The sequence below is a fragment of the Arenimonas sp. genome (genome assembly GCF_044353605.1).
In the GTDB taxonomy this organism is placed as follows: domain Bacteria; phylum Pseudomonadota; class Gammaproteobacteria; order Xanthomonadales; family Xanthomonadaceae; genus Arenimonas.
Genome location: NZ_JBILBO010000002.1, coordinates 1 through 114,212, shown reverse-complemented (window position 1 = coordinate 114,212; position 114,212 = coordinate 1). Strand labels below are relative to the sequence as shown.

Annotated in this window: 105 protein-coding genes, 2 tRNA genes and 1 riboswitch (1 of these 108 running past the window's edge); of the genes, 43 read left to right on the top strand and 64 right to left on the bottom strand. The window is 60.0% G+C overall.

All coding sequences use genetic code 11. The features are described from left to right. From ACIQ1A_RS01835 to ACIQ1A_RS01815, 5 genes are all read right to left on the bottom strand, one after another. Positions 1-155, bottom strand: the 5' portion of a protein-coding gene (locus tag ACIQ1A_RS01835) for a RidA family protein (protein WP_395769376.1). Its footprint begins 229 nt before the window's first position; only the first 155 of its 384 coding nucleotides appear in the window; it begins with the start codon at positions 153-155; the stop codon falls past the left edge of the window. A gap of 16 nt (positions 156-171) precedes the next feature. Beyond that, the gene (locus tag ACIQ1A_RS01830) at positions 172-2,307 is read right to left on the bottom strand and encodes a RelA/SpoT family protein (RefSeq protein WP_395769481.1); all 2,136 of its coding nucleotides are present in this window, start codon (positions 2,305-2,307) and stop codon (positions 172-174) included. A gap of 143 nt (positions 2,308-2,450) precedes the next feature. Next, entirely contained in the window at positions 2,451-2,753 is a 303-nt protein-coding gene (gene rpoZ, locus ACIQ1A_RS01825; protein WP_395769375.1) for a DNA-directed RNA polymerase subunit omega, read from the bottom strand. A gap of 98 nt (positions 2,754-2,851) precedes the next feature. Beyond that, on the bottom strand, positions 2,852-3,466 hold the full coding sequence (gene gmk / locus ACIQ1A_RS01820) for a guanylate kinase (protein ID WP_395769480.1): 615 nt from the start codon (positions 3,464-3,466) through the stop codon (positions 2,852-2,854). Continuing rightward, positions 3,466-4,329, bottom strand: a complete 864-nt coding sequence (locus ACIQ1A_RS01815) for a YicC/YloC family endoribonuclease (protein ID WP_395769374.1) — start codon at positions 4,327-4,329, stop codon at positions 3,466-3,468. The genes gmk and ACIQ1A_RS01815 overlap by 1 nt, the downstream gene beginning before the upstream one ends. Before the next feature lie 74 nt (positions 4,330-4,403). Here ACIQ1A_RS01815 and rph point away from each other — a divergent pair, with 74 nt between their 5' ends. The 9 genes from rph to ACIQ1A_RS01770 all read left to right on the top strand — a co-directional run bounded on the left by rph (position 4,404) and on the right by ACIQ1A_RS01770 (position 15,065). Further along, complete coding sequence (rph, locus tag ACIQ1A_RS01810) at positions 4,404-5,123, top strand: ribonuclease PH (protein ID WP_395769373.1); 720 nt, start codon at positions 4,404-4,406, stop codon at positions 5,121-5,123. Further along, positions 5,120-5,509, top strand: a complete 390-nt coding sequence (locus ACIQ1A_RS01805) for a VOC family protein (protein ID WP_395769372.1) — start codon at positions 5,120-5,122, stop codon at positions 5,507-5,509. The genes rph and ACIQ1A_RS01805 overlap by 4 nt, the downstream gene beginning before the upstream one ends. Continuing rightward, the gene (gene rdgB / locus ACIQ1A_RS01800) at positions 5,506-6,099 is read left to right on the top strand and encodes an RdgB/HAM1 family non-canonical purine NTP pyrophosphatase (RefSeq protein ID WP_395769371.1); all 594 of its coding nucleotides are present in this window, start codon (positions 5,506-5,508) and stop codon (positions 6,097-6,099) included. Before ACIQ1A_RS01805 ends, rdgB begins: the two co-directional genes overlap by 4 nt. Continuing rightward, positions 6,092-7,249 (top strand): radical SAM family heme chaperone HemW, encoded by a 1,158-nt coding sequence (gene hemW / locus ACIQ1A_RS01795; RefSeq protein WP_395769370.1) that lies wholly within the window; start codon positions 6,092-6,094, stop codon positions 7,247-7,249. The genes rdgB and hemW overlap by 8 nt, the downstream gene beginning before the upstream one ends. A 31-nt stretch (positions 7,250-7,280) precedes the next feature. Then, positions 7,281-7,443: riboswitch (cobalamin riboswitch) on the top strand. A gap of 131 nt (positions 7,444-7,574) precedes the next feature. Further along, positions 7,575-9,374 carry a TonB-dependent receptor domain-containing protein gene (locus ACIQ1A_RS01790; protein WP_395769369.1) on the top strand — a complete coding sequence of 600 codons (1,800 nt, stop codon included), beginning with the start codon at positions 7,575-7,577 and terminating at the stop codon, positions 9,372-9,374. Between the two features lie 68 nt (positions 9,375-9,442). Next, a complete protein-coding gene (locus ACIQ1A_RS01785; protein WP_395769368.1) occupies positions 9,443-11,701 on the top strand; it encodes a DUF1631 family protein in 2,259 nt (752 codons plus the stop codon). Further along, complete coding sequence (locus ACIQ1A_RS01780) at positions 11,694-12,038, top strand: PilZ domain-containing protein (protein ID WP_395769367.1); 345 nt, start codon at positions 11,694-11,696, stop codon at positions 12,036-12,038. The genes ACIQ1A_RS01785 and ACIQ1A_RS01780 overlap by 8 nt, the downstream gene beginning before the upstream one ends. A gap of 35 nt (positions 12,039-12,073) precedes the next feature. Next, positions 12,074-13,372, top strand: coding sequence for a Xaa-Pro dipeptidase (gene pepQ, locus ACIQ1A_RS01775; RefSeq protein ID WP_395769366.1), 1,299 nt, complete (start codon positions 12,074-12,076; stop codon positions 13,370-13,372). Between the two features lie 16 nt (positions 13,373-13,388). Continuing rightward, a complete protein-coding gene (locus ACIQ1A_RS01770; RefSeq protein WP_395769365.1) occupies positions 13,389-15,065 on the top strand; it encodes a hypothetical protein in 1,677 nt (558 codons plus the stop codon). Between the two features lie 3 nt (positions 15,066-15,068). On the opposite strand, the gene ACIQ1A_RS01765 is transcribed toward ACIQ1A_RS01770, so the two are convergent. Next, entirely contained in the window at positions 15,069-16,613 is a 1,545-nt protein-coding gene (locus ACIQ1A_RS01765) for a YdiU family protein (RefSeq protein WP_395769364.1), read from the bottom strand. A gap of 176 nt (positions 16,614-16,789) precedes the next feature. On the opposite strand from ACIQ1A_RS01765, the gene ACIQ1A_RS01760 reads away from it, so the two are divergent. Continuing rightward, a complete protein-coding gene (locus ACIQ1A_RS01760) occupies positions 16,790-19,552 on the top strand; it encodes a valine--tRNA ligase (protein WP_395769363.1) in 2,763 nt (920 codons plus the stop codon). Between the two features lie 27 nt (positions 19,553-19,579). Here the strand turns inward: ACIQ1A_RS01760 and rimI are convergent, their stop codons facing one another. From rimI to pssA, 3 genes are read right to left on the bottom strand one after another with little or no spacing between them, the layout of a single operon-like run. Then, positions 19,580-20,062 (bottom strand): ribosomal protein S18-alanine N-acetyltransferase, encoded by a 483-nt coding sequence (rimI, locus tag ACIQ1A_RS01755; protein ID WP_395769362.1) that lies wholly within the window; start codon positions 20,060-20,062, stop codon positions 19,580-19,582. Next, positions 20,059-20,316, bottom strand: coding sequence for a hypothetical protein (locus ACIQ1A_RS01750; protein WP_395769361.1), 258 nt, complete (start codon positions 20,314-20,316; stop codon positions 20,059-20,061). The genes rimI and ACIQ1A_RS01750 overlap by 4 nt, the downstream gene beginning before the upstream one ends. A gap of 2 nt (positions 20,317-20,318) precedes the next feature. Further along, positions 20,319-21,095 (bottom strand): CDP-diacylglycerol--serine O-phosphatidyltransferase, encoded by a 777-nt coding sequence (gene pssA / locus ACIQ1A_RS01745; protein WP_395769360.1) that lies wholly within the window; start codon positions 21,093-21,095, stop codon positions 20,319-20,321. Positions 21,096-21,196: 101 nt separating this feature from the next. Here pssA and ACIQ1A_RS01740 point away from each other — a divergent pair, with 101 nt between their 5' ends. Continuing rightward, a complete protein-coding gene (locus ACIQ1A_RS01740; RefSeq protein WP_395769359.1) occupies positions 21,197-22,897 on the top strand; it encodes a proline--tRNA ligase in 1,701 nt (566 codons plus the stop codon). 9 nt (positions 22,898-22,906) lie between these two features. On the opposite strand, the gene ACIQ1A_RS01735 is transcribed toward ACIQ1A_RS01740, so the two are convergent. Then, entirely contained in the window at positions 22,907-24,166 is a 1,260-nt protein-coding gene (locus ACIQ1A_RS01735; protein WP_395769358.1) for a threonine/serine exporter ThrE family protein, read from the bottom strand. A 101-nt stretch (positions 24,167-24,267) separates the two neighbouring features. Here ACIQ1A_RS01735 and ACIQ1A_RS01730 point away from each other — a divergent pair, with 101 nt between their 5' ends. The 4 genes from ACIQ1A_RS01730 to ACIQ1A_RS01715 are packed head-to-tail and all read left to right on the top strand — an operon-like array spanning position 24,268 to position 27,732. After that, the gene (locus tag ACIQ1A_RS01730) at positions 24,268-25,392 is read left to right on the top strand and encodes an MlaE family lipid ABC transporter permease subunit (RefSeq protein ID WP_395769357.1); all 1,125 of its coding nucleotides are present in this window, start codon (positions 24,268-24,270) and stop codon (positions 25,390-25,392) included. Next, positions 25,389-26,165 (top strand): ABC transporter ATP-binding protein, encoded by a 777-nt coding sequence (locus tag ACIQ1A_RS01725; protein ID WP_395769356.1) that lies wholly within the window; start codon positions 25,389-25,391, stop codon positions 26,163-26,165. The genes ACIQ1A_RS01730 and ACIQ1A_RS01725 overlap by 4 nt, the downstream gene beginning before the upstream one ends. Next, positions 26,165-27,109 (top strand): MlaD family protein, encoded by a 945-nt coding sequence (locus ACIQ1A_RS01720; protein WP_395769355.1) that lies wholly within the window; start codon positions 26,165-26,167, stop codon positions 27,107-27,109. The genes ACIQ1A_RS01725 and ACIQ1A_RS01720 overlap by 1 nt, the downstream gene beginning before the upstream one ends. Beyond that, positions 27,106-27,732 carry an ABC-type transport auxiliary lipoprotein family protein gene (locus tag ACIQ1A_RS01715; RefSeq protein WP_395769354.1) on the top strand — a complete coding sequence of 209 codons (627 nt, stop codon included), beginning with the start codon at positions 27,106-27,108 and terminating at the stop codon, positions 27,730-27,732. Before ACIQ1A_RS01720 ends, ACIQ1A_RS01715 begins: the two co-directional genes overlap by 4 nt. A gap of 14 nt (positions 27,733-27,746) precedes the next feature. Here ACIQ1A_RS01715 and ACIQ1A_RS01710 read toward each other — a convergent pair whose 3' ends face one another. Then, the gene (locus tag ACIQ1A_RS01710; RefSeq protein ID WP_395769479.1) at positions 27,747-28,352 is read right to left on the bottom strand and encodes an alpha-ketoglutarate-dependent dioxygenase AlkB family protein; all 606 of its coding nucleotides are present in this window, start codon (positions 28,350-28,352) and stop codon (positions 27,747-27,749) included. 64 nt (positions 28,353-28,416) lie between these two features. Here ACIQ1A_RS01710 and ACIQ1A_RS01705 point away from each other — a divergent pair, with 64 nt between their 5' ends. The 4 genes from ACIQ1A_RS01705 (at position 28,417) to ACIQ1A_RS01690 (ending at position 32,709) form a co-directional block, all read left to right on the top strand. Further along, positions 28,417-30,018 carry a 4Fe-4S dicluster domain-containing protein gene (locus ACIQ1A_RS01705; protein ID WP_395769353.1) on the top strand — a complete coding sequence of 534 codons (1,602 nt, stop codon included), beginning with the start codon at positions 28,417-28,419 and terminating at the stop codon, positions 30,016-30,018. Positions 30,019-30,027: 9 nt separating this feature from the next. After that, positions 30,028-30,924, top strand: coding sequence for a RimK family alpha-L-glutamate ligase (locus tag ACIQ1A_RS01700; RefSeq protein WP_395769352.1), 897 nt, complete (start codon positions 30,028-30,030; stop codon positions 30,922-30,924). A 100-nt stretch (positions 30,925-31,024) separates the two neighbouring features. Next, entirely contained in the window at positions 31,025-31,771 is a 747-nt protein-coding gene (locus ACIQ1A_RS01695) for an electron transfer flavoprotein subunit beta/FixA family protein (protein ID WP_395769351.1), read from the top strand. Continuing rightward, positions 31,771-32,709, top strand: a complete 939-nt coding sequence (locus ACIQ1A_RS01690; RefSeq protein ID WP_395769350.1) for an electron transfer flavoprotein subunit alpha/FixB family protein — start codon at positions 31,771-31,773, stop codon at positions 32,707-32,709. The genes ACIQ1A_RS01695 and ACIQ1A_RS01690 overlap by 1 nt, the downstream gene beginning before the upstream one ends. A gap of 72 nt (positions 32,710-32,781) precedes the next feature. Here the strand turns inward: ACIQ1A_RS01690 and ACIQ1A_RS01685 are convergent, their stop codons facing one another. The 7 genes from ACIQ1A_RS01685 to ACIQ1A_RS01655 all read right to left on the bottom strand — a co-directional run bounded on the left by ACIQ1A_RS01685 (position 32,782) and on the right by ACIQ1A_RS01655 (position 38,679). Beyond that, positions 32,782-33,408 carry a CoA transferase subunit B gene (locus tag ACIQ1A_RS01685; RefSeq protein ID WP_395769349.1) on the bottom strand — a complete coding sequence of 209 codons (627 nt, stop codon included), beginning with the start codon at positions 33,406-33,408 and terminating at the stop codon, positions 32,782-32,784. Between the two features lie 10 nt (positions 33,409-33,418). After that, positions 33,419-34,120, bottom strand: a complete 702-nt coding sequence (locus tag ACIQ1A_RS01680) for a CoA transferase subunit A (RefSeq protein WP_395769348.1) — start codon at positions 34,118-34,120, stop codon at positions 33,419-33,421. Between the two features lie 27 nt (positions 34,121-34,147). Continuing rightward, positions 34,148-35,308, bottom strand: a complete 1,161-nt coding sequence (locus ACIQ1A_RS01675) for a cystathionine gamma-synthase (protein ID WP_395769347.1) — start codon at positions 35,306-35,308, stop codon at positions 34,148-34,150. A gap of 9 nt (positions 35,309-35,317) precedes the next feature. Beyond that, positions 35,318-36,688, bottom strand: coding sequence for a pyridoxal-phosphate dependent enzyme (locus ACIQ1A_RS01670; RefSeq protein ID WP_395769346.1), 1,371 nt, complete (start codon positions 36,686-36,688; stop codon positions 35,318-35,320). Positions 36,689-36,805: 117 nt separating this feature from the next. After that, positions 36,806-37,024, bottom strand: coding sequence for a YdcH family protein (locus tag ACIQ1A_RS01665; protein ID WP_395769345.1), 219 nt, complete (start codon positions 37,022-37,024; stop codon positions 36,806-36,808). Positions 37,025-37,390: 366 nt separating this feature from the next. Next, the gene (locus ACIQ1A_RS01660) at positions 37,391-38,302 is read right to left on the bottom strand and encodes an OmpA family protein (RefSeq protein ID WP_395769344.1); all 912 of its coding nucleotides are present in this window, start codon (positions 38,300-38,302) and stop codon (positions 37,391-37,393) included. Further along, on the bottom strand, positions 38,299-38,679 hold the full coding sequence (locus ACIQ1A_RS01655; RefSeq protein WP_395769343.1) for a hypothetical protein: 381 nt from the start codon (positions 38,677-38,679) through the stop codon (positions 38,299-38,301). The genes ACIQ1A_RS01660 and ACIQ1A_RS01655 overlap by 4 nt, the downstream gene beginning before the upstream one ends. 85 nt (positions 38,680-38,764) lie before the next feature. Here ACIQ1A_RS01655 and ACIQ1A_RS01650 point away from each other — a divergent pair, with 85 nt between their 5' ends. After that, the gene (locus ACIQ1A_RS01650) at positions 38,765-39,871 is read left to right on the top strand and encodes a PilT/PilU family type 4a pilus ATPase (RefSeq protein ID WP_395769342.1); all 1,107 of its coding nucleotides are present in this window, start codon (positions 38,765-38,767) and stop codon (positions 39,869-39,871) included. Positions 39,872-39,906: 35 nt separating this feature from the next. Here the strand turns inward: ACIQ1A_RS01650 and maiA are convergent, their stop codons facing one another. The 4 genes from maiA to hppD are packed head-to-tail and all read right to left on the bottom strand — an operon-like array spanning position 39,907 to position 43,961. Beyond that, positions 39,907-40,584: a maleylacetoacetate isomerase gene (gene maiA, locus ACIQ1A_RS01645; protein ID WP_395769341.1), complete on the bottom strand. Its 678-nt coding sequence runs from the start codon at positions 40,582-40,584 to the stop codon at positions 39,907-39,909. A 3-nt stretch (positions 40,585-40,587) separates the two neighbouring features. Next, entirely contained in the window at positions 40,588-41,589 is a 1,002-nt protein-coding gene (locus ACIQ1A_RS01640; protein WP_395769340.1) for a fumarylacetoacetate hydrolase family protein, read from the bottom strand. After that, positions 41,586-42,863, bottom strand: a complete 1,278-nt coding sequence (hmgA, locus tag ACIQ1A_RS01635; protein WP_395769339.1) for a homogentisate 1,2-dioxygenase — start codon at positions 42,861-42,863, stop codon at positions 41,586-41,588. Before hmgA ends, ACIQ1A_RS01640 begins: the two co-directional genes overlap by 4 nt. A 9-nt stretch (positions 42,864-42,872) precedes the next feature. Beyond that, on the bottom strand, positions 42,873-43,961 hold the full coding sequence (hppD, locus tag ACIQ1A_RS01630; protein ID WP_395769338.1) for a 4-hydroxyphenylpyruvate dioxygenase: 1,089 nt from the start codon (positions 43,959-43,961) through the stop codon (positions 42,873-42,875). 67 nt (positions 43,962-44,028) lie between these two features. Here hppD and ACIQ1A_RS01625 point away from each other — a divergent pair, with 67 nt between their 5' ends. The 3 genes from ACIQ1A_RS01625 to ACIQ1A_RS01615 all read left to right on the top strand — a co-directional run bounded on the left by ACIQ1A_RS01625 (position 44,029) and on the right by ACIQ1A_RS01615 (position 46,644). Continuing rightward, a complete protein-coding gene (locus ACIQ1A_RS01625) occupies positions 44,029-44,499 on the top strand; it encodes a MarR family winged helix-turn-helix transcriptional regulator (protein ID WP_395769337.1) in 471 nt (156 codons plus the stop codon). Between the two features lie 270 nt (positions 44,500-44,769). Then, positions 44,770-46,326 carry an AbgT family transporter gene (locus tag ACIQ1A_RS01620; RefSeq protein WP_395769336.1) on the top strand — a complete coding sequence of 519 codons (1,557 nt, stop codon included), beginning with the start codon at positions 44,770-44,772 and terminating at the stop codon, positions 46,324-46,326. A 9-nt stretch (positions 46,327-46,335) separates the two neighbouring features. Beyond that, the gene (locus ACIQ1A_RS01615; protein ID WP_395769335.1) at positions 46,336-46,644 is read left to right on the top strand and encodes a hypothetical protein; all 309 of its coding nucleotides are present in this window, start codon (positions 46,336-46,338) and stop codon (positions 46,642-46,644) included. 6 nt (positions 46,645-46,650) lie between these two features. Here ACIQ1A_RS01615 and ACIQ1A_RS01610 read toward each other — a convergent pair. The 3 genes from ACIQ1A_RS01610 to kynA all read right to left on the bottom strand — a co-directional run bounded on the left by ACIQ1A_RS01610 (position 46,651) and on the right by kynA (position 49,276). Beyond that, positions 46,651-46,724: transfer RNA gene (locus ACIQ1A_RS01610), tRNA-Gly, on the bottom strand. Positions 46,725-46,790: 66 nt separating this feature from the next. After that, a complete protein-coding gene (locus tag ACIQ1A_RS01605; RefSeq protein WP_395769334.1) occupies positions 46,791-48,305 on the bottom strand; it encodes a peptide MFS transporter in 1,515 nt (504 codons plus the stop codon). A gap of 119 nt (positions 48,306-48,424) precedes the next feature. Then, on the bottom strand, positions 48,425-49,276 hold the full coding sequence (gene kynA, locus ACIQ1A_RS01600; RefSeq protein ID WP_395769333.1) for a tryptophan 2,3-dioxygenase: 852 nt from the start codon (positions 49,274-49,276) through the stop codon (positions 48,425-48,427). A 98-nt stretch (positions 49,277-49,374) separates the two neighbouring features. On the opposite strand from kynA, the gene pdhA reads away from it, so the two are divergent. Genes pdhA through ACIQ1A_RS01585 form a run of 3 tightly spaced genes read left to right on the top strand, consistent with a single transcriptional unit; the run spans position 49,375 to position 52,744 of the window. After that, the gene (gene pdhA, locus ACIQ1A_RS01595) at positions 49,375-50,448 is read left to right on the top strand and encodes a pyruvate dehydrogenase (acetyl-transferring) E1 component subunit alpha (protein WP_395769332.1); all 1,074 of its coding nucleotides are present in this window, start codon (positions 49,375-49,377) and stop codon (positions 50,446-50,448) included. Next, positions 50,448-51,428, top strand: coding sequence for an alpha-ketoacid dehydrogenase subunit beta (locus ACIQ1A_RS01590; protein ID WP_395769331.1), 981 nt, complete (start codon positions 50,448-50,450; stop codon positions 51,426-51,428). The genes pdhA and ACIQ1A_RS01590 overlap by 1 nt, the downstream gene beginning before the upstream one ends. 2 nt (positions 51,429-51,430) lie before the next feature. Beyond that, positions 51,431-52,744, top strand: a complete 1,314-nt coding sequence (locus ACIQ1A_RS01585) for a dihydrolipoamide acetyltransferase family protein (protein WP_395769330.1) — start codon at positions 51,431-51,433, stop codon at positions 52,742-52,744. Here ACIQ1A_RS01585 and ACIQ1A_RS01580 read toward each other — a convergent pair. From ACIQ1A_RS01580 to ACIQ1A_RS01540, 9 genes are all read right to left on the bottom strand, one after another. Then, positions 52,741-54,054, bottom strand: a complete 1,314-nt coding sequence (locus ACIQ1A_RS01580; protein ID WP_395769329.1) for a tryptophan--tRNA ligase — start codon at positions 54,052-54,054, stop codon at positions 52,741-52,743. The two genes, ACIQ1A_RS01585 and ACIQ1A_RS01580, sit on opposite strands and share 4 nt — an antisense overlap. A 6-nt stretch (positions 54,055-54,060) precedes the next feature. Next, positions 54,061-54,192 (bottom strand): entericidin A/B family lipoprotein, encoded by a 132-nt coding sequence (locus tag ACIQ1A_RS01575; protein WP_395769328.1) that lies wholly within the window; start codon positions 54,190-54,192, stop codon positions 54,061-54,063. A gap of 15 nt (positions 54,193-54,207) precedes the next feature. Further along, complete coding sequence (gene rocF, locus ACIQ1A_RS01570) at positions 54,208-55,134, bottom strand: arginase (RefSeq protein WP_395769327.1); 927 nt, start codon at positions 55,132-55,134, stop codon at positions 54,208-54,210. Positions 55,135-55,150: 16 nt separating this feature from the next. Further along, positions 55,151-55,226, bottom strand: a tRNA-Thr gene (locus tag ACIQ1A_RS01565). A 44-nt stretch (positions 55,227-55,270) separates the two neighbouring features. Further along, entirely contained in the window at positions 55,271-55,888 is a 618-nt protein-coding gene (locus ACIQ1A_RS01560; protein WP_395769326.1) for an SPOR domain-containing protein, read from the bottom strand. Further along, positions 55,885-56,613 carry a type III pantothenate kinase gene (locus ACIQ1A_RS01555; RefSeq protein WP_395769325.1) on the bottom strand — a complete coding sequence of 243 codons (729 nt, stop codon included), beginning with the start codon at positions 56,611-56,613 and terminating at the stop codon, positions 55,885-55,887. Before ACIQ1A_RS01555 ends, ACIQ1A_RS01560 begins: the two co-directional genes overlap by 4 nt. Further along, positions 56,606-57,577, bottom strand: coding sequence for a biotin--[acetyl-CoA-carboxylase] ligase (locus tag ACIQ1A_RS01550; protein ID WP_395769324.1), 972 nt, complete (start codon positions 57,575-57,577; stop codon positions 56,606-56,608). The genes ACIQ1A_RS01555 and ACIQ1A_RS01550 overlap by 8 nt, the downstream gene beginning before the upstream one ends. Further along, on the bottom strand, positions 57,570-58,190 hold the full coding sequence (gene plsY, locus ACIQ1A_RS01545) for a glycerol-3-phosphate 1-O-acyltransferase PlsY (RefSeq protein ID WP_395769323.1): 621 nt from the start codon (positions 58,188-58,190) through the stop codon (positions 57,570-57,572). Before plsY ends, ACIQ1A_RS01550 begins: the two co-directional genes overlap by 8 nt. Then, positions 58,190-60,016 (bottom strand): DegV family protein, encoded by a 1,827-nt coding sequence (locus ACIQ1A_RS01540; RefSeq protein ID WP_395769322.1) that lies wholly within the window; start codon positions 60,014-60,016, stop codon positions 58,190-58,192. The genes plsY and ACIQ1A_RS01540 overlap by 1 nt, the downstream gene beginning before the upstream one ends. Before the next feature lie 133 nt (positions 60,017-60,149). On the opposite strand from ACIQ1A_RS01540, the gene ACIQ1A_RS01535 reads away from it, so the two are divergent. Then, on the top strand, positions 60,150-60,356 hold the full coding sequence (locus ACIQ1A_RS01535; RefSeq protein ID WP_395769321.1) for a hypothetical protein: 207 nt from the start codon (positions 60,150-60,152) through the stop codon (positions 60,354-60,356). On the opposite strand, the gene ACIQ1A_RS01530 is transcribed toward ACIQ1A_RS01535, so the two are convergent. The 10 genes from ACIQ1A_RS01530 to fabR form a co-directional block, all read right to left on the bottom strand. Further along, complete coding sequence (locus ACIQ1A_RS01530; protein ID WP_395769478.1) at positions 60,353-61,729, bottom strand: ATP-binding protein; 1,377 nt, start codon at positions 61,727-61,729, stop codon at positions 60,353-60,355. The genes ACIQ1A_RS01535 and ACIQ1A_RS01530 overlap by 4 nt on opposite strands. A gap of 40 nt (positions 61,730-61,769) precedes the next feature. Beyond that, positions 61,770-62,450, bottom strand: coding sequence for a response regulator transcription factor (locus tag ACIQ1A_RS01525; protein WP_395769320.1), 681 nt, complete (start codon positions 62,448-62,450; stop codon positions 61,770-61,772). Positions 62,451-62,473: 23 nt separating this feature from the next. Next, positions 62,474-62,866, bottom strand: coding sequence for a hypothetical protein (locus ACIQ1A_RS01520; RefSeq protein ID WP_395769319.1), 393 nt, complete (start codon positions 62,864-62,866; stop codon positions 62,474-62,476). A gap of 83 nt (positions 62,867-62,949) precedes the next feature. After that, on the bottom strand, positions 62,950-63,858 hold the full coding sequence (locus ACIQ1A_RS01515) for an arginine deiminase-related protein (RefSeq protein WP_395769318.1): 909 nt from the start codon (positions 63,856-63,858) through the stop codon (positions 62,950-62,952). Next, entirely contained in the window at positions 63,855-64,838 is a 984-nt protein-coding gene (gene dusA / locus ACIQ1A_RS01510; RefSeq protein ID WP_395769317.1) for a tRNA dihydrouridine(20/20a) synthase DusA, read from the bottom strand. The genes ACIQ1A_RS01515 and dusA overlap by 4 nt, the downstream gene beginning before the upstream one ends. A 7-nt stretch (positions 64,839-64,845) precedes the next feature. Beyond that, on the bottom strand, positions 64,846-68,598 hold the full coding sequence (locus ACIQ1A_RS01505; RefSeq protein ID WP_395769316.1) for a translocation/assembly module TamB domain-containing protein: 3,753 nt from the start codon (positions 68,596-68,598) through the stop codon (positions 64,846-64,848). Next, entirely contained in the window at positions 68,595-70,352 is a 1,758-nt protein-coding gene (locus ACIQ1A_RS01500; protein ID WP_395769315.1) for an autotransporter assembly complex family protein, read from the bottom strand. The genes ACIQ1A_RS01505 and ACIQ1A_RS01500 overlap by 4 nt, the downstream gene beginning before the upstream one ends. A 39-nt stretch (positions 70,353-70,391) precedes the next feature. Continuing rightward, positions 70,392-71,216 (bottom strand): DUF3025 domain-containing protein, encoded by an 825-nt coding sequence (locus ACIQ1A_RS01495; RefSeq protein ID WP_395769314.1) that lies wholly within the window; start codon positions 71,214-71,216, stop codon positions 70,392-70,394. Between the two features lie 10 nt (positions 71,217-71,226). After that, entirely contained in the window at positions 71,227-71,949 is a 723-nt protein-coding gene (locus ACIQ1A_RS01490) for an HAD family hydrolase (RefSeq protein WP_395769313.1), read from the bottom strand. 16 nt (positions 71,950-71,965) lie between these two features. Beyond that, entirely contained in the window at positions 71,966-72,622 is a 657-nt protein-coding gene (fabR, locus tag ACIQ1A_RS01485; RefSeq protein ID WP_395769312.1) for an HTH-type transcriptional repressor FabR, read from the bottom strand. A gap of 119 nt (positions 72,623-72,741) precedes the next feature. On the opposite strand from fabR, the gene ACIQ1A_RS01480 reads away from it, so the two are divergent. Both ACIQ1A_RS01480 and ACIQ1A_RS01475 read left to right on the top strand, forming a co-directional pair. Further along, the gene (locus ACIQ1A_RS01480; protein WP_395769311.1) at positions 72,742-73,812 is read left to right on the top strand and encodes a flavin reductase family protein; all 1,071 of its coding nucleotides are present in this window, start codon (positions 72,742-72,744) and stop codon (positions 73,810-73,812) included. A 3-nt stretch (positions 73,813-73,815) separates the two neighbouring features. Continuing rightward, on the top strand, positions 73,816-74,895 hold the full coding sequence (locus tag ACIQ1A_RS01475; protein ID WP_395769310.1) for a fatty acid desaturase family protein: 1,080 nt from the start codon (positions 73,816-73,818) through the stop codon (positions 74,893-74,895). Between the two features lie 65 nt (positions 74,896-74,960). On the opposite strand, the gene ACIQ1A_RS01470 is transcribed toward ACIQ1A_RS01475, so the two are convergent. The 3 genes from ACIQ1A_RS01470 to ACIQ1A_RS01460 all read right to left on the bottom strand — a co-directional run bounded on the left by ACIQ1A_RS01470 (position 74,961) and on the right by ACIQ1A_RS01460 (position 78,470). After that, positions 74,961-75,725 (bottom strand): NrdJb, encoded by a 765-nt coding sequence (locus tag ACIQ1A_RS01470; protein WP_395769309.1) that lies wholly within the window; start codon positions 75,723-75,725, stop codon positions 74,961-74,963. 90 nt (positions 75,726-75,815) lie between these two features. Beyond that, a complete protein-coding gene (locus ACIQ1A_RS01465; protein WP_395769308.1) occupies positions 75,816-76,280 on the bottom strand; it encodes a histidine biosynthesis protein HisIE in 465 nt (154 codons plus the stop codon). Between the two features lie 27 nt (positions 76,281-76,307). Beyond that, positions 76,308-78,470, bottom strand: a complete 2,163-nt coding sequence (locus ACIQ1A_RS01460) for an adenosylcobalamin-dependent ribonucleoside-diphosphate reductase (protein WP_395769307.1) — start codon at positions 78,468-78,470, stop codon at positions 76,308-76,310. 286 nt (positions 78,471-78,756) lie between these two features. Here ACIQ1A_RS01460 and ACIQ1A_RS01455 point away from each other — a divergent pair, with 286 nt between their 5' ends. The 12 genes from ACIQ1A_RS01455 (at position 78,757) to ACIQ1A_RS01400 (ending at position 89,359) form a co-directional block, all read left to right on the top strand. Next, positions 78,757-80,163, top strand: a complete 1,407-nt coding sequence (locus ACIQ1A_RS01455) for a trypsin-like peptidase domain-containing protein (protein ID WP_395769306.1) — start codon at positions 78,757-78,759, stop codon at positions 80,161-80,163. 41 nt (positions 80,164-80,204) lie between these two features. Further along, positions 80,205-80,900, top strand: a complete 696-nt coding sequence (locus tag ACIQ1A_RS01450) for an HAD family hydrolase (protein ID WP_395769305.1) — start codon at positions 80,205-80,207, stop codon at positions 80,898-80,900. Continuing rightward, positions 80,897-82,300, top strand: a complete 1,404-nt coding sequence (locus tag ACIQ1A_RS01445; protein ID WP_395769304.1) for a leucyl aminopeptidase family protein — start codon at positions 80,897-80,899, stop codon at positions 82,298-82,300. The genes ACIQ1A_RS01450 and ACIQ1A_RS01445 overlap by 4 nt, the downstream gene beginning before the upstream one ends. Positions 82,301-82,341: 41 nt before the next feature. Beyond that, positions 82,342-83,562, top strand: coding sequence for an efflux RND transporter periplasmic adaptor subunit (locus ACIQ1A_RS01440; protein ID WP_395769303.1), 1,221 nt, complete (start codon positions 82,342-82,344; stop codon positions 83,560-83,562). Beyond that, the gene (locus tag ACIQ1A_RS01435; RefSeq protein ID WP_395769302.1) at positions 83,559-84,272 is read left to right on the top strand and encodes an ABC transporter ATP-binding protein; all 714 of its coding nucleotides are present in this window, start codon (positions 83,559-83,561) and stop codon (positions 84,270-84,272) included. The genes ACIQ1A_RS01440 and ACIQ1A_RS01435 overlap by 4 nt, the downstream gene beginning before the upstream one ends. A gap of 1 nt (position 84,273) precedes the next feature. Further along, positions 84,274-85,431: an ABC transporter permease gene (locus ACIQ1A_RS01430; protein WP_395769301.1), complete on the top strand. Its 1,158-nt coding sequence runs from the start codon at positions 84,274-84,276 to the stop codon at positions 85,429-85,431. 1 nt (position 85,432) lies between these two features. Then, complete coding sequence (locus ACIQ1A_RS01425; RefSeq protein ID WP_395769300.1) at positions 85,433-86,611, top strand: ABC transporter permease; 1,179 nt, start codon at positions 85,433-85,435, stop codon at positions 86,609-86,611. Positions 86,612-86,677: 66 nt separating this feature from the next. Continuing rightward, a complete protein-coding gene (locus tag ACIQ1A_RS01420; protein ID WP_395769299.1) occupies positions 86,678-87,511 on the top strand; it encodes an alpha/beta hydrolase family protein in 834 nt (277 codons plus the stop codon). Positions 87,512-87,618: 107 nt separating this feature from the next. Continuing rightward, on the top strand, positions 87,619-87,927 hold the full coding sequence (locus ACIQ1A_RS01415) for a hypothetical protein (protein ID WP_395769298.1): 309 nt from the start codon (positions 87,619-87,621) through the stop codon (positions 87,925-87,927). A gap of 37 nt (positions 87,928-87,964) precedes the next feature. Beyond that, on the top strand, positions 87,965-88,492 hold the full coding sequence (locus tag ACIQ1A_RS01410) for an RNA polymerase sigma factor (RefSeq protein ID WP_395769297.1): 528 nt from the start codon (positions 87,965-87,967) through the stop codon (positions 88,490-88,492). After that, a complete protein-coding gene (locus ACIQ1A_RS01405; RefSeq protein ID WP_395769296.1) occupies positions 88,489-88,908 on the top strand; it encodes a hypothetical protein in 420 nt (139 codons plus the stop codon). The genes ACIQ1A_RS01410 and ACIQ1A_RS01405 overlap by 4 nt, the downstream gene beginning before the upstream one ends. After that, positions 88,901-89,359, top strand: a complete 459-nt coding sequence (locus tag ACIQ1A_RS01400; RefSeq protein ID WP_395769295.1) for a DUF3106 domain-containing protein — start codon at positions 88,901-88,903, stop codon at positions 89,357-89,359. Before ACIQ1A_RS01405 ends, ACIQ1A_RS01400 begins: the two co-directional genes overlap by 8 nt. On the opposite strand, the gene yedA is transcribed toward ACIQ1A_RS01400, so the two are convergent. The 6 genes from yedA to ACIQ1A_RS01370 all read right to left on the bottom strand — a co-directional run bounded on the left by yedA (position 89,360) and on the right by ACIQ1A_RS01370 (position 95,279). Then, positions 89,360-90,238: a drug/metabolite exporter YedA gene (yedA, locus tag ACIQ1A_RS01395; protein WP_395769294.1), complete on the bottom strand. Its 879-nt coding sequence runs from the start codon at positions 90,236-90,238 to the stop codon at positions 89,360-89,362. Then, positions 90,235-91,068 (bottom strand): bifunctional transcriptional activator/DNA repair enzyme AdaA, encoded by an 834-nt coding sequence (locus ACIQ1A_RS01390; protein WP_395769293.1) that lies wholly within the window; start codon positions 91,066-91,068, stop codon positions 90,235-90,237. Before ACIQ1A_RS01390 ends, yedA begins: the two co-directional genes overlap by 4 nt. Before the next feature lie 48 nt (positions 91,069-91,116). Next, positions 91,117-93,276, bottom strand: a complete 2,160-nt coding sequence (locus ACIQ1A_RS01385; RefSeq protein ID WP_395769292.1) for a carboxy terminal-processing peptidase — start codon at positions 93,274-93,276, stop codon at positions 91,117-91,119. Between the two features lie 68 nt (positions 93,277-93,344). Beyond that, entirely contained in the window at positions 93,345-94,334 is a 990-nt protein-coding gene (lipA, locus tag ACIQ1A_RS01380) for a lipoyl synthase (protein ID WP_395769291.1), read from the bottom strand. A 7-nt stretch (positions 94,335-94,341) separates the two neighbouring features. After that, a complete protein-coding gene (gene lipB / locus ACIQ1A_RS01375) occupies positions 94,342-95,016 on the bottom strand; it encodes a lipoyl(octanoyl) transferase LipB (protein ID WP_395769290.1) in 675 nt (224 codons plus the stop codon). Beyond that, positions 95,004-95,279, bottom strand: a complete 276-nt coding sequence (locus tag ACIQ1A_RS01370) for a DUF493 family protein (RefSeq protein ID WP_395769289.1) — start codon at positions 95,277-95,279, stop codon at positions 95,004-95,006. The genes lipB and ACIQ1A_RS01370 overlap by 13 nt, the downstream gene beginning before the upstream one ends. Before the next feature lie 123 nt (positions 95,280-95,402). Between ACIQ1A_RS01370 and ACIQ1A_RS01365 the strand changes: the two genes are divergently transcribed. Then, a complete protein-coding gene (locus tag ACIQ1A_RS01365; RefSeq protein WP_395769288.1) occupies positions 95,403-97,565 on the top strand; it encodes a M3 family metallopeptidase in 2,163 nt (720 codons plus the stop codon). 63 nt (positions 97,566-97,628) lie between these two features. Here the strand turns inward: ACIQ1A_RS01365 and ACIQ1A_RS01360 are convergent, their stop codons facing one another. The 9 genes from ACIQ1A_RS01360 to ACIQ1A_RS01320 all read right to left on the bottom strand — a co-directional run bounded on the left by ACIQ1A_RS01360 (position 97,629) and on the right by ACIQ1A_RS01320 (position 108,299). After that, positions 97,629-98,843, bottom strand: coding sequence for a D-alanyl-D-alanine carboxypeptidase family protein (locus ACIQ1A_RS01360; RefSeq protein ID WP_395769287.1), 1,215 nt, complete (start codon positions 98,841-98,843; stop codon positions 97,629-97,631). A 40-nt stretch (positions 98,844-98,883) separates the two neighbouring features. Next, complete coding sequence (locus tag ACIQ1A_RS01355; protein WP_395769286.1) at positions 98,884-99,840, bottom strand: septal ring lytic transglycosylase RlpA family protein; 957 nt, start codon at positions 99,838-99,840, stop codon at positions 98,884-98,886. After that, a complete protein-coding gene (gene mltB, locus ACIQ1A_RS01350) occupies positions 99,837-100,961 on the bottom strand; it encodes a lytic murein transglycosylase B (RefSeq protein WP_395769285.1) in 1,125 nt (374 codons plus the stop codon). The genes ACIQ1A_RS01355 and mltB overlap by 4 nt, the downstream gene beginning before the upstream one ends. Before the next feature lie 80 nt (positions 100,962-101,041). Beyond that, entirely contained in the window at positions 101,042-102,826 is a 1,785-nt protein-coding gene (locus ACIQ1A_RS01345) for an acyl-CoA dehydrogenase (RefSeq protein WP_395769284.1), read from the bottom strand. A 59-nt stretch (positions 102,827-102,885) separates the two neighbouring features. Beyond that, positions 102,886-103,995, bottom strand: a complete 1,110-nt coding sequence (rodA, locus tag ACIQ1A_RS01340; protein WP_395769283.1) for a rod shape-determining protein RodA — start codon at positions 103,993-103,995, stop codon at positions 102,886-102,888. After that, the gene (gene mrdA, locus ACIQ1A_RS01335; protein ID WP_395769282.1) at positions 103,988-105,856 is read right to left on the bottom strand and encodes a penicillin-binding protein 2; all 1,869 of its coding nucleotides are present in this window, start codon (positions 105,854-105,856) and stop codon (positions 103,988-103,990) included. The genes rodA and mrdA overlap by 8 nt, the downstream gene beginning before the upstream one ends. 2 nt (positions 105,857-105,858) lie before the next feature. Beyond that, positions 105,859-106,341: a rod shape-determining protein MreD gene (gene mreD / locus ACIQ1A_RS01330; protein WP_395769281.1), complete on the bottom strand. Its 483-nt coding sequence runs from the start codon at positions 106,339-106,341 to the stop codon at positions 105,859-105,861. Then, positions 106,338-107,246, bottom strand: coding sequence for a rod shape-determining protein MreC (mreC, locus tag ACIQ1A_RS01325; RefSeq protein WP_395769280.1), 909 nt, complete (start codon positions 107,244-107,246; stop codon positions 106,338-106,340). Before mreC ends, mreD begins: the two co-directional genes overlap by 4 nt. Positions 107,247-107,249: 3 nt before the next feature. After that, positions 107,250-108,299, bottom strand: coding sequence for a rod shape-determining protein (locus ACIQ1A_RS01320; RefSeq protein WP_395769279.1), 1,050 nt, complete (start codon positions 108,297-108,299; stop codon positions 107,250-107,252). Between the two features lie 158 nt (positions 108,300-108,457). Between ACIQ1A_RS01320 and ACIQ1A_RS01315 the strand changes: the two genes are divergently transcribed. Continuing rightward, entirely contained in the window at positions 108,458-109,396 is a 939-nt protein-coding gene (locus ACIQ1A_RS01315) for a carbohydrate kinase family protein (RefSeq protein WP_395769278.1), read from the top strand. 68 nt (positions 109,397-109,464) lie between these two features. Here ACIQ1A_RS01315 and ACIQ1A_RS01310 read toward each other — a convergent pair whose 3' ends face one another. Together ACIQ1A_RS01310 and ACIQ1A_RS01305 are read right to left on the bottom strand one after the other, a co-directional pair. Then, on the bottom strand, positions 109,465-111,939 hold the full coding sequence (locus tag ACIQ1A_RS01310) for a TonB-dependent receptor (RefSeq protein WP_395769277.1): 2,475 nt from the start codon (positions 111,937-111,939) through the stop codon (positions 109,465-109,467). After that, positions 111,940-113,997 carry a tetratricopeptide repeat-containing sulfotransferase family protein gene (locus ACIQ1A_RS01305; protein ID WP_395769276.1) on the bottom strand — a complete coding sequence of 686 codons (2,058 nt, stop codon included), beginning with the start codon at positions 113,995-113,997 and terminating at the stop codon, positions 111,940-111,942. Positions 113,998-114,212 lie beyond the last annotated feature (215 nt).

The following is a 114,212-nucleotide window of genomic DNA, read 5'->3' as shown; positions in this document are numbered from 1 at the left end:
GTTTGCGCTTCGATGCCGCTTTCAAGCAGTACGCCCAAATCGGGCAGCAGTGGAATCTGACCGGAAAGATAGACGGTCTGGCCGACACGTACGGCCTGCGAGTACGGGCCGATCGCGGCCGGGGCTTTGTCGGTTTGGATGATGGTACGTGACATGCGGGCTTCCTGATGGTTAAAGGCGTTCGACCGAATACACAACGTTCAGACGCCGGGTTCGCCGGATGATTTCGGCCAGATGTTTGCGGTCTTTCACTTCAATGCAGAACACCATGACCGAAATACGGACGTCGCGTTCCTTGTAATTGACCGAATCGATATTGGAATTGCATTCGGCGACGGCGGCCGCGATCTTGGCCAGCGCACCGGGCTTGTTCTCGGTTTCAAAACGCAGTTCGACCCGGAAGTCGCCTTCCACGCGGCGATCCCAGGCGATCGGCACCCAGCGCTCCGGATGCTTGCGGTAATCGATGATGTTCGGGCAGTCCAGCCGGTGCACGACCACGCCTTTACCGGCGGTCAGATAACCCATGATGTCGTCGCCGGGAATCGGATAACAGCAGGTCGAGAACGTGAGCACCCCGCGTTCGCTGCCGTTGATCAGAATCTCTTCCTGACGCGCGATCAGCGCATCGGGCCCGAGCAGCGAGGATTGGTTCGGCTGCAGCGCCCGCGCGACCTGGTCCGGCATGCGGTTGCCGAGCGCAATATCCGCCAGCAACACTTCCAGACGCGGGTAGCGGTTTTCGTTGAGGAACTGCTGCAGCTGGGGGGCGGAAACGTTATCAAGCGAGGTTTCCAGTAATTCCAGTGCGCGATCGAGCATGCGATGGCCGAGATTGACCGCGTCTTCATGTTCGATGCGCTTCAGGAAATGCCGGATGGAGGTACGGGCTTTCGAGGTCACCACGAACTCCAGCCAGTTCGGGCTGGGATTGGCCGAGGGCGCAGTAATGATCTCCACGGTCTGCCCGCTGAGCAGCTTGGTACGAATCGGCACCAAACGGCGATCGACGCGCGCAGCCACGGTGTGATTGCCGACATCGGTATGCACGGCGTAGGCGAAATCAAGTGGGGTGGCGTTTTTGGGCAGCGCAAGAATCTCGCCTTTCGGAGTAAAGATGTACACCTCGTCAGGGAACAGGTCGATCTTTACGTTTTCGAGGAACTCGAGCGACGGCAGGGCGAAATCGTCGCTGTTGATCAGCCCGTTGACCCAGCTCTGCGCACGCGCTTGGGCATTGCTGCTGGCGGCGCCGCGGTTCTTGTAGATCCAGTGCGCGGCGATGCCACGCTCGGCCACGATGTCCATTTCCTCGGTACGGATCTGCACCTCGACCGGTGACCCGAGCGGACTGAACAACAGGGTGTGCAGGCTCTGGTAGCCGTTGGCTTTGGGAATGGCGATGAAATCGCGGAAGCGGCCATCCAGCGGTTTCATCAGCGTGTGCACGGCGCCGAGCGCGTGATAGCACTGCATGACCTTCTTGACTACGATGCGGAAACCGAACACGTCCATCACTTCATTGAACTTCTTGTGCTCGTCGCGCATCTTTGAATACACGCTCCACGGACCCTTGACCCGCGACACCAGCCGGAATGGAATGTTTTCGACGGCGATGCGCTGGGCCAGACGCGCCTCGATGGTCGCCATCGCCTCGCGCCGCAAGACCGGCTGGTTGGCAAGCTGTTTGGCGATGACCTGATACCGCAGGGGGTACAGGGCCTTGAACCCGAGGTTCTGCAGTTCGGCCTTGACCACATTGATACCGAGCCGTTGCGCGATCGGTGCGTAGATTTCCAGGGTTTCCCGGGCGATGCGCCGGCGCGATTCCGCGCTCTTGGACTCCAGAGTACGCATGTTATGCAGACGGTCGGCCAGCTTGATCAGGATGACGCGGATGTCGCGCGACATCGCCAGCATCATCTTGCGGAAGCTTTCGGCGTCGGCTTCCTGACGGTTGTTGAATTGGATTTTATCGAGTTTGGTGACGCCCTCGACCATCTCGGCCACGCTTTCACCGAACGTGTCGGCAATGAATGAACGCGGCAGTGCGGTATCTTCCAGGGCATCGTGCAGGATGGCGGCGCACAGGGCTTCGCCGTCCATGCGCTGGTCGGCCAGAATTTCGGCAACCGCCAAGGGGTGCGTGATATAGGCCTCGCCGGAATTGCGGACCTGCCCCTGATGGGCCAGAGCACCGAGCTGATAGGCCCGGAAGATTTTATCCAGCATGTCCCGGGGCAGATAGGTACCGGCTTTCTGCAACAGCTGCTCCGCCACTTCCGGACACGGGTCCGGGTACGGCATATCCAGATCGAGCGGCGGCGTCAGCGGGGAGTTCATACTTCAATCCTACGCAAGAATGCCTTACTGAACAAGCATTTCCTGAATTCTGCGCGAAAAAAATGCCGGCACATTGCCGGCATTTTCAGAGGTACGGGACAGGACGATTATTCGTCGCCGGCCTTGGCCAGATCATCATCCACCACTTCCGCGGCAGCCCATTCCAAGGCTTCGCGTTCACGGCGTTCGCGCTGTGAGCGGTCCACGGCATTGATGACGTCGTTGTCGATGGAGCGGTCGGCGATTTCACGCAGGGCTAGCACGGTTGGCTTTTCGTGTTCGATGTGCGCATTTTCGATGGTGCTCGGCTCGCCTTTGGCCAATTGACGGGCACGCTTGGAGGCCATCAGGACCAGTTCGAAGCGGTTATCGACCACTTCCAGGCAATCTTCAACGGTAATGCGGGCCATACAGTCTCCGGATGCCGGGGCAAATCTTCCGGCAATCAATAAGTTAAATGAACTGATTATTATAGCCGAAACACTGGGCAAAGCCAAATCACAGGGGCTCAGTCGCTCAGCAGGTGTTCAATGAGGGCGGCATGCCGCTGGCGCTGCTGCCCGGTGGCCAGGCGCTGGGCCGTGAAAATCGCCGTAACTTCCTGAACGGCTTGATCAAAGTGTTCGTTGACGACCAGGTAATCGAACTCGTGGTGGTGGCTCATCTCCTCACGGGCCGCCGCCAGACGCTGGGCGATGACCGCCTCGGTGTCCTGGCCACGGTTGCGCATGCGGGTTTCCAGCGCCTGTTTCGAGGGCGGCAGGATGAAGATGCTGCGGGCTCCGGGAATTTGTTCGCGGACCTGACGGGCACCCTGCCAGTCGATTTCCAGCAGCACATCCAGGCCTTTTTCGAGCTGTGGCAGCACCGATTGCCGGGCCGTGCCTTTGTAATCCCCGTGGACCAAGGCGTATTCGAAGAATTCGCCGCCGGCAATCATGCGCTCGAATTCATCTTTGCCGATGAAATGATAATGCTGGGCGTGTCGTTCACCGGGGCGCGGGGGGCGCGAGGTGTAGGAAATCGACAGCGCGACATCGGGCACGCGCTTGAGCACCGCATTGACGATGCTGGATTTTCCCGCACCCGACGGTGCTGCCACGATGTAGAGAGTGCCTTGCATCATTCGAGATTCTGGACCTGTTCGCGGATTTGTTCAATCAGCACTTTCAGCTCGACCGAAGCCTGGCTGGTCTTCGGATCAACCGACTTGGAGCCGAGCGTATTGGCTTCCCGGTTGAATTCCTGCAGCAGGAAATCAAGTCGACGACCGACCGCCTCGGGCAGCGCCAGAATCCTGCGGGCTTCGGCGATGTGGCTGTCGAGGCGGTCCAATTCCTCATCGACGTCCATCTTCTGAATATTCAAAACCAGCTCCTGCTCCAGACGACCGGGATCGATTGGCAAGGGCAGATCCGCCAACTTTGCCTGCAGGCGTGATTTCAGGGCAGCCCGGATTTCCGGTAGCCAGCCCCGCAGTTGGGCCAGAATGCCGGCAATGGCATCCAAGCGGTCAACGATGGTCTGCGCCAGTTTGCCGCCCTCGCGCCCGCGGGCGGCGATGAACTCCTCCAGCGTGCATTCCAGCTGAGCCTTGGCCAGAGCAAACAGGGCTTCCCCATCGGACTCCTGTTCGCGCATCACGCCAGGCAGACGCAGGATGTCGGCGAATGAGTTGGCCATTCCGGGAAATGCCGAATGCAGGCGGTGGCTGAGCGCCGCGTACTGGGCCAGCATGGCCTCGTCCAGTTGAATCTGTGCGGTGGCGGCGGTGGCAGGTTTGAAACGGAAGCTGAGATCGACCTTGCCGCGCGCCACTTTCTGGGCGACGCGCTCACGCAGCGCCGACTCCAGCGGCCGCAGCTCTTCCGGCAAACGCAGACCCAGCTCCAGATAACGATGATTGACCGAGCGGATTTCGCAGCTGAGCACACCCTCGGGGCCCGGGCTTTCGGTATTCGCGTAAGCGGTCATGCTGCGGATCATACGGTCTACTTCAGCGTGGGAGTGAAGGAGAATGGTAATCTATTTGCCCCTCCGATGCGAATTGCAGAAACCCCATGACACGACCCAGCGCACGCGCCGCCGACCAGCTCCGAACCGTCAGCATCCAGCGGAACTACACCAAGCATGCGGAAGGCTCGGTACTGATCTGTTTCGGTGACACCAAGGTGCTGTGCACCGCCAGTGTCGAGAACCGCGTACCCGGATTCCTGCGTGGCAAGGGCGAAGGCTGGATCACTGCCGAATACGGCATGCTGCCGCGCTCGACCAACGACCGCATGAACCGTGAAGCCAGCAGCGGCAAACAGGGTGGACGCACACTGGAAATCCAGCGTTTGATCGGGCGCGCCCTGCGCAGCTGCGTGGACCGCAAGAAACTCGGCGAACGCACCATCACCCTCGACTGCGATGTCATTCAGGCCGACGGCGGCACCCGCACCGCCGCCATCACCGGCGCCTATATCGCCCTGTGCGATGCTATCGCGCACTGTCAGCGCAAAGGTCTGATCACCGATAATCCGCTCACCGGCAAGGTCGCCGCGGTTTCGGTCGGCGTCTACCAGGGCCAGCCGGTGCTCGATCTGGACTACGCTGAGGATTCGCAGTGTGATACCGATATGAATGTGGTGATGGATGGCAAAGGCGGATTCATCGAGCTGCAGGGCACTGCCGAAGGCGAAGCATTTTCGCGTGAGCATCTGAACGCCCTACTCGGCCTGGCCGGCAAAGGCATCGATGAACTGCTTTCGCTTCAGCAGAACGCGCTGGACGCATGAGTTCGCACATCGGCGCCTTTGCTCTGGTCGTCGATGACTACGACCGCGCCATCGCCTACTACACCGGCATGCTCGGCTTCGAACTGCGCGAGGATTCGCCGCGTGAGGATGGCAAACGCTGGGTCTTGGTCGCACCGCCGGGCGCGCAGACTGCAATATTGCTGGCCAAGGCCGCCAATGACATGCAGCGTGCCTGCATTGGAAAGCAGACCGGCGGCCGCGTCGGCTATTTCCTGCACACCGACGATTTCGCCCGCGACCATGCCCTGTTTCTGGAACGCGGCGTTAAATTCTGCGAATCACCGCGGCATGAACCCTACGGCAGCGTAGCGGTGTTCGAGGATCTTTACGGCAACCGCTGGGACCTGCTGGAGTTGCGGGCATGAAACTGGTCATCGCCACCTCCAATAAAGGCAAGCTGGCCGAGATGCTGCCGATTCTGGAAGCGGCCGGCATCGCCGGAATCCCACAGGGGCACTTCGGATTTCCGGACGCAGAGGAAACCGGCTATACCTTTGTCGAGAACGCTCTACTCAAAGCACGCAACGCCTGTCGGCAGACCGCACTGCCGTCGCTGGCTGACGATTCGGGTTTGATTATCGACGCCCTCAACGGTGCGCCCGGATTGATTTCCGCGCACTACGCCGGCGTGCATGGCGATGCTCAAGGCAATATCACGAAAGTATTGAACGAAATGGCGGCACTGGATAATCCCGTGCGCAGCGCCCGTTTCTACTGCTGCATCGTCCTGCTCGCGCATGCCGAAGATCCGCAGCCGGTCATCGCCGAAGGCGTCTGGCACGGTGAAATTCTGGATGCGCCCTTGGGCAAAAACGGTTTCGGTTACGATCCTATCTTCTGGGATCCGCAGCTCAAGCAATCCGCCGCGCAGGTGCCGGCCGAACTCAAAAACTGCATCAGCCACCGCGGCCGTGCCCTGGCCGCCCTGCAGGCGCGATTGGCCAAACATGCCTGAGCTGGTGCCGCCGCCGTTGGCGCTGTACATCCACATTCCGTGGTGCGTGAAGAAATGTCCGTACTGCGATTTCAACTCGCACGGGCAGAAAGCCGAACTGCCGGTGGCCGACTACATCGCAGCGCTGACCCGCGATCTGGAGCAGGATCTGCCTCTGGTCTGGGGCCGCACCATCACCAGCGTTTTTTTCGGCGGCGGTACGCCCAGCCTGTTTTCCGGCGCGGCCATCGGCGACATCCTGAGCATGGCCAATTCACGGCTGCGCTTCGCGCCGAACTGCGAAATCACCCTGGAATGCAATCCCGGCACCGCCGAGCACGACCGCTTCACCAGTTATCTCGCGGCCGGCGTGAACCGCCTGAGTTTCGGCGTGCAGAGTTTCGATGACGGCTGTCTGGAGCGCCTGGGCCGCATCCACGATGCCGAGCGGGCGCGGGCGGCGGTCATCAGCGCGCAGGATGCCGGCTTTGCCAACATCAATCTTGATTTGATGTATGCCCTGCCCCAGCAGACCTTGGCTATAGCGCTGAATGATGTCGAGCAGGCCCTCGCGCTGAATCCGCAGCATCTGTCGCATTACCAGCTGACGCTGGAACCAAACACCCTGTTCGCGGCCAAACCGCCGGCCGGCATTCCGGAAATGGACGACGCCTGGGACATGCAGGAAGCCTTCATTGCGCGCATGGCCGAGGCCGGCTTCAGCCAATACGAAGTTTCCGCCTACGCCCGCGAAGGCCGGCGCTGTCAGCACAACCTGAATTACTGGACCTACGGCGATTACCTCGGCATTGGCGCCGGCGCCCACGGCAAGATCAGCAGCGGGCACGATGGACGCATCCTGCGGCGCTGGAAACCGAAGCACCCGGAAACCTACATCGCCAGTGCAGGCACGCAAGCCGGAATCGGCGGTGATGAATTCGTGTTGCCGGAGAACCGGCCATTCGATTTCATGCTCAATGCACTGCGCTTGGTGGACGGCTTTTCACTGGCCGATTTCGAAGTACGCACCGGACTGGACCGTGAATCAATCGCAGCGCAATTAGATGAAGCCGCGCAGCGCGGCTGGCTGGAAATTTCCGGCGAATGGGCGAAGCCTACCGAATTGGGTATGCGTTTTGCCAATGATGTCATGGGCTTATTTCTACACTAAAAATTCCTACACAAAACCTTCACGCCATTGCTATACTTTCCCCATTTCAAGTGTTCGGGAAGTTGGTGCGAATCCAACACTGCCCCCGCAACGGTAAGTCAGGTAAGTCATCCACAAAGCCACTGGGAAACTGGGAAGGCGGATGGCGGCGGCACTGACCAGTCCGGAGACCGGCTTGAAGACAGCGGCGGTGCCCATGCACCGTCTTTTGCACGTTGCGGAGGGCAGCGCGGCCGAATTATTGTCTGCGGCGTTCTGCCGTGCAATGGTTTCGTCGGTTCCTCTTCAGCGTGTGGCGCGGGTGCGCACCACAACAGGAACCTTCATGACATCCCCGATCCGCTTCACCGTTTTATCCTCCGCCCTATTATTCACTCTGCAGGCAGCCGCCGAAGATGCAGCCCGCAATCTCGACCGTGTCCAGGTCACCGGCAACCGCATCGCGCAGGCGGCCGGCGATGCCGGCCACAGCATCACCGTACTCGAACGCGCCGATATCGAAGCCAGCCGCTCGATCGATGTGATCGACCTGCTCGGCAAGCAGACCGGCATCGACGTGGTCCGCACCGGCGGCAGCGGCTCGCAGAACTCGATTTTCATCCGCGGTGGCAACTCCAACCATGCCCTGATTCTGATTGACGGCATGCGCGTCAACTCGGCGACGCAGGGCCTGTTCGATTTCGCCCATCTGCCGCTGGCATTGATTGAGCGCATCGAAATCGTGCGCGGTCCGCGCGCTTCGGTCTGGGGCTCGGATGCCCTGTCCGGCGTCATCCAGATTTTCACCCGGGCTCCGGACAGTGCGAATGCTGAAATGCGCCTGGGCAGCTACCGCCGCGCCGGTCTGGATGCGGGTACCGGCATCGCCAGTGACAACAGCCGTTTCGCCGTCAGCGCCGGTTTTGATACCTTCGACGGCTTCTCGGCAACTACCCCGGACAATGTCTGGAGTTACGATTCGGATCATGACGGCTACCGCAACGAACACACGGCACTGCAGGCTGGAACCCGCATTGGTTCGCAAAATCTGGCCTTCACCGGCATCGCCACCCGCGGCGATGTCGAGTTCGATCAGGGCCGCACGCAGGCCGACAACCACAGCTGGAATCTCGCACTCAGCGGCGCATTGAACCCCATGTGGCAGCACAAGCTCAGCCTCGGCGAGTCCTATGAAAAACTCGACACCCCCGCCTATGCCAGCGTGTACGGCAGTCGCCGGAAAAGTCTGGATTGGTCCAATACGGTGACCCTTTCTAATGGCACCGCCGCATTCGGACTCAATGCCTCCAAAGAATCGGGCTATTCAAACGGTTGGAGTGGGCCGGAGTTCAAGGAAACCCGCGACAACCATGGCGTGTTCGGCGTCTGGAACGGCAGCTACGGCCGTCAGACCATCGAGTTGGCCACGCGCTGGGATGACAACAGCCAGTTCGGCAGCCGGATTACTTCGAGTGCGGCCTGGGTGTTGCAGGTATCCCCCGACAGCCACTGGCGTGCCAGCTGGGGCCAAGGCTTCCGTGCGCCGAATTTCAACGAGCTTTACTATCCCGGGTTGTTCGGCAGCTTTGGCGGCAACCCGAATCTGGATCCGGAACGTTCGCAGAGTCTGGAAATCGGCTACAGCCATGCCCTGTCGGGCACGTTGCGCGCTGAATTCTCCGCCTACCGCAGCCGCATCGATGATTTGATCGCCTTCGAAGGCGTCAACAATCAGGCCATCAACATCCAGCAGGCGCGTATCAGCGGCGCCGAGGCGGAACTGAGCGGAACCGCAGGTGCCTGGCAATGGCGGACGCAAGGCACTTGGACCCAAGCCGTGAATGAGAGCACCGGAAACGCCTTGCTGCGCCGGCCGAAAATCAAAGGGCTGGTCGATGTCCGCTACCGTTTCGATGGCGGTGCTGAACTGGGCTTGGAAGTCAGCGGCACCGGAAAGCGACCGGACTTCGGCAACGAGCTGCCCGGTTACGGACGGATCGATCTAACCGCGAGCTGGCCGATGGCCGTGCGATGGCGGCTGGAAGGCCGGCTCGAAAATCTGGCCGACCGTGACTACCGGTTGGTGGACGGCTACGCCACGCCTGGACGAAGCCTGTTTCTGCGCCTGAACTACCTTCCGGAGTGACCCACCGGCGCCCCCTTGAATCGGGGGCGGTCTGGGTTATGCTATGAAGGCGTAAGTCAAGGGCACTCATGAACCAAGGAAATTCCGACCATCACACGCGCAGTCTGCATCAGGCAGGTCTGCCGCCACGCGTGCTCGTCCTGTGCGACGGCCTGCTCGATCTGGGCTCGGATTTTTTCGAACGCCAGCTGCAGGCGGCACTGAATGAATTCGAGGACCTGTTGTTCAAGAACGCCGAACACGGGCGTGGCGAACAACAGACCGAGCAGTTCGGCAGTCTGCGCAATCTCAAGCGCACCCGGCATGATTTCATTCCGCAGTTCCTGGCCAGCCTGGAACAGCAATTGGCCGATATCCGCCGCAGGAATGGTCCGGTACCGCAACCCGGAACCGGCGCGGAGGCGGCCTCGGAATTGCACCTGCTGGATGTCGATGATGCCGATTTCGATCAGATGCAGTCCAACATGGCGGCCCGTTGCGAGTCACAGAACAGTTTCGAGCTGTTTCTACTGGCGCAACGCCTGGGGGTGCTGTCCGCAGGCCCGGCTTACAATTACGAGCAGGTACCGTATGGCCCGAAACGGATTTGCCACAGCTTCCGTAGCGCCTTGACCTGTCTCGGGCTTGCCCCGGATGACACCCGCCAGCTCTACCACCTGTTCGACCGGCATGTGCTCGGCCATTACGCCGAATTGCTGCATGCCTGCAATGCCTTTCTCGCCGGCAAGGGCGTACTGCCGAATTTTACCTATGTTCCGTTCCGCAATCCCGAACTCCGCAACAAGCGCGTGGCGGCTGCACCAGCCGACGATTCGACGGCCGGTCCGGCCAAGGAGCACTCGGGGGCCAAGATCTACAAGCTGTTTCCGGATGCCGATACCTCGAAGAAATCGACGGGGACCGTGGAAGAAAGCTTCAGCAAATTGCAGCATCTGCTGGCACGGCGGAAGCAGCTACTGAATAAACTCAACTCCTTCTCAAACACCTATCTGGGTGGAAAAAACACCGGCGAAAGTGATGACATGGTCGCCGCCTCGGATGAGCAGATCAGCGGCATTCTCGACGAATTCCAACGCAATGCGGTCAGCAATCCCGATACGGGGCCGAGCATTCAGCACCTGAAGCTCGATTTGATTGCCCGACTACGCAACCAGTCAACGCCGGACCACGAACTGACGCTTGATCCGGAAGACAGTGATGCCATCGATCTGGCAGCGCTGCTGATGGACGACGCCATGAAGAGTATCAGTCCGGGGTCACCGACGGCACAGCTGATCAGCATGATGCAGACGCCGCTGATTCGGGTGGTGATGCGCGATAAGTCCTTCTTCAGCGACCGCGTGCACCCGGCCCGGCAGATGCTGAACATTCTTGCCGATGCCGGTTTCAACTGGCTGGAAGGAAGCGATAACGATGACGGCTTGCAGGGCAGTTTGGCCGGCATCATCGGCAATACGGTCAAGGATTTCGACGGGGACAGCCGCCAGTTGTTGGCCGCCTATGAAGAAACCAACCGTCTTCTGCAGAGCCTGATTAAGAAAGCCGAAGCCGCCGAACGCCGACAGATCGACGTTTCCAAAGCCAAGGAAAAACTGCGTATCGCACGTGACCGGGCCGAGCAAACGATGTCCGGTCTGATGGCCGAGCACGACATCCCGGCCTACACCAAAGCCATGCTCAATGAAGCTTGGGCCGATGTGATGGCGCTGACCGAGCTGCGCAACGGTGCCGAATCGGAAGACTGGCAGGGCCAGAAGCAAATCGCAGAGTCCATCATCAAGGCCAACGAGCCTGCCGCCAACAACCTCAGCAATGAATTGATCGAACAGCTTAAATTGCAAATTCAGCAGTCGCTTTCCCTGGTGGGCTACCACGAGGAAGAAGCCGCCAAGATCGCCGTCAACCTGATCGAACGCAACTCCGAGGCGCCGGAACCGGAGCTGACCGAGAAACCGCGGCTCGGTGAGAGTACGCGCACCCCGAGCCGAGATGCCTTCGATCTCGATGAGGAACAGAAAGCGCTGGTTGACCAGCTCAAGGATGTCCCGATTGGCACCTGGTTCGAATTCCTTGAGCCCGGCGCGAGCCGTCCCAGCCGGGCGAAACTGACCTGGCTGAGCCGGATTACCCACAATGCCCTTTTCGTCAACCAGCGTGGCCACAAGACCGCGGAATTGCTACTGGAAGAGCTTGCGGTTGCCATTTCCGAAGGGCGCGTATGGATCCAACAGGAAAACAAACAGGGCGTCTTCGAGCATGCCTTCGAAAACATGATCGCTTCGCTGCGCTCTTTCCTTCCCGGCGGACAGGACAAGAACGATGTCTGACGAATCTCGGCGCCTCCAGCGGCGCAAGGCCGACAGTCCGATTACGGTCATCGATGCCATGACCGGCCAGCGCCTCGGCATGGTCATTGATCTGTCCGAATCAGGCATGATGCTGAATGCCGAACAGGCCGTATGCGCCGATGCCCTGTTCCAAAGCGAATTGCAGTTCTCGCATGGCGAAGTTTCACCGATCAAAGCCGGTCTGCATGAGCTCTGGAGCACCACCGATGACGCCAGTGGAAGCATACTGATTGGTTTTCGCTTCATCGATATCAGCAAGGATGATCGCAACCGTCTGCGCGCATGGGTTGCCGAGCCGGGCAGCCAGTACGTCTGAACATCCACGACCAAGCAACATATGGAAACCGCGCAATGAGCAGTTATAAAAATCATCTCGATACCATCACCGGCATTGCCGAGGCCGCCTTGGCACGCTCCGGACATGAGCATCTGGTCATCGCGGCAGGCATCGAGAAAATCCGCTTCCTCGATGACTCCCCTTATCCATTCAAGGCCAACCCGCAGTTCAAATATTGGCTGCCGTTGTGCCAGCATCCGAACAGCTGGATTGCCTTCACGCCCGGCAAGAAACCGGTGCTGGTGTATTTCCAGCCGGATGATTATTGGCATGTGCCACCCAGCGCGCCGCAGGGCGAGTGGGTCGAGCATTTCGATATCCGCATCATCGGTGACGCCAATGAGGCCACTGCGCATCTGCCCGATCCTTCCCGCAGCGCCATCATCGGTGAAGCCGACGCCGCGGTCGGCGCGTTTGTTCCGAACAATCCGGCCGGTCTGTTGGCTTATCTGCATTACCACCGTGCCTATAAAACGGCCTACGAGATGGAACAGATGCGCAAAGCCCAGGCCAAAGCCGTGCGCGGCCATGTCGCCGCCGAGCAGGCGTTCCGCGCCGGCGGGTCCGAAGCCCAAATCAATGCCGCTTTCCTCGCCGCCGCCGGACATACCGACAACGATGTGCCCTATAACAACATCGTGGCCTTGAATGAAAACGGTGCGACCCTGCATTACCAGTACAAGAGCTTCAATAAACCGGCACACCACCGCTCGCTGCTGATTGATGCCGGCGCCGAATACAACGGCTATGCGGCCGACATCACCCGGACCTACGGCAATGGTTTCGAACTCTACGAACAGCTGATTGCGGCCGTCGACAGCGAGCAGCAGGCCCTGTGTGCACAGGTCCGCGCCGGAACCGATTACCGTGGCCTGCATCTGCAAACGCATCTGCGTCTCGGTGGTGTACTGCGCGACCTTGGCATTGTCGACATGGATCCGGGCAGCATGCTGGAGAAAGGCGTGAGTTCGGTGTTCTATCCGCACGGTCTGGGCCATCCGATCGGCCTGCAGGTGCATGATGTGGCCGGCTTCAGCGATGAAAACGGCGCATTGATTCCGCGCCCCGACGGCCATCCGTTCCTGCGTATGACCCGCACGCTGGAAAAAGGCATGGTGGTCACCATCGAGCCCGGCCTGTATTTCATTCCGATGTTGCTGGCTGATCTGAAAACCCGTCCGGAAGCCAAAGCGGTGAATTGGGCCAAAGTCGAACAGCTGATGCCCTATGGCGGTGTGCGCATCGAAGACGAGGTGCACTGCACCGAGGGCGAACCGGAAAACATCAGCCGCGATGCCTTCGCGGCGCTTTGAACACTGAACCATGGGGATGGTCAACATACTGCGTACTCTGCTTGCCGTATTCCTGCTCGGCCTATGTCCGGCGCTTGACGCCAAAACGCCGCCGGTCCAAGAAGTGCTGGCCGGCGGCCAAGGCGCGGTACTGTTCCAGCTCAGTAATGACTTTCCGACGGTGTTCCCCGGTGCCCTGATTCCGCAGATCTCGGTGATTCCATCCGGATCCGATGGCAAGACCGTCTACTTTCTCGAAGGCAGCAGCAACGGCTTCCGGACCACGCGCTCGTACCTGGGCGCTTTGCCGCCGGGGCGTTACCGTTTCGTGGATTTCCAGGCGGTGGACTGCAAGATGCTCTGCGCGGATCCAGCTTTGCCCGCGCCGATGGACATGCCGGAATTTGAAATCAGTACCGGCCGCGTCCGCTATCTCGGCACTATCGCGCTGGCGATGCTTTCAAACAGTTACAGCACCAATCCAAATGCATTCCGCAACTACTGGAGCTGGAATCACCGCCCCGAGGCCAAAGAAGCCAAACACATGTTGGGCGCCTACCCGGCGTTATCGTCCTTCGCGGCAAGCCTGGACAGCGGCTGGCACGGAACCGAGACCGCGACCGCAGAGATGAGCCGCATCCAGATGAAGGCCCGCAGTTACGGCATGCTGGGCGCGACCGACTTCGGCGAAGACGGGTTTTATTTCAGCTCGCACAACGGCATGATCAAACGCTACCGGCCCGGCGGCGCGCTGGAGTTGCTCGATACGGGACATGACCTGATGGTGACCTCGGTGCGCGAACTGGCGGGCGGACATCTATTCACCACCGGTGAAGCCGGCATGCTGCGTTATTCGGCAGACGGCGGGATGACCTGGGTCGACCGCAGCGAAGGCTTGCCTTTCGGCTTGACCACCAACGCCGTGGTCATCGGCGATGACGAGGTGGCGTTTACTCTTCAGAAAAACGAGGCCGTATCGCTCTACCGCGGCAAGGCTTCCGGTGGGGAGTGGCGGAAAATCGGCGATTTCCCATTGGTGTTCGCGACCTGGACCGGTCTGCCAGGCGCCCAGCCGGAACTGTTCCATCACAATGGCACCTTGGTGTTGACCCTGCCGAGCCGCAAACTCGCGGTGATTGATCTGGCCAGCGGCACCAGTGAACTGCGTGACCCACCCGGAAGCATCGCTCTAACCAAACTTTCGGGTGACGGCGTGTTGCGCTGTTCCTGCGCCAAAACCATCGCGGTGAGTCCTTACGAGAGCCGTGATTACGGGAAAACCTGGACGCCGGCCGCATTCAGCCGTTTTCTCGGCTTGCCCGAGTTCCACGACGCGCAGAACGGCTTCAGCTATCAGGGCGCGGTGTTTTCCACGAAGAAAACCGGATTGTCATTCACCCGTGACGGCGGCAAGACCTGGGACCTCACCAATTACCCTGAACTCAGCCAGGCCTGGTGGCAGCCGGCCTATTCGCGCAATGGCAAAGTCCTGATGCTTTACAGCATCAGCTTCTTCGGGCAAACCGCGCTGCAGGTGGTGAAGACCAGCGTGGACGGCGGCAAGTCCTGGCAACGGCTGACCGGTCCGGTACGTTGGCCGAATGCGCCACCGTCGGCACGGCCGACCGGACCCAGCCCCGTGCCGAATGCGGTACCGCCAATCGGGCCGCCCTCACCACCCCCGCCACCACCAGGCCAACCGCCGCGCCTTTAAGCCTCAGGAGCTGCAGCTGAGCATCGAACACCCGGCCCGGTGCATGGATTCCGGCGGGCATTTCCTGACCCAGCGGACATCATCGGCGGCATCGGCATACGGCGTTTTCAGACGCACGAAAATGTCCTGAAGCGGCTGCATGTCCCCGGCATGCGCCGCATCGATGACATCCTGCACCAGATGATTGCGCAGAATGAATACCGGATTGACGGCACGCATCGAAGACCCGCGGTCGGCAAGTGCCGATTCCTTAAGCAGGCTCCGGTAAAGCTGCAGCCAAGTTTGCAAGGGCGCAGCATCCGGGGTTTCCGCGTAGCTGACGGCCATTAGCGCCTGCACGGATTCGGAGCTGCTGCAGTCCGCGTCGCGGACGGCAATACGGGTCAGCGCGTCGAAAAACAGGTTGAAGTCCATGTCCAGCGCGCTGAGCACATGCACCAGTTGCTGATAGCATAGCGGGTTGGCATGCAACACTTCGGCCCTCAGACCGAGTTTAGCGGCGAGCAAACGGTTCCATTGGCTATGGAATTCCTGATTGAAGGCCGTAAGGCTGTTCTGCAAGGGTTCGACATCGTCAATCAGGGGATACAAAGCGTTGCCTAGGCGTGAAAGATTCCATTGCGCAATAGCCGGCTGGTTGCCATAACAATAACGGCGGCCCTCGGCATCGGTAGTGTTGGGCGTCCACTGCAGATCGTATTTCTCCAGCCAGCCATACGGTCCGTAATCGATGGTTTCCGACCGCATCGACATGTTGTCGGTATTCATCACCCCGTGCACGAAGCCGACCGCCATCCAGCGGGCGATCAATGCGGCCGTGTCCCGACAGATTCGATCGAACAGACCGGCGACGGCCTCCGGTGTTGCGGCAGCGGCATTCGCATCAGACGGGCTCAGCGTGTAAGCAGCCAAACACCGGAGCAGATCGAGCTCGCCGCGCTGGGCCAAGAGCTCGAAGTGGCCGAAGCGCAGAAAACTTTTCGACACCCGGCAAACCAGCGCGCAGGGCTCTTGTTCGGGGTGTCCGTCATAAAACATGTCCCGCACCACGCTGCTGTCGGTGCCGATCAGCGACAGCGCACGCGTGGTCGGAATGCCGAGATGGTGCATGGCTTCACTGCACAGGAATTCCCGGATGCTCGAGCGCAGCACGGCGCGGCCGTCGGCATGGCGCGAGAACGGTGTGCGGCCGGCGCCTTTCAGTTGCAGGGTGTAGCCCCCGATTTCGCCGAGGTTGATGGCGCGTCCGTCACCGAGTTGCCCGGCCCAATGCCCGAATTGGTGTCCGCCATACACGGTGGCATACGGCACACTGCCGTCGACCACGGCATTGCCGGCCAGCACATCGCGCATCGCATCGCTTGATCCCGCATGCGCTGATAAGCCCAGAAGTGCCGCCACTTCATCAGACCAAAGCAACAACTTCGGATGATTGACCGGCTCCGGTTCCACACGGGAATACAGGGCATTTTGTACCGCGCGCGGATCCCGGCCGGTAGCGGCATCGGCGGGAAAGTAACGGGTAAAGCGGTCTTCGAAAGCGAGCATCGCGCGCAGCACCTGGCGGCAAATGGAAGCCAGAAGCGTAGCAGTCGGCCCGTGAAGGCTCAATAGCGGCTTGATTTTACTGGCGCAGAGCAACCGCGGCTTTCGGAAAAGCCGCGGATTTGCTAGTCTAGAGGTCTCATTCTTTACTAAAAACAAGCATTTGCTTGCCGCCCGTCATGGATAAAAGTTTCGATCCGAGCCAGTTTGAAGGCAAATGGTACGCGCACTGGGAAAACACCGGCTGCTTCACGCCATCCGGTCACGGCTCGGCGTACACCATCATGTTGCCGCCACCGAATGTGACCGGCACCCTGCACATGGGTCATGCCTTCCAGCACACCCTGCAGGATGCATTGATCCGCTACCACCGCATGAACGGCTTCGACACGCATTGGCAGATGGGCACCGATCATGCCGGCATCGCCACCGAAATGGTGGTCAACCGCAATCTGGCCCAAGCCGGTCAGGGTCAAACCCGCGACACGCTCGGCCGCGACAAATTCATCGAAAAAGTCTGGGAATGGAAACAGCAATCCGGCGACACCATTACCCGGCAGATGCGTCGACTCGGTACGTCCGGTGATTGGAGCCGCGAACGCTTCACCATGGATGAGGGGCTGTCGGACGCGGTGATCGAAACCTTCGTGCGCCTGCATGCCGAAGGTCTGATTTATCGCGGGCAGCGTTTGGTGAATTGGGATCCGGTGCTGAAGACCGCCATCTCCGATCTGGAAGTGGTCAGCGAAGAGGAAAACGGTTTCCTGTGGTCCATCGCCTACCCGCTGGCCGATGGCAGCGGAACCCTGACCGTGGCCACCACCCGCCCGGAAACCCTGCTCGGCGACACCGCGGTCATGGTGCACCCGGAAGACGAACGCTACGCGCATCTGATCGGCAAGACCGTGAAGCTGCCGTTGACCGATCGCGAGATTCCAATCATCGCCGATGATTACGTGGATCGTGAATTCGGTACCGGTGTGGTCAAAGTCACGCCGGCGCATGACTTCAACGACTATGCAGTCGGCCAGCGCCACGGCCTGCCGATGATCAACATCCTGACCCCCGACGCGCATCTGAACGATGCCGTGCCGGAAAAATACCGCGGGCTGGATGTGAAGACCGCGCGCAAAGCGGTACTGGCCGACCTGACCGAAGCTGAATTGCTGGTGGAGGAAAAACCGCACAAACTGCAGGTGCCGCGCGGCGACCGAACCGGTCAGATCATCGAGCCCTATCTCACCAACCAATGGTTCGTGAAAATGGACACGCTTGGCAAGCGCGGCCTTGAGCTGGTTGAGAACGGCACGGTGAAATTCGTGCCGGAGAACTGGATCAACACCTACCGGCACTGGATGGAAAACATCCAGGACTGGTGCATTTCGCGCCAACTATGGTGGGGTCACCGCATTCCGGCCTGGTACGATGCCGAGGGCAACATTTTCGTCGGCCACACTGAATCGGAAGTTCGCAACAAGCACGGCATTGCCGAAGCAACCGCGTTAACCCGTGACAACGACGTGCTGGAAACCTGGTTCAGTTCGGCGCTGTGGTCGCACTCCACACTCGGCTGGCCGGATGAACAGGCCATGGCCGCGCTGGAATACGACAAGCGCCTGCCGACCTCGGTACTGGTCACCGGTTTCGACATCATTTTCTTCTGGGTCGCCCGGATGATCATGATGACCGATCACTTCACTGGCCGCGTGCCGTTCAAGCATGTGTACATCACCGGCCTGGTGCGGGACAAAGACGGCCAGAAGATGTCGAAATCGAAAGGCAACATCCTCGACCCGATCGACATCATCGACGGCATCACGCTCGATGCCTTGGTGGAAAAACGCACACAGGGCCTGATGCAGCCGCAGATGGCCGAGAAAATCCGTAAAGCCACCCAGAAGGAATTCGCCGACGGCATTCCGGCCTTCGGTACCGATGCGCTGCGCTTCACCTTCGCCTCGCTGGCCACGCATGGCCGCGACATCAAGTTCGACCTCAACCGGGCCGAAGGCTACAAGAACTTCTGCAACAAATTGTGGAATGCGGCGCGCTTCGTGCTGATGCATTGTGAGGATTTTTCGACGTATGGCGCACCGCCGGCAAGCTCGCAGGCCGAACGCTGGCTGCTGGCGCAATTGGCCCAAACCAGCCGCGAGGTGGAACTCCATTTCACCGAATACCGTTTCGATTTGGCCAGCACGGCACTCTATGAATTCACTTGGAACACCTATTGCGACTGGTTCCTGGAATTTGCCAAACCGGCACTGGCCGGTGACGACAAAGCCGCCGCCGACAGCATGCGTCATACCCTGCTGTTCGCACTGGAAGCGACACTGCGTCTGCTGCATCCGGTGATTCCGTTCATCACCGAGGAAATCCGGCACGCCATTGCGCCGAAACTCGGCATCAACAGCGATAGCATCAGTACCTGCAGTTACCCGAAAGCCGCGGATTTCGGCAACACCGATACCGGCGCTGTTGCCGACATCGAATGGCTGAAGGCCGTGGTCGGCAACATCCGCCGCATCCGCAGCGAAATGAACATCGCCCCGGGTAAAACCATCCCCTTGCTGTGGCAATCCCGTCAGATCGACGACCGCAAGCGCATGGCCAACGCCGAAGCCGCCTTGAAATTCCTCGCACGCCTGGAATCCATCGATGAACTGTCCGGCGAAGCGCCGGCCGCAGCGACGGCCTTGGTCGGTGAACTTCAGGTGTTCATCCCCTTGGCGGGTCTGATCGACCTGGATGCCGAGAAATCACGTCTGGCCAAAGAGCTCAAGCGTATCGAAGGCGAAATCGGAAAATGCCGCGGCAAGCTGTCCAGCGATACCTTCGTGGCCAATGCGCCGCCCGCAGTGGTGGATCAGGAACGCCAGCGACTGGCCGATTGGCAGGCACAGCAAAGCGCACTGGCCGCGCAATTGCAAAAATTGGGATGATCATGCAAGGGGTTGTGCGCTGCGCCCCTAGGCCGTGAAATCGAACTCCTGCAGCTCGATGGCCATCACGATGCCGTCTTCGCGGCCCTTGGCAGCCGGGTAGTAATTCGGCCGCTTGCCGATTTCATTGAAGCCTTCGCTTTCATACAAGGCAATGGCATTGGGATTGCTCGGCCTGACCTCGAGAAACAGCCGCTGCAGACGGTGCCAGCGCGCCACTTCGAACACTTGCCGCAGCAGACGCCGGCCCTGGCCATGGCCCTGATGCTCGGGCGCCACGCACAGATTCAGCAGATGCCCTTCGCCGGCCGCACAACTCATCACGAAGTAGCCGATGATTCCGGATTGTCCTTCCAGCAGCCAACACTCGTGGCCGGCATAGAGGCAGTCCCGGAAGATACCGGCCGTCCACGGAAAGGGATAAGCGCGGTTTTCAACCGACATCACCGCATCGACATCGGCCTGCTTGATCAGACGCAGCTGCGGGTCGCTTGCTTTCTGCGCACTCATCGGCCAATGCGCAGTGACCGGATGATGTTCCAGACCAATTTCTTGCCCTCGGCACCCGTCACCGATGCCGGCAAGGCTGCGGTATCGATGCCTTCGGCGTAACGGCGGATATTCAGGCCAAGTCGGGTCTGCCAGAATTCGGATTCGGCTTTAGCGGCGAGCGTTGCCGATGACGCTTCAGGTGCGGACACCACCGATTGATACACGGTCAATCCCATGGCCTGCAGACGCTCGCGCTCCAAACGGCTGAACATATTCAGGCCGCAGTGGATTTCGGTTTGAGTTTCAGCCACAGCCAATACAGCGGGCCGGAAATGGCATAGGAGCCTGCCACCAGCAACAACACCCGCGGCGGGTCAATGAACAAGGCCACCAGAACCGCGACCACGACCAAGGCCATGCCGAACGGAATGCGGTCTTCACGCTCTTTCGGCTGCCCGGAGCCCTTGAAGCTGGCATAGCGGAAGCGCGACACCATCAGCAATCCGCAGACCACGGTCAGCGCCAATGCAAGGTAACGCAACTCCGTGCCTTGCCAGCCGAATTCATTCATCGCCCACACGAAAGACATCATCATGCCGGCCGAGGACGGACTGTTCAGGCCGATGAACCAGCGCTTGTCGACCGAGCCGACTTGGGTATTGAAACGGGCCAGTCGTAACGCAGCGCAGGCGGCGTAGAGGAAAGCGGCGGCCCAGCCGACTTTGCCGAGCAGGGTGCCGTCCAACTTCATGCTGCTCAGCGCCCAGTGATACATGACCAGCGAGGGCGCCATGCCGAAGCTGACCAGATCGGCCAAGGAATCGTACTGCACGCCGAACTCGCTGCTGGTGCCGGTCAGTCGGGCCACACGGCCGTCGATGCCATCGAACACCGCCGCGATGAAAATAGCCACAGCCGCAGCTTCGAAACGGCCACTGGCGGCAGCGAGAATGGCGTAAAAACCGGCGAACATGCCGCAGGTGGTCAGCAGGTTGGGCAACAGGTAAATATGCTTGTTGCGCGGGCTTTGCGGGGCGGGATTTGGTTCCATGGCTCCAGTTTACCCAGTTTCGGCGGCCCCTGTCCAAAAATGGCTTGGGCAATCGGGCGTTAACCCTTACAATAAACGCTTGAAAAAACGTGATTTACGCCATGCGCCTGTCCCAGTTCCATCTGCATACCTCAAAAGAAACCCCTGCCGATGCCGAAATCGTCAGTCATCAGCTGATGCTGCGTGCGGGCTTGATCCGCCGACTGGGATCTGGTCTGTACACCTGGACCCCACTTGGCCTTCGGATCCTACGCCGTATCGAAACGGTGGTTCGCGAGGAAATGAACCGTGCCGGCGCCCTGGAAATGCTGATGCCCTCGATCCAGCCCAAGGAGCTTTGGGAGGAAACCGGGCGTTGGCAGAAATTCGGCGGGCAACTGCTGAAAATCAAGGACCGCAAGCAGGCCGATTACGTGTACGGCCCGACCCACGAAGAAGTCATCACCGATTTCGCCCGTCAGGAACTGCGTAGCTACAAACAACTGCCCCTGAACTTCTACCAGATCCAGACCAAATTCCGCGATGAAATCCGCCCGCGCTTCGGCGTCATGCGCGCACGCGAATTTTTGATGAAGGATGCCTATTCGTTCCATCTCAGCCCGGAATGCCTGGCGCAGACCTATCAGGTCATGTTCGATACCTACAGCAGCGTGTTTACCCGCCTCGGCCTGCGTTTCCGCGCAGTCAATGCCGACACCGGTGCCATCGGCGGCAGCGCCTCGCACGAATTCCATGTACTGGCCGATTCCGGCGAAGATGCCATCGCCTTTTCCGATGCCTCGGATTACGCCGCCAACATCGAAATGGCGGAGGCCCTTGCGCTTGGCAGCGAACGCAACCTGGCCTCCGAAGACCTGCGCGATGCGGCAACCCCGACACAGACCACCTGCGAAGCCGTCGCCGAACTGCTGGGGGTCGCACTCACGCGCACGGTCAAAAGCCTTGCGTTGATTTCCGAGCATGGTTTCACGCTAGCCTTGGTGCGCGGCGACCATGCCGTCAACGAGATTAAACTGGCGAAAGTGTCCGGATTGGCCGACTACCGGATGGCCAACGACGCCGAAATCGCCGAATACCTCGGCGCACAACCCGGCTTCCTCGGCCCGGTCAAACCGCTGAAACCGGTGTACCTGATTGCCGACCGCACAGTCGCGCAAATGGCCGATTTCATCGTCGGCGCCAACCGCAACGGTTTCCATTTGCAAGGCGTGAACTGGGGCCGCGATCTGGCCGAGGCCGATGTTATCGCCGACATCCGCAATGTGGTCGAAGGTGATCCGTCGCCGGATGGCAAGGGCGTTCTGTCCATCGCTCGTGGCATTGAAGTCGGACACGTGTTCCAGCTCGGCCAGAAATACGCCGAGGCCATGAACGCCACTGTGCTCGACCAGAACGGCAAAGCCCAGGTCATGTTCATGGGCTGCTACGGCATCGGTGTCAGCCGGATTGTCGCCGCCGCGATCGAACAGAACTTTGATGCCAATGGCATCCGTTGGCCGGAAGCCATGGCGCCCTGGCAGGTCGTCGTGTGCGTGATCAATCCGAAAAACGATGGCACCGTCAGCGCTTACGCCGAAAAGCTTTACGCCGATCTGCAGGCCAAAGGTTTGAGTGTTTGCCTCGATGACCGTGGTCTGCGCCCTGGCGCGATGTTCGGCGATATCGAACTGATCGGCATTCCGCACCGCGTGGTGGTTTCCGATCGTGGCCTGCAGGCCGGCACGCTGGAATACCGTCACCGCAACGCGGAAGCTTCGGAAAACCTCAGCGAAGCCGAATTGATGGCCCGCCTTGCCGGCTGACTCGCCGGCTTAAAGATAACGGCGCGATGACACCAGAAGGTTGCCGAACAGAATACCGGCGACCAGCGCGATCAATGCCGCGAACAGCGAAAACGCCAGATCCAGACTGCTGGCGAGATCTTGGGCAAAGGCAATATTGAGGGTGCGGTAGCCCAGACTGCCCGGCACCAGCAGGATGATGCCCGGAACGCGGATCAGGGCGCCCGGACGATTGAAAATGCGCGCATACAGGTTCGATACCGCCGTGACCGTAAATGCGGCAAGAAAGGCACTGACCGGAATGTCACCGGTGGTCAGGGCCGGCACCAGAGCGCAGACCTTCATCACGCCGTAGCCGAGCAGTACCGCCGCCATCGCAATCGGAATATCGCGCAGATGGGTTTTGAACAGCACGGCCAATGCGAACGCACCGGGCAAGAGTATCGCCCAAGGCATCCAAATCGGTAGCACCGAGGATCCGGCATTGCTGAGCAACTGCCAGCCGGAGAGCTGGACCAACTGCGCCGCGAGAATGGTGCCGAATGTCAGCTTCATCAAAACGGTCATCGCACCGGCGAAACGTGCACTGCCTGAAACCAGCTGCTGGTTGGCCAGTTCGTTGATGGCCGATGTCAGCATCATGCCCGGCATCATGATGATCAGCGCCGAAATGACCACCGGCTGGATGCTCAATGGCACCAGGAAGCAGCCGATGAGCGATGCCGCCAAGGTGACCAAAAACGCCGCGACCGCCTCCATTGCATCATGCAGTTGTGCTTTGCGCTCGCCATACTGAGCCAGCACACCGATCATCATGCCGAGCAGCGCGGCGACGCCGAAATCATTCCAACCGGTACGTGGAAACAGACTGACCACCATTGCCGAAGCAATGCCGAAACAAGCCACCGATGCGATGCGATAGCCACGGCTCGGTTCGCGATCCATGGCTTTGAGCCGGGACAGCCCGCTGGCGATATCCAGCGTACCAGCCATGACCTGCTCGGCGATGGCATCGGCATCGGACAGACGCCCGAGATGGGTGTCTCCCGGCTTCAAACGCATGACCCGGGTCACCGTATGCGGTGGCCCGAGTACTGGATCCTGGAAGCTGATGATGAACCCGGTCGGATTTGACCAGATGCTGACCAGCAGGCCGAGTTTGGTGGAAACCCGATCGACCGCGCCTTCCAATCGATTCACCGAGGTTCCGGACGTATGCAGATGCCGCGCCAGTTCGAGCACGAAATCAACGCGCTGGCGGAAGCGGTCGTGGGCGATGTTAGCGGTCATGCTTATGCGGATATCCGAGTCATGGGGCATTGTAGGACAACTGCTATTGTTTGCCCATCTGCGATAAACTGAGCATATCCCACAGGATGTCCGTGATGCCGATGGCCACATGGCACGACAATACCGAACCCGGACTACATCCGGATCCGCAACAGTCCGACCGGCTGCTGGTTTCCGGTGACTGGACCTTCCGTCAGGCCCAACGCCTTCTGGATCTGATTGCCGGCAGCGGCAAAGACGTCCAGACCCTGGATGCACGTGCCATTACCCGTCTCGACGCCAGCGGCTCGCAGCTGCTGCTGTCGCTGATGACCCGTCTCGGATTGCCAGCGACGGCGTTGGCCGCTAAGCCCGAACATGCCGCCCTGATTGAAGCCGTCCGGAATTCCGGCGCAAGCTTACCCCCGTCGCCGCCGGCCGACAAACTGCTGTACCGGATTCTGGAGGCTGTCGGTCGATGGGTCGCCAATGCCTACGCCAACATTCTCATCTTTCTGGATTTCCTCGGACGCACCCTGCTCAGCCTGATGGAAAGCCTGCTCAATCCCCGACACTGGCGGGTCACGTCCATCATCTTCCACATGCAGGCCGTCGGTTTGAATGCCGTTCCCCTGGTGATGCTGCTGAGTTTCATGGTCGGCGCCGTCGTCGCATTTCTGGGCGCCACCGTTCTCAGCGAGTTCGGCGCGCAGCTCTGGGTCGTCGAGTTGGTCGGTGTCGCGTTTTTCCGCGAATTCGGCGTATTGTTGACCGCCATTCTGCTCGCCGGCCGCACCGCCAGCGCGTTCACGGCGCAGATCGGCTCGATGAAAAGCGGCGAAGAACTCGATGCCATCCGCACCATGGGTCTGGATCCCATTGAATTATTGGTGTTGCCGCGCCTGAAGGCGCTATTGCTGACCTTGCCGCTGCTCACCTTTCTGGCCACCATGGCCGGTCTGCTCGGCGGCATGGCAGTCTGTGTCTGGCACCTCGACATCTCGCCGGAGATGTTCATCGCCCGTCTGCAGAACGAATTATCGCCGCGGCACTTCTGGGTCGGTATGAGCAAAGCCCCCATCTTCGCCATGGTCATCGGTTTGATTGGCTGTCTTGAGGGCTTCAAGGTGAAAAACAATGCGCAGTCGGTCGGTGAACACACCACCTCCAGCGTGGTGCAGTCGATCTCCTTGGTGATTCTGCTTGACGCGCTGGCTGCCATGTTTTTCATGGAACTTGACCTGTGACTAGCGATGTCATCATCGACGTCACCGGACTGAACAACCGTTTCGGCGATTCCGTCGTGCACGAGAACCTTGATCTGCAGGTCCGGCAGGGCGAGATCATCGGTGTGGTCGGTGGATCCGGCTCCGGCAAGTCGGTTCTGATGCGTAGCATTCTGGCACTGCACCGCCCGCAGGCCGGCCGTATCGGCGTGCTCGGACATGATGCACTTTCAGCTGATGCTGCCAACCGGGAGTACATTGAAGGAAATACCGGCGTGCTGTTCCAGAATGCGGCATTGTTCTCGTCGCTGACCGTACTCGAAAATGTCATGGTGCCGCTGAAGGAACACAGCACGCTGCCGGAATCGGTCATGCGCGATCTGGCCATGGTCAAAATCCAGCTGGCAGGATTGAGCGCCGATGCCGCCCTGAAGCTGCCGGCCGAACTTTCCGGTGGTATGCGCAAGCGTGCCGGCATCGCCCGCGCACTGGCGCTCGATCCGGCGCTGCTGTTCCTCGATGAGCCGACCGCCGGTCTCGACCCCATCGGGGCGGCCGGCTTCGACCAGTTGATTCTCTCCATCCAGCGCGCACTCGGACTGACCGTATTTCTGATTACGCACGATTTGGATACCTTGTACACTATCTGCGACCGCGTCGCGGTGCTGGCCGACCGGCGTGTTCTGGTCAACGCACCGATCAACGAAGTCGCTGCTTTCGACCATCCGTGGATTCAGGAATACTTCCACGGGCCGCGTGGGCGGGCTGCCGAACATGCCCAGGAGAAGCTGTAATGGAAACTCGTGCCAATCATGTCCTGATCGGGGTATTCACACTGGTGGTGCTGACACTGCTGGTCGGCTTCGCGTTGTGGGCCGCCAAGTTCGCCTCCGACAGCAGCTGGAACGAATACGATGTCGTATTCTCGGAAGCGGTAACCGGTCTGGGCATCGGCGGTACGGTGCAGTTCAACGGAATCTCAGTCGGTGAAGTGCGCCGTCTGGAGATCGATCCGACCGACCCCAACAAGGTTCTGGTCCGGGTGCGCATCAAATCGGACACACCAATCAAAGTCGACACCGAAGCCAAGCTGGCTTTCGTCGGATTGACCGGCATCACCCAGATTCAATTGAAATCCTACAACGCCAAGAGCCCGGCGTTGGTGCCTTCCGAAAGCACGCCGGTTCCACGCATTTACGCCAAGGAATCAGCGCTGTCGAAACTGTTCAGTTCAACTGACGACATCACCACCACTGCCACCAATGTCATGCTCCGCCTGAACCAGGCTTTCAGTGATGAGAATATCAAAAGCCTCAGCAAGACCTTGGACAACCTCGAGAAAATTTCCGGCTCGGTCGCCGCCGAACGTCAGGACATCGGCGCCATCATCCGCGATACCCGCGCCGCCATCGCCAAACTCGACAGCACCCTGGCCAGCACCGACAGTATTGCCAAGAAACTCGACAGCGGCGTGGCTGACCAACTTCCGGATCTGATTGCCAAGCTGGAAAAAACCCTTGTTCAATATGAAGCGCTCGGCCGCAATGCCAATCGCCTCATGGAAACCAATAATGACGCCATTGACAACTTTTCGCAGCAGGGTCTGGCCCAGGTCGGTCCGGCTATCGCCGAATTGCGCACCCTTCTGAAACAGCTGCGGCGCGTGGCCGCCGAGATTGAAGAGCGTCCGAATGCCCTGGTTACCGGAAAAAGCACCACCGAGGAGTTCAAACCATGAACAAGCATCCGTTGCGCCTTCTGCTGGCACTGGCTATGGCGTTGCCGCTGGCCGGTTGCATATCGCTGATCAAGGAACCCGATCCCATCGCAGTCTATGCGCTGCGCCCGCAACTTCCCGATAACGCCACGCTGCCCACGGTCAACTGGTCGCTCACGGTCATACGGCCGAATGCCGTTGCCTTTCTCGATTCCAACCGGATCGCGGTCCGTCCCGAACCCAATGTCCTGCAGGTCTACAAAGGGGCGAACTGGTCAGAGTCGCTGCCGGATCTGGTGCAGGCAAACCTGGTGCAGGAATTGGAAAACTCCGGCCGCATCAAATCCGTGTCGCGCCAGAACAGCGGCGTCCCGGCGGAAGTGGCGATGCTGGTTGACATCCGCCAGTTCGAGTCGGTGTATGCTGCGGACGCGAAGATTCCAGATGCCGTCATCCAGATGCACGTGAAGGTTTTGGAGTATCCGAGCAACCGCGTCATCGCGGCGCAAACCTTCAGCGTCATCGTGCCGTCGGCAAGCAAAGACATCCCGGACGTGGTGCAGGCCTTCGAAAGCGGCTTGAACACCGTCAATGCCGACATCATCGCCTTCACCCTGGCCAACGGGCGCAGCAAATCCAAATAAAAGCCCGGGCAGGTTTACTGGTGGATTTTCCGGAAAGTCAGATTAATCCGGCCATCCACCGGCTTCGCGGTGCGTGGCAGGCTGTGTTGGTAGTTTTTCTGGGTATCACCGTGCATCAGCAGCAGACTGCCATGCGCCAAGGCTATGGCCGATGATGCTCCTCCCGAACGCGGGCGCAACAGGAAACGGCGCACGCCGCCGATGCTAACCGATGCGATTACCGGCTGCGGGCCGAGTTCGGGTTCATCATCGCTGTGCCAACCCATGGCGTCACGACCGTCACGGTAATAATTCAGCAGAACGCTGTTGAAGGCAGTGCCCACAACACTTTCGACGGCTGCTTTTAGCGCCAGCACCGGCTGCGACCAGGGCTCGGGCTCAAAGCGCGTATTGGAATACCGATAAACGGCTCCCGGATCACCCATCCAGCAGCACAGGCGCGGGGTCAGTACATGCCGGCCATGAATGTATAGTTCCGGTTGCTGCCAAGCTATCTTGTGCTGCAACTCTGCAAGAAGCACATCCGCCTGCTCTGGCGGCACAAACCCGGTCGCGTAGGCGATATCGGCACGCGGTAGCGGTAAGGTCCGCAGGGCGGATGGGTCGGATTGCTCGAACATCCCGCGATTATTGCCCAAAGCGTGTGAAACCGCGACAATAGAGCGATATTTCAGAGGTGATGCCATGTCCGAACGCGATGTAATGAAATACGACGTCTTGACCGTAGGCGCCGGCCCGGCCGGGCTGGCCTTCGCCCTGCGCCTGAAACAGAAGAATCCGGCCTTGAACGTCTGCGTCATTGAGAAAGCCTCCAGTGTCGGCGCGCATGCACTCTCGGGCGCCGTCATCGAAACCGAAGCGTTGGACGAACTGATTCCCGAATGGCGCAGCAATCCGCCGCCGATTTGCGTCCCGGCCAAAAACGACGAGTTCTGGTTCCTCAGCAAAACCGGGGGCTTCAAAGCCCCGATCAATCCGCCGCAGATGAACAACCACGGCAATAGCATCGTCTCGCTGGGCGCCTTGTGCGCTTGGCTGGCCGGTCATTGCGAGGCCGCCGGCGTGGAAATCTATCCGGGTTTTGCCGCCTCGGAAATACTGTATGACGATGAAGGCGCCGTCTGCGGCGTGCGCATCGGCGATATGGGCGTGGCCAAAGACGGTTCGCACAAGCCGACCTACACCCAGGGCATCGATATCAAAGCCAAAACCACCGTGCTCGGCGAAGGTGCGCGCGGGCATCTCAGTAAACAGCTGATTGCCCGCTTCAAACTGGATGCCGATTGCGATCCGCAGAGTTACTCGATCGGCATCAAGGAACTCTGGCAGGTGCGCGAAGGCGTTGCCGAACCCGGCAAGATCGTGCACAGCATGGGCTGGCCGGCCGATAGTGCCACCTACGGCGGCAGCTTTTTGTATCACCTGGACGGCAACCGCATCGCACTCGGCTATGTTTCAGGCCTGGACTACACCGATCCCAATTACCAGCCTTACGAGGCCTTCCAGCAGTGGAAGAACCACCCGAGCGTGAAACCGCTGCTCGAGGGCGGCAGCATCCTCTCGGCCGGTGCACGCGCCATCGTCACCGGCGGCTACCAGAGCCTGCCGAACGTCGAGATGCCCGGGGCGATGCTGATCGGCTGCGCTGCCGGTCTACTGAACGTGCCGAAGATCAAAGGCGTGCACCAAGCCCTGCGCTCGGGCATGCTGGCCGCCGAACACATCGCTGCCAATAATGATTCAACCGGTTGGAACGCCAAACTGCGCGCATCAAAGGTAGTCGCCGAACTGAAGAAGGTGCGCAATTTCAAACCGGCGTTCAAGAAAGGCCGCCTGTTCGGGCTGATCAACGCCGGCTGGGAAACGCTGACCGGCGGTCTGTCGCCGTGGACCTTGAAGGTGAAGGCGGACTGGTCCAGCCTGAAAAAATTGAGCGAGGCCGAATCGCCGCAGCGCGATTATGTGGAACGCACGCTGGCCCCGCGCGACCGACTGGCCGGCGTTTATTTCGCCGCCACCGAGCACGACGAAGACCAGCCGGTGCATCTGCAGGTGGCCGACACCAACATCTGCATCACCCAATGCGCCGAAGAATACGGCAACCCGTGCACGCGCTTCTGTCCGGCAGGCGTGTATGAAATCGCACAGGACGATGCCGGAAAGCGCCTGCAGATCAACGCCGCCAACTGCGTACATTGCAAAACCTGCGACATCAAGGATCCGTACCAGATCATCAACTGGGTCACGCCGGAAGGCGGAGCCGGACCGAATTACCAGAACCTCTAAAGGATAACCATGCTCGCCCTCGTCTCCGTCGCCGCCGCCCATGCCCTGGATGAAGATCTGGCCCCGCTGTCGGCAGCGCTGGACGCCGAAGGCATCGCGCACCGCGTGGTGTACTGGGATGAAGCCTTCGTGGACTGGTCACATTACCGCGCCGTACTGATCCGCTCGCCGTGGGACTACATCGACAAGCTGCCGGAATTTCTGGCTTGGGCCGCACGCGTTTCCGCACAGAGCACGCTGCTGAACCCGCTTGAGGTCATTACCAGCAACACCGACAAGCATTACCTCGATGTGCTCGCCCAGCGCGGCATTCATACCGTGCCGAGCCGCTTCATCGAACCCGAGCAGCATGCCGAAGACGGTCTGCATGCGTTCCTTGATGCTTTCGGGCATGCCGAATTCGTGGTCAAGCCCGCGGTCGGTGCCGGCTCGAAAGACGCCCAGCGTTATGGCCGTGAGGATATCGATGCGGCGCTGATGCACATCAAACGCCTGCAGCTGAAAAACCGCAGCACCCTGCTGCAACCTTACTTAATCAAAGTCGATGACGCGGGCGAAACCGCACTGCTGTACTTCAATGGCGTATATTCGCATGCCATCCGCAAAGGCCCCTTGCTCAAACGCGACGAAGGCCCGACCGAAAAGCTGTTCGCGCCGGAAGAAATCATGGCGCGAGTGCCGGGCGAGGATGAAATGGCCTTGGCCGAGCAGGTCATTGCCGCGCTGCCGGCGCTGTTCGGGCTGGACGGCCCGCTGGCCTATGCCCGTATCGATCTGTTGTGCGACGAAGACGGCCGGCCTTGCCTGTTGGAGCTGGAGCTGACCGAGCCCTCGCTGTTCTTCAATTACGCCGATGGCGCCGCCCAGCGTTTTGTATCTGCTCTCAAAAGCCGTTTAAGCCTTTGATTTCACCTTTCCTTCAGCCCAAACGGCTGTTTGAAAAAGCGGATTTGGGCTAGAATAAGGGGCTGTTTTTTCCCGAAACACTCCCCTTTGAGGCCGAGCAATGAAGATTCTGGTTGGTTACAAGCGCGTGGTCGATTACAACGTGCGCATTCAAGTCAAACCTGACGGTTCCGGTGTCATCACCGATGGCGTGAAGCTGTCCGCCAATCCGTTCGACGACATCGCCCTGGAAGAAGCCCTGCGCATCCGCGACAAGGGTCTGGCCACGGAAGTGGTGGTGGTCACCATGGGTCCGGCCGACTGCCAGGCACACATCCGCAATGGCCTGGCCATGGGCGCCAACCGCGCCATCCATGTCGTTACCGATGCCGCCATCCAGCCGCTGACCGCCGCCCGTGCCTTCCTGAAATTGATCGACAAAGAACAACCCGGCCTGGTACTGATGGGTAAACAGGCCATCGACGACGACGCCAACCAGACCGGCCAGATGCTGGCCACGCTCTGGGGCCGTCCGCAGGCTACTTTTGCCGGCGCCATCGCCATTACGGGCAACACGGCTCAGGTCACCCGTGAAGTCGATGCCGGTCTGGAAATCCTCGACATCGATCTGCCGGCCTTGGTCACCGTCGATCTTCGCTTGAACGAACCGCGTTTCATCAAGCTGCCCGACATCATGAAAGCCAAGAGCAAGCCGCTGGAAACGATTGCCTTCGCCGACTTGGGTGTGGAATCCGCCGACTTTCTGGAAACCACGCACTACGCGCCACCCGCCAAACGCAGCAAAGGCGTGATGGTCAAAGACGTCGCCGAGCTGGTCGCCGCCCTGAAAAATAAAGGACTTGTCTAATGAGCCGCGTACTGATCATCGCCGAACACCTCAACGGCCAGCTCAACGGTGCCACCGCACGCTGCGTGTCCTGCGCTACCGCACTGAACGCCGACGCCATCGATGTGCTGGTGCTATCGGATGCCGGCCAAGCCGTGGCGGCGCAAGCCGCGAAAATTTCCGGCGTTAGCAAAGTGCTGGTGGCCGATAACGCCGCCAATGCGCAGGCCATCGCCCAGGTGCTGGCCCCGCAGATCGCACAGGCCGCCTCCGGTTACAGCCATGTATTCGGCGCCTCCACGACCTTCGGCAAGGATGTGATGCCGTGCGTGGCCGCCCTGCTCGGCGTCAGCCAGATTTCCGATGTAATGAGCGTGGAGTCCAGCCACAGCTTCAAGCGCCCGATTTATGCCGGCAATGCCATCATTACCGTCAATGCCCCGGCCGACAAGCCGGTGGTCGCCACCGTGCGCACCGCATCCTGGCCGGCCGCCGGCAACGGTGGCAGCGCTCCGGTCGAAGCGCTTGCCCTTTCAGCCCCACTACCCACCCACACCCGCTTCGTTTCGCTGCAGCAGGGCAAGTCCGACCGTCCCGATCTGCAAAGCGCCAGTAAAGTGGTGTCCGGCGGTCGTGCGCTGGGTTCAGCCGAGAACTTCGCCATCGTATATTCGCTCGCCGACAAACTCGGTGCCGCCGTGGGTGCCTCGCGTGCCGCGGTCGACGCCGGCTATGTGCCGAATGAACTGCAGGTCGGCCAGACCGGCAAGATCATTTCGCCCGAGCTGTACATCGCTGCCGGTATTTCCGGCGCTATCCAACATCTGACCGGCATCAAAGACGCCGGCACCATCGTCGCCATCAACAAAGATGGCGAGGCACCGATTTTCGAGGTAGCTGATTTCGGACTGGTGGGTGATTTGTTCCAGATTCTGCCAGAGCTGGAAAAAGCGCTGTAACGGAAACGGTTATTTCGAAACTAAAAACGGCCCGCAAGGGCCGTTTTTGTTTGCCAGTTGAAAGCGAGCGGCCTACAACAACGGCACACCGGTTTTACCCTGCACTTCCTCAAGCGAAACCTCCGGCGCGAGCTCAATCAACTTCAATCCAGCGTCGGTCACGTCAAACACGCCGAGCTCGGTGATGATGCGGTTGACCACGCCAAGACCGGTCAGCGGCAAGGTGCATTCCGGCAGGATCTTCGGTGAACCGTCTTTGGCGGCATGCTCCATCAATACCACCACACGCTTGACGCCGGCCACCAGATCCATCGCGCCGCCCATGCCCTTCACCATCTTGCCGGGTACCATCCAGTTGGCCAAGTCGCCTTTGTCGGTGACCTGCATGGCGCCGAGGATGGCCAGATCGATGTGCCCGCCGCGGATCATGGCGAATGAATCGTGACTGCCGAAATAACTGGCGCCGGCACGTGCGGTCACCGTTTGCTTACCGGCATTGATCAGATCAGCATCTACTTCGTCTTCGGTCGGGAACGGACCGATGCCGAGCAGGCCGTTCTCGCTCTGCAGCCAGACGTCCATACCCTCGGGAATGTGATTGGCCACTAGGGTCGGCAGGCCGATGCCGAGGTTGACATAGGCACCATCGATTAATTCTGCGGCGGCGCGTTTGGCCATGTCATCACGGGTCCAAGCCATGTCGTTCTCCTTATGCCGTGCGCACGGTGCGTTGTTCGATGCGTTTTTCCGGCGCGGCGTTGACCACGATGCGGTCAACGTAAATGCCCGGGGTGTGGATGGTGTCCGGATCAAGCGCGCCGACCGGAACGATTTCCTCGACTTCGGCAATGCAGATTTTTCCGGCCATCGCCACTACCGGATTGAAATTGCGCGCGGTCTTGCGGTACACCAGATTGCCGGAGACATCGGCTTTCCAGGCTTTCACCAGCGACACATCGGCATGCAGTGCGGTTTCCAGCACATAATGCTTGCCGTCGAATTCACGGGTTTCCTTGCCCTCGGCGACGATGGTGCCGTAACCGGTGCGGGTGAAGAAGGCCGGAATGCCGGCACCGCCGGCGCGCAAACGCTCGGCCAGCGTGCCCTGCGGATTGAATTCGAGCTCGAGCTCGCCGGCCAGATACTGGCGTTCGAACTCCTTGTTTTCGCCAACGTAGGACGAGATCATCTTGCGGATCTGCCGGGTATTCAGCAGCATGCCGAGACCGAAGCCGTCGACGCCGGCATTGTTGGAAATGGCGGTCAGCCCGCTTGCACCGGAATCGCGCAAGGCAGCAATCAGGGCTTCGGGAATACCGCACAGACCGAAACCGCCGACCGCGATGGTCTGCCCGTCCTGCACGATACTGCGCAGAGCGTCATCGGCACTGGCGTAAAGTTTGTTGTTCATGAAGAAATCCTCGCTATGACGCCAGTATCAGGCCGAAAGCGCCTGATGGATATCGGACCAAAGGTCGATGGCATCCTCGACGCCGACGCTGAGCCGCACCAGATTGCCGGTGACGCCCAGGGCGTTGCGGCGGTCCTCCGGAATCGAGGCATGGGTCATCACCGCCGGGTGATTGGCCAGGCTTTCCACGCCGCCGAGCGATTCGGCGCAGGTGAACAGCTCCAGCCGTTCCATGAAGCGTTTCGCTTCGGGGAAGCCACCTTTCAGCCAAACGCTGACCATGCCGCCGAAACCGTACATCTGCGTTTTGGCCAAGGCGTGCTGCGGATGCGAGGCCAGACCCGGATAGGCGACTTTTTCCACCGCCGGATGCGCTTCCAGTTTTTCGGCGATGAATTGCGCGTTTTCGCAGTGCGCCTTCATGCGCAAGTGCAGGGTTTTCAGACCGCGCAGCGCCAGAAAGCTGTCGAACGGACCCTGCACGCCGCCGATGGCGTTCTGCAGAAAGGTCATTTGCTCGGCGAGCGCAGCGTCTTTCACCACCAGCATGCCGCCGACGATGTCGGAATGGCCGTTGAGGTATTTGGTGGCTGAATGCATCACGATGTCGGCACCCAGTTCCAGCGGGCGCTGCAGCGCCGGGGAACTGAAGGTGTTGTCGACCGCCAGCAGCAGGCCGTTGGCCTTGGCGAATTCAGCCAAGCGGCGGATGTCGACCAGCTTCAACAGCGGATTGGTCGGGGTTTCGCACCAGATCATTTTGGTGTTGGGTTTCAGCGCAGCTTTCACTGCGTCCAGATCATTCAGATCGACGAAGCTGAAGTCAAGACCGGCGCTGCGCCGGCGTACGCGTTCGAACAGACGGTAGGTGCCGCCGTACACATCGTCCATGCAGATCACGTGCGCACCGCTGTCCAGCAGTTCAAGCACCGTGGACGTCGCCGCCAGACCGGAGGCGAAGGCATAGCCGTGCGTTCCGGATTCGAGCTCGGCCACGCAGCGCTCGTAGGCGAAGCGGGTCGGATTGTGGCTGCGCGAGTATTCATAACCCTGATGTTCGCCCGGGCTGGCCTGGGCATAGGTCGAGGTCGCGTAAATCGGCACCATCACCGCACCGGTGGACGGATCGGGACTCTGGCCGGCATGGATGGCTTTGGTACCGATGCCGTGGATTTTCTTGCTGCTCATGGGATTCCTTTATTGCACGCGGCGGCGCAGGTAATTCAACAGATCGATACGGGTAATCAAGCCGAGGAAGCGGGTGCCGTCCATCACGATGGCGACCTTGCCGGCATCGAATACCGGCATCAGTGCCGCCATCGGCGCACCGACCTCAAGTACTTCCAGATCGCGCACCATCGCGGTCGACACCAGGTCCTTGAAGCGCTCCTGGTCGGTGTGCACATGCATCAGCACATCGGACTCGTCGACGATGCCGACCATCTTCTCGTCTTCCATCACCGGCAGCTGCGACACGTCATACATCTTCATGCGCTGATAGGCCACGGTCAGGCTGTCATTCGGGCCGACCACGACCGTATCACGCTTGGCGTAGGGCCGCAGGATCAAATCGGACAGATCACCCTTGGCTTCGCGTTCGAGAAAGCCGTTATCCAGCATCCAGTAATCGTTGTACATCTTCGACAGATACTTGTTGCCGGTATCGCACACGAACACCACCACCTTCTTGGGCACGGTCTGTTCGCGGCAGTATTTCAGCGCGGCCGCCATCAGTGTACCGGACGAGGAGCCGCCGAGCACGCCCTCTTTCATCAGCAGTTCGCGGCCGGCCATGAAACTTTCCTTGTCGGAAATGGCATAGGCTTTTTTGACCCGGTGGAAATCGGAAATGCTTGGCAGGAAATCCTCACCGATGCCCTCGACCATCCAGGATCCGGATTTGGTGCTGAGCACGCCTTCGTTGATGTACTGGGTCAGAATGGAACCGACCGGATCGGCCAGCACCAGCTCGACATGCGGCGCGGCGGTTTCGAAGAAGCGGGATAACCCGGTCATGGTGCCGGAACTGCCACAGCCGAACACGATGGCATCCATATCGTGGCCCATCTGTTCCCAGATTTCCGGGCCGGTGCCGGTCTCGTGCGCCAGCGGATTATCGGGGTTGCCGAACTGATTGATGAAATAGGCCCCAGGGGTTTCACGGGCGATGCGTTCGGCCATGTCCTGGTAATACTCTGGATGGCCTTTGGCGACATCGGAACGGGTCAGCACCACCTCGGCCCCCATTGCGCGCAGATTGAAGATCTTCTCGCGGCTCATCTTGTCGGGCACCACCAGCAGCAGCTTGTAGCCTTTCTGCTGGGCGACCAGGGCCAGTCCGATGCCGGTGTTGCCGGCGGTACCCTCGACCAAGGTATCGCCCGGGGCGATCTTACCGGCACGTTCAGCCGCTTCAATCATCGATACGCCGATGCGGTCCTTGATCGATCCACCCGGATTCATGCATTCAAGTTTGAGGTAAAGCTCGCAAAGGCCGGTGTCGAGATGCTGGGCTTTGACCATGGGCGTCTGCCCGATCAGTTCCAGAACACTGTGATGGATGGTCATGGGATTGGCAGAAAATGGCGAAGGCACATTCTACCAGTTTCACCCCTTGCCAAGGCCGGGTGACGGCGGTCCGACGAGGAGGACCGGATCGCCACCCTGGCCTGTTTCCGTTCCGGCTCAGCGACCGGCTTCGCCGAGCATGCGGGTCAGACGATCCTTGGCCATCAGCTTTTCCCGCTTCATGCGGGTCAGCGTCCGGTCGTCGATCGGCAGCACGCCGAGTTCGGCATCGGTGACTTTCTTGTCGAGCTTCTGGTGGTGGAAATACAGACGGCGGAAATCACTGTCCGCCTGCATGCGTGAATCGACCGTTTGTTGCGATTGACCTTCAAACACGGGAACCCCCTTGGCAAAAACAAAAACCCCGGCAAGGCCGGGGTTTCATGGGTTGTGCACGCGGTCATGACGATGGAATCACGGCCCGCTTCTGGCCGGAAATCCTGTGCTGCATCGGGACGAGGTGATGTGGCGTCGTGCATGATCGTGGCTCGCTTTCGCCATGCATCGGAAAACTGCCTGCATGGGATATAAAACCTACGCCGGTCTTTTTCGGGCCGCAAGCCCTTTTTTATGTCGTTGATTTCGCGATATTTTCAAAATGGCCTCGGGCCGAAATCGTAAAATAGAAGTTTTATTATTATTTTTCATAGACTTATAGGCGTCTGACGCGAGGCTGAAAATCGCAAGCCGCTGATTTGCCGATTATTTCTGGATGATCTCGACACGCCGATTCTGCGCACGCCCTGATTTTCCAGCGTTTGAAGCCACCGGCTTGGCCGAACCCCAGCCTTTGGCGCTGAGTTTGGCGGCAGGAATACCGGCCGCCCGGAGTACCGCCATCACCGCCTCGGCACGCTGGCGCGACAGCGTCAGGTTCCCGTCCTCGCTACCCAGATTGTCGCTGAAGCCCTCCACGGACCAAGCCTTGCCGGAGGCCTTCAGGCGCTTGCCCAGCTGGCTGAGGCTTTGCCGGGCTTCCGGTTGCAGGGTGGCTTTGCCGGCCAGGAACGCGGTACCGACCAACCGATACCGGCCTTTGCCCGACCCGCCCAGACTGACCAAATCGTCGCCACGGGCATTGGCCAAGGCCGCCAGCTCCTCTTCCAGACGGGCCAGTTCGCCATCTTTGGCGGCCAAAGCGGCACCAGCCGAAGCCGATTCTTCCGCCACCAGGGCGGCGTCCGCATTCAACAAGGCCTCTTCTTCTTCGCGGGCCAGCGCCTGCAGACGCAGGCGCTCGGCTTCCTTGCGCGCCATTTCGGCATCGCGGCGACTGGCTTCGAGCAAAATGGCATCGCGTTCACGGTCGAGCTCGAGCAATTGTTGGCGCAACTGAGCGACTTTCAACGCGGATTCGGCGGTGCTCACCCGGAGTTCGGCAATGCTGGTGGCAAACGCCCTGTCACGGGACCGCACCTCCGGCAACGCCAGCATGGCCTGACGGGCCTGTAGACGCTCGAGCGCGGCGGCATCGCCCTCACCGGCGGCGGCATCCACAATGGCCAGACGCTCCTGCAGAAGCGGCCATTGTTGCTGCGGGTCTGCAGCCGAGGTCTGTGCAGCCAAGGGCGTGCAGGCAAGCGCCAACAGAAGAAAGCCCAGATAGGGGCTCATGGCCGGTTACCGTCTTTGCCGAACAATAAATCCCGGCGCAGGGCATTGTTCTCGGAAGTCTTGCGTTCGATCTGTTCGGCCAACTTGCGCTGCCGGGCCTGTGTGGCGGCCAGCTCGGCCTGCGCTTCCGCGGTCTGTGCCGCTCGATCGGCATCGCTCTTCTTGCGTTTGAGTTGCAAGGCCTGCGCTTGGGCATAGGCATCGCGTGCGGCCTGATACGGCTGCGCTGCCCACTGCGCTGCCTGTTCACGCTCGGCCTCGAGCAAAGCGCGTTCGGCGGCGGCGAACGCCGGCGTCGGTGCCGGCGTCTGGGCAACGACAGGTGTGACCGCCAGAAAAAAAGCGATGGCCGACAAGTACACAAACCGCTTGGACACTCTATAATCCATTGAAAGAGGGAATCTGGAACCGCGTTCCAGTGTACACAATAACGGCGTTGTCAAAAACCGGACAAGGGTAATTATGGATATCGGCTACTTCCTGAAATTGATGCGCGAAAAGAACGCATCCGACCTGATCCTGAGCACCGGCGCACCCGTCTATATCAAGGTCGAGGGCAAACTGTACGCCCTGGGCAACAGCGGCCTGCCGACCGGCATGGTCAAGAAGATCGCCTACTCGCTGATGGACGAAGACCAGATCAAGGTCTTCGAGCACGAGCTGGAATACAACATGGCCATCTCCATCCGCGAGGCCGGCCGTTTCCGGGTCAACTGCTTCAAGCAGCGTGGCGAGATTGCCATGGTCATCCGCGCCATCAAGAGTGAAATCCCCACCATCGAAGAACTGAAGCTGCCGCAGACGCTCAAGCGCATCATCAATGAGCCGCGCGGTCTGGTGCTGGTGGTTGGTTCCACCGGTTCGGGTAAATCCACCGCGCTGGCGGCGATGATCGACCACCGCAATGAAACCCAGACCGGTCACATCCTGACCATCGAAGACCCGATCGAATTCCTGCACCGGCACAAGAAATCACTGGTCAACCAACGCGAGGTCGGTTTCGATACCCACGGCTTCCACAATGCGCTGAAGAACGCCATGCGCGAGGCGCCGGACGTCATCCTGATCGGCGAAATCCTGGACGCCACCACCATGGAAGCGGCCATCACCTTCGCAGAAACCGGCCACTTGTGCCTGGCCACCCTGCACTCCAATAACGCCGATCAGACCCTCGAGCGCATCCTGAACTTCTTCCCGGAAGCCGCGCACAAGAACATCCTGATGAATCTGGCGCTGAACCTGCGCGCGGTGATTTCGTTGCGCCTTGTGGTCGGCGTCGATGGCCGCCGCATGCCGGCCACGGAAGTGCTGATCAATACCCCGATGATCCGCGACTTGATTCGCCGTGGCCGAATCCACGAAGTCAAGGAAGCGATGGACACCAGTCTGGAAGAAGACATCCATACCTTCGATCAGTCCCTGTTCCGCATGTACAAGGACGGCAAGATCACGCTTGACGAAGCCCTGCTCAAAGCCGATTCGCGCGACGGTCTGGCGCTCAAGGTCCGCTTGTCGGAAGGCGGCAGCGCCGAACACGACCCCTACGGGGATCTGTACAACAATCAGTAATAAAAAAGCCCGCGCAAGCGGGCTTTTTTCCGGCATCAATTGACGCGGAATTCCGCGGGCGTATCCGGTTGCCGTCCGGGGTGCGCACGCGCGAAGGCCGGCAAGGGCTGGCACTGGCCGACGATGCGCATCACGTTCGGATACGGCGTCATGTCGAGGTTGAAGCGCGCGGCCGCGAATACGTGCGGCACCAAGCAGCATTCGGCCAGCCCCGGCGAGTCGCCGGCGATGAAGCTGCCGCCATGGGGATTCTTCGCCAGTTGTGCTTCGATGTTGCCGAAATTCACCGCCAGCCAATGCCGGACCCAGGCATTGCGCGCGTCTTCGTCCAGGCCATGTGTGTGCTGCAGATGCTGCAACACACGCAGATTCATCATCGGCTGTCCTTCCGACGCGATGTACAGCGCCAGTCCGCGCACGAAAGCGCGCGCCAACGGCTCGGCCGGCAGCAGGCGCGGCCCCGGAAAAACCTCGTCGAGGTATTCAATGATCGCCAGTGACTGGCCGATGGCTTGGCCGCCGTGCACGAGGGTCGGCACCAATTGCTGCGGGTTGAGTGCCCGGTAGGCCTCGTGATGCTGCTGCCCGCCATCTTCCAGCAGATGCACCGGCACAATGCGGTAATCCAGGCCTTTCAGATTGAGCGCGATGCGGGCACGGTAGCTGGCGCTGGAGCGCCAGTAGTGATAAAGCACCAGATCGGGTTCGGCCATGGCTCAGGCTCCGGCGGTGGTGATTTTCTGTTCGATGGCGCCGAACACGCTGGTGCCGCTGCGGTCATTCATCTCGATGCGCACGACATCGCCGAATTTCATGAACGGCGTGCTCGGTTTGCCGTCGCGCAGGGTTTCCACGGTGCGACGTTCGGCGAAACAGGAGGCGCCAAGCGCGGTGTCTTCGTTGGCCACGGTGCCGGAACCGACGATGGTGCCGGCCGATAGCGGCCGGGTCTTGGCGGCATGCGCGATCAGCTGGGCAAAATTGAACTGCATATCGACGCCCGCTTCCGGCGCGCCGAACCATTCGCCGTTGATGTGGGTCAGCAGGGCCAGATGTACTTTGCTGTCCTGCCAGGCATCACCGAGCTCGTCAGGGGTGACGAACACCGGGCTGAGCGCCGAACGCGGTTTCGATTGCAGAAAGCCGAAGCCCTTGGCCAGCTCATCGGGAATGAGGTTACGCAGCGATACATCGTTGACCAGACCGATCAGCTGGATGTGGCCTGCGGCCTGCTCGGGCGTGACCGCCATCGGCACGTCGTCGGTGACCACCACCACTTCCGCTTCCAGATCGATGCCGAAAGCTTCGCTCGGCACCAGCACCGGATCGCGCGGGCCGTAAAAACCGGCCGACACCGCCTGGTACATCAGCGGATCGGTGTAGAAACTTTCCGGCACTTCCGCGCCGCGGGCTTTGCGCACCCGTGCCACGTGCGGAAGATAGGCGCTGCCATCAACGAATTCATAGGCGCGCGGCAGGGGTGCGGCCAGGGCAGCCATGTCGAGCGTAATCACGTCTTCGGCGTCAATCGTCTGCACATTGCCGTGATTCAGCGCTTCATACACACGGTTCAGGCGGGGCGCGGCATTCTGCCAGTCTTCCAGCGCACGTTGCAGGGTAGGCGCAATGCTTGGCACCGGCACCGCACGTTGCAGGTCTTTCGAGACCACCACCAGCGTGCCGTCGCGGCCGCCTTGTTTCAGGGAAGCGAGTTTCATGCGTTATCCGGAGTGAAGTTTTTGCGCAGACCTTGCCAGCAGGATTGGTAGTCGCGCTGGCGGCTGGCACATTGTAGCGCCTGCTGCGTGGGTGCGAACATATGGCGGGTTTCGAACATGAAGGCCATGGTTTCGGCAATCACGTCGGGTTTGCTCAGATCGGCGCTCGAGGCCTTGTCGAAGGTGGCGGCATCCGGACCGTGTGCGCTCATCGCGTTGTGCAACGACGCTCCGCCCGGCACGAAGCCGTCGGCTTTGGCGTCGTACACGCCGTGAATCAGGCCCATGAATTCGCTGGCGATATTGCGGTGGAACCACGGCGGGCGGAAGGTGTCCTGCGCCACCAGCCAGCGCGGCGGGAAAATCACGAAATCCAGATTGCTGGTGCCGGCGGTGTCGCTCGGCGAATACAACACCAGGAAGATGCTCGGATCCGGATGGTCATGGCTGATCGAGCCGATGGTGTTAAAGCGGCGCAGGTCGTATTTGTAAGGCGCGTAGTTGCCGTGCCAGCCGACCACATCCAGCGGCGAATGCCCGATCGGAGCGCGCCAGAGCCGGCCCTGGAATTTATTGAGTAGTTCGAAATCGCCTTCGCTTTCTTCGTAAGCGGCTACGGGATACAGGAAGTCACGCGGATTGGCCAGACCGTTGGAACCAATCGGACCCAGATCCGGCAGACGCAGCAGTGCGCCGTAGTTTTCAGCGACATAACCGGCGGCGCTGCCGTCCGGCAGATCGACCGCGAAACGGATGCCGCGCGGAATCACCGCGATCTCCTGCGGTTCAATTTCGAGCACGCCCATCTCGGTGCGCAGACGCAGACGACCGGCCTGCGGCACAATCAGCATCTCGGCATCGGTGTTGCTGAAGAAACGGCCTTGCATGTCGGCATTGGCGGCATAGCGGTGCACGCCGACGCCGGCATTGCCGCACATGGCGAACAGGCCGTCGATGAAATCCTTGCCCGGCGTGGTGGCCGGCAGCGGCGACCAACGCAGTTGGTTCGGATCGGCCGGCAGTTCCGCAAAGCGGTTGTGGAAGGCGGAATCCGGCAACAGCTCGAAACTGCCATGCAGCGCGGCCGGGCGGATGCGGTAGAACCAGGTGCGGCGGTTACTGTGGCGGGGCGCAGTGAATGCGGTGCCGCTCAGCTGCTCGGCATACAGACCGTGCGCCACCCGCTGCGGCGAGTTGCGGCCCTGCGGCAGCGTGCCAGCCAGCGCCTCGGTGGCGAATTCGTTGCCAAATCCGGATTGATAGGCGAGCGTCATAGCGACTCCTTACAGAACGCCGCGGCGCATTTGGTCGCGCTCGATGGACTCGAACAGAGCCTGGAAGTTGCCTTCGCCGAAACCCTCGTTGCCCTTGCGCTGGATGATCTCGAAAAAGATCGGACCGACAGCGTTTTGGGTGAATATTTGCAGCAGCTTGCGCTGTTTGGTTTCCGGATCGGCGTCGATCAGGATCTTGTTGCGGCGCAGGCGCTCCAGATCTTCGCCATGGTTTGGAATACGTACATCGACGGCATCGAAGTATGTGTCCGGGGTATCCAGGAACTTCACGCCGGCATCGATCATCTTCTCGACCGTGGCGTAGATGTCGTCGGTGAAGCAGGCGATGTGCTGGATGCCCTCGCCGTTGTAAGCTTCAAGATACTCGTTGATCTGAGATTTCGGATCCGAAGACTCGTTGAGCGGAATGCGCACCAGGCCATCCGGTGCCGTCATCGCCTTGGACAGCAGCCCGGTCTTGGCGCCCTTGATGTCGAAGTAGCGGATTTCGCGGAAGTTAAACAGCTTCTCGTAGTATTCCGACCACTTGGCCATGTTGCCGACGAACAGGTTATGGGTCAGGTGATCGATGAAGGTCAACCCGAAACCCTTCGGCATCATTTCCGCGCCCGGAATCCATTCGTAATCCGGATCGTGGATGGTGCCTTTCTCGTCGTAGCGGTCGACGATATACAGCATGCAGCCGCCGATGCCTTCGATGACCGGCGCGGCCACGGCCTTGGTCAGCTCCTTGTGGGTGACCGGGGTGGCGCCGTTTTTAAGGGCCTGTACGCGGGCCCATTCCGCCAGCTTGTTGACGCGGATGGCGAAACCGCAGGCGCTCGGACCATGCTCAGCGGCGAAATCGGCGGCGAACGAGTCCGGGTCTTCATTGATCAGGAAGGTGCAGTCGCCCTGGCGGTAGGTGGTGATGGCGCGGGTCTTGTGGCGGGCCACCGGCACGAAGCCGAGCATGCGGAAGTAGTCATGCAGCTGCTGGGCCTGTCCGGCCGGAGCGGCGAACTCAACGAATTCGAAACCGTCGATGCCCATCGGGTTTTCGAAGGTGACGCGGGAATTTTCGACTTGGGCGTTCATGCAGGGTCCTTTACAGCGGTGACGGATGCGTTAATATAGTTTCAATTGAAACCAATTGCAAGCCACCATGCCCAGCCCCAAACCCCATGCCGAACTCCGGCTTGAACGTTTCCTGCCCTACCGCCTGTCGGTGCTGTCGAACCGGGTCAGCCAGGACATTGCCCGGCTGTATTCGGCGCGCTTCAACCTGTCAATCACCGAATGGCGGGTGATGGCAGTGCTGGGTCACGAACGCGGCCTGAGCGCCAACACCGTGGCCGAGCGCACGGCCATGGACAAAGTGGCGGTCAGCCGGGCGGTTTCGGCGCTGATGGGCAAGAAGTTCCTGAACCGGCAGACCGACCCCTCCGATGCCCGACGATCCAGCCTGGCGCTCAGCGCGAAGGGCTATGCGGTGTTCGACCAGATCGTGCCGCTGGCTCTGGCCTATGAACGGAAGATTCTGGCGCATCTGGCGCCGGAGGCGCAGAACACCCTGCTGGCGATACTCAATACGCTGGAAGCGGCGGAGTTGGCCGAGAAGCCGGGGGCGGAATAACTCGGGTTGACGAGTGCTTGGGGCCGCCGTTTATTGTCTTATCTTCACATGCCGAGGCAACTTTCAATAATTCGCCTCATCTTCAAACTCGAACAGAAATGAGGCCCAACTAGTCTTTCAAACGGACGAAGAATCCGCCAAGCAGAAAAATGAGTAAACTGCACTTAACAACAACGGCTGCCATTTCGCCAGACCGGGCGATAGCCAGCACGCATGATGTTGTAAGTTGAAATTCCGCTTTGTCAGCCTTAATGGGAAAAGGTGAAAATAATGTCTGATTCGACAACACAAAAACAGGGTTGGCTAAATCGCGGCTTGAATGCGATTGAGCACGTCGGCAACCGCCTGCCCGACCCGGCAATGTTGTTTGCGCTGTTTATGGTAGCGGTTTGGCTTTTGTCTGCCTGGCTTTCCACGGTCACTTTTGCAGAAATCGATCCGCGCACCCAGCAGGCCTTTGCGGTAAAAAACATGCTGTCGGGAGCGGCGCTGACCGAGTTTATGGCGAACCTGGTTCCTACTTTCGTCAATTTCCCGCCATTGGGCGTGGTGCTTGTGGCAATGCTGGGCCTGGGCGTGGCTGAACACACCGGCTTCATCAGCGCTGGTCTGCGCTCAATCCTGGCTGTCACGCACCGCCGCTTATTGACCCCGGTCCTGATTGCTGTCGGCGTGTTGTCGCATGTTGCGGTGGATGCCGGCTATGTACTGGTGATTCCGCTGGGAGCGGTTATTTTTTATGCCGCAGGCCGTCACCCCCTGGCTGGTATTGCAGCGGCGTTTGCGGGTGTGTCAGGCGGTTTTTCCGCAACCTTATTCATTCCATCCAGCTTGGACCCCATGTTGGCAGGCTTGACGCAGGCCGCGGCGCATCTGTCTTCCGAGCCGGGCGCTGCAGCGCTGGTGATCAACCCCTTAAATAATTTTATTTTTACAACTGCTTCTACTTTCCTGATTATCGCCATTGGCTGGGCGCTTACCGATCTGGTCATCGAACCACGTTTACGGAACACGCCGGTCGATGGCGACCCTGCGGCGTTGCCAAAGCTGGAGGCGTTAACAGCTCAGGAACGCAAAGGCTTGATCTGGTCAGGCATAGCAATGTTGATCAGCGTTGGTTTATTGGTGCTCAGCATGATGCCCGCCGATTCCTCATGGCGCGCACCCACCGGAGAAATCGCCGTTGCCGCCGCGCCCGTAATGCGCTCGATTGTGGGTTTGATTTTTGTATTTTTCCTGATACCCGGCATCGTGTATGGCGTGGTTTCAGGCAGTGTCAGTACTCACCATGACATTGTAAAAGGCATGAGCAAATCCATGAGCGGCATGGGATATTACATCGTGATGGCGTTTTTCTGCGCGCAATTCATCTACGCGTTTGGCCAATCCAACCTCGGTGCATTATTTGCCATCAAAGGCGCCAATGCCCTGAAAGAAATGAATCTGCCCATGGGCGTAACCCTGGTCGGCATCGTTTATCTCACGGCCTGCGTGAATTTGCTCGTGGGGTCTGCTTCTGCAAAATGGGCATTGATCGGTGCCGTGATGGTGCCGATGCTGATGCAGCTCGGCGTATCGCCCGATTTAACCCAGGCCGCTTATCGTGTGGGCGATTCTTCAACCAACATCATCACGCCGCTGATGCCGTACTTCCCCTTGATTGTGGTGTTCTGCCAGCGTTATGTTAAAAACACGGGCATAGGCACGCTAATCGCCATGATGTTGCCGTATTCCATCGCACTGCTCGTACTCTGGACGGCGTTCTTGCTAGGATTTTGGTGGCTGGACATCCCGCTGGGAATTGGATCGCATTATTCCTTTCCGTAAAGACATCCCATGCAAATCACTTCCCTCATGCCCTTTCTTGCTGCCGGAATACTTCTGATCGCGGCGCTGGCCGTGCGCTTTGCCGGTACGAACCGGATTCTGAATATCGTGGATTACGCGAGGGTCACCGATATCCCCGCCCTGCACCGCTGGGCCGGCAACCGCCTGCTGCTCTTGCCGCTGGTTTCGGCAGCGATTGGTTTAGCCAGTCTACGTCATCCGGCCTTGGCCATCCCCTTGATTATTGTGCTGGTGATGGCGGTCTTGGGCGTGGTGATGTGGATTGCCGCCGGTTCCGGAAAATTCAGCCGGCTCTGAAAGCTTTGGAGCGGGTGATGGGAATCGAACCCACGTCTTGAGCTTGGGAAGCTCAGGTCCTGCCATTGAACGACACCCGCATGATTTGATTCTAAAACAAAAAAGCGGCCCGAAGGCCGCTTTGCGTTTGACCCTGAAAAAGGCGCTTACTTCACGCCATGCATCAGTTTGTTGATCAGCGGTGCCGCCAGGAAGAACAGCACGGCAATCACGATGCCGAGAATGAACAGCTGGTTGAACGTGCTGGCGTACTGCAGCAGCGAGCTGGCGCTCTCGCCCTCGGCGTTGCCACCCGAGGCGATCGCGGCGATGCGGCCGGCGACGAAGTTGGCCATCGCGATGGACAGGAACCAGCCGCCCATGGCCAGGCCCGTTTCCTTGGGCATCGCCAGCTTGGTCACCATGGCCAGGCCGATCGGCGACAGGCACAGCTCGCCCATGGTGTGGATCAGGTAGGTCAGCGCCAGCCAGACCCAGCTGATCTTGCCGCCGGCGTCCACGAAGTTTTCGATGGCGAACACCAGCACGTAGAAGCCCAGCGCCGCGCCAGCCATGCCGTAGGCGAACTTGCGCGGGATGGACGGGTTCCAGTCGGCCTTGTCGAGCTTGATCCACAGCGTGGCAAACACCGGCGCCAGCAGGATGATGAACACCGGGTTCACCGACTGGAACACCTCGAAGGTGGGGGTCCAGCCGAAGATGGAAACGTCCGGCATCTTCACGAAGTCCTGCGCCAGGAAGGTCAGCGAAGAACCGGCCTGCTCGAACAGCGCCCAGAACAGGATGTTGGCCACGAACAGGATCAGCATGGCGATGTAGCGGTGCAGCTGCACCTTGTCGCCGCTGCGCACGCCGCTGTAGACGAAATAGGCCACCAGCGCCAGCATCATGCCGATCAGCAGCACGCCCAGGATGTCGCTCTTGCTGAGCAGGTAGTACACCGGCACCACCATCACGGCCGCGGCCAGAAGCACCTGGATGACGGGCGCGAAACCCTTCTTGCCTTCCGGCGCGGTGCCGACGTGGCCGAGCCAGCCTTTCAGCAGTTGGAATACCATCAGGCCGAGAATCATGCCGATGCCGGCCGAGAAGAAGCCCCAGCGGTAGCCGTAGGTCTGGCCGATCCACGAGGCGCAGATGAACGGCGCGAAGAACGCGCCGGCGTTGATGCCCATGTAGAAAATGGTGAAGCCCGAGTCGCGGCGCACGTCGCCCGGCGCGTACAGCTTGCCGACCATGGTGGAGATGTTGGGCTTGAACAGGCCGTTGCCGACCACGATCACGGCCAGGCCGATGACGAAGGTGGTGAGGTCGGGCGCCATCAGCATGAAACTGCCGACCGCCATCAAGGCGCCGCCGAGCATGATCGAGCGTTGATAGCCGAGGATACGGTCGGCCACGAAGCCGCCGGCGATACCGGTCATGTACACCAGGGAGGTGAAACCGCCGTAGGTCAGGCTGGCTTCGGCGCGGGCACCATCGCCCAGATGCGCGAAAAACGCGGCCGCGATATGCACCGCCAGCATGGCGCGCATGCCGTAGTACATGAAGCGTTCCCAGAATTCGCTGGCGAACAGGTTCCATAAAGCTTTCGGATGGCCGAGGAATTCGCCGGCCGGTGGCGGCATGAAGCCGTCTTTGTTCTCAACTGCTCCGCTCATGCGGACTCTCCCTTGGTTTGTTTTAATGGTGGAACGGTGGATTCATCATAATTAAAACGCCGTCGATTGACAGCTTTTTTTCGGAAAAAAGACGCAATTGCCTGTAAATCCGGCTGTTTTCAGCCGATACGGGTACGTACTTCGAACAATTCCGGGAAAAAGCTCAGGTCCAGTGCTTTCTTCAGGAAGGCCACGCCGGACGATCCGCCGGTGCCCGGCTTGTAGCCGATGATGCGTTCGACGGTTTTCAGGTGGCGGAAGCGCCAGTGCTGGAAGTTGACCTCGATATCGACCAGCTGCTCGCAGAAGTGATAGGCCTCCCAGTGCGCTTCGGTGTTTTCGTAGATAAGTTCGAAGGCGGCGATGACTTCCTCCCGGCGCTCATAGGGCTGCGACCAATCGCGGTTCAGGCATTCGGCCGGAATGGCATGGCCGCGCCGCGCCAGATGGCGCAGGAATTCGTCGTACAGGCTGGGCGCGTTCAGGGTATCGGTCAGGTGGCGGTGGATGTCCGGGTCGTAATCGAACACCTTCACGTAATGCGCGTTCTTGTTACCGAGCAGGAACTCGATTTCCCGGTACTGGTGCGACTGGAATCCCGAGGACGAGCCGAGCACGCTGCGGAACTGCATGTAATCGCTCGGGGTCAGGGTTTCCAGCACCGACCACTGTTCGGTCAGCTGCTTCTGGATGTGTTTGATGCGGGCCAACATCTTCTGGCATGGGCCGAGGTCATCTTCGCGCAGCTGGGCCAGCGCCGCCCGCAGCTCATGGATGACCAGCTTCATCCACAGCTCGGAGGTCTGGTGCTGGATGATGAACAGGGTTTCGTCATGCACCGGCGGATCCGACAAGGGATGCTGGGCGCTCAGAATCCGGTCCAGGCGAAGATAGCCGCCGTAACTCATGCGGTCCGTGAAGTCGGTGGTGATGCCGTCTTCAAGCGGGCGTTGGTTGCTGGGTTCGGTCATGGCAGGCTCACGGTTTCTTAACCTCGCCAGTTTAACTTATCGGCTACACTATTTCCGTTCCCGGCAGGATGACCTGCCACAGCTTCCAGGAGCCCTGAATGGAATCCGCCGTACGTTTCGAAATCGATTATCTGCAGTACATGGATGCCGACGGCGGCATCGTCAACCCCGATCTTCCCGACTTCGCCCGCGACCGCGCGCAACTGGTCGGTCTGTACAAGGAAATGCTGAAAGTCCGCTGCTTCGATGCCAAGGCGGTGGCTCTGCAGCGCACCGGCAAACTCGGCACCTATGCCAGCTGCCTCGGCCATGAAGCGGCCCACATCGGCATCGGCACCAGTCTGCAGATCGACGACGTGTTCGCGCCAAGCTACCGCGAATACGGCGCCCAGTTCGCCCGCGGCGTGAAACCGCGCGAGGTGCTGATGTACTGGGGCGGCGACGAACGCGGCAACAATTTCTCCGGCCCGGCTCATGATTTCGCCTGGTGCGTACCGATTGCCACCCAATGTCTGCATGCGGCCGGTTCCGCGCTGGCCTTCAAACTGCGCGGCGAAGCACGCGTGGCGTTGGCCTGCGTCGGTGACGGCGGCTCCTCAAAAACCGATACCTACGCCGCCATCAACTCGGCCGGCGCCTATGGCCTGCCCTTCGTGCTGTGCATCATCAACAACCAATGGGCCATCTCCGTACCGCGCACGGCCCAGACCGGCGCCAAAACCCTGGCACAGAAAGGTCTAGCCGGCGGACTGGAATGCCTGCAGGTAGACGGCAACGACATCATCGCGGTGAAAGCGGCGGTGGCGCATGCGGTCAAGCGTGCGCGCCATGGCCATGGCGGCACCGTGCTGGAACTGATCACCTACCGTTTGTCCGATCACACCACCGCCGACGACGCGCGCCGCTACCGCGACGACGAACAGGTCAAGGCGGCTTGGCAACGCGAGCCGGTCAAGCGCCTGAAAACCTATCTGCTGGCGCAGGGCTGGTGGAGCGAAGATGAAGAAACCGCCTGGGTCGCCGAATCGAACGCCTGGGCCGATGCCGAGGTGGACGCCTATCTGGCCACCACGGTGCAGCCGGTGGAAGCGATGTTCGATTACCTGTATGCCGACCTGCCGCATGATGTGGCTGAACAGCGCGAACAGGCGCTGGGCTGGGAGAAACGCTGATGGCCGCAATCACCCTCATCGAAGCCCTGACCCAGGCCATGGCCTATGAAATGCGCCGCGACCCGAGCGTGCTGGTGCTCGGCGAAGATGTCGGCGTCAATGGCGGCGTTTTCCGCGCTACCTCCGGACTCATCCAGGAGTTCGGGGCCGACCGCATCCTCGACACCCCGCTGGATGAAACCACCATCGCCGGCCTCACCGTGGGTCTGGCCGCACAGGGCATGAAGCCGATTGCCGAGGCGCAGTTCGACGGCTTCATGTATCCGATGGTCGATCACATCATCTGCCACGCTGCACGTCTGCGCTACCGCACCCGCGGCCGCATGAGCTGCCCGATGGTGCTGCGTGTGCCCTGGGGCGGCGGCATCCGCGCGCCGGAACACCACAGCGAAGCCAACGAAGCCATCTTCACTAATGTGCCCGGTCTGCGCGTGGTCATGCCCAGTTCGCCGCAGCGCGCCTACGGCCTGCTGCTGGCCGCCATCCGCGATCCCGACCCGGTGATTTTCTTCGAACCCAAACGCATTTACCGGCAGTACAAGGAAGAGGTGCCGGATGACGGCGAAGCCCTGCCCTTGGATGTCTGCTTCGTATTGCGCGACGGCAGCGACGTGACCCTGGTGACCTGGGGCTCGCAGGTCAAGGAAACCTTGGAGGCCGCCGATGCCCTGGCCAAAGACGGCATCAGCGCGGAAGTGATCGATCTGGCCACGGTCAAACCGCTCGACTTCGACACCATCCACGAATCGGTGAAAAAGACCGGGCGCTGCGTGATCGTGCATGAAGCGCCGCGTACTGCCGGTTTCGGCGCCGAAATCGCCGCGCAGCTGGCCGAGAAGGCGATGTACGATTTGGTTGCGCCGGTGGAACGCGTGACCGGTTACGACACGCACATCCCGCTGTTCCGTCTGGAAATGAAATACCTGCCGAGCGTCGAAAAAATCGTCGCCGCCGCTAAACGCACCCTTGCCGCGAGTTGACCATGAGCACAGTAAAACCCTTCCATCTGCCGGATCTGGGCGAAGGCCTGCCGGACGCCGAAATCGTCGAATGGCATGTCAAAGTCGGCGATGTGGTCGGTCTGGATGCACCGCTGGTGTCGATGGAAACGGCCAAGGCCGTGGTCGATGTGCCCTCGCCGTTCTCCGGCAAAGTGCTGGCGCTGGCCGGACAGCCGGGTGATGTCATCCTGACCGGCGCGGTACTGGTCGAAATCGAACTCGATCCGAATCTGCCGCAACGCGCCGACGCCCAGGACACCGGACACCACCACGGCGCCACGGCCGCGCATGCGCACCCCTCACCCCCAGCCCCTCTCCCCGCGGGAGATGGTGGCGAGCAAAGCGAGCCGGGTGAGGGCGCCGACGCCGGCACCGTGGTCGGCGCCATGGAAAGTTCGAACGCGGTACGCAGCGAACAGGCTGTCGCCATCGGCGGCGTGAAAGCCATGCCGGCCGTGCGTGCGCTGGCGAAGAAACTGAAGGTCGATCTCGCGCGCGTGCGCGCCACCGGTGCCGAGGGTGTGATTACCCTGGCTGATGTGAAAGCAGCAGCCGCGAATCCGTCAACGCAGTCCGCCGCGCCGGCTCCGGCAGCGCCTGTTGTAAGCAGCGAACGCAGCGCGCCGCCGCCTGCCTTCATGCCGCCACCGGCCGGCGATGACAAAGACGAACCGATCCGCGGCGTGCGCCGCAACATGCTGCGCACCATGAGTGCTGCGCATGCCGAAGTGGTGCCGACCACGCTGATGGACGATGCGGATCTGAGCGCCTGGGCGGCGGGTGAAGACATCACCGTGCGCACCCTGCGCGCGCTCGCGGTAGCCGCCAAGACCGAGCCCGCGATGAATGCCTGGCTCAATGCCAAAGAAGGTACCCTGCGCCGTCATAGCGCAGTGCACATCGGTGTCGCCATCGATTCCGCCGACGGCCTGTTCGTGGCCTCGCTCAAACACTGCGACTCGCGTGACGGCAAAACCCTGCGCGCCGAACTCAACCGTCTGCGTGACGGCGTGCGCGATCGCAGCCTGCCGCCGGAAGACCTCTCCGGCTACACTTTGATGTTCTCCAACTTCGGCGTGTTCGCCGGAAAATACGCGACGCCGGTCGTTGTGCCGCCATGCGTGTGCATCGTCGGCGCCGGTCGTCTGTATCACGCCGTGGTACCGGTCTTGGGCGGCATGGAAACGCACCGCATGATGCCGATTTCGCTGACTTTCGACCACCGCGCCGCTACCGGCGGCGAAGCCGCGCGCTTTTTGAAAGCGATGATCGACGATCTTCAGCGATCGCGTTAACCGAGTTCGATGGCGTCCTGAAAAAGCGCTTCCAGGGCGTCGAGCACATGGCTTTCTTCAGCCCGCTCGGCCAACTCGGAAACGTCCTTAAGCGCATGCCAGGCGGCTTTGCCTTCGGCCTTGATCTTGGCGAGGAACGCGCCGGCCTCGCGCGGGTTGTCGAAGCCCCTGCTCTGCAGCAGCACATCGCCGTTGGCCTGGCTGAGTTTGAAATAAAACTTGCCATCCTTTTCGCGGTACTGCTTGAACACCGGCAAGGCCGGCTTTTCATTCGATGCATTCGACTGTGCCGGCAACACACTGCCCAGATTGCGCAGACCGACGGCATGGCGTAATTCCCGCAGCAGCGGCGTGGCAATGGCGCGGGCTTTGACGGCACCGGCTTGCAGGATGGCTTCGATGCGGGCCGGATCGGCCATCAAGGCGTTGTAACGCTCGCGCATTGGTGCGATTTCAGCATCGATGACTGCAAACAGTTGCTGTTTGGCATCGCCCCAGGCGATGCCTTCGGCAAAGGCTTTGCGCATGGCGGCGGTCTGCTCCGCTGTGGTGAACGCCTGATACAGCTGGAACAGAGCCGAGCCCTCGGTATCCTTCGGCTCGCCCGGCGCTTTCGAGTCGGTCAGCAGGCCCATGATCTGTTTCTTCAGCGTCGCCGTATCAGCGAATAGCGCGATGGTGTTGTCGTAACTCTTGCTCATCTTGCGACCATCCAAGCCCGGCAGCGTGGCCACCGATTCCTCGATGGTCGCTTCCGGCAGCGTGAAATACGCTTGGCCGTAAAGATGGTTGAAGCGCGCGCCGAAATCGCGTGCCATTTCGATGTGCTGGACCTGATCGCGCCCGACCGGAACCTTATGCGCACCGAACAACAGGATGTCGGCGGCCATCAGCACCGGATACATGAACAATCCGGCAGTGATGCCGGCGTCGGCGTCGTTGCCTTCGGCGGTATTTTTATCGACCGCCGCCTTGTAGGCATGCGCGCGGTTGAGCAGGCCCTTGCCGGCCACACAGGTCAGCAGCCAGGTCAGCTCCGGAATTTCGGGAATATCGGATTGCCGGTAAAACCAGACTTTATCCGGATCCAGACCGCAGGCCAGCCAGGACGCGGCGATTTCCAGCGTGGATTGCTGGACGCGCGCCGGATCCTGCACTTTGATCAGCGCATGGTAATCGGCAAGGAAATAGAAACTTTCCACACCGGCCTGCCGGCTGGCGGCAACGGCCGGGCGGATGGCACCGGCGTAATTGCCAAGATGCGGCGTACCGGAGGTGGTGATGCCGGTCAGGACACGCTGGTTGGCCATGGGGAATTAATTTTTCGCGGCGTCTTCGACTTTTTCGCCGGCTTTCTGGACGTCTTTGCCGACGCCTTCAATGGTATTGCAGGCCGACAGGGCCAAAACGAAGGACAGGGTCAGCAGAACGGTTGCGAGCTTTTTCATAAATACTCCTCAGGGTTAATCAATGCGCATCAGGGTCGATTTGCCGAACAGGCTTTCGACCAGATCCACGGCGAGGGCGCCGGTCTTGTTATGTTCATCGAAAGCCGGGTTTAATTCAACTATGTCCAGCGAGCCGAGCCGGCCGGTATCGGCAATCATTTCCATCACCAGCTGCGCTTCGCGATAGTTCGGGCCACCCGGCACCGTGGTACCCACGCCCGGGGCGATGGACGGATCGAGGAAGTCGACATCGAAGCTGACGTGCAGATGGGTGTTTTCATCGACGCCTTCCAGGGCTTCTTCCAGCGAACGCTTCATGCCCACTTCATCGATATAGCGCATGTCGTAGATGTCGAGACCGTAGCGGTGCACCAGTCGCTTCTCGCCGATATCCACCGAGCGGATGCCGATCTGGCGGATTTCCTCGGGTTGAATGGCCGGCTTGCTGCCGCCGAGTTGGGTCAGTTCGTCCGGGCCGAGACCACACAGACACGCGACCGGCATGCCATGAATATTGCCGGAGGGGGTCACCTGGCTGGTGTTGAAATCGGCATGGGCATCAAGCCACAGAATGCGCAGTTTTTTTCCGGTATCGCGGCAGTGCCGAGCCACGGCGGTAATCGACCCGATACCCAGACAATGATCGCCGCCAAGTACGATCGGCAACTCGCCGCGCGCCAGGCTCGCCGAAACAGCCTCCATGGTCAGGCGGTTCCATTCCGCCACTTCCGGAAGATGACGGTAGCCGTCATTCGGTGCCTGCCAGGGATTGACCGGCCCCTGCAGGTTGCCATAATCGAGCACGTCCAGGCCGTGCGAACGCAGGGCGTCGGCAATACCGGCGACACGTAAGGCCTCCGGTCCCATCGATGCGCCGCGGTGCCCGGCACCGATGTCGGTCGGAACGCCGATGAGGGCGATGGTGGGGGTATCAACTGTCATGGTGGTTGCGCCTGATTGGTGCCGGCACCCGGATTCGAACTGGGGACCTACCGCTTACAAGGCGGTTGCTCTACCAACTGAGCTATGCCGGCATGGGATGCCCATTGTACGCGAGCATCACGGATTTGCGTAGCCGTCAGCGGCAGGCCTGCGTCGGAATTTTCGGATTCTGTTCGGCCTGCCATTGGCTGAAACCGGCCTGATTGCGGATACTGGCGTCAATCCACCATTCCTGCCGTGTCTGCTGCTCACTGCGCAACACCGCTTCCAGTCCAAGCTGCTGCACGACGCGCTGCCGCGCCTGGGCATCTGCCAGCGTGGCGTATTGACCGAGCGCGATGCTTTGGTCGGACTGGATTTCCGGAGCGCCGATCCCGGCACTGAGCAGGCTCTCCACCAGCAACTCCGCATCCGCACGGCTGGCACTGGCCGGGATATCCAGACGATAGCGCGTGCCGGTGACGCCGTCGGCCGCACGCATCTGCATATCCAGGGTGATGTACTCCAGGGATTGCCAGGCGCGCCGCATCGCGGTCTCTTCGGCGAAGGGACCAATCCGCCAGCAACTTCCGGTAGGCAGGCGCTGGCGTTCCTGCTGCAATTGCAGGTACTCCTGATGCAGGATCAGCCCCGGCGTACCGGCTTCGGTCATCGGCAACACATGACCCTGCATTTCGGGCCGCCACAGATTCCACATCAGGGCGCCGGCATTGGCAAATAGCAGCAACAGGCACAATCGACGAAGCCAGATCATAAACCGCTCAGTTCGATATAGCGCAGCATGCCGTTGAAGATCAGGTCGGGTGCAGCCACTGCCTTCGGCAAAAGCTTCAGCCAAGGCTCGGCTCCGCCACCGGTCACCAGTAACTTGACCGGACGGCCATGGAATGCGCCCGTCAGCACCCGGTCAATCATGCCCAGCGTCTGGTGCTGGATGCCGCTGGCAAGTGCATCAAGGGTGTTGTCGGCCAGGAAGCCGGCTTGACCCTCACCTTCGAACAAACCGGGGAAATGATCACGCATGCGCTGCCACTGGAAATCCGGACCGGGCGCAATCAAACCGCCACGGTGCCGGCCATCGGCGGCCAACACGTCGAGCGTCAGGGCGGTTCCGAAAGACAGCACAGCGCAGTCGGTCATCGCATCGCAGGCGGCCAGCAGTCCGAGAAAGCGGTCCACACCCAGTTGCCGTGGCTGTGCATAAGCGATGCGCAGGCGGCCCATTTCGGCACAGGATTCAATCCGGGTCACCGGTTGCCGGATATGCGAAAGCAGATGCTCAAGGCGCTCCGCACGCCAGCCCTTGCTGACCGTGGCCAGGAAGACCCGCTCGTACTCAGCATCGGCCAGCAGTTCGAGCGCCAGATCGACCGCATGCGGGTCATCGTAATCCAGGGCGGGCAAAGGATGCCAGCCGGCAGCCTCGCGGCGCGCCATTTTGATACGGCTGTTTCCGCTATCGATCAGACAATCAGCCATGGGACACCCGCACACTGACTTCGCCACTGTGCAAACGGTGTTGACCATCGGCATCTTCAAACAACAGGGCGCCATCGGCAGTAATACCGCAGGCACGCCCATCGCGCTGCTTTGCGCCGGCCTGCACACGTACCGCCCTGCCCTGCAGACCATCCAGGGATCGCCAATCCGCGATAAAGGCCGGAAGACCATCCGTTTCGAAACGCTCGAAACCCCGGGTCAATTCGGACAGCAGTCCTGCAAGCAGCCGGTTACGGTCCAAGACGGCTTGGGTATGCTCCGACAATGCGGCCCAATCCTGATCGATGCCGGCACCGGCCTGACGCGATAAATGCACATTGATACCGAAACCCAAGGTGACGTCACAGGGGCCGTCCGCTTCACCGCGGAGCTGGATTAAAAGGCCGCCGCATTTACGGCCATGCAGCCAAATATCGTTGGGCCACTTCAAGGCCAGACCGGCGATGCCCTGGTGCTGAAGCGCGTTCACGATCATGACGGCGCAGGCCAGACTGAAACCGGACATGGCGGCGACCGGAAGATGGAATCGGCGGTTGACGCTGCAATGGATATTGGCCAGCGGCGGCGAGCACCATTGTTTTCCGCGCCGGCCCTGCCCGGCGGTCTGCATTTCCGCCAGCCAGACCGCGATGCCTTGTGACGGCGCCGGTTCGGCCATGGCCCGTAGCTGTGTCGAATCGGTTTCGAAATCGATCTGCAGACTTTGCAGGTCCTGCCGGCTGGCGGCATCCATCGCCGCGAGGATCACCGATTTCTCGAGCAAGGGTGTCGGCCGCACCAGACGATATCCGCGTTGCGCATCGGTATCGATTGGCAATCCGCGCTCCCGCAGCTGTTCGATGCGCTTCCAGACCGCCGCACGCGACACCCCGAATTCGGCAGCGAGGCTCACGCCCGATTTCGGACCGTCCATCAGCGCGTTGATCAGGGCCGGATTATCCACGGCGTCCGGACAACAGGCGTCCGAGCAGACGGGCTTTCTCGAACCGGTTCTCGGTTCCCGAACGCAGCCGCTGCAGATTGCTGCGGTGACTAAAGGTCAGCAACACGGAACTGGCTATGGCAAACCACCACACTTGGGCATCGGCACCGGACCATGCGGCACTGACCAGCAGACTGATCGCCGCCAGCACCGTGGAAAGACCGACATAGCCGGTCAGCAGGAGATTGAGAAACCATACGGAAAACAACAGAATCAAGGACTGCGGCCAAACCAGAATCAGTCCGCCAACGAGTGTGGCCGCACCCTTGCCGCCGCGGAACCCGTGCCATACCGGCCAGATGTGGCCCACAACGGCGGCGAACACACAGGCCATCGCGGCCATATCGTTGCCAGGCAGGAAATGCCGCGCCAACCAGGCCGCGAGCAGACCTTTGCCGACATCGATCAGGACCACGCCGAGTGCGAATACCAGGCCCTGGGTCCGCAAGGCATTGGTGCCACCGGCATTGCCGCTGCCAAGCGTACGGATATCGACACCGCGCAGTTTGCCCAGGCACAGACTGCCGGACACCGAGCCGAGCAGGTACGCCACGACAATCAGCAGCCAGAGCATCAGACCGTCTCCGTGACGACCGGCTGGTAGGAAATCACCAAAGCGCCGGGGCCGGCATGGGCGCCGATGGCCGGACCGGTTTCCACGCACCAGGCCTGCGCACACGGCACCAATGCCGTGAAGGCCTGCAGGAGCGCCTGACCGGCCTCCGGATCACCGCAGTGGCCGATGATGGCGCGGTATTGCTGCGTGCGGTCGATGCGCTTGGCAACATGACGTGCGTAACGTTCGATGATATTGCGTTTGCCGAACAGACCGCTGTTCAGCGCCAACTTGCCCGCCGGGGAAACCTTGGCGATGGCGGTCAACCCTAAAGCGTTGGCAATCGGGCCGGCCCAGCGTGGAATGCGGCCACCCCTTACGGCATGGCTGATATCCGCCGTGCAGGCCCAGGTTTCAGTCACCGGCCGCAACTGCTCCAGGAGGGCCATGATCTGGTCGGATGACTGTCCGGCCTGCGCCGCTTCGGCAGCGGCAATGACCAACAGACCCTGACCGCCGGCGGCATTGGCGGTGTCGAAGATGTGGATGCGATCGGCGTGACCGCGTTTGGCGGCGGCCTCGGCCGATTGCACGGTGCCGGAAACCGCCCGCGAAAGACCGACATAGACCAGATGCGGATGGTGCGACAGCAGAAACTCGAACTGCCGGCGGAAATCACCCGGCGACGGCTGACTGGTTTTTGGCAACACCAGTTCGGTACGCAACTTGTGATAGAACTCGCTGGTACTCAGGCCGACCTTGTCGAGGTAATCGGTCTCGCCGAAGCTCAGACGCAAGGGCACCCAATGCAGGTTGAGCGACTCGGACAGCGCTTCCGGCACATCGGCCGAGGTATCGGTGATGATGACAACCGCATCGGTGCCGGCCGCGGTGCGGGCCTGGGCGTGCATATCGTCGGCTTTGGTGCCCTCGACCCGTCCGAAACGGGCGGCCAGATCGAATAACTGTTTCGGATTGCCGACATGGGCATGCAGGCGCACGCGCGAATGGGATCCGGCAATCACGACACAGGAGGCTCCCAGATCGCCGACGGCCGCACGCAGGCCGCTGCGGTCGAGTCCATCACCGAGAATCAGACATTCGCTGCACCAGCGATGCTCCGGATCGGCATCGGCCAGCTCGACATGCGCCTTGGAGACTTCCAGATCGGCACTGTCATTCTCGATCTCGTCATTGAGATCGATGTCACCCTCGAGAATGAACTGGTAGACGCCTTCGAGCATGTCGACGAAGCCCTGTGCGCCGGCATCGACCACGCCGGCTTTCTGCAGCACCGGCAGCTGGTTCGGTGTGTTGGCCAAGGCCTTACGGGCCGCGACCAGCGCCTCGCCGAACCAATGCTTGAAATGGTAGCCGCGCTCGCGGCAATGCAGCGATTCGGCGAACACGCTGATGACACTGAGAATGGTGCCTTCCTTGGGTTCCGACAGCGCCTCGCGGGCGGTTTCGGCACCGTGCTGAATGGCCTGCGCCATCTGCTCAAGACTGGCGACCTGGGAATGTCCGATGCGTTCGGAGATGCCGGTAAAAAACTGGGCCAGAATGGCGCCGGAATTTCCACGCGCACCGTCGATTGCGTGTTCGCTGACCCGTCGCAGCAGCTCGCCGGTACTCTGCGCACGCCGGCTGAGCGCACCGGTCAGCACATTGCCGAGGGTGAAGGCCATGTTGCTGCCGGTATCGCCGTCGGGAACCGGAAACACGTTGATCTTGTTCAGCAGATCCCGCTGTGCGATGACCCGCCGCGCGCCGGATATGAGGGCTCTTCGGAGCATCGGGGCGCGGATGACCGGGGCGTGGTGTTGCAGCGGAATTGTGTTCATTCGTTGTTATGGACTTCTGGGCCGGAATGATACCGCCGGCGGTCAGTCATTTTTAATGCACCGGCCCGATTCTTGCAACCTTTTTCGGGGCGTGAGCATCTATCCAGAGACCGTACCGAAGAGTAGCAACATCATGAAAACCCTACTGATCGTCGCCATCCTGTGCCTGAGCCTGATTCTGTTGTCCGGCATCACGCCCGCCAGCCGAACGCCGGTGTTCCGGCTGAACACCCTGATTACGGCCGTGGACGGCCATGCAGCACCAACCACTGCGGCACCACGCAAGGGGGGCGGCGGCCAGGCACGTTGGCTACGGGTAGTTCCCGGCCTGTTCCGCTAACTTAGACAGGGCAAGCGGATGGTAAAACGGGCACCGCCCAGTTCCTGGGAACGGTCGACTGACAATTCGCCGCTGTAGGACCGGATGATGTCCTGCACGATGGCCATACCGATGCCATGGCCCTGCACGCGCTCATCGCCGCGTACGCCGCGCTGAAGGATTTTAGGAATATCCTCCGGCGCGATGCCTTTGCCATCATCCTCGATGCACAGATACAGGCCCGGCCGTCGCGCCGCCGGCTCGTAAACCGGTTTCACCGTCAACAGCACACGGTGCTCCGCCCATTTGAACGCGTTTTCTAGGAAGTTGCCGAGCAACTCCTGCAGGTCTCCCGGCTCGCCGGAGAACTGCGCCTTGTCATCCACTTCGAACTCGCACAGCACCCCGCGTGCCTGGTAGATCTTCTCCAGACTCTGCACGATATTTTCGGCATGTGGCAGCACATCGACGGGTGCCGAATAAAGCGCGTGTCCGGAACGCGCCGCGCGCGCGAGCTGATAGGACACGATGTCGTTCATGCGATGAACCTGTGTATAGACTTCGCCTTTGAAGGACGCGGGATCGTCGGCATTCTCGATTTCCGACTGCAGCACCGCCAATGGCGTCTTCAGGCTGTGCGCAAGATCGGCCAGCGTGTTGCGGCTCAGTTCAAGATTGCTGCGTTCACTGTCGATCAGGGCATTGATGCTTCCGGAAATCGGGCGCAGTTCGTTCGGATAGATCTTGTCGAGCCGCTGCTGCCGTCCATCCTGCAATGCCTTCATGTCGGTTTCAAGTATACGCAGCGGCTGTAGACTCCAGCGCAGAATAGCAATCTGCACAAGCACCAGCAGGATGCCGGCAATGCCCAGATAGCCCCACAACGATTTCCGGTACTCGGCAATCTGCTTGAAGATTTCCTCTTCGCTCTCGTAGATGCGTAGGGTAATCATGGTTGGGCCGGCCGGCGTGTCGTCGAAGCGGGTGCTTGCGGTATAGCGGTAAGCCCGGATATCCGAGTCCTCGCCGATCGGCAGGGTGATCGGTCCGGTGAACTCGGAGGGTATACCGAAGCGTGGCAGTGGCGGTTTAGGCAGACTGAACAACTTTACCGACTCCGACTGCCAGCTACCGCCGGGTCCATCGAGCTGGGCATACAGGCCACTGCGGAAATTGTTGAAGCGCGCATCGGGCAGATTGTCGATGGTGGCGCTTTGTAGCCGGCCGTTCCTGTCGAAATTCACCTCATCCCAGATAGCCAACGCATAGCGCTCCATACGCGCTTCCATGTTGTTGACCAAGGAACTCTGGAAGGCCTTGTCGAGCGCGATGCCGGTCAACCCCAGGAAGGCAACCAGACCCAGACTGGCCGCAATCAGCTGCCGCGCATGCAAGGACAGGGCACGTCGCGTGGTGCTCATAGCGGGAGGCGGATTACTCGTTGCGCGGGATGGCGAAGCGGTAGCCGCGACCGCGCACGGTTTCGATTGGTTTCAGGGACCCATCCGGATCGAGCTTCTTGCGCAGTCGCCCGACGAACACTTCCAGCACATTCGAATCGCGGTCGAAATCCTGCTGGTAGATGTGTTCGGTAAGATCTGCCTTGGACACCAGTTCGCCGGCATGCAACATCAGGTATTCCAGCACCTTATATTCGTAGCTGGTCAGATCGGCGGCGACATCGTTGATGGTGACTTTCTGTGCGGCCAAATCAAGCTTGACCGGCCCGCATTCCAGGCTCGGCTTGCTCCAGCCGGCGGCGCGCCGCAGCAGCGCATTGATGCGTGCCAGCAACTCTTCGACATGGAAGGGTTTGACCAGATAATCGTCGGCACCGTACTTGAGTCCTTCAACTTTGTCCTGCCAGCTTGAACGCGCGGTCAGGATCAGGATCGGGAATTTCTGGCCGGCATCGCGCAGGCCACGTACCACATCCATGCCCGAAATCTTCGGCAGACCCAAATCCACCACGGCCAAATCAAACGGGATTTCCCGGCCATGGAACAGGGCCTCTTCGCCGTCACTGGCGGTATCGACTGCGAAACCTTCACGTTTCAAGCGTGCTGCCAAGGTCTCCCTCAGTGGTGCTTCGTCTTCCACAAGCAGGATGCGCATGACTCGTCCTTTCCGGGGTGGGATTAATGATCGGCGGTGCGGTTCCGTTGTCCGGGGTCGTCGTCCGCTTTCTGGACAGTTTCCACGGAACGGCCATTTTCGTCAAATAGCTGCTGATGGATGATGATGCGCCCATTTGGCATCTGGACTTTGATCTGGTTGAGTTGCCTGCCCTGCACGCTAACCGGTTTTGCTCCAATGACCTTGCCCCCGGTCTGGCGTTCGAGTTGGCGGACGGTCATCGTGCGGGGCTGGGATCGCAAAGTGGTCTTGGTATTGGGCAGACTGTTGCGCGGACCGGTATCGCGATCCTGGTCCTTGGGTTCCGGTGTTACGCGAGGCGATTGCGTCGATTGCGCCAAAACGCCGTGGGCACTTGCGGCAATCATCAACGCGGCGAGCAAACGGATCTTCATGGACGTATGGTAGTACAAACCGACCGTTAGTTAAATAAAAGTTAGTTTGGCATGGCCTAGGTGAATTGGCTCTGAACCTGCGCTTAGTAGATTTCACCGACGCAGCAGCGCAGCGAGCCACCGGCCAGCTCCAGGGTCGGCATCGGCACGGCATGCAGGATGAACCCGGAGGCGTCCAACATCGCCAGTTGGCCAGGGTCCAGACTGGCAGCGGCGCGTGCACTGAGAAAAACATCCTGCCCGCTCAGGGCGATGCAGTTACCGGCGAAGTCGGCTTTCTGCGCCGGACTCAGCTGGATTGCCGTGCCGCCATAGAATCCGGCGATGGCCTCTGGCACACGGCTGTCACGGAACCCGCAGGGCGCGATGACCGCCGCACGGCCGGCCAGAATGCTAAGGACGACATTGGTGTGGTACTCGCCTTCGGCCAGATCGAACATCAGGGTGGCGCGCAGGCCGAAGGCCGCGTGCATGGCGCGCGCGCCGGTTTCATCGCAGCGTTCGCTCAGACCGCAGAAGCCAATACCGCGGGAACGGTCGATGACCATCGACCCGGTCAACTCGCAGATGCCCGGCTGGCTGCCGAGGTCAGCCAGCGTGCGTCCCAGCGTTTCAGTGAAGAACCGGCGGATGTCATCACGGGCGGCCTCACGTTGACGCACGGGGTGACGCATATGACCGAGGATCAGATGTTCCGGTGTCAGCGCAAAGACATTGTTGGGGAACACCGCATCCGGCGTTTCGGAATCACCGGGAAAACAGATGACTGGCAGGCAGCGGCGGATGACTGCCTGCAAAGCACGGTGTTCGGCATGCGCGGATGCGGCATCGACCATCGCCGACATCTGCATGTAGCGGTTGTCAGTGGCGGATTGTTCGGCCAAGCAGAAACCTTCCGGACTGACCATGAACACCGCCTTCGCGCAGGCCGGTGCATCGGGCGCACAGATTGCCGCAAACGCGAAAAAAGCCTGCAGATCACGGGTAATCATGAAACCTCGCGCAAGCGTGTCGCCGCCAGAGCCTTGGCGATGACCGGCCAGCCGGCACCCGGTAACGGTGCTTCCTGACTCAACACCTGCCGGAACAGGCGGCCGCCGGGTTGGCCATGGAACAGTCCGAACAGGCATTTGCTGATGTGCTTGAGTGCCACGCCCGAAGCGCACTGCGCCGTCACGTAGTCCTGCAGGGCAAGCAACAGATGCTCCCGGTCGTATTCGGGCCCTCCGTAAATGGCGGCATGCATGCGGTGCAGACGGAACGGATCCTGATAAGCGGCACGGCCGATCATCACACCATCCACTTTGGGCATCGCCTCGAGACAGTCATCGACTTCTGCCAATCCGCCGTTGAGTACGATGCGCAGATTTGGCCGTTCCTGTTTGAGGCGGAACACCCAGTCATAACGCAATGGCGGGATCTCGCGGTTTTCCTTCGGACTCAAACCGCTTAACCAGGCCTTGCGCGCATGCACCACGAATTCGGCACAACCATTGCCGGAAACAGTGTCGATGAAATGCAGGAAAGCATCGTAGTCTTCCTGTTCATCCACGCCGAGCCGGCATTTCACGGTCACCGGCACGCGAACCGCGTTTTGCATGGCAGCGATGCACTCGCCGACCACCTGCGGTTCTTTCATCAGACAAGCTCCAAACCGACCGGCCTGCACGCGGTCGGATGGACAGCCGACATTGAGGTTGATCTCGGCATAACCGTACTGCTCGGCGATGCGACTGGCTTCGGCCAGATGCGCCGGATCGCTGCCGCCCAGCTGCAGCGCCAACGGCTGCTCGCGGGCATCATAGCCGAGCAGGCGTTCACGATCGCCGAACAGAACCGCCTGGGCATGCACCATTTCGGTATATAGCCTCGCCTTAGGCGCCAGCAAGCGGTGGAACACCCGGCAGTGGCGGTCGGTCCAGTCCATCATGGGCGCGACGGAAAGGCGGATGCTGTCGGTGTAGGTGCTCATTTCGAAATCATTTCCGCCAGTTCAATGCCGCCGAACTCTGCTCGCGCAGTTCGGATTGTTCGGATTCGATGGAAATGTCGAGACCGGCCCTGAGCAGGTACTTCAGGGTGATGACCTGACCGATGCCCAACAGCGACACGCCGTAGCTGACGAATAGTCGCGGCGAAATCTGCTTGCCGACGGTCAGCGTGGAATCGCCGAGTGCACGCGACTCGCTAATCGAGGCCTGATCCAATCCGACCTTGCGTCCGAGCGTGCCGACCAGGAACGATCCGCCGGCGTTAAGCGCCATGGACTTGGCATTGATGGAATCGGCCTGTCCGGCGCTGACCGAGTTGAGCGGGCGGCCGAACAGCAGCCAGGACAGCGCATCGGAATCGGACATGGCTGGATTCGAGACCACCGTGGTTTTCGGCTTGGCCGCCGGACCGGTGATCTGCAGGCCGACCGTGATGTTCTCTTCTTCAATCACCCGTTCGGTCAGGATATCAAGACGCGGCTCGTATACCAGATTGTTGTTGTACTGGAGATTGCCACGCTTGATGCTCAGTTCCTTGCCGTATGCGGCATACTCCCCGCTGAGACTGAGGGTGCCGGTGAGTTTGGTCGGGCTGTCGTATGGGCTGTCGACCGCGACTTTGCCGGTCACTTTGCCATCCAGTCCGTAGCCTGTGACTTTGACATGATCGCTGACACCGACCTTCAGTTTCAGACCCAGCCGGAGCAGATCACGTTGCACTTTTTCCGGCACCGGGTCGACCACCACCACATCGCTGGAAATGGCGACACTGCTGCTGAGGGTTTCCAGATTGACCTGGCCGCCGAGCAGATTGATATCGCCATTAAGACTGTAAATGCCGCCGGCATAGCCGAGCAGCAAATCAGTATCGGCACTCAGCTGCATGTTGGGCGTATCGGCAAGCGTCACGTTCTTGCCGATCAGGCGCAGATCAATCGGCTGCGGCAGCTGATCGGCCGGATCCCAGACCCCGATGACGGAAAGACGGCCATCGCCCGACTTGATCGATCCCTTCACCAACATGGCAAGATTATCGGTACTCTTGGCGGTAATCTGGCCATCAGCCAGTTTCAGACCCAGCGCCGGTATCTGCACATTGAAATCCTGCAGACGATACGCGCCGTTGATGCTTGGGGCATCGCGTCGTCCGGAAATTTCTATTTCACCGTTGATGCGTCCCGTCGGCTGCGCCAGATCCAAGGAAAACAGTTCGAGCCAGGACAGCTCGTTGATCTGCAGTTTCAGGTTGCCATTCAAGGGCGCATTCTGCGAGAAACCGGTATCGAGGGCACCCTCGATCAAACCACCCTCCGGCAGACGGGCAAATACCTCGCCGGCCAGACGATTGGCGAGCCACTTCAACTGCAAGCGGAAATCCTCGACGCGGATCACTTCGTTGGCATCATTGGGTTTTACGCCCACTTTCAACAATGGCACGTTCAGATCGACGAACCCGGAACCGCTGACCGCAAAGTCCTTGGGCAACTCGGCGCGCAGAACGGCTGTTCCCGAATAGGCGAACTCCTTGCCGGCATTGTTGACCCAGGGCTCGAGCAGTGACAGCGGAAAATCATCGCCATTGACGGCAATCAAATTGCCTTCATCTTCGGCGCATAGACGCGCACTGTGATCGGTGCTGGCCAGGCAGGCTGGCGTGAACCGATAACCGGAATCGTCGATTGTCACCAAAGTGGGCTGCTGCAGCTGCCATATGCCGAGGACGCCGCCATCGGCGCGCAGGGATTCCGGGCGAAGCCGGGTGATGCCGTCCTGCCATTGCAGATTGCCGGATGAATCCAGCGCATAATCGCCCGCATTCGCGGACAGCCGATAGCTGGCATCGCGTAGCGGTCCGTCCAGAACCAGGGCAATGCGTTCGACCGCTTGCCCATCAATCAGCACGTCGTCGGCTTCCAATTGCGTCCGTCGACTGCCGAGGGTTCCGCCGGTCAAGCTCAGCCGGCCAATGCGGTAGCCGGGAATTTGCAGGCCGCTGCCTTGCACATCGGCCTGGTAATCGGGACTTTTCTTATCCCCCTGCACGAGCAGTGTGCCGCGGACCAGGCCGGACCAGGCCGGACTGATATCGTTCAGATCCAATGGCAGCAAGGCTGCAGCTACATCCAGTTTGCCGTTATCGCTGCCCTTGAGCGTCACATGCGATGCACCGGCATAAAGATCGGCATCACCGGCCACGGCCAATCCATCGAAACGCATATCGGCTTTCCCCGCCAATCGGCGTCCGCGCAATTGACCGCCGAGACCATCGATTTTCACCGTACCGCGCCAATCCTTGCCGATCGGCTGCTGCACCGCAATGCGCAGATCGGCATTGACGGCACCGGGATAATCCGCGAAGAAGTAGCTCGGATCGAACTTCGCCAACTTGCCCTCGAAGGCGATGTCCATCGCCGGCTGCCAACGCAGACGCATCCGACCAGCCAGCCCACCCTGCGCCATGCTGACTTTCATTTTGGGCAGATCCAAAGCACTGTCGCTGCCGTTGCCGGTCAGATCAAAGTCGGCGCGTTCCTTTCCGCGCACCAGCGTTCCGGTGGCTTTGAGTTGCCAGGCACTGAGTTTTCCACTGGCTTCCATGCGCGTACTGAGCACGACCGGTAAAGGCTTGGCACTGTTCTTTGCATTTTCATTTTCCGTCAACGGCAATACGAAATCGGAAATCTGCAGCACCAAGGCATCACTGCTGAGCTCGCCTTCGGTATTCAGACTGCCCCGTGCTGACAGACGTGCGCCGGCATACCCCACATGCAAGTCTTCCAACAGAATGCGGTTGCCCTCAAGGACAAATCGCGAGGGCTCGATGACCAGCGTCTTGCCATCACGACTGATCTCACCGGTGATCTGACTGCGTCGGTCATCGCCGGACGCACCCAGCTGCACGCGGTAGGCATGGGCATCGGCCAAACCCAGCATGGCAGGCTCGAAGCGTTCACCGCTGGCACCCAACACCCAGAACGGCCGGCCGTCACGCGTGCTCAACTCCCAGCGGATGCGAACCGGTTCGGGCAATGCCCCCTCGATATCAAACAAAAAGCGTTCGGCATCGCCTTCGGCATGCAGACGCAGGGCTGGCGGTGCGCCGGCGGCTTCCGTCTTGAGCCGGACCGACCCATCCAGCCGGGTGGCGTAGCCGCGGTTCGGCCGGTAATCGCCGTTGACGCTGATCTGGCCATGTGCCGATTCGGCCAAAAGGTGATCGAGCGTGAGCGCACCCGGCGCCAACTCGAGTCCGCCACGGATGTCGGTGACCGCATACAGAAGCCGGTTCTGTTCGAACAGCTGCAGATCGGAAATACGGATATCGGCGGCGCGGATACGCAAGGGAATATCGAGTGCCGGCAGGCTTTCCGGCCAGTGCGGGAACTCGAAGGGGGTGTCGTCTTTTTTCAGATGCAGACGCACGCGCTCGGCACGGAGCTGCGCGATGTTCACATGCCGGAACAGCAGCGGCAGAATGTCGGCATCGATTTCCAACAACCCCGCTTCGAAACGCTGCTCGGCATCGGCATAGGACAGTTTCTGGAAACGCAATCCATCGGCAAGCACGCCTTCGACTTTTTGCCACTGCAGGCGCGTTCCTTTAGGCAACTGCCCCTGCGCCTGTGCCAGTACGAAATCCCTGCCCCCTGCAGTCTTCACCAACCAAGCGCCAAAAACGACGGCGCCGGCAATGAGCGCCAGAAGCAGCAGACCAAACATCGATTTCTTTGACAGGCTCACAGATCGGATCCGATGGTGAAATGGATGCCGAAACCCGGATCCGGACCGTTGAAGCCGTAGGCCACATCGAAACGGACCGGCCCGATCGGCGATCGCCAGCGCGTGCCGGCACCCAGGCCGAAATTGGCATTCGGCTTGCGGTCAAAGGCATCGCCGACATCCACGAAACCGGCCGCCGCCCATTCCGGATTCAGTCGGTATTCGTATTCGATGCTGCCGACCGCCATGTAACGCCCGCCGAGGTTGTAGTTGCCGTAATATTCACCGATTTCCTTGTAGCCGTAACCGCGAACACTCTGGTCGCCGCCGGCGAAGAAGCGCAGCGATGGCGGGAAGTAGGGATAGTTGCCGGACCATGTTGCGCCGAGTTCGGCACGCATCAGCAGGCGGCTGCGGTCATTCAGGCCGAAAATCCGCTTGTTCTTGACGGTGGCCTGCACGAATGGCGCCTGCGAAGCTTCGAATTCATAACCGGAACGCAGCTGGTAATGCCAGGCCGAACCGCTGGTCGGGTACAGCGGATCATCGCTTCTGCGCCAGACCGCATTGAACTCGGGGTAGGCTACCGCGGTATACAGGACATTGCCGAGCGATTGGTCGATGTCGGGAATGGCTTCATCGAATCGTTCGCGGCGCACATTGATGCTGGCCAGCAGATCCCAGTTGCGCAATTCGCCGCTGCGGCTGAACGTACCCTCGATGTAGCGGCTGGTGGTGCTGGTGTATTCCTCGTTGCGGGCGACCAGACCGATGCCATACCAGCCATCCAGCCATGCGAAGGCCGGAATGCGGTACAGGGCGGTGAAGCTCTGCTCGTTCTGTGCCCAACCGACATTGAAATCGAGCTTGTGACCGCGGCTGTTGATCCAGCGCCGTTCGACGCCGTACTCGACACCAAGGCCGGTTTTAGTGCCATAGCGGAAACTGGCGAACTGGCTGCTGCGCTTGCCCTGGGTCAAACTGACCAGAACCGGCACTGTGCCGTCCTGCTTGTTTTCGAGATCCGGCACGATCTCGATCGAGCTGAAGTAATTGAGCTTGGCCAGTGATTCCTGCAATCGATTGATCTGCGGCTGCGAATAGTATTTTCCAGATTCGAAATTCACCAGCTGCTCGAGCAGACCCGGTTCGAACTTATGCCCTTCGAAACGGACGTCGCCATAGCGGTAGCGGATACCGCTGTCCCAGGCCAGATTGATATCTGCGCTCTGCGCCGCGCGGGTCACGCGTACTTCATGCACGCTGTTGCGCATGTCGAAATAACCGCGGTCAAGCAGAGCCTGGCTGATTGCCGCTTTGTTTTCCTCATACAGGCCGTGATTGAAGACCTCGCCCTGTGTCGGCTCGAAACCTTCCAGCCAGAATCCGATGAAACGATCCTTGCCGCCGTCACCATCGACCTGCAAAGCGGTATCGCGGACCTTGACGGGCTCACCGGGTACGACATCAACGATGATCTGGGCGCGCTCACCGTCACGCTCCATGCGACTGCTGACAATAGGATGGTAATACCCCAGCGGCTCCAAGCTGTCTTCAACCAGGCGGTTGATGTTGCTGACGTAATAGCCGAGCCGTCCTTCGGAAACCGTTTCACCCTTGCCCTGTGCTTCCGGAAGTGCCACCGCCCGGCGCACCACTTGCTCGAGCACCTTGTCTTTTTCCAGACCGTTGATCTTGACCGGCAACAGTTCCGCAGCCGGCACCGAAGCGGAAAAGGTGCTGAAAACAAAAAGAAAGGGGAGGAGCGGCCGCATACGGCATTTTACGGGGCGCTCAAGGCACACGGCAAGCAATTACTGCGTGTGCACGGGTTCCGGGTACTGCCTTCCGGCGCGTTTCGGACGGAAACAGGGGACACGCGTGAAGAAATCCTCTGCACCATGTTCCGGATGCCATCCCGGAATGCCGGTCAAGGGAATCGGACGCAGCTCCTGCGGGTCATTCAGCAGCGCGCCAGCGGCGATGCCTTCCGCAATGTGGAATGCCATGTCCTCATCCTCCAACGTGTCCGATACATCGATGACCAGTGCCTTGGCCACCAGCGCGATCGCAGGCGTCAGCGCATGCTCGAACAGGGAATGTCCGAACAACCAGAGCTGGACCACGCCGCGTTGTTCGGCATCCGCCCAATTCCGGAACAGGTATGGCCAGTCATGCGCGTCCCATGCCGACAGCAGCGCGGCATCGTGCAGACGCAGCACAGCACCGGCCTCATCAAATTGGGTCAGCGCGCATTGCCCGCGCGTTCGTTGTTTGGGGCCGACCCGAGCGATATCAGCGACCTGACGGGCGCTCAATGCCTGCTTGATGGCGGGATAGCGCATCCAGATGAAGGCATTGAACAGATCGTGCCAGTTGCGGGTCCGGGTGGCGATGGCTCCGGTGTGCGTAATGCGCTGCTCGTAATGCATATCATCCGGAAGCGCATCCTGATCGACGAAATGGAAGTGATGGCCTCCAGCATTGATGGGGGCCTGCCAGAGCGCGTTGAGTGCAGCCAATTCCGGCCAGTCCTTGGACCGGCACAGTCCGTACTGGTCGTCGCGAAGATGGGCGAAAACCGGATGCGTGAAAACCTGCGCATCGATCAAGTCGCGTTCAGGAGCGAGGTAACGCATGCCTGCCGGTTTAATGGAAACGTGCCGCTTTCATCGCCAGCCCGCGTACCGCCGCGGGAATCTGTGCCGCCGATTCCGCCGTGCGCATCTTTTCATCATCGGCGATGAAGCCCTCATGGTGGTCCAAGGCCCAGGTCAAGGGATACGGCACATGCACGGCGAATCCGCCGATCTGCAGCACCGGCGCAATGTCCGAGCGCAGGGAATTGCCGACCATCAGGAACTGCTGCGGTTGCAGACCAAACTCGGACAGCACGCGCTGGTAGGTAACCGGATCTTTTTCCGAAACGATTTCAATGCGGCCGAACAACGACGACAGGCCGGATCTGGCGACCTTGCTTTCCTGATGGAACAGATCGCCTTTGGTGATCAGGACCACCTGATAGTCATGGGAAACCTCGGCCACCGCTTCGGCGATGCCCTCCAATAATTCCACCGGATGGTTCAAGACTTCCTTGCCGAGCTGGATGATTTCATGCAGGTGATGCGCGCTGATGCGTTCGGAGGTCATCGCGACCGCCGTCTCCAACATCGACAGGGTCATGCCCTTGGCCCCGTAACCGAACAGCTTGATGTTGGCCCGTTCGACGTCGAGCAGATGTTCATGCACATTGTCATTGCCGATGTCGATGTAGTGACCGAGGATGGTCTCGAAATGGCCATGCACTTCGCGGTAAAAGCCCTCACTGTGCCAGAGTGTGTCATCGGCATCGAAGCCTACCAGTTTCAGCATGTTCTTACTCCAGGTTTCATTTGGGTTCGCGCCACAGGCGAGCGCCGAGAAAAATCAGCCGCAGCTGAAGTACGAAATGCTCGACCAACTCCTGCTCACTCTGGCGGTGGCCGGCCGGCAAATCGAGGATGTCGGTGGCGGCATTGAGCATGGTACTGACCACCAGACTGCAGATCAGCTCGATGGTCTGTCCGGACAGGCCGGGCACGGTGCCGAGTTCGCGCATGTCGTGCGCCATTTCGTGCACGAAGCGCTCTTCTTCGCGGCGGATGGCCTTGCGGATGACCGGCGAACCGCCGCTGCGTTCGCCGACGATGAAGCCGAACACCAGACGGTTCTGTTCCAGATAGCGTTTATAGACCAGTACCGAATTGTGCAACATGTCTTTCGGCGGAAAGCCGCTGCGGCGGGCTTCGCGCAGCAGGCGGCGCAGGGTCACCCCACCCTCTTCCACCAGCGCCAGGCCCAGTTCGTCCATATCCTTGAAATGCCGGTAAAACGAGGCCGGGACGACCCCGATCTCGCGGGTCACTTCGCGCAGACTCAGCGAGGTGAAGCCGCGTCCCTGCCCGACCAGATCCAGCGCCGCCTGCATCAGCTGCTGACGGGTCTGCAGCTTACGGGCGTCGCGGCGGGTGCCGGTGGCGAGCGGGAGGGTCGGCGAACTGGACAAAGGGGCACTTCCGTAGGAGTGAACCCAGTATAAACACTGGGCCGGTGCTGGCAATGCGTAATTGACACAGCCAGCTATTTGAGTAAACATATGTTTACTGATATTAACCGGTGGATGCAATGTTGCCAATGGCCCCTTCCCTGTTCTGGCGCAGCCCGTGGCTGAAGCCCTTGAACGACGTCACGGCATGGAACATTCTGCTGCAGGGCGCCAACGCCACCTGGTCGCTCACCGAAGTGCGCGCACGCGTGTTGCGTAGCGTGCAGGAATGCCGGGATGTGGTCAGCTTGTATCTGAAACCGAACCGTCTGTTCAAGGGCTTCACTCCCGGCCAGCATTTGGCCCTGACCTTGCCCTGCAACGGCGTACTGCAATCGCGCAACTTCAGTCTGTCGAAAGCGCCGGATGCCAGCGGCGTTCTGCGCCTGACCATCAAACTGAATCCAAATGGCATGGTGTCACAGGCGGTCGCCAAACTTAAACGGGGCGCGGTGGTCATTCTCAGCCAAGCCAGCGGGGAGTTCACCCATGCCCAACCCGAGCGCGGCGTCCTGCTGCTGTCGGCGGGCTCGGGCATTACACCCATGGTGGCGATGCTGCAGGATTGGGCCAAACGCACAACCCGCCCGGATGTGCTGATGATTCACAGTTGCCGCGATGAAGCCGACTGGATCCTTCGCGAGGATCTGCGAACACTTGTTCACCAATGGCCGCAGTTGAAAATCCAACCCGTATTCACCGGTGCCGAAGGCCGCTTGGATGTCGAACGCATGCAGGCGCTGGCCCCGGATTTCGCCCTGCGCGATACCCTGCTGTGTGGTCCGCAAGCGTTCATGGACGGGATTGCCGCGTTTTACCACGAGCAGGGCCTGAGCCGACAGCTCAAGCAGGAACACTTCCAGGCCCGCAGAACCGAAATCCGTCCGGATGCCGCGCGTTATGAGGTATTCGCACCCGATGGACGCGCCGTGTTCCATGCGCTGAACGGCCAGCCCTTGCTGGAAGCCGCCGAAGCCGCCGGCCTGACGCCGGTACACGGCTGCCGGCGCGGCATCTGCAAAACCTGCACCTGCCGCAAACTCGGCGGCACCGTGCACAACCAATTAACCGACACCCTGTCCGGCAGCGGCGAAGAGTGGATCCAGCTCTGCGTCTCGACCCCGGTCAGCGACCTGCATCTGGAGCTCTGAACCATGGCCGTGAAAACCTTCCTCGATGGCGACCGTCTTGCCGCATTCCAGCAGGAACTCGACCAGCTGCGCGCGAAAGTGATGGCCGATCTCGGCGACATCGACGCCGCTTACATCCGGCGCGTGCGCATGCTGGCCCAGGGCAGCGCCATCGCCGGCCGCAGCCTGCTGATGTTCGGCATGGGCCCGATCAGCTGGGTGTCCGGCATCCTCGCCTTGGCGCATGCCAAAATCGTGGAGAACATGGAGCTCGGCCATAACATCCTGCACGGCCAGTACGACTGGATGAACGATCCGGCCTTCCACTCCAAATACTACAGCTGGGACATGGTGTGCGCGCCGGAAAACTGGCGCAAGTCGCATAACATCGAACACCACAACTACACCAACATCCTCGGCAAGGACCAGGATTACGGCTACGGCATGTTCCGGCTCACCGCCGCGCAGCGTTGGCGCCCGTCCTATCTGATCCAACCGTTCAGCTATCTGGTGCTGGCCAGCAATTTCCAGTGGGGCATCGCCATCCAGGATCTGAAACTCGGGCGCTGGCTGCAGGGACGCATGAGCACGGCACGCCTGAAAACTCTGGCCAAGCCGTTCATGAAGAAAGCCGGTTCGCAGTTGGTCAAGGATTACCTGCTGTTTCCGTTGCTGGCGTTCTGGCAGTGGCCGCGCGTGCTACTCGGCAATCTCATCGCAAACGGCATCCGCAACGTGTGGACAAACGCCGTGATTTTCTGCGGCCACTTCACCGCCGATGCGCAGACCTTCACTCTGAAAGAAACCAAAGACGAATGCCGCGGACGCTGGTATCTGCGCCAGATTCAGGGCTCCAGCAATCTGGAGGGCGGACGCTGGTTCCACCTGATGACCGGCAATCTCAGCCATCAAATCGAACACCACCTGTTTCCGGACATGCCAGCGCGGCGCTATGCCGAGATTGCCCCGGCGGTTCGCGACATCTGCGCCCGCTACGGCATCCACTACAATTCCGGTGGCTTCTGGAAACAGTACGCCAGCGCCCTGTGGCGGATCCTGCGTTACGCTTTTCCGAATGGACGACGCACGCTGGCCACGGCCTGAACCCGTTCCCGTTACCGATAAAAAAACCGCCCGAAGGCGGTTTTTTTATTGGCTGAATTATCCGCTCAACCGCATTTGCTGTAACCGCAGTTCAGGCAGGTCTGGCAGCCGTCCATCAGCACCAGCGCCTTGTTGTTGCACTTGTGGCACATGGTGGCCGAGGCGGGAAAAGAGGCTCCCTCGCCGGACTGCGATGCCGCCTCGTCGGCGCTGTCGCGCCCGGCATCCACGGCGAGGTCGCCCTCAGAAGATTTCTTTTTCGTGCGGCTCTCGTAGGCCGCGCGTTTTTCGGCGATCATCGCGCGCTGGGCGTCGCTCAGCTCCGGGTCGACGATCATGCCGATGAATTTCAGGTGCTCTTCCACCACCGAGCCGATTTCGGCCACGATCGAGGGCATGTACACGCCGCCGGCCTTGAAGTAGCCGCCGCGCGGATCGAACACCGCCTTCATTTCCTCGACCAGGAAGGTGACGTCACCACCCTTGCGGAACACGGCGCTCATGATGCGGGTTATGGCGACCACCCATTGGAAGTGATCCATGTTCTTGGAGTTGATGAACACCTCGAACGGACGGCGCAGTTCGTGATCGGTGCCGGGATTGAGCACGATGTCGTTGATGGTCACGTACATGGCGTGTTCCACCAGCGGCGATTTGATTTTGTAGGTGGCGCCGACCAGGGCTTCCGGGCGCTCGACCTTTTCATGCATGTGGATGATTTCGGCGGTGGCCGGCATGGCCGCCACGACGACCGGCGCGGCTTCAGCGGCCTTGTCTTCCGGCTTGTTGACGCTGTACGACTTGATTTTTTTTGTAATTTTGATGGCCATTACTGCAAAGACTCCTGGGGTATTCGATGAAACGCTGACATGGGACGGACCGCGTTCCACCCGTCACGGGCAGAACGCAGTCGCTGCTGCTTATTTTCTGGTGGACTTCTTGGCCGGTGCTTTCTTCGCCGGTGCTTTTCTGGCGACGGCTTTTTTGGCCACGGCCTTCTTGGCCGGTGCTTTCTTCGCGACCGCTTTTTTGGCCGGAGCTTTTTTCACCGGGGCTTTCTTGGCGGCCGCTTTCTTGGCCGGGGCCTTCTTGGCGAGCTTGGCTTTGACCTGGCTGATGGCTTTCTTCACCGCCTGCGCGGCCTCGGAACGCTCGGCCTGGCTGATGGCCTTCTTGACCGCCTTGGCGGCATCGGAATGCTCGGCTTGGCTGATCGCTTTCTTGACGGCTTTTGCCGCATCAGAGCGCTCGGCGCGGGCCACTTCCTGCTTCACTTTCTTGATCAAGGGCGCTGCCTTTTTGCTCAGCGCGGCACCGGCCTTTTTGGCTTCGGACTGCACCTTGTTCACCGCGCCTTGCATACCGCTGGATTTCTTCGCACTCATGACGTCACCCTGTTTCGTTGGAATGGTTTAGAACTTGCCGTAGTAGCCTTCTTTCAGCGCATCGAACAGATTGGCGGCGGTATGCATTTCACCGTCGTATTCAATCTGTTCATTGCCCTTTACTTCTACCACGGAACCGTCTTCCAGTTCAAACCGGTAGGTGGTGTTTTCCAGATCCGATTCCTTCACCAGTACGCCTTGGAATGCAGCCGGATTGAAACGGAACGTGGTGCAACCCTTCAGGCCCTGCTGGTGGGCGTAGGAATAGATGTCCTTGAAGTCTTCGAACGGATAGTTGGTCGGCACGTTGGCGGTCTTCGAAATCGAGGAGTCGATCCACTTCTGCGAAGCAGCCTGGATATCGACATGCTCTTTCGGCGAGATGTCATCGGCGGCCACGAAGTATTCCGGCAACGCGGCTTCCGGATCATCGCTGTAGGGCATCGCTTTCGGGTTGATCAGCTCGCGGTAGGACAGCAGTTCGTAGCTGTACACTTCCACTTTTTCCTTGGACTTTTTGCCTTCGCGGATCACGTTGCGGCTGTAGTGATGCGCGAACGAGGGCTCGATGCCATTGGAGGCATTATTGGCCAGCGACAGGGAAATGGTGCCGGTCGGCGCAATCGAGCTGTGATGGGTGAAGCGGGTGCCCTTCTCGGCCATTTTGGCGACCAACTCAGGAGCTACCGAAGCCACACGCTGCATGTAACGCGAATACTTGGCGTGCAGGATGCGGCCCTTGATTTTCTGACCCAGTTTGTAGCCATCGGCGACCATTTCCGGACGCTTACGCAGCATTTCGGCAGTGACCGTGAACGCTTCGTCCATGATCGGGGCCGGGCCTTTCTCTTCGGCCAGTGCCAGCCCGACTTCCCAGCCGGCCAGCGCCATTTCGCGCGAGATGGCTTCGGTGAATTCCAGGCTTTCGGCGGAACCGTACTTCATCTTGAGCATGGTCAGCGTGCTGCCCAGGCCCAGAAAGCCCATGCCATGGCGGCGCTTGCGCATGATTTCCTGGCGCTGCTGTTCCAGCGGCAGGCCATTTACTTCCACCACGTTGTCGAGCATACGGGTGAACACGCGCACGACTTCCTTGTATTCTTCCCAATCGAAAGCGGCTTTGTCGGTGAAGGCATCACGCACGAACAGGGTCAGATTGACCGAGCCGAGCAGGCACGCGCCGTAAGGCGGCAATGGCTGTTCGCCACAGGGATTGGTGGCGCGGATGTTTTCACACCACCAGTTGTTGTTCATTTCATTGACGCGATCGATCAGGATGAAGCCCGGCTCGGCGAAATCATATGTAGACGCCATGATGCGGTTCCACAGCAACTGCGCACGAATATGGCCGAAAATCTTGCAGGCCACCAAGCCGTCGTCACGGGTCACATAGCCGGTGTTGACCGGCCAATCGCGCCACACTACCTGCGAGGCGTCATTCAGATCAAGATCGTTCTGCTCTTTGACACTGACCGGGAAAATCAACGGCCAGTCGGCATCCTTGTTGACGGCATCCATGAAGCCATCGGTAATCAGCAAGGAAAGATTGAACTGACGCAGGCGGCCGTCTTCGCGCTTAGCGCCGATGAACTCCTTGACGTCCGGATGCGACACATCGAAGGTGCCCATCTGGGCGCCACGACGGCCACCGGCGGACGACACGGTGAAACACATCTTGTCGTAGATATCCATGAACGACAGTGGACCGGATGTGTGCGCACCGGCGCCGGATACGTAAGCACCGCGCGGACGCAGGGTCGAGAATTCATAACCGATGCCGCAGCCGGCTTTGAGGGTCAGCCCGGCTTCGTGCACTTTGTCGAGAATGCCGTCCATCGAATCGGGAATCGAGCCCGACACCGTGCAGTTGATGGTGGAGGTGGCCGGTTTGTGTTCCAGCGCACCGGCATTGGAGGTGATGCGGCCGGCGGGAATGGCACCGCGGCGCAGCGCCCACAGAAAACGTTCATTCCAGTACGCCTGACGCTCGGCATCCGGCTCGGCTTCCGACAGTGCCTTGGCAACACGGCGATAGGTATCGTCGATGCTCTGATCGACCGGTGCGCCGCTTTTGGCTTTCAGTCGGTATTTTTTATCCCAGATATCCAGCGAGGCCGGTTGCAGCGGGAGCGCATCGTTGTGCGGGGTTTGAACGCTGGCGGGAACGGCTTCCAATCTGGGTGTACTCATATCCAACTTATCTCCATGATAATTCAAGCTTTGCAGCCATCGCTTAGCACCCCCTCACTACATGTTGGGGTTTCTCGTTATAAAAACACTACATCTTGTGTTTCAGGAGTCTACATTAACCGTCTTGAAACGGCATGTCAACACGAAATTTTAACCTGATGCCACGTTCATATTTCCTTAACTTACAGTGAGATAGACTCGTTTCATTGGCGTGAAACCAAGTCGTGAATCACCATTTTTTTTCACCTTCGCTATACTGCTTCCCAGACCTACGGCAGGAACCCCCATGGCTCTCTCCTTGCGTACCTTGGCTTTGGCAACGCTATGCACCACAACCGGCGCATTGGCTGCCGGTTTTTATTTTGCAAATCAAAAAGATAGCAATAATAATGCGTCTGCAGAGCGCTCGTGGATGATTCCGGAGGCCCAGGCAGCAGCGCCGGCCATCGCCCAACCCATGCCCACACTGGCGCCGATGCTCGCCAAAGTGACGCCTTCGGTGGTGAACATCTACACCAAACAACGGGTCCGGGTGAACAATCCGATTGCCGATTTTTTCGGGGGCGGGCGCTATCCGCAGGAACGCATCGCACAATCACTGGGTTCTGGCGTCATCGTGGATGCTGCACGTGGCCTGATCCTGACCAACAATCACGTGGTCGAGGGTGCCGATGAAGTATCGGTCAGCCTGTCCGACGGCCGCACTTTCGAAGCCCAACCGGTCGGCTCCGATCCCGACACCGATATCGCCGTCATCCGCATCGCCGCCAAGGATTTGGTGGCCTTGCCGGTCGCCGACTCCAGCAAGCTGCGTGTCGGTGACTATGTGGTCGCCGTCGGCAACCCGTTCGGCCTGGGGCAGACCGTGACCTCGGGAATCGTTTCCGCCGTCGGCCGCAGCGGCCTGCAGGGGCTGGGCTTCCAGAATTTCATCCAGACCGACGCGTCGATCAACCCCGGAAACTCCGGTGGAGCACTGGTCAATCTCAACGGTGAACTGGTCGGCATCAATGTCGCCAGTTTCAATCCACGCGGCAGTGCCGCCGGCAACATCGGACTGGGCTTCGCTATTCCCTCCAATCTCGCCAAGGAAATCATGCGACAGCTGATGGCCTTCGGTGAAGTCCGCCGGGGCACGCTGGGACTGGATGCCGAAACCGCGCAGACACAGGCCGAACCGATTACGCGCGGCGCGTTGGTAACACGGGTTTACCGCGGCAGCCCGGCCGAAGCCGCCGGCATCCGTCCCGGCGATGTCATCGTCAAAGCCAACGACCAACGCATCGACGGTGCCGACGCCCTGAGCAATCTGGAAGGCCTGTTGCCGCTCGGCGCGCCGGTAAAACTGGAACTGGTGCGCGACAGTCAACGCCTTTCGGTCAGCGCGCAACTGAAAGCCTCGCCGAAAGAACTGGACGCCGGCCAGCTGGATGCCCGGCTGGCCGGTGCCGTGCTAATTGACACGCCGGAACGCTACCGGCAGACCGGCATCCGTGGCGTCATCATCAGCAAAGTGGTGGCCGGTAGCCGCGCCGAACGCAACGGTCTGGAGGCCGGCGACCGCATTCTTGTGGTCAACCGCCAGTCGGTCGGTGATCTGGCGGCCTTGCGCGGACAGCTGGCGCAGAACCCACCGCGTCTGGAGTTGGGTCTGGCACGCGGCCGGCAATCCGGTTATCTGCAAATGCGTTAAAAACACGCAGTGTGCACGCCGATGCGCGGTATGCTAGGAGAATGAATACCGTAAAAGCTATCAGCCTCGATTTGGACGATACCCTTTGGCCGATCTGGCCAATCATCGAGCGCGCTGAAGCGGCGCTCCATGATTTCCTGCTGGCCCACGCTCCGGTCACCGCCGAACAGTTTCCGGTACCGGCCATGCGCCATCTTCGCGAACAGATCGCCCAGGCGCATCCGGAACTTGCGCACGACTTCACCGCGCAGCGCAAACTGTCCCTGCAGCACGCCTTCCATCTGAGCGGCGAAAGCGATGCGCTGATTGAGCCGGCCTTCGATGCCTTTTTCCGGGCACGCAACGACGTCACGCTTTACAGCGACTGCCTGCCGGCGCTTGACCGGCTGGCGGCGCGCTTTCCATTGATCGGACTGACCAACGGCAATGCCGACCTTGGCCGCACCGGCATCGGCCACTACTTCACCGGCTGCATTTCCGCGCGCGATGTCGGTACCGCCAAACCGCATCCGCCGATCTTCGAAGCCACCAGCCAGGCTCTGGGCATCGCACCGCAATACATTCTGCATGTCGGCGATGACCCATGGCTGGATGTGCAGGGCGCACATGATGCCGGCTTCCGTTCGGCCTGGATCAACCGCACCGGCGCGGTCTGGCCGGCGGAAATCACACCACCGCATCTCACTATCACTACCCTGCAGCAACTGGCCGAACGGCTGGAAGAGGTATCCGCATGACTTCTGCATTTTCCGCACAAGGCCTATCAAAAGAGCGGCACCCGCAATCGCGCTCCATCATCTTCGTGTCGGCCGAACACTACCCCGCCTGGCTGACGACGCAAACGGAATTCATCCGTAATTGGCTGGCCAGCCAGTCGTTCCAGGGGCGTGCCACGCAATTCGTCCTGTTGCCGGATGCGAGCGGGCAATGTCATCAGGTGGTCGCTGTCATTAGCGGCGACACCCCCTATGCGATTGCGCATCTGCCGAAACTGCTGCCGAAAGGCCATTATCATCGCAGCACCGATTCTACCGCCGCTCTCAGCGCGGACAATCTGCTGCTCGGCTGGGGACTGGGTGCTTACCGATTCGAACGGTACGTGGCCAAAATCGAGCCGGCGGTTCTGCATGCCGAAGACCAGAGCGCGTGCGCCGAAAGTGTACTCACCGCCAGCCTGGAAGTGCGCGACTGGATCAATACACCAACGGAACACATGGGCCCCGATGAGCTGGAGCAAGCCACACGTTATATCGGCGCAAGCTTCGGGGCAAGCGTATCCAGCATCTGCGGCGAGGAGTTGCTGACGCAGAATTTTCCAACCATCCACGCGGTCGGCCGCGCCTCACACCGGGCGCCGCGCCTGATCCGTCTGGACTGGGGCGATGACGCGCATCCGCATATCGTGTTGTGTGGCAAAGGCGTCTGCTTCGATACTGGCGGCCTCGATATCAAGGCCGCTGACGGCATGCGCAACATGAAAAAAGACATGGGTGGCGCGGCGCACGCGCTGGGTCTGGCGCGCCTGTTGATGCAGAACACGGTACCGGTGCGATTGACCTTGCTCATTGCCGCCGTGGAAAATGCCATCGCCGGCAATGCCTTCCGCCCCGGCGATGTCATCACCACCCGGCAGGGCCTGAGCGTTGAAATCGACAATACCGATGCCGAAGGCCGATTGGTGCTGTCCGATGCCTTGACTCTGGCCGGCGAACTGAAGCCGGACCTGATCATGGATTTCGCGACCCTGACCGGCGCCGCCCGCATCGCGCTCGGACCGGATCTGCCGGTGCTGTTCTGCAACCATGCGGAAACGGCCCGTGATTATCTGGCGGCTGGTGAAACCGAGCACGACCCGCTCTGGCAACTGCCTTTATGGCAGCCCTATCTCGGTTACCTGAAATCCAATGTTGCCGATCTGGCCAACTCGGGAGCCAGCAAAATGGCAGGCTGCATGACCGCCGCCCTATTCCTGCAGCGTTTCGTCCCAGCCGGCACCGCCTGGACGCATCTGGATGTGTACAGCTGGAACGATTCCGAGCGGCCCGGAAAACCGGCCGGCGGCGAAGCCCAGGGGCTGCGTGCGGCGTTCCGCTTCCTGCAGAAAAAATATGACCACCGGCACTCCACCGCTTCCTGAGTCAATGACAGAATAATGGCCATCACGCCAAGGACTAACGCATGAACCGCCCTGATGAATTGCTCAACCAACTGAAAATAAATCGCAGTGGCAGCACAGCGATGAAAAAGAAGCGGCGCTGGCCCTGGATTGTCGGCGCTCTGCTGGTTCTGATGTCGGCTTTCTTCCTGTTTCGCGACGGCAAGGCGCTGGAAGTGGAAACGGTCAATCCGCGTTCGGCCGCGGAAAGCGGTCCGGCTTCGGTGCTGGATGCATCCGGTTATGTCACCGCACGCCGTATCGCCACCGTCTCCTCGAAAATCACCGGCAAGGTGAAAGAGGTCTATATCGAAGAAGGTCAGCGCGTGAAAGCCGGCGAAGTGCTCGCCCGTCTCGATGTGCAGGATGCCGACGCCCAATATCGCCTTTCGCAATCGCAGCTGTCCGCCAGTGAATCGCAGTTGGCGGAAGCGCGCGCGCAACTGGCGTTGGCCGAGAGCAACTATGCCCGCAACCGCGAGCTCGGCGCCAAACAGCTGGTTTCGCGTCAATCGCTGGACGCCGCCAAGGCCGAACGTGATTCGCGCGCGGCACGTCTGAACAGCCTGCAGAAATCGGTCAGCGTTTCGCGCGACCAACTCGGCGTGTCAGCCCTGAACATCGACAACACCGTCATCCGCGCGCCCTTCGATGGCGTGATCGTGGCCAAAGCCGCGCAGCCGGGCGAAATGATCTCGCCGATTTCCGGCGGTGGTGGGTCAATCCGTACCGGCATCGGCACTCTGGTTGATATGGATTCGCTGGAAGTGCAGGTCGATGTCAACGAAGCTTATATCGGCCGGGTCACCCCCGAGATGCCGGTCCAGGCCGTTCTGAACGCCTATCCGGATTGGAAGATTCCCGGCGCGGTGATTGCCATCGTGCCGACTGCCGATCGCTCCAAGGCCACTGTGAAAGTGCGGGTGGCATTGAACAGCAAGGATCCGCGCATCGTGCCGGACATGGGCGTGCGCGTCAGCTTCCTCGAAGCCAAAACCGATGACAAACCCCTGACCGGTTTCTGGGTGCCGAACGGGGCCGTGGTCAAAGACGGCAACGCCGCTTTTGTGTTCACCATCGTTGACGGAAAGGCCGTGCGTACCGCCGTGACCGTAGCCGACAGCAATGACAGTGAAAGCCGGATCAGCAAAGGCGTTGCCAAAGGCGATTCGCTGGTGGCCGCGCCCGACAAGGATCTGAAAGATGGTGCGAAAGTCGTCCGCAAGGCGGATGCCGGTCAATGAGCACTCGCGACAGCAGCGCCGGTCTGTTCCCGCTGGTCGAAATCCGCCAGCTGACCAAGGCCTACGTGCGCGGCAAGCAGGTACTGGAAGTGCTGCACGGCATCAATCTCGATATTCCTGAAGGTGATTTCGTGGCACTGATGGGGCCCTCAGGCTCCGGAAAAACCACCCTGCTCAACCTGATCGGTGGCATCGATTCACCGACCAGCGGCGTGTTGACCATCGATGGCCAACGTATCGACGATCTGGGCGGCAACGAACTTGCTGCCTGGCGCGCCAACACGGTCGGTTTCATTTTCCAAAGCTATAACCTGATGCCGGTGTTGAGTGCCCAGAAGAACGTTGAGCTGCCGCTGTTGCTGACCGACATGGATGCCGGCGAGCGTCGTCACCGCGCTTCGATTGCGCTCAAGCTGGTCGGCATTGCCGACCGTGCCGGCCATAAACCGAACGAACTCTCCGGCGGCCAACAGCAGCGTGTGGCCATCGCACGCGCACTGGTGTCCGATCCACGCATTCTGATCTGCGATGAACCGACCGGCGACCTCGACCGTAAAACCGCGGATGAGGTGTTGACCTTGTTGCAACAGCTCAACCGTGAATTCGGCAAGACCATCGTGATGGTGACCCACGATCCGAAAGCGGCCGAGTTCGCCAAGCGCACGGTGCACCTCGACAAAGGCAGTCTGGTCGACGAGCCGAGTCACTGAGATGATCCGCAAATACCTGCCATTGGTCTGGGGCGCCTTGATGCGCAAGAAAACCCGGACGGCATTCACCCTGCTGTCGCTGTCGGCGGCTTTTCTGCTGATCGGCCTGTTGCAGGCGGTCAACTCGGTGCTGTCCGGCGGTGCCGATTTCCTCGGCGCCAACCGGCTGATCACCCAGGCCAAGATCAGCTTCACGCAGCCGCTGCCGATGCGACTGTTGCCGCAGATCGAAGCCGTTCCGGGCGTCGAGCATGTCGGTCATTCGCAGTTCTTCGGCGGCATCTACCAGGACCCAAAGAATTTCTTCCCGCAATTCGCCGTGAACCCGCAGCGTCTGCGCGACACCTATCCGGAGTGGACCATGGATGAAGATGCCTGGCGCACCTTCATTTCGACACAGGACGGCGCCATCGCCGGCAAAGTGCTGGCCGACAAGTTCGGTTGGAAAGTCGGCGACATCATCCCACTGAACTCCTTCATCTGGACCCAGCGGGACGGTAGCCGGGTCTGGCAATGGCGTCTGGTCGGCATCTTCGAAGGCCGTGACCAGGAATGGACCGACCGTGCCAATCTGATGTATCTGAATTACGGGCAGTTCGATGAAGGCCGTTCCGAGGCTGCGCGCGGCCTGGCCGGCGTGTTCGTGGTACGGGTGAAAAACCCGATGGACTCGGAGCGCATCGCCGCCGAAGTCGATGCAAAGTTCGAAAACTCCTCGGAAGAAACCAAAACCCAGAGCGAGCAGGAATTCCAGCTCGGCTTTCTGAAGCAACTGGGCGACATCGGTTTCATCGTCAACGCTATTTCCGGCGCGGTCTTTTTCACCATCCTGATCCTGACCGGCTATACCATGAGTCAGGCCGTGCGCGAGCGTATTCCCGAACTGGCTGTACTGAAATGTCTCGGCTTCACCGACCGCACCATATTGTCGTTGGTGCTGGCCGAATCGTTCCTGCTCTGTTTCATCGGCGCACTTATCGGGCTGTTGCTGGCCAGCGTAGTGACCGGACTGCTGCCACCGGAATACCCGATCAAAGCCGACGCCCGGGTCTGGCTGTTCGCGCTGGCCACCACCGTATTTCTGGCGCTGGTGGTCGGGCTGCCGCCGGCGCTGCGTGCAATGCATCTGAAAATCGTTGATGCCCTGGCGGGACGCTGACATGAGCACACTGACCCAGATCCGTGAAATCGTGCTGATGAATCTGAAAAGCATTCCGCAGCGGCTCGGCGCCTCGCTGGTCATCGTCATCGGCATCGCCGGTGTGGTCGGCGTGCTGGTGGCGATGCTGTCGATGTCGACCGGGCTCAATAAAACACTGACCGCCACCGGCGATCCGAACCGCGCCATCGTGCTGCGCGGTGGCTCCAACGGTGAACTGGCCAGCTTTCTCGATCGGAGTTCAGCCACACTGATCAAACAGGATCCGGCCATCGCCAGACACAGTGACCGCTTGCCACTGGCTTCAGGCGAATTGATCGTGATTACCGAAGTGCCGCGCAAAGGCCAAAGTTCGGGCGCCAACGTCTCGTTGCGCGGCGTCGAACCCAAAGGCCTGTCTGTCCGTCCGGAACTGAAACTGTTTGCGGGCCGATGCTTCAAGCCCGGCCTGCGCGAAATCATCGTCGGCAAAGGCGCCTTCACCCAATTCGACGGGCTGCAGGTTGGTGCAAAACTGAAATTCCGCGGCTCGTACTGGGATGTGGTCGGTATCTTCGAAACCGGCGATGCCCACGACTCCGAGCTGTGGGCCGATCTGGATACCGTGCAGAGTGCGTTCGGCCGATCCGGTGTGTCGTCGGTCGTCGTGCGCTTGAATTACCGCGAGGCATTCAAGGACCTGAAGCGCCGCCTGGAATCGGACCCGCAGCTGAACGTGGAAGTGAAGACTGAAAAAGATTACTTCTCCTCGCAGTCCTCCGGTCTGACCCGTCAGATCGGATTTCTGACCAGCATCGTTACCGTCATCATGGCCTTCGGTGCCCTGTTCGGCGCGCTCAATACCATGTATTCGGCGGTTTCAGCGCGTACGGCGGAAATCGGAACACTGCGCGCGCTCGGTTTCGGCAATGCACCGGTGGTGGCCTCGGTGATGGCGGAAGCGATGTTCCTGTCCCTGCTTGGTGGCGTTCTCGGTGCCGGCATCGCCTATGTGCTGTTCAACGACTACTCGGTATCCACACTCGGCGGCGGCTTCACCCAAGTTGCGTTTAATTTCGCAGTGACACCCGGCCTGGTCGCACAGGGGCTGAGCTGGGCACTGGCCATCGGCTTTCTCGGCGGATTGGCACCGGCGGTGCGGGCCGCACGTCTTCCGGTCACGGCGGCACTGCGAGGCTGATTGCATCGGCGTGTCAACGGAATCCGGAGTGCGGCGTTGACTCAGTACACGCCCGGAGCCGCCGACATGATATCCAAACGCTGCCTCGCCCTGCTTTTGCTTGTCCTGACTCCCCACACCCAGGCCGCCGAACGTTTGCAATTCGCACGCAGTGATGGCGCTGAAACACCTGCTTTGCATTACGCACCGGTGGGTGTCTGTCTTGGCACGGTGATTATCAGCCATGGCGCCGGCGGCTCCGAGAACGGTCTGGCCTACCTCGGCAAATTCATGCAGAGCAAAGGCTGGCGTGCCATCGTCCTTGGCCATGTCGAAAGCGGACGCGCGGCATTGCGCGGGAAAATCCCGGGACTGGACATCAAGGCGGGCTTGGCGGCGCTGATTACCGATCCGGCCGCCTACCGTGGCCGCTTTGCCGACATCCAAGCCGCTCTGGTCTGGCAGAAAGGCTGCTGTAAAAATCCGTTTACCGCATTGGTCGGTCATTCCATGGGTGCCGCAACGGTGATGCTGGCGGCCGGCGCAGACAATCAACTCGGACTACGCACCCGCATCGGCTTTGATGCCTATGTGGCCATGTCGCCGCAGGGCGCTGGTCGTATTTTTCCGGAGAATGCCTGGCGTGGCATCACGGCGCCCGTGTACGCATTGACCGGAACCGAAGACAAGGCGCTGAATGCGAACTGGCAATCACGTTTGGAGGCTTACAAAAGCATGCCGCCCGGTTGCAAATGGCAAGGCATCATTACCGATGCCAATCATATGGCCTTCGGCCGTGGCGGCTCGGAAGGCGAAACGGTTTTGATTACCGGTAGCGTGCTGAGCTTTCTGGAAAAAGCCAAGACCAAGGACTGCAGCCGCCCTTATAGCGGCAAGGGCATTCGCATCGACAGCAAGTGAATTCCTGAATGGATGGCAACGTGATGTCAAACGCTGTCAACCGGCGAGCTCCACTCCCGTTATTTCCTGTACACGCCAATACCGGCGCCTACTCCAAGGAGTATGTCATGTTGAAACCCGCCCTTATCCTCGTTGCCTTGTTCGCCGTTTCCGGACTGGCCGATGCTAAAGCCCCGCGAAGCGTGCATCTTGATCGCAAAGGCGACCGCATCGACCAACGTCTCGATATCAAGGGCGATCGCATCAATGACCGTCTGGATCGCAAATCCGACCGTGCCGATGCCAACGGTCACGAAAAGCGTGCACGCCATCTGGACATTCAAGGCAACCGCATCGAACGACGCTTGGATCGAAAGGGCGACCGCATCGACCAACGCCTGGATCGCCACGCCGCGCACGTCCGTCGTCGCGGTTGAGCTAGACTGGGCTCGGGCACCGGGATGATGACGGCTGATGAGTGATCTGCAGATGGCACGCTTTCTGGCTTCGGTCGAGCACCGTGCGTTCCGCATGGCCTTGGTCGCGGTCAGGCACCGCGATGACGCCCTGGATATCGTGCAGGATGCCATGCTGCAGCTGGTCCAGCGCTATGGCAGCAGGGATGCCTCGGAATGGCCACCACTGTTCCACCGCATCCTGCAGAACCGGATCATGGACTGCCACCGCGGCAAACGCTGGAGCCGGTTGTTGATGCCCTGGCGCGATGAGCCGGAAGACGGCCATCCGGGCTTCGACATCGCCGATCCGCAGCAGCTGCCGCAGGCCGAGCGTCTGCAGCAGACACGGGCCATGGCACGGCTGCAGACGGCGCTGCAACAATTGCCACTGCGGCAACAGCAGGCCTATCTTCTGCGGCATTGGGAAGGTCTGGACGTGAAACAGACCGCTGATGCTATGCGCTGTTCGGAAGGCAGTGTAAAAACCCATCTGTCGCGGGCTCTGGCGGCACTAAAAACCCAACTCGCGGAGGACTGGCCATGACCGGCACTGATGACAATCAACTGACACAGGATATCCGGCAGGTGCTGGATGCCAACCCACCCGATGCCGAAACCCGCAAGGCGCTTCAGCTTGCACGCGCGCGCGCGCTGACACCGGAACAAAAACGGACTTGGCGGATGCCCTGGCTCGAGTTCGCGGTCAGCGCATCGCTGGTTGCGGTGCTGGCCATCGCACTTCCGCGTCAGCCTGCAGCGGTCAAGCCGCCACAAGCGGTTGCCGCCGCCGGGAAACCCACACCACCTGCTAGCGCAACGGCGGCCAAGCCGGCCCTTAAAACAACGCCGGCAACGGTCGCAGCCGATGCCGATTTGCTGGAAAATCTCGAGCTTTATGAAGATGCCGAATTCTACCAATGGCTGTCCGAGCAGGACGGCGAAGGAGCACAAGATGCCTAAGTACATCCTTTCCCTGATTCTTTTCCTTGCCACTGTCAACGGCACGGCACTTGCCGCCGATAACGCGATTGCCTGGAAAAGCCTAAGCACAGCCGAACAGCAGGCCTTGCTGCCGATGAAAGACAAGTGGGCGACGTTGCCGCCGGAGCGCCAGGCCAAGCTCCGTGACAATGCCAAACGCTGGTCGGCGATGACGCCCGAGCAACAGGCACGCATCAAGCAGAACCGCGAACGCTGGCAGGCCATGACGCCGCAGCAGCGGCAACAGATGCAGCAGCGTCAGCAGCGTTTCCGGGAAATGACGCCGGAGCAGCGTCAGCGCATGAAGAAAGCGTTTGCACGTTACCGCGAGATGAGTCCGGTGCAAAAGCAGGCGATGCGTGAGCGATTCCGCAGCATGAGCCCCGAACAGCGCCGGGAACTGCGCGAACGCCGGCGCCGTGTGGATTGATCACGCACCGTGTAGGCGTTTACCCAGAGTGACGATACCGATGCTGATAAGAATCAGCATCATGGCGGTGACGGTATGTGAATTGACGGGTTCATCCAGGAGCATTGCGCCGAGCAGCAGCGCAATTGGCGGATTGACATAGGCGTAGCTGGTGGCCAGCGCTGGACGAACATGCTTGATCAGCCAGACGAAAGCCGAATAGCCAATGACCGAACCGAACAGCGCCAGATACAACATGGCGGCAGTCGCCTCGGCTCCGGGCATATGGGTGAAACGCTCGCCGATACCGAAACCGATGGCCAGTGAAATCAGACTGCCAAGCGCCATTTGCCAAGCCGACAGTACCAGCGAGTCCGGCAGATCACGCCCCTTGCTCCACATCGAGCCCCAGGCCCAGCCCAGAGGCGCGGCAATCACGCACAGCAGGCCGACGGTGGATACGCGCAGCTCGCTGCCCAGATTGAGCCAGACCACGCCGAGGAAACCGAGAATCAAACCACCCCACTCGATCCGGTTCGGATGATAGCCACGCAGCGCGGCGAACAGACCGGCCCACAGCGGCATCGCCGCCACGCCGATGGCCACCACGCCGCTGGAAACGCTTTGCTCGGCGATGTTCACGAACGCATTCGAGAGCACGGTCATCACCGTTGCCAGAATGACGATGGCACGCCACTGCCCGCGCTTCGGCAAAGGCGTGCGCCGCCAGGCCAGCCAGGCCAGCATCAATCCGCCGGCGATGGCCATGCGTGTGCCGGTCAGTAAAAACGGGGGGTAATCCGGCAGTGCCAACTTGATGGCGAAATAGGTCGAACCCCAAATCAGATAGACCGCCGCCAGCGCCGCAGCGACGTGACCGGGTTTCGGTGGCGTGATCATTGCGCAGTGACGCCGCTGCGTTCACGGCGCAACAGATCTTCCTTCAAGGGCAAGCCCCAACGATAACCGCCGAGCGACCCATCGCCGCGGATGATGCGGTGACAGGGCACCAGAACGGCTACCCGGTTGCCGGCACAGGCCCGTGCCACCGCACGTGCGGCTTTAGGCAGGGCCAGACGCTCGGCCAACTCGCTATAGGACAGGGTACTGCCCCGTGGAATGGTCATCAGCGCCTGCCAGACACGGTGCTGGAACGCCGTGCCAATCAATTCCACCGACACCCTCGCCGCTTTTCCGGATAGAGCATCGGCAACCGCACGAACCTTTTCCGCGATGATGCCGTCATGGTCGGGGACGTGATTAATTTCAGCATGAGGAAACTCGGCGCACAATTCTTCGAGCAATTGCGGCTGCTCGTCCGCCAACGCGACCGCGCAGATGCCACGCTCGGTGGCGGCGACAAGGGCGTTCCCCAGTACCGTCACCGTGATCGTCCAATGGATGGTCATGCCAGCGCCACCCTTTCGGTATACGGCCGGCAACATGCCGAGTTTGGCTGCACCGTTTTCATAGATTCGCGAACTCGATCCATAACCGCTATCGACCCAGGCCTGGGTCACATCCGGGGCATGTTTCAAATGCTGCTTCAAAGCAGCGACTTTGCGTTGTGCCGCATATTCCGCGGGGCTTAATCCGTAGGCCTGCTTGAAGCGTTTCTGCAGATAGCCCGGGCTCCAGCCGATGCGCTCGGCCAATTGCGGCAGCGGGCATGCGCCACTATCCAAAAGCCGGCGAGCAACATCCAACTTGTTTTCGATGATGGTGTCCATGCCGGCAGACTACCCCAGCTAAAGCCGGGGCGTTATCCGCATCCTGCACTACTGCGCCCAGACCTTGGCGGCATTGGACTTCGGAAACACCTGTGTCAGCAGCGGCTTACTGCCTTCCAGCAGAACGATGGCATCGGCAAGAATGGCTGCGGACTCATTCAGCAAGGGATCCGGGCGCTCCTTATCTGCATTTTCCTGGGCGATCTGCTCGCTGACTTTGCGCTCGTTGGCCTGCAGACCATCATCATTATCGTCCGGACCGGCCGACTTCAGGCCCAGGGCCTTGCGCTCGGCCTCGCGTGCTTCACGCTTGGCTTTGAATGCCGCCCGCTCGTCCAGACGCTCCTGCTCATTCAGGGAAACCGTTTTCTTGGCGCGGTCGGCCTTGAAGCTGGCCACATCCTGCATCCACCAGCTGAACTCCTTGTCGCCGGTGATGCGGGTCTCGTGACGGCTGATCAGCTGCGGATTGATGGCCTTGAACATGCCGAGACGGCTGTAGCTGGCTGCCGGAATTTCGGTATATGGCAGGGCATTGTCGAAGGTGCTTTCGCCGTATTCACCGGCATCGACGGTCACCGGAAACGGCACATCCGGGCTTACCGCAGCATTCTGCGTGGTGCCGCCGTTGATGCGGAAAAACTGGGCAGTGGTCATGTGCAGATCGCCGAGTTTGAAATCCTTGGTGCGCTTATACCGATCGAAAGGAATGACACTTTGCACGGTGCCTTTACCGAAGGTCGGCTCGCCGATGATCAGGCCGCGGCCGTAATCCTGGATGGCGGCTGCGAAGATTTCCGAAGCCGATGCCGAAGACCGGTTGACCAGAACCGCCAGCGGGCCGGACCAGGCCACGCCGGATTCGGTATCGCCGCCGACTTCGATGTCGCCGTTGCTGCTGCGCACCTGCACGACCGGGCCGGTGTCGATGAACAGGCCAGTCAGCTCGATGGCTTCCGGCAGGGCGCCACCGCCATTGCTGCGCAGATCAACGACCACGCCGTCGACTTTCTCGGTCTTAAGTTCGGTCAACAGCTTGCGGACATCGGAAGTCGCCGAACGGACATCGGGGTCGCCGCGGCGGGCCGCTTCGAAATCCAGATAGAATGCCGGCAACTCGATCACGCCGATGCGCTTGCCGCCGCTTTCGATGATTTTCTTGCTGGCCGCCTGTTCCTCGAGTTTGATTTTGTCACGCACCACACGCACAATCTGGCGGGTGCCGTCGGCGCCCTCATCGCCGGACTGCACTTCCAGACGCACCACGGTGCCCTTGGCGCCGCGGACCTTGGCCACGACATCGTCAATGGACCAGTCCACCACATCGACCATCGGACCGCTGTCGCCCTGGCCGACCGCCAGAATGCGGTCACCGGCTTTGATCTTTCCGGTTTTCTCGGCGGGGCTGCCCGGCATGATGGTGCGGAACAGCACGAAACCATCCTGCTGCTGCAGCACCGCACCGACGCCTTCCAGCGACAGTTTCATGGTCATTTCGAAGTTCTCCGCACTGCGCGGCGAGAAATACGCCGTGTGCGGATCTATCGCATTGCCATAGGCATTCATGTAGTTCTCGAAGACATCATCACCATCGAGCTGGTGGATGCGACGCGAAAGATCGCTGTAGCGCTTATCGAGCATGGTACGGATTTCAGGCATGCTGCGGCCGGCCAGCTTCAGGCGCAGCACGTCGTTCTTGACCGACTGCCGCCAGATTTCATCGAGCGCCTTGTTGTCTGCCGCCCAAGGGGCCTCCTCGCGGTCGTAGTGATAGGACTCCTTCACGGTAAAGTCGAAATCCTGTTTCAGCAGATTGCGGGCATAGGCGATGCGCTGGTCAACCCGCGTGAGGTAAACCTTGAAGATGGTGAACGGTGTCGAGAAATCCTTGGCCTTGACCGCATCGTCATGCTTGGTTTCAAAATTTTTGAATCCGGCGATGTCGCTGGCCAGGAAGAACATCCGGTTGCCATCAAGGGACTCGAGGTATTTCGCATGCATCTTGCGTGAGAGCTCATCGTCGAGCGGCAGCGGACGGTAGCTGAAATCGCTGCCCGAAAGGTGCAGATACATGAGTGTTCCGGCCTGGGACTGGGCCTCCGTGGGGGCCAACGCCGCTTTCTCGGCCGGGGCGCTGCCCTGTGTTGCCGCATAAGCGATGGCCAGAGGCAGCAGTGCCGCGATTGCCAGAACGATCCGTTTTTTCATGGGTTGCCTCTTAAGTTACCGCCATTGTGCGCGCAAAGCGTGGGGAAAAGCATGGGCCATTGGTTGGGTCAGGCTTCGACGAACCCGGCATCCATGGCCATGCGGTCCGCGTGGTAGCTGGAACGCACCATTGGTCCTGATGCGACATGGGTGAAGCCCAGTTGGTTCCCGTAGGCTTCGATTTCGGCGAATTCTTCCGGGGTCCAGTAGCGGATCACCGGATGGTGGTGCGGGGTCGGCTGCAGGTACTGGCCGACGGTAATCATGTCGACGTCATGGGCACGCAGATCGCGGAGCGTCTGCTGGACCTGTTCCATGGTTTCACCCAGCCCGAGCATGATGCCGGATTTGGTCGGTACTCCGGGATTGTCGGCCTTGAACTGCTTCAGCAGGGTCAGGGACCACTGGTAGTCGGCTCCGGGACGTACATTCGGGTACAGATCGGGCACGGTTTCAAGATTGTGGTTGAACACATCCGGTGGCGATTGATTCAGCAGCTCCAGCGCGCGTTCCATACGGCCCTTGCCGCGGAAGTCCGGGGTCAGGATTTCGATCTTTATGCCCGGACTGAAACGGCGGACCTCTTCGATGCAGCGGGTGAAATGTTCGGCGCCACCATCACGCAGATCATCGCGGTCGACCGAAGTGATCACCACATAGCGCAGCTTCATGTCGGCGATGGTTTTGGCCAGATTCAAGGGCTCGGAAGCATCCGGCGGCTTCGGGCGGCCATGCGCAACGTCGCAGAAACTGCAACGCCGGGTGCAGACCTCACCCAGAATCATGAAGGTGGCGGTGCCATGACTGAAACACTCATGGATGTTCGGGCAGCTGGCCTCTTCGCAGACGGTAACCAAACGGTTCTCGCGCAGCTGCGATTTCAATTTGGCGACGGCGTTGCCGGAGGGAATGCGGACCCGGATCCAGCTCGGTTTGCGCAATACCGATGCCTCGGCGAAATTGACCGGGCTGCGTGCGATTTTGCTTTCGCCCAGTTGCTTGACCCCGGCCTCAAGGCTGGTGACGGTCTGCGCGGCGATGGTTTTATCCTTGGACATTACGCACTCACGTTTCGGGAAGGAATGCCGGCGGCAACGCATCGGTCAAGACCGGGGTCAATCCCAGCTGCTGCGAGAGATGCGCCACCAGCACGGGCTCGACCTGATCAAGGCCCACGGCTGGATTCAATTCTAGCATCTGCGTCACTTCCAAGCCGGCATAACCGCAGGGGTTGATGCCGTGGAATGGCGTCAGATCCATGGCAATGTTGAAGGCCAAGCCGTGTAGGCTGCAGCCATGCTTCACACGCAGGCCAAGGGCGGCGATTTTGGCGGCGCCGACATACACCCCGGGCGCCCCGGTGCGACGTTCGGCCGCGATATCCCAGTGGGCAAGCGTGTCGATCAGCGCCTGCTCGATACGGGTGACCAGTTCGCGCACGCCGATGCCCAGACGGCGGATATTGACCAGCGGATAGGCCACGATCTGGCCGGGGCCGTGATAGGTCACCTGCCCGCCCCGGTTGCACCGGATGACCGGAATATCGCCCGGCAGCAGGACATGTTCGGGTTTGCCGGCCTGACCGAGGGTATACACGGGCGCATGCTGGAGCAGCCAGAGCTCATCATGGCCATCGGCATCGCCGCGCCTGGCGGTGTGCCGCTCCTGGGCCTCCCAGACCGGTGCGTAGGGCTGGATCCCGAGCCGGCGAATCTGCCAAGACGGGTTTACAGCGTCCACTTGATCTCGGGATGGGCCCGCAAAGCATGATGCGCCGCCTCATAGTCGGCGCGGGTTTCAGCCTTGAACTGCAGGCTGACCGAAACGAACCGGCCGGCACTGGAAGCGCGGCTGGACACGGTTTCATGCAGCACAGTCAATCCGGCCTGTTCCAGCTCATGCGGAACGGCCGTTTCCAAATGGGCGGCGGCACTGCCCAGGGCGGTGATTTCAAACACGCCCGGGAAGGCGAAGCCCTTTTCAGGGGGTTTTTCGGTAGTCATGGACTCATTATCGGGGCAATCCGGACAAAACCCAAGGCCGGACCGGGAGATATGTCTTCTGGCACATTTTCTTAACGTGGTTTCACGTAAAATCGGGAGGTTATCCACCAAAGGTCCTTCCCCATGTTGAAAAACCCCGTCACCCTCGCCATCGCCCTGGCCCTAGCCACCGCAAGCCTCGGTCTTCCGACCGAAACGGCCCACGCCGCATCCAAGGAATCCGTGCAAGCCATGAATCCGTTCTTCCAGAAAAGCCCACTGCCCTTCCAATATCCGCAATTCGACCGCATCAACAATGCGTCCTATGGACCGGCCTTTGAAGCCGGCATGAAAGAGGGTGCGGCCGATATCGAGAAGATTGCCAACAATACGGCCAAACCGACGTTCGAAAATACGATTGTTGCGATGGAAAAATCCGGACAGGTGCTCGACCGCGTATCCACCGTATTCTTCAGCCTGATTGGCACCAACAACAATCCGGACATGCTCAAAATGCAGGCGGAACTGGCCCCGAAACTGTCGGCCTACTCCGATGCCATCACCCTGAACGGTAAACTGTATGCCCGCGTCAAGGCGCTGTATGACCAGCGCGATAGCATCGGACTGGACGCCGAATCCAAGCGCCTGCTCGAGCGCTACCACACCGATTTCGTCCGCGAAGGCGCACAGCTGAACGAAGCCGACAAAACCACGTTGAAAGACATCAATGCCAAGCTGGCCGGTCTGCAGACCACCTTCAGCCAGAATGTGCAGAAGGAAGTCAACGCCGCCGCCATCGTGGTCGACCGCAGGGAAGATCTCGCCGGCATGTCCGACTCCGACATCGCCGCCGCCGCCGCCGTGGCCAAAGCCCGCGGCATGGAAGGCAAGTACGTCATCGCCTTGCTCAACACCTCCGGACAGCCTGCGCTGGATTCACTTAACAACCGTGCATTGCGCGAACGCATCCAGAAAGCGTCGATTGCCCGTGGCAGCCAGGGCGGTGAATTCGACAACCGCGCCGTGTTCGCCGAAATCGTGAAGCTGCGTGCCCAGCGCGCCAAACTGCTCGGCTATGGCAACCATGCCGAATACGTGCTGGAGGATGCCACCGCGAAGACCACCGGTGCGGTCAACAAGATGCTGTTCGGTCTGGCGCCTGCGGCTGTGGCCAACGCCAAGAAAGAAGCGGCCGATATGCAGAAAGTGGTCGATGCCGAAAAAGGCAAATTCCAGCTGGCTGCCTGGGACTGGTCGTACTATGCAGAGAAGGTCCGCAAGGACCGTTATGCTTTCGATGAATCGCAACTGCGTCCCTATTTCGAAATGACCAACGTTCTTGAAAACGGCGTTTTCTATGCCGCCGAAAAACTTTACGGCCTGACCTTCAAGCGCCGCGATGATCTTCCGAAATACCATGAAGACACCTCGGTCTACGAAGTATTCGATGCCGATGGCAGCCATCTGGCGCTGTTCATCGCCGATATGTATGCGCGCGATAACAAACGCGGCGGCGCCTGGATGAACGCTTATGTGTCGCAGAACCGCCTGACCGGCAATACGCCGGTGGTGGCCAACCACCTGAACGTGCCGAAGCCGCCGAAAGGCGAGCCCACGCTGTTGACCTTCGATGAGGTCACCACCATGTTCCATGAATTCGGTCATGCGCTGCACGGCATGTTCTCGGACGTGAAATATCCGCGCTTCTCCGGCACATCCGTGCCGCGCGATTTCGTCGAATACCCCTCGCAGGTCAACGAAATGTGGGCGACCGATCCGGCCATCCTGAGCAATTATGCCAAGCATTACCAGACCGGTGCGCAGATCCCGCAGGCGCTGCTGGACAAGGTGCAGGCCGCGGCACAGTTCAACGAAGGATTCCGTACCACCGAATATCTGGCCGCTTCCATCATCGACCAGTCCTGGCATCAGAAAACCGCCGACCAGCTACCCGGTGCCGATGGCGTCCTGGCGTTTGAAAGCAAAGCCCTGGACGAAGCCGGCATCAATCTGGCTCTGGTGCCGCCGCGCTACCGCACCACGTATTTCAGCCACATCATCGGCGGCTATTCGGCCGGCTATTACTCCTACCTGTGGAGCGAAGTGCTGGATGCCGACTCGGTCGAATGGTTCAAGGAAAACGGCGGACTGAAGCGCGAGAATGGCGATCACTTCCGTAAGACTCTGCTGTCGCGTGGCGGCAGCGAGGATGCGATGAAGCTGTTCGAGGATTTCCGCGGCCGCGCTCCGGACATCCAGCCGCTGCTGAAACGCCGCGGTCTGACCGCCGCGCCGGAAACCAAGTAAGTCTCACACGCAACACAAAAAAACCGGCGCACGCCGGTTTTTTTGTTACGGAATTATTGAGGGTTACAGGTTATCCCACCACATCAGGAAACCGTCCCACAGACGTCCGAAGAACCCGGCTTCGGCCACGGCGGTTTTGGCGACCAGCGGCGCTTCTGCAACCACTTTGCCGTCGAGACTGATTTTCAGCGTACCGACTTTCTGACCGGCAGCCAGCGGTGCGATGACATGCTTGGGCAGATCGATATTGGCTTTCAAAGCATCGAACTTACCACGCGGCAGGGAAACACTGAAAGGCGAAGCCACAGTCAGCGCCACGGCATTTTCTTTGCCTTTCCAGACGCGCGGCGAAGCGATGATTTTGTCCGGCGTATACAGCGTACGGGTTTCATAAAAGCGGAAGCCCCAGTTCAGAAGCGCCAGATTGCCGTTTTCGCGCAGAGCGAAACCCTGCCTCTGCGTATCGGTCTGGATGCCGAGCACTACCGACACCAGGCGCTGTTCACCGCGCTTGGCCGAAGCCAGCAGGCAGTAGCCGGCGCCCGAGGTATGGCCGGTTTTGATGCCGTCGACCGAGGCGTCCTTCCACAACAGGCCATTGCGGTTGTGCTGACGGATGCCGTTGACCGTGTATTCCTTGATCTTGTTGTACGAATAAGCTTCCGGGAAGTCACGAATCATCGCGCGTCCCATCAGCGCCAGATCGCGTGCGGTCGAGTAATGGTTCGGATCCGAAAGGCCATGCGGATTGGCGAAGTTGGTATTGTTCATGCCGATTTTCTTGGCATAGGTGTTCATCAACTCCACGAATGCCACTTCGGAACCGGCCACGTGTTCGGCCAATGCGATGGCGGCATCATTGCCGGACTGGATGACCATGCCGCGCTCGAGTTCATCGAGGCTGACCGTGCTGCCCAGCGGCAGGAAGCTGGTGGATCCGTCGGTACCGCCACCGCCGCCGCGCCAGGCGTTTTCGCTGATCAGCACCTGCTCGGTGCGCTTGATTTTGCCGGCTTTCATTTCGGCGGCGACCACATAGGACGTCATCACTTTGGTGATGCTGGCCGGTTCAACGCGGGCATCCGGATTGGCGCCGGCCAAAACCTGACCATTGCTGAAGTCCATCAACAGCCAGGCCGAAGCGCCGGTCGGCGCCGGCGCGGCCGGAATCTGCACGGAATTTGACGGGGCCGCATTCGGCACCGGAACGGATTGCGCGGCAGCGAAAGCCACGGCACACAGTGCGGCACTGGCCGCAAGAAAACGGGGGAATCGCATGAAAGCTCCAAAAGGGGGTTGCAACCCTGCCATTTTAAGCCTATTCGGACCCGACACGGACTCCCTGCAGGCCGATTTCCTGCAATAACTGCTGAATCCGCGGGATTTCCAGACTATTCAAGGGGCCGATGCGGACCCGCCAGACCGGCCCCTGCTCGGTCCGTGCTTTCTGGATGAAGGCGGCATCGATGGAAAGATCGCGCAACCGCTCCTTCAGAACCTTGGCATTGTCTTCGCTGGCAAAGGAACCGACCTGCAGATAGCGCTGTTCGCTTTCCGGCGTTTCCACGACCGCGACTGGAGCCAAATCCTCGAGATTGCTGACGGCTTCGACCTCGACCTTGGCCGTACCGAGACGGTTGATGCCGAGCTTGGTGGCGGCCGCAAAACTCAAATCGATGATTCGGCCTTCATGGAAGGGGCCGCGGTCGTTGACGCGCACAATCACCGACTGCCCGGTATCCAGCCGGGTCACCCGGACGAAGCTCGGCAGCGGCAAGGACTTGTGTGCGGCGCTGAATTGGCACATGTCGTAGATTTCGCCGCTGGAGGTGGTGCGCCCGTGGAATTTGGTGCCGTACCAGGAGGCGACGCCGCGTTCCTTGTAACCTTCCGCCGAATCACGCACATAATAACTGCGGCCCAAGACCTTGTAGGGCGATCGGTTGCCCCCTCTTGATTTCGGCTCGCTGCGCGGCACCGGCTCTTTCAGCAGGCTGACATCGAGTTCACCATCCGGATGGGCGTCGGCAACACCGGGCGCGTAGAGACCGCCTTTGGTGTAATTGCGTTCGTCATGCTGCATCACCTGCCGGCAGACGCGCGCGTTGTTGCGTTCGGCTTCGCCCGCGGTGTCCGACAGGGGCGGAGTCACCGCCGGAACCTGTGCCTGTGGCGGTTTTGATGCAGACGGCGCCGGCACTTCAGGACGTGGCGGGGCGCTGCTGCAGGCCGCGAGCATAAGCGCCAGTAAGGGCGCGTATTTCAATGCCGTCATCGTCCGGCCGGTGCTTGGGCGGCAACGGAAGAGTCTTCAGGCGCCCCGTAGGACCGCTGCGCAATTTCCTGCGACAGCTGCCAGACCGCCATGGCATACATCGGCGATCGGTTGTAGCGGGTAATCACCCAGAAGTTCTTGAAACCGATCCAATGCTCGGTGCCCTGCACGCCTTCAAGCGTCAGCAAAGTAGACGGCAGGTTCTCCACCGGACGGACCGGCGAATATCCCCGGGCGGCAAGTTCGGCCAAAGTGAACTTCGCCTCCCAGTTTTCCGGTTTATACGGTGCGGCGCCCGGGCTTGCAACGGCTCTTACGAACACCGGCTTTTCGGTCTGCCATCCGAAGCCGTTGAAGTAATTGGCGATGGATGCAAAAGCATCTTTCTTCGAGCCGAACAAATCACGACGGCCGTCACCGTCGCCGTCCACCGCATATTTTCGGTAGCTCGACGGCATGAATTGACCCAAGCCCATGGCGCCGGCATAGCTGCCCTTTAAAGCATGGATGTCGAATCCTTCCTCGCGTACCAATGCGAATAATTGGCCCAGCTCATCGGTGAAAAAAGCGGAGCGCGCCGGATTGGGCTTGCCGTTGATGATTGGGTAATGAAAGGCCAATGTATACAGTGCATCGAGGACATTGTGGCTTCCCATATTGCCGCCCCATCCGGTTTCAACGCCCATGATGGCCAGGATGATTTCAGACGGCACGCCGCTCTTGACGGCAATCTCCTCGACGCTGACGCGGTTATCGGCGAAATAGGTACGGCCCTGCCGGATCCGGCCATCGGTCAGGAAGATGGGGCGGTACTGCGCCCAGGTCCGGGTCGATTCCGCCGGACGCGCCATGGCATTGACGATCGACTGTTTGTAGACCGCCTTGGACAGGGTGTCGCGGATTTCACTTTCAGGAATGCCGTATTTCTTTGCAGTATCGGCGATGAATTGCTGCTTGCGTGTTTGCAGATCCGCGCTCAGCGGCTCGCTGTCTGCCGGCGGTGCTGGCGGCAGTGGCGCGGGAACCGGAACCGGCGCCGTCGGTACTGCAGCCTGCTTGACCGGTGTGCCGGTGCAACTGGCCAGTGCAAGGGTCATCACCAGCATCGGAATCTTTTTCATATCTTGTGTCCTTGTTCGCCCATCCGCACGATTCCAAATTACCACAGTTCATTTGCCACCGTAATGCGTCTGGCGTGAACTCAAAGTAAATCCGGATCCAGATCCCGGCAGAGTGGATCGAGCGTGGTGAAAACGATAAGTTGTGCGTCCTTGGCCGGAAGCTCCCAGGTGATGAAGTAATGCGCGGCGGCGATTTTCCCTTGAAGCAGGGCCAGACGCGGACCGCGAGCATCGGCCAGCAACCGCGATGCCGTCAGGGCCTGATCCAACCAAAGCCAAGCAACGACGGCATGCCCCATCGCATCCAGCAGCAGATAGGCATTGGCCAGCGCCAGGTCCATGTCGGTGCGCGCGGCCGCACCGGCGGCATGGATGGCGGGTGCAAACTTCGACCAACGCGTTGCGAGGATATCGGCCAGTGGCGCGAGGGCGTCATCACTGCGGGCGGCGGCAAGCGTGGTTTCGACGCGCGCGGTCAGCAGGGCGAATGCACGGCCGCCGGCCGCCAGTAATTTTCGGCCAAGCAGGTCCATGGCTTGGATGCCATTGGTGCCTTCGTGGATGGCGTTGATGCGGTTCTCGCGCCAGAGGCGTTCGACCGGAAAATCGCGCGTATAGCCGGCGCCGCCGTGCACTTGAATCGCGATGGAGTTCGCTTCCAGGGCATAATCCGATGGCCAGGCCTTCACGATCGGCGTCAGAAGATCGACCAGCGCCTGGGATTCGGCCGCTTCCGCGCCACCGGACTTCGCCTCATCAACAAGGCGGGCGGCATAAAGACACAGTGCCAATCCACCTTCAACATAACTCTTGGCGCGCAGAAGCATGCGGCGGACATCGGCATGCGCGATGATCGGAATCATCGGCGAAGACGCATCACGCTCGCCTACGGCCCTGCCCTGGCGGCGCTCCTTGGCATAAGCTAGCGCCGCCCGGTAACCGGCATAGCCGCCCATGGTGGCGCCGATGCCGACGCCGATGCGGGCCTCATTCATCATCACAAACATGCCGCGCAGGCCATCGTGCGGTGCGCCGACCAGCTCCCCGATGCATTCCTCGGGTTCACCGAAGCCGAGCAGGCAGTTGACCTGGCCGTGCGTTCCAAGCTTGTGGTTCAATCCAAGCAGGGTGACACCGTTGCGCGTGCCCGCATTGCCATCGGCATCAACATGCAGACGCGGCACGATGAACAGCGAAATGCCCTTGCTGCCCGCAGGGCCACCCGGAATCTTGGCCAGAACCAGATGTACGATGTTGTCCGAAATTTCATGATCGCCGCTGCTGATCCACATTTTGTTTCCGCGCAGGGCATAACGTCCGTCTGGAAGCGGCTCGGCGATGGTGCGGATGTCGGCCAGGCTGGAACCGGCCTGGGGTTCCGAAAGGCACATGGTTCCGTACCAGCGGCCATCAACCATCGGCGGGAGATAACGACGCTTCTGGTCTTCGCTGCCGACCTCGCGGATCAGATTGGCGGCAGCCTTGGAGAGGAATGCATAGCCGTTGGTTGCGACATTGGCGCAGGAAAAGATACCTCCGATTGTCGCCACCAGCGTGTACGGAAGGCCAAGCCCACCCTCATCCAGCGGAGTTCCCATGCCGAAAAATCCGGCATCGCGGTAGGCAGCCAATGCCTGTGCGATTTCCGGCATCAGCTGGACGCGACCGTCCTTGAACTGCGGGGGATTGGCATCGGATTTGGCGGCATGCGGAAGGAACTCCGCTTCGGCCAGAGCCAGTGCGGCATCAAGCATGGCCTGCATGGTATCGGTATCGACATGCGCAAATTCAGGAATTGCGGACAGGTTCTCCGCATGCAGCCAGTCGAACAGAAGAAAGTGCAGATCATCGCGGGGTGGCAGCATCGGAATTCATCCAGTCAAGATAAGGAGGGGCTTGGCATCAGGGTAAGGAATTGCAGGGCTCAGTCACTGAGGTATTTCCGGTGGGCGAAGGCCGACATGATCAGTCCGAATCCGGCCAACAGCGAGACCGCTGAGGTGCCGCCGTAGCTGATCAGCGGCATCGGCACACCGACCACTGGCAGGAAACCGGCAACCATACCGCCGTTGACCATGATGTAGATGAAGAAGGTCAATGCCAGGGTACCGGCCAACAGGCGTGAATAGGTATCTTTGGACTGCATCGCCATCCAGAGACAACGCGCGATGACAAAGAAGTACAGCGCCATCGCCAGCAGCACGCCGAGCCAGCCCCATTCTTCGGAAAACACCGAGAAGGCGAAGTCAGTCGTATGCTCCGGCAGGAAGTCGAGCGCTGCCTGGGTGCTTTCTCCCCAGCCCTTGCCGCTGAAACCGCCGGATCCGATCGCGATTTTGGATTGGATGATGTTCCATCCCGCGCCCTGCGGGGCGCTTTCCGGATTCAGAAACACCATGATGCGGTCCTTCTGGTACGGCATCAGAAATTGGTAGCCGACGGGAACCGCAATGGCAGCCATACCCATCGCAATCAAAATACGCCGCCATTGCAACCCGGCCAGAAACAGGGCGAAGCCTCCCGATGCGGCGACCAGCATTCCCGTACCGAAATCAGGCTGCTTCACGATCAGCAACACCGGCAGCCCGACGATGACGGCACTGACCGCCAGCGTCTTCCAGCTTGGCGGCAATGTTTCACGGTGAAGATACCAGGCCAGCATCATCGGCACGCTCAACTTCAGTAGCTCGCCCGGCTGCAGATAGAACACACCGAGATCTAGCCAGAGATTGGCGCTGCGGCCGCTGCCGAAAATGAACACCAAGGGCATCAACGACAGCGTGCCGGCATAGATCCAGGGCGTCCAGGACCGCAGCGTGGCGGGCGTGGTATTGGCCAGAAGCAGCAAAGCGATCGAACCCAGCAAGAAGCGCGCACCCTGCGCCAGCACCGCATGCAGCGCATCGTCACCGGCGCTGGACTGCACCAGCAGACTGACCGTCATCAGTGCGAGCAAAGCCGCCATCAGCGGGGCATCGACGCGCGACAGCAGACGTGCGATGAAATCACGGAATCCGGCGAGCAGTTCAATCATTGGCTATCTCCGGAACCGCTGGTTCAGGCTTAGGCAGCAGGTAGGCATCCATCATCTTGCGCGCGATCGGTCCGGCCGTGCTGGCGCCGTAGCCGCCATGCTCGACCACCACCACCACCGCGATTTTCGGATTATCCGCCGGTGCAAAACCGATGAACAGCGCCTGATGTCTCAGATGAAGGGGCAGACTGCGGGGATCCATGCTGACATTTCCGCGACGGCTGATTTTCTGCACGGTCCCGGTTTTTCCGGCAATGCGATAGGGCGAGCCCAGGGCAATCGCCCACCCGGTTCCCTTTCGGGTATGCATGGTCGCCTCCATGCCGATACGGATGGCCTGCAACTGCGCAGCGGTGGCACCGATGGATGTCGACGGCGGTGCCGGTAGCGGCCGCCACGCTTGATTCAATCCGGTACGGGTGGCTTGCACCAACCGCAGTGGTATGCGACGCCCGCCATTGGCAAGACTGGCCGTGCCTTGCGCCAGTTGCAAGGGAGTAACCACCCAATAGCCTTGGCCGATTCCGGCAATCACGGTTTCACCCAGATACCAGGGCTGATTGAATCGCTTGCGCTTCCATTCGGGTGACGGCAAGATACCCGGAACTTCGCCGACCAAATCGATGCCGGTCGGCTGCCCGAATCCGTAACGGCGCATATAGGCATCGAATTTCGCGATACCCATGTCCACTGCCAATCTGTAGTAGTAGGTGTTTACCGATTCGGCGATAGAGGCATACAAATCAACAGTGCCATGTCCGCCGGCATGCGAATCCCGGTATCCGCGGCGTTGTCCCGGAATGAAGAACTCGCCACTGGAATACACGGTGTCTTCCGGTGTGCGCATGCCGGACTCGAGACCTGCCAGTGCCACAAAAGGCTTGATGGTCGAGCCCGGCGGCGTTCCGCCACGGACATTGCGGTTGAACAGCGGCCGCGAGGGATCGGTGGAGAGCGCGGTATAGTCCACGGTCGAAATGCTGTTGACGAAAAGATTGGTATTGAACGATGGCAGACTGACCATCGCCAATACCCCGCCGGTATTGGGATCAACCGCCACCGCCGATCCGGTCAACTCGCCGAAGGCGGCTACCGTGGCTTTCTGCAAATCAGCATCGATACTGAGCTTGAGATCGGTACCGGCCTGGGATGTATGCCGTTTGAGTACGCCGAGGGAGCGGCCGCGCGCATTGGTTTCGACTTCTTCGTAACCGATGGTGCCGCGCAACTGTTCTTCGTAGGCGCGCTCGAGACCGGTCTTTCCGGTATGCGTCAGTACCGAATAGCGCTCATCACCCATCGCTTTCAAATCCGCCTCATCCAGTCGGGCAACATATCCGATGACATGCGCGAACAGATCATCGTACAGATAGCGTCGTGTCAGATAAGGCACCACCTCGACACCCGGAAACCGGAATCGGTTCACCGAAAAGCGCGCCACTTCTTCTTCACTGAGGCGCAGCTTCACCGTGATCGGCAGGAATTTACGGGAACTGTCCATGGCACGGCGGAACCGGCGCAGATCATCCTTCGACAATACGATCAGCCCGCCTAACTGCAGCAGCGTGGCATCGATGTCTTCGACCTGTTCCGGCGTGAGTTCCAGCCGGTAAGCGGACACGTTGTCGGTCAACAAGTTTCCTTTACTGTCATATATCAGCCCGCGTGCGGGCATGGTCGGTTTGAGGCGGACGCGGTTGCTGTCGGCTTGCTCGCGGTATTCATCGAAACGCAGGACCTGGAGATTGAAATAGCCAAACAACATGGCGGTCATAACCGCCGCAACCAGCAGCATGGTCACGAAGGCCCGCTGCCGGAACAGCTCGGCCTCGAAATAGATGTTCTTGATCGTCGCAGACATCCTCAGCGGCCACGATTCTGCAGGCGCAGATTATCCAGCAGCATGTAGAGCCAAGGCCAGATTAGAAATGCCAAAATTGGCGAGCCCCAGATTTCCGCCTGCACCATCGGAACGCCTTGCGACAGGCGCATCAGCCAAAGCGCAGCGAGATCGGCATAAAGCATCAGCATCAAGAAGCCCGATTGCTGCCAAACCGGATAAAAACGGAACCGGCTACGCATCAGATGCAGGATTCCGGCTATCAGAAGCAATCGCAAGGCATGTTCGCCGAGCATGGAAAAACTGGCCAGATCCAGCAGCAGACCGATCAGGAATACGCGGCCAAGTCCCATTTTCTGGGGCGTTTCAAGAACCCAATAGGCAACAACCAACGAGAGCAGAAAAGGACGGAGCGCGGAAATCCAATCCGGAAACGGAAGCACCATGAACAGGAACGCCGCGACCAAACTCAGCCAACGCAGCATGGGAGTATCGCGCCGGATCACGGCTTGCTCCCCGTGGCTTGATCCGGCGCAGTGGTCTGGGCTATCGGAGCCGTACCGGACGACACAGAGGAAAGGACATCAAGAAGAAGCAGATGTCTGCCATAACGGGGCCGGGCGAACGGCTGTACCTGTGCGCTGATGAAGGTCAATGCCGGATCCTGCCGGAAGGCTTTGACCTGGCCGACCGGAATCCCTGAAGGGAAGCGTCCGCCGATGCCGGATGTCAGCAGGATATCACCCGCCTTAACATCATCACTCGGTGTAAGGTTGGCCAGTGAGAGACTGTTGTCACTACCCTGACCGAACAGCACGCTGCGGAAACCCGAGCGTGCGACCATGACGGGTACTGCATGGTCGGCATCGGTGATTCCGATGACGACCGCACTTGATGGATAGACTTCAGCGACCTGCCCAACCAATCCATTGGCATCGATCAACACTTGGCCGACACGGACATTCTCGCGCGCACCTTTGCTGATGACAAATCGTTTCTGCGACGGATCCGGATTGATGTTCAGCAATTCAACCACGCGGGCCGTCGGAGCCAGACGCTGGCGCCCCATAAGCAGTTTGCGTAACTGTGCATTTTCCGACTGGACAGCCAGCATCTGCTGTAATGCAAGATCGGTTTTGAGCTTTTCCTTTTCGAGCACATCGATACGTTTTTGCAGGCTGTCATTGGTGCTCAATGCCGCGACCCCACCCTGCCAGAGCGCTTGCGGTCGCGATGCCAGCCACCACACCGGCGATGCCAATACACTGGTCCGACTGCGGATTTCACTACTAATGGAAAAACGCGCATCAATCGCCATCAGGCATAAAGCCGCGACGGTATAAAAAAGAATCGGCAGCCAGGCGCTGAGGCCGCTGCCGATCCGAAGGGAGTGGCGGTTATCCGATGCCACGGATCATTCGCGTGTCGAGAATTCGCCGCCGCCGTGCATGTCGATGAGATCCAGGGCCTTTCCGCCACCGCGGGCGACGCAGGTCAGCGGATCGTCGGCAACGTGGACATACAGACCGGTTTTGTCGGAAATCAATTTGTCGATGTCGGTCAGCAGTGCGCCACCGCCGGTCAATACAATGCCGCGTTCGGTCATATCGGAACAAAGCTCCGGCGGTGTCTGTTCCAACGCCAGTTTGATCGAGCTAACGATGCCGGAGAGCGGTTCACGCAAGGCTTCCAGAACATCGTTCGAATTCAGGACGATTTCGCGCGGCACGCCTTCGGCCAGATTCCGGCCTGAGATGCGCATCTCTTTGACATCCTGCTGCGGGAAGGCACAACCGATTTCAAGCTTGATCTTTTCCGCAGTGGCATCGCCGATTAGCGTTCCACGGGTGCGGCGTACATGATTCATGATGGCCTCGTCGAAACGGTCGCCACCGATTTTGACCGACTGCGCATATACGATGCCGTTGAGCGATATCACGGCAATCTCGGTGGTGCCGCCGCCGATATCGATGACCATCGAACCGCGCGCCTCGGCAACCGGAATACCGGCACCGATGGCGGCTGCCATCGGCTCTTCAATGATGAACACATCACGGGCACCGGCTTCGAGCGCAGACTCCTTGATCGCACGGCGTTCGACCTGGGTCGATCCACAGGGCACGCAGATCAGCACGCGCGGACTCGGGCGCAGGAAGCGCGAGGTATGCACTTTACGGATGAAGTGTTTGAGCATTTCTTCGGTGTAGGTGAAATCGGCGATGACGCCGTCTTTCATCGGACGCACCACCGTGAGATTACCCGGAGTCCGTCCCAGCATCTGCTTGGCATCGACGCCGACGGCGGCCACGGTATGCGAATGGTGGCCGCTGCGGTTAGTGCGGATGGCAACCACCGACGGCTCATTCAGGACGATGCCCTGGCCACGCACATAGATCAGGGTGTTGGCTGTTCCAAGATCGATGGACAGATCGTTCGAAAAGAGACCGCGGAGATTTTTAAACATCGTGGAAAGCCTTATTTAATGGGGATTGATGCGAGTCAATAGGATACCGTTTCCGGCCTGCCGGGACAAGCAATCCTTGCTTCATGTTTCCTTGAAATTCAGACAGATGCCTGCCAATCGGGTAAAATGACGGACCTTATGGATTTCAGGGATTTACGATGTCTCGTGCGCTGATCTGCGGTTCCCTGGCCTTTGACACCATCATGGTGTTCCAGGACCAGTTCAAGAACCACATCCTGCCCGACAAGGTGCATATCCTCAACGTCTCGTTTTTCGTGCCGCGCATGCGCCGCGAGTTCGGGGGCTGCGCCGGCAATATCGCCTACAACCTGATCCTGCTGGGCGGCAGGCCGGTTCCGATGGCGACCGTCGGCCAGGATTTCGAGACCTACCGGGAGCATTTCGAGCATTGCGGCATCCCGCTGACCCACGTCAAGGTGGTTCCCGACCTGTACACCGCTCAGGCCTTCATCACCACCGATCTCGACGACAACCAGATCACCGCCTTCCACCCCGGCGCGATGATGCGCTCCTTCGAGAACCATGTGAAGGATGTGCCCGATGTCGGTTTCGGTATCGTCGGGCCGGACAGCTACGAAGCCATGCTGCAGAATTGCAGGGAATTCAACGAGTCAGGCATTCCGTTCATCTTCGATCCGGGCCAGGCCATGCCGCTGTTCAATGGCGATGAGCTGAAACAGATGATCGAGCAGGCGACCTACGTCACCGTGAATGATTACGAATCACTGCTGATGAGCGACAAGACCGGGCTGAGCACGGCTGAAATCAGCAGCCGCGTGCAAGGCTACATCATCACCCGCGGCGACAAAGGCTCGGAAATCCATACCGCAGCGGGCATGATGCAGATTCCCGCCGCCAACGCCATCCGCGTGGTCGATCCGACCGGCTGCGGCGATGCCTACCGTGCCGGCCTGATTTTCGGGCTGATGAAGGGCATGGACATGGCCACCGCCGGCCGCATCGCCTCGCTGATGGGCGCACTCAAAATCGAGCATCTCGGCCCGCAGAACCAGCGCTTCAGCTACGCCCAGTTCGCCATGCAGTTCAAACAGCAGTTCGGATACGCTCTCGACTGAGCGGCGCTGCATTCGGCCAAAGAAAAACCCCCGGCATGCCGGGGGTTTTCCGTTTCAGCCTGGAACGATCAGAATTCCTGCGAGAATCGCAGACCGATGGTGCGTGGCTGGGCGGCCACGGTGTACACCTGGCCGTCCGGATATTCCGGAACAAGACCTGATGCACCGCAGACGGTGATAGCACACATGGTGAAGCGGTTGAACTCAGCACGCTCGTCGAACAGATTCTTGACGTACAGATTCAGCGTCCAACTGTCCTTACGGATGCCGGCCGAGAGATCGAACATGGTGTACGAGGGCATATCGCCCAGAATCTCGCGCTCAACAATCCGGAGATCGCTGGTGCGGCGTCCTTCATACACCACCGAACCCTGGATGAAGGGCTCGTAGCCGTTCCAGTCGAAGGTGTAACGCGCGTTCAGATTGCCTTTGAACTCGGCGGTGACCGGCAGACGCGTACCCGTGGGCGCTTCCGGATCGGCGCAATCCGTCACCGGATTGCCGTCTTCATCGGTGAAACCGCAGTAGTTCTCGGTCAGCTTGGCATCGTAAAACGCCACACCGGCGCTGAACTGCAGGTTATAGGTCGCGGCGAAGTTAACATCCATTTCCAAGCCATCGATACGGGCCTGGTTGGCGTTCTTTATCTCCGTCAGACCGTTCTGGCCGAGAATGGTGAACTGGAAGTCCTTCCATTCCTGACGGAACAAAGCGCCGTTGAAGGTCAAGCGGTTGTCCATCCAGCTGGTTTTCCAACCGAGTTCCCAGTTGGTCAGGTAGTCGGCCTGGTACGGCGGCAGGGTGGCACGGCGGTTGATGCCTCCGGGGCGGTACCCTTCCGACCAGGTGCCGTAAATCAGCTTGCTGTCATCCAGTTTGTAGGTAATGTTGAACTTGCCGAGCGTACCGTTTTCCTTGGTGGTTTTACCCAGGCTGCCATCCGGATCAACGATGAATTCACAAGGTGCGCCGTTGAATTTCGGCCAATCGGCCGGATTGGTGCTGCCCCAAACGAAAGCGCAGCCGGCTTCGCCATAACGCTGGTCGCCCGGTTTGCTGCCCTGACTCGAGAAACCCCGCGAGAAACCGAAGAAGCCGCGCAGACTGTTGTCATTCTCGAAATAGCGGAAGCCGGCAGTCGCGGTCAGCTTGTCAGTAAAATCGAAGCTGAACTCACCGAACACGGCCTTTTCGCTGTCACGGCGGTCCTGTTTGGTCAGCCAGATGGTGTCTTCCCATCCGGTCACTTCATAGCCGTCATACCAGTCGGCGATCATGTAGCGTTCCTGGATATCGCGGTACTGGTCGATCTGGAAATAACCACCGATGAAACGGAAGCGCTCGTCCTGCGGCGAGGAAATACGCAGTTCGTGGCTGCGCTTGGTCTGGTGACCTTCGCTCAAGGTGATCTGTGAAGGATTGATGTAATCGCCGTTGTTGTCGTAAGCATAGGCGCCATAGCCGGAGACGACGTCGTACCAGAAACCGTAATCGTTGTAATCGGATTCAGATTTTCCGTCACGGTCGAGCGTGGAGAACGCATAAACCAAATCGAAGTTGCCGATTTTACCGGTCACGGTCAAGGCGACCTGGGTAAATTTGTCTTCCATCGACTCGGGATAGTAACGCGAGATTTTCAGGTCGCCGACGACCGGATCAAACGCGAAGCTGCCGTTGGTGGTTTCTTTCTGGGTCATGATGCTCGGCATGATCGACCAGTTTTCGCCGAGATCGATTTTCAGGGCGGCTCGGGCACCGGTCGTATGCGAATCGTTGTAATCCTCTTCGACCAGACCGGCGTTGTCCATGGTGATGCCGGATGTCGGGAAAGTGCGTTCGTTATAGACGTTGTCGATCCAACCAGCTTCTCGTTTGTCCCAACCAACCACACGCAGCGCAGCAACATCCGAAAGCGGAATGTTGAGGAAACCCTCGAGAATATGGCCATCACCGCCGCCACTGACACTGTTCATCTCAAACGCATAACCGGCAGTAAAACCGCTGGAATCGGGCTTGTTGGTGATGATCTTGATGGTGCCCGACTGAGAGCTTGCACCGTACAAGGTGCCCTGCGGGCCGGCAAGCGCTTCCACGCGCTCGATGTCGTAGATGTGCGGTTCGATGGATCCGCCGACGCCGGTAACTGGCTGTTCATCAAGATAGATACCGACCGAGGGAGAAGGACCGGAGTGGTTGCCATCACCGCCACTGACTACGCCACGGATGTAAGGATCGGTACCGCCACCTTCGCCTTGGGTATAGGACAGGCTGGGCAGCAGTTTGGCATAATCATCGAAATCGTTGACGTTCATTTCGGTCAGCTTCTGCGTTCCAAGAACCTGAATGCTGATCGGCACTTCCTGCAGGTTTTCCGTGCGCTTCTGTGCAGTCACGGTCACCGTGTCGAGCGTAGCCTTTTTTTCTTCGGCAGCCTGGTCATCCGGGGCGGCCAAAGCTGCGGCACTGAGCGCCATATAGATTGCGGCAGTGAGCGGCAATCGCGACACCCTCAGCTTCGGCCTGATATTTTTATGTGTTTTCATTTACTCTCCCTTTCGTTGGTGTTGTACAGCTGTTTTATTGAAAACCGGGACTTCCGGGTACTGCGCGAGGACAGGACCCAATGCTTCCTGCAATGGGTCGAGCCAGGTTTCGTAATGACGCCAGTGATCGACGCCCTCCTTGTAAATCGGACGGCGCACCTGCTCGGAACTGGCGGTGCGCACCGGGCGGTCGTTTTCGAAGAAGCGCATACAGCCTTCTTCAAAGGGCAGGCCGCAATAGGCCAACAGGCGCCGGACTTCATTTTCGGTATCTTCGACCATGTTTTCGTAGTGCACGCGGTGGATGCTACCAGGCAGCACCTCATCGAAATGCGCCATCAGTTCGACATAGTCCCTATAGTAGCGGCCCATGTCATCGAGACTGTAACTGAAATTCTGGCCACGGGCAAAATGCTGCTTGAAATTGGAAAAGCAACAGGCCAGCGGATGCCGGCGCGCATCGATGATTTTGGCATTGGGCAGCATCAGCCGGATCAAGGCGATATGCGCGTAGTTGTTGGGCATCTTGTCGATGAACATCGGCGCGTCCGTACGGCGCTGGATACGGGTATTGTCGAGATAGCGACGGCCGTAGATGGCGGCCTGCTCGGCGGTCATTTCCGGAAGCATCGGGTAATAGGTGCCGGCCGAGGCATGATTCTGGCGACGGTACAGATCCTTGGTCACGGCAATGATGTCAGGCAGCTCCATGGTGCCCTCCACCTGCGAATGGCTGGACAGGATCTGCTCCAGTAGCGTCGAACCCGCACGCGGCATGCCGAGAATAAAGATGGGATCGGCATCGGCAACGCCGAAACCGGAACGTTCCCGGAAGAACGTCGCATCGAACAGGCGTTGGTTCTGGCGAAGTTTGAGCGTATTGCGGTCTGCGCTGTACTGGATCAGGCTCTTGCGAAGCCCGTTACCGCTGTCGTAATGATGGAAGGATTCTTCGTATTCAGACTGGTCTTCCAAGGCCTTGCCGAGGGCAAAATCGAAATGGAAGCGATCCTCTGCGGCAAGATCGTCACGACTGAGCTGTGACTGCATGGCTACAACGTCCTCGACACTGAACCGGAAGGTCTTCAGATTGGCAAGGCTCCAGTAGGCCTCCCCGTAATGCGGTTCGATGGCGATGCTGCGGCGATAGGCATCAACCGCCGCATCGGTACGGCCGGCAGTTTTCAGAGTATGGCCATAACTGTGCCAAATCCGCGAATAGCCCGGGTGCTCGGCGAGCACTTCCTCATACAATGCAATAGCGGCCTCGAAATCCCCGATCTTGCCCAAGGCCACGGCCTTGAGATTGCGGTAACTCATGTTGCGCGGTTCGCCCCGCAGCAGGATTTCGGTCTGCTCGAGCACTTTCGCGAAACGGTTGTTGCGGTTGAGGATGTACGAGTAGTTCTGGCGGGCGAAATTGAACCCCGGGGAAAGCTCAAGACAGCGTTCGAGCAACAACTCCGCATCCTGGTCACGACCGAGGCGTGCTGCGACTTCGGCCAGCATCCGAATCGCCGCGACATCGGTGGGATTTTCCTGCAGATAATCTTTCAAAGCCCTTTCGGCGACAGGAATATCGTTCTCGCTCATGGCGGCAGCGGCAGCCAACAGCCTCGGGTTGCCATCGGAATGACGCAGCTGCATGGCATAGGCCGCATCGGCGGCAACGGCATCGCCGTTGGCGGAATGGATATCGGCGATGGCCAGCCAGGCCTTCGGCGAGTCGGCTTTGAGTGCGACCGACTCACGCAGTGCAGCCAGTGCTTTGTCACCCATGCCCATGCGACGGTACAACTGACCGAGCTCGAGATGAACGGCGAACCATTGCGGCCGGAGCGTGCGAAGTCGCTGGAGCACCTTCTCCGCCGGCGCAAGATGTCCCTGCTTTGCCTTGGCAAGCGCATTGAGCAACAGCGCGTTCGGTTGCTCCGGCAGCACCTTCAGGATCTCATCGGTCTGCGCTTCTGCCATGCGTGGTTGATCCGCCAACAGTTTGGCGGCTTGCGACAGGGCGGCTTCCAATCCAGACGTTGGGTCCGGGACGGCTGACATCATGAACCTTAATCAATGTTAAACAATGATTAAAAATACCATAATTCGACCCGTCAATAGAGGTGTATCGGGCATTATTTCAGCCGGAATTCCAATAAAAAACCCCCGATCCATTGGATCGGGGGTTTAGGGTAAAGACCCTGGCGATGACCTACTCTTGCATGACAGAATCACACTACCATCGGCGCGGTTGCGTTTCACTTCCGTGTTCGGGATGG

Bases quoted from the DNA above. Each gene is read 5' to 3' on its own strand.
- ACIQ1A_RS01830 (WP_395769481.1), bottom strand. From the start codon at position 2,307: ATGCCGTACCCGGACCCGTGTCCGGAAGTGGCGGAGCAGCTGTTGCAG.
- rpoZ (WP_395769375.1), bottom strand. From the start codon at position 2,753: ATGGCCCGCATTACCGTTGAAGATTGCCTGGAAGTGGTCGATAACCGC.
- gmk (WP_395769480.1), bottom strand. From the start codon at position 3,466: ATGCAAGGCACTCTCTACATCGTGGCAGCACCGTCGGGTGCGGGAAAA.
- ACIQ1A_RS01815 (WP_395769374.1), bottom strand. From the start codon at position 4,329: ATGATCCGCAGCATGACCGCTTACGCGAATACCGAAAGCCCGGGCCCC.
- rph (WP_395769373.1), top strand. From the start codon at position 4,404: ATGACACGACCCAGCGCACGCGCCGCCGACCAGCTCCGAACCGTCAGC.
- ACIQ1A_RS01805 (WP_395769372.1), top strand. From the start codon at position 5,120: ATGAGTTCGCACATCGGCGCCTTTGCTCTGGTCGTCGATGACTACGAC.
- rdgB (WP_395769371.1), top strand. From the start codon at position 5,506: ATGAAACTGGTCATCGCCACCTCCAATAAAGGCAAGCTGGCCGAGATG.
- hemW (WP_395769370.1), top strand. From the start codon at position 6,092: ATGCCTGAGCTGGTGCCGCCGCCGTTGGCGCTGTACATCCACATTCCG.
- ACIQ1A_RS01790 (WP_395769369.1), top strand. From the start codon at position 7,575: ATGACATCCCCGATCCGCTTCACCGTTTTATCCTCCGCCCTATTATTC.
- ACIQ1A_RS01785 (WP_395769368.1), top strand. From the start codon at position 9,443: ATGAACCAAGGAAATTCCGACCATCACACGCGCAGTCTGCATCAGGCA.
- ACIQ1A_RS01780 (WP_395769367.1), top strand. From the start codon at position 11,694: ATGTCTGACGAATCTCGGCGCCTCCAGCGGCGCAAGGCCGACAGTCCG.
- pepQ (WP_395769366.1), top strand. From the start codon at position 12,074: ATGAGCAGTTATAAAAATCATCTCGATACCATCACCGGCATTGCCGAG.
- ACIQ1A_RS01770 (WP_395769365.1), top strand. From the start codon at position 13,389: ATGGTCAACATACTGCGTACTCTGCTTGCCGTATTCCTGCTCGGCCTA.
- ACIQ1A_RS01765 (WP_395769364.1), bottom strand. From the start codon at position 16,613: ATGCTCGCTTTCGAAGACCGCTTTACCCGTTACTTTCCCGCCGATGCC.
- ACIQ1A_RS01760 (WP_395769363.1), top strand. From the start codon at position 16,790: ATGGATAAAAGTTTCGATCCGAGCCAGTTTGAAGGCAAATGGTACGCG.
- rimI (WP_395769362.1), bottom strand. From the start codon at position 20,062: ATGAGTGCGCAGAAAGCAAGCGACCCGCAGCTGCGTCTGATCAAGCAG.
- ACIQ1A_RS01750 (WP_395769361.1), bottom strand. From the start codon at position 20,316: ATGTTCAGCCGTTTGGAGCGCGAGCGTCTGCAGGCCATGGGATTGACC.
- pssA (WP_395769360.1), bottom strand. From the start codon at position 21,095: ATGGAACCAAATCCCGCCCCGCAAAGCCCGCGCAACAAGCATATTTAC.
- ACIQ1A_RS01740 (WP_395769359.1), top strand. From the start codon at position 21,197: ATGCGCCTGTCCCAGTTCCATCTGCATACCTCAAAAGAAACCCCTGCC.
- ACIQ1A_RS01735 (WP_395769358.1), bottom strand. From the start codon at position 24,166: ATGACCGCTAACATCGCCCACGACCGCTTCCGCCAGCGCGTTGATTTC.
- ACIQ1A_RS01730 (WP_395769357.1), top strand. From the start codon at position 24,268: ATGGCCACATGGCACGACAATACCGAACCCGGACTACATCCGGATCCG.
- ACIQ1A_RS01720 (WP_395769355.1), top strand. From the start codon at position 26,165: ATGGAAACTCGTGCCAATCATGTCCTGATCGGGGTATTCACACTGGTG.
- ACIQ1A_RS01715 (WP_395769354.1), top strand. From the start codon at position 27,106: ATGAACAAGCATCCGTTGCGCCTTCTGCTGGCACTGGCTATGGCGTTG.
- ACIQ1A_RS01710 (WP_395769479.1), bottom strand. From the start codon at position 28,352: ATGTTCGAGCAATCCGACCCATCCGCCCTGCGGACCTTACCGCTACCG.
- ACIQ1A_RS01705 (WP_395769353.1), top strand. From the start codon at position 28,417: ATGTCCGAACGCGATGTAATGAAATACGACGTCTTGACCGTAGGCGCC.
- ACIQ1A_RS01700 (WP_395769352.1), top strand. From the start codon at position 30,028: ATGCTCGCCCTCGTCTCCGTCGCCGCCGCCCATGCCCTGGATGAAGAT.
- ACIQ1A_RS01695 (WP_395769351.1), top strand. From the start codon at position 31,025: ATGAAGATTCTGGTTGGTTACAAGCGCGTGGTCGATTACAACGTGCGC.
- ACIQ1A_RS01690 (WP_395769350.1), top strand. From the start codon at position 31,771: ATGAGCCGCGTACTGATCATCGCCGAACACCTCAACGGCCAGCTCAAC.
- ACIQ1A_RS01685 (WP_395769349.1), bottom strand. From the start codon at position 33,408: ATGGCTTGGACCCGTGATGACATGGCCAAACGCGCCGCCGCAGAATTA.
- ACIQ1A_RS01680 (WP_395769348.1), bottom strand. From the start codon at position 34,120: ATGAACAACAAACTTTACGCCAGTGCCGATGACGCTCTGCGCAGTATC.
- ACIQ1A_RS01675 (WP_395769347.1), bottom strand. From the start codon at position 35,308: ATGAGCAGCAAGAAAATCCACGGCATCGGTACCAAAGCCATCCATGCC.
- ACIQ1A_RS01670 (WP_395769346.1), bottom strand. From the start codon at position 36,688: ATGACCATCCATCACAGTGTTCTGGAACTGATCGGGCAGACGCCCATG.
- ACIQ1A_RS01660 (WP_395769344.1), bottom strand. From the start codon at position 38,302: ATGAGCCCCTATCTGGGCTTTCTTCTGTTGGCGCTTGCCTGCACGCCC.
- ACIQ1A_RS01650 (WP_395769342.1), top strand. From the start codon at position 38,765: ATGGATATCGGCTACTTCCTGAAATTGATGCGCGAAAAGAACGCATCC.
- maiA (WP_395769341.1), bottom strand. From the start codon at position 40,584: ATGGCCGAACCCGATCTGGTGCTTTATCACTACTGGCGCTCCAGCGCC.
- ACIQ1A_RS01640 (WP_395769340.1), bottom strand. From the start codon at position 41,589: ATGAAACTCGCTTCCCTGAAACAAGGCGGCCGCGACGGCACGCTGGTG.
- hmgA (WP_395769339.1), bottom strand. From the start codon at position 42,863: ATGACGCTCGCCTATCAATCCGGATTTGGCAACGAATTCGCCACCGAG.
- hppD (WP_395769338.1), bottom strand. From the start codon at position 43,961: ATGAACGCCCAAGTCGAAAATTCCCGCGTCACCTTCGAAAACCCGATG.
- ACIQ1A_RS01625 (WP_395769337.1), top strand. From the start codon at position 44,029: ATGCCCAGCCCCAAACCCCATGCCGAACTCCGGCTTGAACGTTTCCTG.
- ACIQ1A_RS01620 (WP_395769336.1), top strand. From the start codon at position 44,770: ATGTCTGATTCGACAACACAAAAACAGGGTTGGCTAAATCGCGGCTTG.
- ACIQ1A_RS01615 (WP_395769335.1), top strand. From the start codon at position 46,336: ATGCAAATCACTTCCCTCATGCCCTTTCTTGCTGCCGGAATACTTCTG.
- ACIQ1A_RS01605 (WP_395769334.1), bottom strand. From the start codon at position 48,305: ATGAGCGGAGCAGTTGAGAACAAAGACGGCTTCATGCCGCCACCGGCC.
- kynA (WP_395769333.1), bottom strand. From the start codon at position 49,276: ATGACCGAACCCAGCAACCAACGCCCGCTTGAAGACGGCATCACCACC.
- pdhA (WP_395769332.1), top strand. From the start codon at position 49,375: ATGGAATCCGCCGTACGTTTCGAAATCGATTATCTGCAGTACATGGAT.
- ACIQ1A_RS01590 (WP_395769331.1), top strand. From the start codon at position 50,448: ATGGCCGCAATCACCCTCATCGAAGCCCTGACCCAGGCCATGGCCTAT.
- ACIQ1A_RS01585 (WP_395769330.1), top strand. From the start codon at position 51,431: ATGAGCACAGTAAAACCCTTCCATCTGCCGGATCTGGGCGAAGGCCTG.
- ACIQ1A_RS01580 (WP_395769329.1), bottom strand. From the start codon at position 54,054: ATGGCCAACCAGCGTGTCCTGACCGGCATCACCACCTCCGGTACGCCG.
- ACIQ1A_RS01575 (WP_395769328.1), bottom strand. From the start codon at position 54,192: ATGAAAAAGCTCGCAACCGTTCTGCTGACCCTGTCCTTCGTTTTGGCC.
- rocF (WP_395769327.1), bottom strand. From the start codon at position 55,134: ATGACAGTTGATACCCCCACCATCGCCCTCATCGGCGTTCCGACCGAC.
- ACIQ1A_RS01560 (WP_395769326.1), bottom strand. From the start codon at position 55,888: ATGATCTGGCTTCGTCGATTGTGCCTGTTGCTGCTATTTGCCAATGCC.
- ACIQ1A_RS01555 (WP_395769325.1), bottom strand. From the start codon at position 56,613: ATGGCTGATTGTCTGATCGATAGCGGAAACAGCCGTATCAAAATGGCG.
- plsY (WP_395769323.1), bottom strand. From the start codon at position 58,190: ATGCTCTGGCTGCTGATTGTCGTGGCGTACCTGCTCGGCTCGGTGTCC.
- ACIQ1A_RS01540 (WP_395769322.1), bottom strand. From the start codon at position 60,016: ATGAACACAATTCCGCTGCAACACCACGCCCCGGTCATCCGCGCCCCG.
- ACIQ1A_RS01535 (WP_395769321.1), top strand. From the start codon at position 60,150: ATGAAAACCCTACTGATCGTCGCCATCCTGTGCCTGAGCCTGATTCTG.
- ACIQ1A_RS01525 (WP_395769320.1), bottom strand. From the start codon at position 62,450: ATGCGCATCCTGCTTGTGGAAGACGAAGCACCACTGAGGGAGACCTTG.
- ACIQ1A_RS01520 (WP_395769319.1), bottom strand. From the start codon at position 62,866: ATGAAGATCCGTTTGCTCGCCGCGTTGATGATTGCCGCAAGTGCCCAC.
- ACIQ1A_RS01515 (WP_395769318.1), bottom strand. From the start codon at position 63,858: ATGATTACCCGTGATCTGCAGGCTTTTTTCGCGTTTGCGGCAATCTGT.
- dusA (WP_395769317.1), bottom strand. From the start codon at position 64,838: ATGAGCACCTACACCGACAGCATCCGCCTTTCCGTCGCGCCCATGATG.
- ACIQ1A_RS01500 (WP_395769315.1), bottom strand. From the start codon at position 70,352: ATGCGGCCGCTCCTCCCCTTTCTTTTTGTTTTCAGCACCTTTTCCGCT.
- ACIQ1A_RS01495 (WP_395769314.1), bottom strand. From the start codon at position 71,216: ATGCGTTACCTCGCTCCTGAACGCGACTTGATCGATGCGCAGGTTTTC.
- ACIQ1A_RS01490 (WP_395769313.1), bottom strand. From the start codon at position 71,949: ATGCTGAAACTGGTAGGCTTCGATGCCGATGACACACTCTGGCACAGT.
- ACIQ1A_RS01480 (WP_395769311.1), top strand. From the start codon at position 72,742: ATGTTGCCAATGGCCCCTTCCCTGTTCTGGCGCAGCCCGTGGCTGAAG.
- ACIQ1A_RS01475 (WP_395769310.1), top strand. From the start codon at position 73,816: ATGGCCGTGAAAACCTTCCTCGATGGCGACCGTCTTGCCGCATTCCAG.
- ACIQ1A_RS01470 (WP_395769309.1), bottom strand. From the start codon at position 75,725: ATGGCCATCAAAATTACAAAAAAAATCAAGTCGTACAGCGTCAACAAG.
- ACIQ1A_RS01465 (WP_395769308.1), bottom strand. From the start codon at position 76,280: ATGAGTGCGAAGAAATCCAGCGGTATGCAAGGCGCGGTGAACAAGGTG.
- ACIQ1A_RS01460 (WP_395769307.1), bottom strand. From the start codon at position 78,470: ATGAGTACACCCAGATTGGAAGCCGTTCCCGCCAGCGTTCAAACCCCG.
- ACIQ1A_RS01455 (WP_395769306.1), top strand. From the start codon at position 78,757: ATGGCTCTCTCCTTGCGTACCTTGGCTTTGGCAACGCTATGCACCACA.
- ACIQ1A_RS01450 (WP_395769305.1), top strand. From the start codon at position 80,205: ATGAATACCGTAAAAGCTATCAGCCTCGATTTGGACGATACCCTTTGG.
- ACIQ1A_RS01445 (WP_395769304.1), top strand. From the start codon at position 80,897: ATGACTTCTGCATTTTCCGCACAAGGCCTATCAAAAGAGCGGCACCCG.
- ACIQ1A_RS01440 (WP_395769303.1), top strand. From the start codon at position 82,342: ATGAACCGCCCTGATGAATTGCTCAACCAACTGAAAATAAATCGCAGT.
- ACIQ1A_RS01435 (WP_395769302.1), top strand. From the start codon at position 83,559: ATGAGCACTCGCGACAGCAGCGCCGGTCTGTTCCCGCTGGTCGAAATC.
- ACIQ1A_RS01430 (WP_395769301.1), top strand. From the start codon at position 84,274: ATGATCCGCAAATACCTGCCATTGGTCTGGGGCGCCTTGATGCGCAAG.
- ACIQ1A_RS01425 (WP_395769300.1), top strand. From the start codon at position 85,433: ATGAGCACACTGACCCAGATCCGTGAAATCGTGCTGATGAATCTGAAA.
- ACIQ1A_RS01420 (WP_395769299.1), top strand. From the start codon at position 86,678: ATGATATCCAAACGCTGCCTCGCCCTGCTTTTGCTTGTCCTGACTCCC.
- ACIQ1A_RS01415 (WP_395769298.1), top strand. From the start codon at position 87,619: ATGTTGAAACCCGCCCTTATCCTCGTTGCCTTGTTCGCCGTTTCCGGA.
- ACIQ1A_RS01410 (WP_395769297.1), top strand. From the start codon at position 87,965: ATGAGTGATCTGCAGATGGCACGCTTTCTGGCTTCGGTCGAGCACCGT.
- ACIQ1A_RS01405 (WP_395769296.1), top strand. From the start codon at position 88,489: ATGACCGGCACTGATGACAATCAACTGACACAGGATATCCGGCAGGTG.
- ACIQ1A_RS01400 (WP_395769295.1), top strand. From the start codon at position 88,901: ATGCCTAAGTACATCCTTTCCCTGATTCTTTTCCTTGCCACTGTCAAC.
- yedA (WP_395769294.1), bottom strand. From the start codon at position 90,238: ATGATCACGCCACCGAAACCCGGTCACGTCGCTGCGGCGCTGGCGGCG.
- ACIQ1A_RS01390 (WP_395769293.1), bottom strand. From the start codon at position 91,068: ATGGACACCATCATCGAAAACAAGTTGGATGTTGCTCGCCGGCTTTTG.
- ACIQ1A_RS01385 (WP_395769292.1), bottom strand. From the start codon at position 93,276: ATGAAAAAACGGATCGTTCTGGCAATCGCGGCACTGCTGCCTCTGGCC.
- lipA (WP_395769291.1), bottom strand. From the start codon at position 94,334: ATGTCCAAGGATAAAACCATCGCCGCGCAGACCGTCACCAGCCTTGAG.
- ACIQ1A_RS01370 (WP_395769289.1), bottom strand. From the start codon at position 95,279: ATGACTACCGAAAAACCCCCTGAAAAGGGCTTCGCCTTCCCGGGCGTG.
- ACIQ1A_RS01365 (WP_395769288.1), top strand. From the start codon at position 95,403: ATGTTGAAAAACCCCGTCACCCTCGCCATCGCCCTGGCCCTAGCCACC.
- ACIQ1A_RS01360 (WP_395769287.1), bottom strand. From the start codon at position 98,843: ATGCGATTCCCCCGTTTTCTTGCGGCCAGTGCCGCACTGTGTGCCGTG.
- ACIQ1A_RS01355 (WP_395769286.1), bottom strand. From the start codon at position 99,840: ATGACGGCATTGAAATACGCGCCCTTACTGGCGCTTATGCTCGCGGCC.
- mltB (WP_395769285.1), bottom strand. From the start codon at position 100,961: ATGAAAAAGATTCCGATGCTGGTGATGACCCTTGCACTGGCCAGTTGC.
- ACIQ1A_RS01345 (WP_395769284.1), bottom strand. From the start codon at position 102,826: ATGCTGCCACCCCGCGATGATCTGCACTTTCTTCTGTTCGACTGGCTG.
- rodA (WP_395769283.1), bottom strand. From the start codon at position 103,995: ATGATTGAACTGCTCGCCGGATTCCGTGATTTCATCGCACGTCTGCTG.
- mrdA (WP_395769282.1), bottom strand. From the start codon at position 105,856: ATGTCTGCGACGATCAAGAACATCTATTTCGAGGCCGAGCTGTTCCGG.
- ACIQ1A_RS01320 (WP_395769279.1), bottom strand. From the start codon at position 108,299: ATGTTTAAAAATCTCCGCGGTCTCTTTTCGAACGATCTGTCCATCGAT.
- ACIQ1A_RS01315 (WP_395769278.1), top strand. From the start codon at position 108,458: ATGTCTCGTGCGCTGATCTGCGGTTCCCTGGCCTTTGACACCATCATG.
- ACIQ1A_RS01310 (WP_395769277.1), bottom strand. From the start codon at position 111,939: ATGAAAACACATAAAAATATCAGGCCGAAGCTGAGGGTGTCGCGATTG.
- ACIQ1A_RS01305 (WP_395769276.1), bottom strand. From the start codon at position 113,997: ATGATGTCAGCCGTCCCGGACCCAACGTCTGGATTGGAAGCCGCCCTG.